Below are 112,973 nucleotides of genomic sequence, written 5' to 3'. Positions count from 1 at the left end.
GAGCCCGTGGCCGTGCATACCGTGCAGTTTTCCAACCACACGGGCTATGGCGAGTTCAAGGGCCAGGTCTTCACACCCGCCCATGTGCAGGATGTGCTCGACGGCCTGCGCGCACGCGGCGTGCTGGCCCGCTGCAGCGCCATACTCTCGGGCTATCTGGGCGACGCCGGCGTGGGCGAGGTGATTCTTGCCGCTGTGCAGGAGGTGCGCGGCATCCGCCCCGAGGTCCACTATCTCTGCGATCCCGTGATGGGCGATGTGGGCCGCGGCATCTTTGTGCGCCCCGGGATCCCCGACTTTCTGCGCAGGCGCGCGCTGTCCCTGGCCAGCGTGATCACGCCGAATCACTATGAGTTCGAGCTGCTCAGCGGCAGGCCACTGACCAGTGTTGCTGCCGCCATCGAGGCAGCGCGCGCCATGCTGGCCCAGATGCATGAGGGGCCGACAGCGCTGATCGTCATCACCAGTCTGCGCACCGCAGACCTGCCCGCCGACAAGCTGGCCACCCTGGCGGTCACGGCGGGCGGCGCCTGGCTGGTGCAAACGCCTTTTGTCGACCTCCAGCCCCTGCCCAACGGCATGGGCGATGTGTTCTCCGCCGTGCTGCTAGGCCATCTGCTTCAGACGCGCACGGTGCCGGACGCACTCTCCAGCGCCGTGAGCACCCTGTATGCACTGGTCTCGCACACCGAGTCCGGCCAGCGCGACCTGCCCCTGGTGGCCTGCCGCGAGCAGATCATGCGGCCCGCACAGAGTTTTGCGGCCGTGGCACTTGCGGGCTAGGCCGCATCAACCCTCATGCTCCAGCGCGGCCCGGTACAAGGCGGGCCGCTGCTGCGCGGCGACGGCCGGAGCGATCCTGGGGGCTTGTGCAGAAATCGCCTGAGCCGCCTGTTGCTGGCCGGCCCAGCCATGGTCCATACGGAATATGCTGACCGTTTGCGTCAGCTGCTCGGCCTGCTCGCGCAGGCTCTGGGCCGCGGCCGCCGACTGCTCCACCAGGGCCGCATTCTGCTGGGTCATCCCGTCGAGCAGGCCTATGGACTGGTTGACCTGGGTCACGCCGGTGCTTTGCTGCACGGAGGCCTCGGTCACCTCGGCAATCATCAGGCTCGCGTTCTGCACCGACTGCACGATCTCGTCCATGGCCGACCCCACGCTTTGCACCAGCCGGGAGCCGTCGTGCACGCGCTCCACCGAGCTGCCGATCAAGGCCCGGATTTCCTTGGCCGCATCGCCGCTGCGCTGCGCCAGGCTGCGCACCTCGCTGGCCACCACGGCAAAGCCGCGCCCCTGCTCCCCGGCTCTTGCGGCTTCCACGGCCGCATTGAGCGCCAGGATATTGGTCTGAAACGCAATGCTGTCGATCACGCCAATGATGTCACCAATCTTCTGGCTGCTGTGGTGAATCTCATCCATGGTCGCGATCATGCTGGCCACGACCTCGCCCCCGCGCCGGGCCAGGCTCGCGGCATCGCTGGCCGTCTCGCGCGCCTGGGCAGCGCTGCTGGCGCTGTGGCGAATGGTGCTGGTGAATTCCTCCATGGCGGCGGCCGTCTGCTGCAGATTGCTTGAGGTCTGCTCGGTGCGGTTCGAAAGATCCTGATTGCCGCCCGCAATCTGCGCGCTGGCGACGGCAATGCTGTCCGCGCTCTGGCGCACCCGGGCCACCATGTCGTTGAGCGCCCGGCACATGGCTTGCAAGGTGCGCAGCAGATCGCCAAACTCGTCGCCGCGCCCGACCGTCCCGCCCAGGCTCAGATCGCCTTTGGCAATGCGCTCGGCCATGGCCTGGGCCTGCTGCAGCGGCGTGCGCATGCTTCGGATCAGGAAATAGGCGCCTACCGCCATGGCCAGCAGCAGAATCAGCACGGCCGCCCCCGCCAGTTTGACGGTTTCCAGGCGCATGGCCGCCATCTCCGCCTGACTGTTCAAGGCCTCCTGCTTCTGCAGCTGCACATAGTCCCTCAGAGTCTGCTGATAGGCGGCCAGGGCCGGCTTGTAGGACTTCTCGACCAGGGCCAGGCCCTGCTGGATCTGCCCCGACTGCTTGAGTTGTCTGGCCTGGTTACGCGCCGCGATCATGGCTCCGCGGGACGCGGCGATTCTCTGCATCTGAGCCCGATCTTCAGCCGATAGCGGCATGGACTCGATGGATTTCTGCACCTCGGATATCTGTGCCGAAGTCGCTTCGATCGGGCTCTTGAAAGCCTCTTCGACCGCGGGGTCCGCACTCAGGATCACGGCCAGCGTACGCGCTGCATTGGCCTCCGTCAGCCCCATCCATTCAATGGCCAGATCCACGCGCTGGCGCATCTGCTGCGCGGCGCGGTCCGAAAGTTCCTGCGCCCTGGAGGAGCGATAGGCGGAAAAGCCCACCACTCCCAGCAGACACAGCATCAGCAAGATCACCGCGCCCCAAAGCTTGTGCGCCATTCGAAGTCGCTGCATATGCCCTCTGTTTCATGGAGTTATATGAAATAAAGGTACCAAAGACATCAACTATCAACAGCCGGAGTTTCCCTTTCAAGCCTGCTCCGGGTCAATGGTCCGGGCCCGAAATGAAAAAAACCGTGCCGACTCCAGGTCGGCACGGCTTGGCATGCGCGGGACTTATTCCACGCGGGTCACGCTCTGGGGCTTGAAGCCCAGGTCCGCTGCCTTGCCCTTGCGGCCCCGGTTGCCGCGCGCATTGTTGAGGCTGCGGATTTCGAGGTTCTCGCTCCGGACCTTGCCGCCACGCCCCACGCCATCCAGTCGAATGCTGCGCGTATAGGCTGCGGCACCGGCCAGTTGGTCCTTGTCTTCCAGACTGATGAGCATGAGGCCGCGCCCGCCCTTGGGCATGGCCTTGAGCTCGCCGATCTCGAAGGTCAGGATGCGCCCACCCACCGAAGCGCAGATCACATGGCTGGCCGCGTTCAGCAAACCAGCGCCCTGCTCGCCGCCTTCCACAGGCTCGGCGCGCGCGTTCATGGGCACGCCCTGCACCACCGACGGTGCACACAAGGTCTCGCCCTCTCCCAGCGTGACAAAGGCCTTGCCCGCCTTCTGGCGCGAGACCATATCGCCCACCGTCGCCATGAAGCCATAGGCGCCTGAACCCGATAGCAGCAGCTGCGTGCTATCGGCGCCCGCAAAGTAGTACAGCAGCTGGGTGCCGGCTTCGAGCTCGATCAGCGTGGTCACGGGCTGGCCGTCGCCGCGTCCGCCCGGCAGTGCCGAGACCGGCACGGAATACACGCGGCCATTGCTGCCGAAGGCCAGCAGCTGGTCCACGGTACGGCATTCGAAAGTTCCGTGCAGGCTGTCGCCGGCCTTGAAGCTCAGCGTGCCCGCTTCCACGCCATGGCCGTGGCGCGTACGCACCCAGCCCTTGTCGGAAATGATCACGGTCGTGGCTTCATCCACTACCTTGACCTCGGCCACCACTTTCTTCTCCTCTTGGATCAGCGTGCGGCGATCGTCGCCAAAGGTCTTGGCGTCCTGCTCGATTTCCTTGCAGATCAGGCGGCGCATGGTGGCCTCGCTGCCCAGGATGTCTTCGAGCTTGCCCTGCTCGCTGCGCAGTTCCTTGAGCTCCTGCTCGATCTTGATGGCCTCCAGCCTTGCCAACTGGCGCAGACGGATCTCGAGGATGTCCTCGGCCTGGCGATCCGAGAGATGGAACTCGTCTATCAGGGCCTGCTTGGGCTCATCGCTGGCGCGGATGATGGCAATCACCTTGTCGATGTTCAGCAGCACGGCCTGACGGCCTTCAAGGATGTGGATGCGGTCCAGCACCTTGGCCAGGCGGTGCTGGCTACGCCGCGTCACGGTCTGGAAGCGGAAGGCAATCCACTCCTCCAGCATCTGGCGCAACGACTTCTGCACCGGGCGACCGTCAAGGCCGATGCTGGTCAAATTGATGGAGCTCGAAGACTCCAGGCTGGTGTGGGCCAGCAGCGCCGTGATCAGCTCCTGCTGCGGAATCTTGCCGGTCTTGGGCTCGAAGACGATGCGCACCGGTGCATCCTTGCTCGATTCGTCGCGCACGCCATCGAGCACGGCCAGCATGCTGGCCTTGAGCTGGGTTTGCTCCTGAGTCAGCGCCTTCTTGCCGGTCTTGACCTTGGGGTTGGTGATGTCCTCGATCTCTTCGAGCACCTTCTGCGCCGAGACGCCGGGTGGCAGCTCGATCACCACCAGCTGCCACTGGCCGCGCGCCAGCTCCTCGATCTTCCAGCGCGCGCGCACCTTGAGGCTGCCGCGGCCCGTGCGGTAGGCATCGGCGATATCGCTGCTCGAGGAAATGATCTGGCCGCCGCCCGGATAGTCGGGGCCGGGAATCAGTGCCTGCAGCTCCTCTTCGGGCAGTTGCGGCTTCTTGATCAAGGCCACGCAGGCATCGGCGACCTCGCGCAGATTGTGGCTGGGAATTTCGGTGGCCAGGCCCACGGCAATGCCGCTGGCGCCGTTGAGCAGCGCGAACGGCAGGCGCGCGGGCAGCTGCCTGGGCTCTTCGGTGGAGCCGTCGTAATTGGGCACGAAGTCCACCGTCCCCATATCGATCTCGTCGAGCAGCAGGCCGGTGATCTTGGACAGGCGCGCCTCGGTGTAACGCATGGCCGCGGCGCCGTCGCCGTCGCGGCTGCCGAAGTTGCCCTGGCCATCGACGAGCGGATAGCGCTGGTTGAAATCCTGGGCCATGCGCACCAGCGCGTCATAGGCCGACTGGTCGCCGTGCGGATGGAAGCGGCCCAACACATCGCCGACCACGCGTGCGCTCTTGACGGGCTTGGCCGCCGTGTTGCCACTGGGGCCGCTGTAGCCCAGGCCCATGCGGTCCATGGCGTAGAGAATGCGGCGCTGCACGGGCTTGAGGCCATCGCTGACATCCGGCAGGGCGCGGCCCTTGACCACCGACAAAGCGTATTCGAGATAGGCGCGCTGTGCATATTGGCCCAGGTCCAGGGCCTCGCCGGCGGCTTGTTGAGACAAATCCAGTATGGTTTGATCGCTCATGAATTCTTTGTAATTTTCCAAATTGCGCGAGTCAGGCGACTCAAGGCATTGCCAGGTCGGAGGCCGCAGGGGCATTGCCTGCGGGCAGGGTCATGCGCACGCGCGGCGCAGTCCGGCTCGCCGACGAGGCCACGCTGGCGCGCGGCCCCGACGAGCCTGCGGCCTGCAGCTGCTCGTAAATGCCCATCACGGCCTTGACGTAGTTCATGGTTTCTTTGTAGGGCGGCACGATGCGGCCGAACTTCTGCACCGCGCCCTCGCCGGCGTTATAGGCGGCCAAGGCCAGATCCAGACGACCCGGAAACAGGTCCATCAGATAGCTGAGATAGCGCGCGCCGGCCGGCACGTTGACCGCGGGGTCGGCCAGTTGCTGCTGCACGCTGCGCTGCTTGCTGGCGGCAACGCCAAAGCGCTGTGCCGTGGCGGGCATCAGCTGCATCAGGCCCACGGCACCCTTGGGCGAAACGGCTTCGGTATCAAAGCCGGACTCCACGGCGATCACGGCCTTGAGCAGGTCGTAGTCTACGCCCGTGGCGTCGGCGGCCTTGCGCAGATGGCCGCGCAGGTGCTTGAAGCCCGGCGCGGTCTCGAAGAGATTGCCGACCTTGGTGCGCGCATTGAGTCCTGGTGCGGCCGAATCTGGCCGCAGGTGCAGACCCTGTTCGCTGCTGTCGTAGACATTGCCTTTGAAGAACAGCTTGTAGCGCGCATCAATGGCTTCGGCCGCGAAATGGGTCACGCCCAGCTCATCCACATAGGCCCAGAGATCGGCATGCGCGGACGGAGCCAGAGCCAGCCAGCCCGCTGCGGCCAGCAGCAGCTGCAGGCAGCCGCGGCGCAGCCCGCCCGCCAGAAAGCGGCTGCGGCCTGACAGCGTCGGGAGCAAGGGCTTTGACATCATGTGATCCATTCAGCGCAATGCCGGGGGCGTGCTCAGATATCGACCTCCACGGCATCGCCATGCAGCTCCATCAGCTCGCGGCGGGCGGCGGCTTCGCCCTTGCCCATGAGCTTGGTGACCACGGCTTCCGACTGCGCAAAGTCCAGATTCATGAACTGCACCGGCAGCAGGCGACGCGTATCGGGGTTCAGCGTGGTTTCCCACAGCTGCTCGGCATTCATCTCGCCCAGGCCCTTGAAACGGCTGACCTGGCATTTCTCGCGCGGCACGCCGTCCTTGGCGCATTTCTCGATGATGGCATCGAGCTCGCCCGCATCGAGCGCATAGACCTTGATGGCCGGCTTCTTGCCGCGTGCAGGCACATCCACACGGAACAGCGGCGGCAGCGCCACATGGATGTGACCGGCTTCGATGAGCTTGGGGAAATGCTTGAAGAACAGCGTAAGCAGCAGCACCTGGATGTGCGATCCGTCCACGTCCGCATCCGAGAGAATGCAGATCTTGCCGTAGCGCAGACCGGACAGATCGGGCTCGTCATTGGGGCCATGCGGGTCCACGCCGATTGCCACCGAGATATCGTGGATTTCGTTGTTGGCGAACAGCCGGTCGCGGTCCACCTCCCAGGTGTTGAGCACCTTGCCGCGCAGCGGAAGGATCGCCTGGGTTTCCTTGTCGCGGCCCATCTTGGCGCTGCCGCCGGCAGAGTCGCCCTCGACCAGAAACACCTCGTTGACGGCTATGTCCTTGCTCTCGCAATCGGTCAGCTTGCCGGGTAGAACGGCCACGCCGCTGCCCTTGCGCTTTTCCACCTTCTGGCCGGCCTTCTGGCGAGTCTGGGCGGCCTTGATGGCGATCTCGGCCAGCTTCTTGCCCCAGTCCACATGCTCGTTGAGCCACAGCTCCAGCACGGGACGCACATAGCCCGAGACCAGGCGCACGGCATCGCGCGAGTTCAGGCGCTCCTTGATCTGGCCCTGGAATTGCGGATCCAGCACCTTGGCATTGAGCACATAGCTGGCGCGCGCGAACACGTCGTCGGGCATGAGCTTGACGCCCTTGGGCAGCAGCGAGTGCATGTCGATGAAGGCCTTGACGGCCTGGAACAGGCCGTCGCGCAGACCGCTGTCATGCGTGCCGCCCGCCGTGGTGGGAATCAAGTTCACATAGCTTTCGCGCAGCGGCGCACCATCTTCGGTGAACGCCACGCACCAGGCCGCGCCCTCGCCTTCGGCAAAGCTGTCATTGTTCTTGTCGGCAAAGCCCTCGCCTTCGAACAAGGGGATCACGGGCTCGCCATGCAGGCTTTGCGCCAGATAGTCGCGCAGCCCGCCCTTGAACTGCCAGGTCTGGGTATCGCGCGACTTCTCATTGATCAGCGAGACCGCCACGCCGGGCATGAGCACGGCCTTGCTGCGCAGCAGATGCACCAGCTCGCCCATGGGCAGGGCCGAAGATTCGAAGTACTTGGCATCGGGCCAAGCGCGCACCGTCGTGCCCTGCTTGCGCTCGCCGGCCTGCAGGTCGCGCACCTTGAGCGGCTCCACCACATCGCCGCCCGAGAAGACGATGCTCGCCACCTGGCCGTCGCGATGCACGCTCACCTCCAGGCGCGTGGCCAGCGCATTCGTCACCGAGACGCCCACGCCGTGCAGGCCGCCCGAGAAGCTGTAGGCGCCGCCATTGCCCTTGTCGAACTTGCCGCCCGCGTGCAGACGCGTGAAGACCAGCTCCACTACGGGAGCGTTTTCCTCGGGGTGCATGCCAAAGGGAATGCCGCGCCCATCGTCCTCCACGCTGTAGGAGCCGTCGGCATGCATGGTGAACTTGATCTTCTTGCCGTAACCGGCGAGAGCCTCGTCGGCCGCGTTGTCGATCACCTCCTGCAGTATGTGCAAGGGGTTGTCGGTGCGCGTGTACATGCCGGGACGCTGCTTGACAGGCTCCAGACCCTTGAGAACGCGGATCGAGCCTTCGGAATATTCGTTGGAAGGTTTAGCTGCCATGGGGGCGGATTGTAGTGGTCTCTCCAGATCGAAGCTGGATAAATTCACAGTTGTTTACTCCCAATACTCTCGCACAAACCCCGATCATCTGTCTTGCGCAAGGTCTGAGCTCGCCATCCGGCAGCTCTGCCTGCCGCTTACGCGACGGCTTTCATATACGTAAAACAACGGGTTTCGTTAAAGTTGCGTTCCTACCGGATTCAAGGCAGACATGACAACAAAGAACGCACAAGCCCCCATGTCCATGGCGCAGATTCTTCTGTGCGGTGGCGCCATCGTCACCCTTTCCATGGGCATACGCCATGGCTTCGGCCTGTGGCTGCAACCCATCACGCAAAGCATGGGCTGGACGCGCGAGAGTTTTTCCCTGGCCATCGCCGTGCAAAACCTCTCCTGGGGCGTGCTGGGCATTTTCGTGGGCATGCTGGCCGACCGGCTGGGCGCCTTCAAGGTACTGGTGGGCGGATCGGTTCTGTATGCACTGGGCTTGGCCGGCATGGCCTTGTCGCCCACCAGCACACTATTCGTCCTGACGGCAGGCGTCCTGATCGGCGCGGCCCAGGCCGGCACCACCTATGCCGTGATCTATGGCGTGCTGGGGCGCCAGATTCCAGCGGCCCGGCGCAGCTGGGCCATGGGCGTGACGGCGGCCGCAGGATCCTTCGGCCAGTTCTTCATGGTGCCCGTGGAAGGTGCGCTGATCGCCAACTTCAACTGGTCCAATGCGCTGCTGATCCTGGCTGTGTTCGCGCTGCTGATCGCTGGCCTGGCCTTTGGCCTGCGCGAGCCCGGCTTCGGCGGCGGCGCGGCCATGAAGCGCGAGCAGACCGTGGGACAGGCCTTGAAGGAGGCCTGGACCCATCCCAGCTTTCTGCTGCTCACGGCCGGCTATTTCGTCTGCGGCTTCCAGGTCATGTTCATCGGCGTGCACATGCCCAGCTACCTCAAGGACTTCGGCATGGCACCTCAGGTGGCCAGCTATTCGCTGGCGCTGGTAGGCCTGTTCAACATCTTCGGCACCTATCTGGCGGGCAATCTGGGCCAGAAGATGCCCAAGCGCTATCTGCTGTCCGGCATCTACAGCCTGCGCTCGGCCGCCACCATCGCTTTTCTGCTGGCACCGCTGTCGCCCTGGTCGGTCTATATCTTCTCGGCCGCCATGGGGTTCCTCTGGCTTTCCACCGTGCCGCTGACCAATGCCACCATCGCCCAGGTCTTCGGCGTGCAACACCTGTCCATGCTCGGCGGCTTTGTGTTCTGCAGCCACCAGATCGGCAGCTTCATGGGCGTGTGGCTGGGCGGCTATCTGTATGACCTCAACGGCAGCTACGACATGGTCTGGTACCTGTCGATCGCACTCGGCGTCTTTGCGGCCATCGTCAACCTGCCCGTGCGCGAGACTCCCATCCCGCGCGGCACCGCAGCCCAGCCGGCCTGAACGCCATGCAACTCAAGCTGTGGCAGCGTGCACTGATCTGGAGCGCCGTGCTGGCGGTGTTGCTGACCGTGTTTGCCCTGTATCTGCAACCGGAATTCATGGTCACACTGGCTGACCATGTCTGGGCCTGCTTCTAAGCCTTGCGCCAACCGGCCCGGGCGGCATGGCCGGGAGTTCCCATGCCCCGTATCGTGATCACCGGCGCCTCCGACGGCATAGGCGCCGAGATGGCGCGCCAGCTGGCGCAAACCCATAAAAACCGGCTGCAGCTGACGCTGGCGGCGCGCAACGCGGACCGCCTGCAGGCCGTGGCCGAACAATGCCTGGCACTGGGTGCCCAGGTGCTGGTGCAGCCCACCGATGTCGCCGACGAAGCCCAATGCCGCGCGCTGATCGCCAGCGCCGTTCAGCAGTTCGGCGGGCTCGATGCCTTGATCAACAACGCCGGCATGTCCGCCCACGCGCTGTTCGAAGAGGTCGACGCGCCAGACCTGGGCTGGTATGAGCGGCTGATGCGCATCAACCTCTGGGGCAGTGTCTGGTGCACGCATGCGGCACTGCCCCACCTCAAGGCCAGCCGGGGCTCCATCGTGGCCGTGTCATCGCTGGCCGGCCTGATCGGCGTGCCGGGGCGCACGGCCTACAGCGCCAGCAAATTTGCCATGACCGGCTTCTTCGAGGCCTTGCGCATAGAACTCAGGCCCGCGGGCGTGAGCGTGACCACGGCCTACCCCGGCGTGGTGGACACCCGCATCCGCTACCACGGCTACAACGCCAAGGGCGAGGCCGCAGGCGTCAGCGGCCTCAAGGAGGATGGCGCCATGAGCGTGCAGGAGTGCGCGGGCCTGATACTCGCCGGCATGGAGCGCCGCAAGCGCGAGGTGGTGATGAGCGCCAAGGGCAAGCTGGGCCGCTTCATGAAGCTGCTGGCGCCGGGCCTGGTCGAGGACATGGCACTGGCCGCGCTCAAGGATGATGTGAAGCCGCATTGAGCCGCCGCACCCGGGGGCATTGCGCTGCTATAGTTTTCGGCAAGATGACCTGCCCTATACCCACGGAGGCTGCCGCGCTGCCTCACACCCATGGCGCGCAAGCGCCTTCCGCCTGGATTGCCCGCTTTGCCCATCTGGTCCGCCCCGGCGGCACCGTGCTGGACATCGCCTGCGGTCTGGGCCGCCATATGCGGCTGTTTCATGCGCAGAATTACGTCGTGACCGGCATCGACAAAGCACAGGATGCTATTGAGGCCGTAGCAGATCTGGGCCAGGCGATCCAGGCCGATATCGAGAACCAGGCCTGGCCTCTGGCCGGCCGCAGCTTCGACGGCGTGGTGGTGACCAACTATCTCTGGCGCCCGCTATGGCCTCAGATCCTGGCCTGCGTCCGGCCCGGCGGCGTGCTGCTCTACGAAACCTTTGCCCAGGGGAATGAAGCCTATGGCAAGCCCTCGCGCCCCGACTTTCTGCTCGCACCCGGCGAGCTGCTCGAAGTCTGCAAGGGCTGGACCGTGGTTGCCTACGAGCATGGCCTGCTGCAGCAGCCCGAGCGCGTGGTCCAGCGCATTGCGGCCATCAAGCCCGGCGAAGCGGCTGCGCCCGCCAAGCTGCTGTCCTGATCCCCCGTTCCGAGGTGCTTCGACACCTCGCTCCAGATCTCGCCTTGCCGGCCTGTGCCGCACCGCTTGCCCACAACAAACATAGGTTTGGGAGAGATGACTCACAAGCTGGCGAGCAGCGGCCTCAACAACACAACAATCCGACGCAGACAAACTCACAATTCAAACGAATCGTCATTTATTGACAACATATCGTCAAAAACCTACATTTGCTCGCCATCAAGACCGGCAAACCACGGCCTGCCGGTCAAGCCTGTTTGTAGAATGAAACTTTACCGTTCCTGATTGCGGATATGACATCACCCACCGTTGCTCTCACTGGCAGCATTGTTGCCCTGATTACGCCCATGCTCGAAGACGGTAGCGTCGACTACCCGGCGCTGCGCAAACTCATCGACTGGCATGTGGCCGAGGGCACCAACTGCATCGGTGTGGTCGGCACCACGGGTGAGTCGCCTACCGTCAATGTGGAAGAGCACTGCGAGATCATTCGCGTGGCCGTGGAACAGGCTGCGGGCCGCGTCTCCATCATGGCCGGCTGCGGCGCCAACAGCACGCACGAAGCCATCGAGCTGGCCAAGTACGCGAAGAAGGTCGGCGCGGACAGCCAGCTGCAAGTCGTTCCCTATTACAACAAGCCCACTCAGGAAGGCCAGTACCAGCACTTCAAGGCCATCGCCGAAGCCACCGGCGACCTGCCCGTGATCCTGTACAACGTGCCCGGCCGCTCGGTGGCCGATATGCAGCATGACACCGTGCTGCGCCTGGCCCAGATCCCCGGCATCATCGGCATCAAGGAAGCCACCGGCAATATCGAACGCGCCCAATGGCTGATCCGTGATGTGCCCGCAGGCTTTGGCGTGTACTCGGGCGATGACCCAACCGCTGTGGCCTTGATGCTCTGTGGCGGCCACGGCAATATCAGCGTCACGGCCAACGTGGCCCCGCGCCTGATGAGCGAACTTTGCCGGGCTGCGCTGGCGGGTGATATCAAGCGCGCCATGGAAATCCAGTTCCAGCTCATGCCCCTGCACAAGAGCCTGTTTGTCGAAGCCAATCCCATTCCGGTGAAATGGGCAGCGGCCCGCATGGGCTTGTGCGGCCCCACGCTGCGCCTGCCCATGACGCAGCTGAGCCAGCAATACGAAGCCGTTGTCGAAGCTGCTCTGCGTAAAGTTGGCGTTCTCTGATCGAGTTGCGCTAAGCTAGCGGTTTTTCGCACATAGCTTGAACGCTACCCAAGGACAATCCGCGTGAAACAACAAACAGCACGTTTGGGCCTGCTCAGCATCGCGCTGGGCCTGTCTGCCTGCACGACCACGTTCCAAGAGACCAAGATCGACTACAAGAGTGCAGGCAAGAATCAGGCCCCTTCTCTTGAAGTGCCTCCGGATCTGACGCAGCTGTCGCAAGACTCGCGCTACACCGTCCCTGGCGGCGTCGTGTCCGCTGCGGCCATGCAAGCCAATGCCAAGGCCGCCAAGCCTACCGACAACAACACGGCCGCCAACCAGATCGGCGACGTGCGCATCGAACGCGACGGCGCCGAACACTGGTTGGTGGTGGACCGCGCGGCCGACAAGCTCTGGGAGCCCGTGCGCGACTTCTGGCTCGAGAACGGCTTCATCTATTCGATGGAAGACCGCCAGCTCGGCATTCTGGAAACCGACTGGGCCGAAAACCGCGCCAAGCTGCCGCAGGACATCATCCGCAAGAGCCTGGGCAAGGTGTTCGACTCGCTCTACTCCACCAGCGAACGCGACAAGTTCCGCACCCGCCTGGAGCGCGAGCCCGACGGCAAGACCCGCGTCTACGTGACCCATCGTGGCATGGAAGAGGTCTACACCAGCGGCCAGAAGGACAACACCATCTGGCAGCCGCGCGCACGCGACCCCGAGCTGGAAACCGAATTCCTGCGCCGCATCATGGTCAAGCTGGGTGTGAGCGAAGAGCAGGCATCCGCCGTCGCCAAGGCCGACAAGTCCGCCGCCGTCACCTCCACGGGCGCACGCATGGACACCGTCAATGGCGTGCCCGTGCTGCAGATGAACGAAGGCTTCGAGCGTGCATGGCGCCGCGTCGGCGTGGCACTGGACCGCACCGGCTTCACCGTGGAAGACCGCGACCGCAGCCGCGGCGTCTACTACGTGCGCTATGTGGACCCCAACGCCAAGGCCGAGACCAAGGGCTTCTTCAGCAAGATCTTCAGCCGCGGCAAGGAAGCCGCAGCCCCCGTCAAATACCAGATCCTGGTCAAGGGTCAGGGCGACAAGTCCCAGGTCAGCGTGCTCAACGAGCAAGGCCAGCCTGATACTTCCGCCAACGGTCAGCGCATTATTCGCGTGATCACCGATGATCTGAAATAAGAGTCAGGTCCTCACTGCAAAGCCACCCGGCACTGCCGCGGTGGCTTTTTTCATGTCCGCAATAACAAAATCCGCCCTTGCTATCTGGCACCCTTGCAGCTCGGTTCAGCTGGCGACCTCAAACAATCGCCGTTTTGTATTGAAGCGGTTGTCAGAAAACCCTGTACCGCAAACTGCGGGCAACTAAATGACTCTGCCAGTTCCAAGCACAGATCGGAGCGAGTTCAAGCAGAAGACTTCAGGCATAAAAAAACCGCACCAAGGTGCGGTTTTTTTGCATGAGGTCTAAACCCCATGCCTGCGAAGCGCAGTGAATTACTTGGCAGCAGCGTCAGCCTTGGGAGCTTCAGCGGCAGGAGCTTCAGCAGCGGCAGGAGCTTCAGCAGCGGGAGCGGCAGGAGCTTCGGCAGCAGGAGCGGGAGCGGCAGGAGCTTCAGCAGCAGGAGCGGGAGCGGGAGCGGCAGGAGCTTCAGCAGCAGGAGCGGGAGCAGGTGCGGGCTCTTCCTTCTTGCCGCAAGCGGCCAGAGCTGCAGCAGCGATCACGGTAGCCAGAATCAGAGAGTTCTTCATAACAGTTCCTAGTTGGTAGGTTCAGCAGACAGTATTTGGATTGCCATTACGGTCAGCCTTTTGCAGCTATTGATCGCTTTGGCAGATCAGGTCAAACAGTGAATTCGACTCGGGTTGTATTATAGGTAGTTTTGCCCATTGCTGACTAACACTGACAGCATCTAAACAATTCCGCACAAATCAACGCGTTTCCAATTCACCGGGCAAGTCCTGCTTGCCGTGGGTCACACTTTGGACCATAAATTATTTTCTGTCAATTTACTGACTCAGCTTTGCCAAATTTTTACAAAGTCAGCATTGACGTGATCCGATTCCCGCAGGGCAAGCCATAGGAAACCCATAAGTTAACATGAGCTCGGTTACAAGTCCATCAGACCGGTTCGCCGGAGCGCACCCAGCCCGCATCGAACCATGAGGACAGCAACTCCAGCGCATCATCGCTGGCGCCCGCCAGGTCCTTGCGCGACAGGGCTCGGGTGTCGGCCAGCTTGCGCATCAGGCTCGCATCGCGCCCGCCCGCCAGATAGCTTTCGCCGTTGATGAAAATGTGCTTGGCGTCATACATCATGCGCGTGCGGCGGTCCAGTACCACGCTCTCGAACATGCCGTTCTCATCGCCATGCTCGAACCAGACATTGGGCTTGGGCTCGGTCAGGTACTCACCCAGGGCACGCTCCAGAGCCAGCGGCTGAGCCATGGCTTTCTGAAGGGCTTCGCGCGCGAAGTCATACATGCCCGCCGGGATTTCAGCGGGGTTGCTCACGGCCTGCTGCTTGGGGTCGCGGTAGATAACCGGATTCTCGGGCTCATCGGGCTCGTCGGACATGCGCAGCAGCAGCTCGCGTCCCAGCTCGTCACGTGCGGGCGAGCGAAAGCCTATGGAGTAGGTCATGCATTCGCCCTCGGCAATGCCGTCATGCGCCCACTTGGGCGGCAGATACAGCATGTCGCCGGGTTCGAGCACGAACTCCTCTTCGGGTTCGAAGTTCGACAAGATCTTCAGCGGCTTGTCCGGCTGCAGCGACAAGTCCTTCTGCCGCCCTATGCGCCAGCGGCGCTTGCCGTGGGCCTGTAGCAGAAACACGTCATAGCTGTCGAAATGCGGCCCCACCCCGCCCTGATCGGTGGCAAAGCTGATCATCAGATCGTCGAGGCGCGCCTCGGGCACGAAGCGGAACTGCTGCAGCAGCTGGTGCACCTGGCTGTCATGCATGTCCACCCCCTGCACCAGCACGGTCCAGCCGGGCTTGGTCAGCGCCGGCAGGCTGCGGCGCGACAGCGGGCCGTGGCTGAGCCTCCAGTTGTCGCCATCGAGCTGCTGGATCAGGCGCGACTCCACGCCCTCTTCCCCAGCCATGGCCAGCAGACGCGCGCGCGGAATGGGAGCCTTGAAGCCCGGAATGGCCTGACGCACCAGCAAGGGCTTTTTGTGCCAGTGGCGGTGCATGAATTGAGAGGCGGTGAGCCCGCCCAGCAAGGCGAGCGGCGTATTGATATCCATGTAGCAGTCCTGCTGTCTAAGCAACGGACTGCATTGTGCTATAGCGCCAATAACGCGTGCTGGCGCAGATCAAAGCCTCAGAGCTGCAGGGCCCGGTATTCGCTGGGCGAGCGCCCCGCATAGGCCTTGAAGGCCCGGCTGAAGTGTGCGCTGTTGCCAAAGCCGCAACCCATGGCGATTTCGGTGATGGTGCGATGCGCCAGTGCCGGCGCATGCAGCTCGCGCATGCACAGCTCGAGCCGGCTTTGCTGGATGAAGGCGCCAAGCGAGAGCTCGCGGCCCGCAAAAGCATTGTGCAGATGACGCTTGCTGCAATTGAGCGCATCGGCCACCTGATCGACCGACAGACCGGGATCACGCACATGGCCGGCCACATAGGCACAGATACGGTCATACAAGGCCTGCTTCTGCGTGACGGCCGTCACCTGGCCGCTCATGGCCTGCAGGGACAGGTAGACCATGTCCACCAGCAGCTCGCCGGCACGGCGCGCCAGCGGCGCCGTCATATTGTCCAGCTCTTGATAGGTGCTGCGCATGGTCTGCAGCGCGATGCGCGCCATACCGGCGCTGCCGCCCACGTTGCGCCCCATCAGGCCGTCTAGGCGCAGGCCGCGCTCGGCAATGCTCTGCTTGGGCACCATCATGATCAGATGTTCGGTATGGAAGGGATTGGCCACCTCGTAGGGCTGGGAGGTGTCGTAGATCACCCAGTTGCCGCTGCTCACGCTGGCCTGCTGGCCGTTCTGCTGCACCTGGGCCTGGCCCTCCCAGGGCGCGACGATCTTGAGATAGGCAGCTTCGCTCTCGCGCGGGCGATGGGAGTCGCGCACCACACGGTGGCGCCCCGCTTCGAGCTTGGTGAGCATGACGTCGCCGGCATAAGCCACGCAGATATTCCCGTCGAAGCGGGTATCGCCATACAAATCCGTATCCAGCCCCGAAAACAGCTGCGCCATCCAGTCATGCCAGGCTGGTGCGGTTTCTTTCTCCGGCAGGCCATCGGTGCTCAGTACCACGGGCGCGGTCATGTGCCTTGACTCCTTATCGTGCGCATCTCTGTCTGTGTCGACAGTCCATCCCGCAATTATCGGTAAGTACCTGCTTTCCCGCAGCGCGTACAAACCAGCCCCTGCACATGGGTTCTTAATACTAGAGAAAACCCGTAGCCCGATGCACGATTCATCAAGCGCTTTGTGCACGCTGCGCACAGCGGCCTCAGCCCTCCTTCCCTAGGATCGCTATCACCCCTAGAAGGGTGCCTACACAAGACGCCAGAGGATGACAAGCCCGAACATCAAAGATGTTGCGCTCGTTCTTTCTCCAACTTTAAGATCACCGCGCCGAACCGGCATTCCGGCGATCAAAGCTTGTACCTCGTGGCAGTGCACCTCCCTCTGAAGCAAAGGAGTCACCATGATTGAACAATCCATGCTGATCGGCGGACAGTCCGTCCAGGCCAGCAACGGCGCCATCTTCGAGCGCCGCAACCCGCTCGACGGCTCGGTGGCCACACGCGCCCCCGCCGCAACCACCGAGGATGCCGTGCGCGCCGTGGAGGCCGCTCACCAGGCTTTCCCGGCCTGGGCTGCGCTGGGCCCGACCGAGCGCCGCCAGATGCTGATGAAGGCCTCGCAGGCCCTGGAAGCCAAGGCCGAAGCCTTCGCTGCCGCCATGGCCGCAGAAACCGGTGCTTCGGGCATCTGGGCAGGCTTCAACGTACATCTGGCCGCCAATATGTTTCTGGAAGCCGCATCGCTGACCACCCAGATCAACGGCCAGCTGATTCCTTCCGACATCCCGGGCAGCGTCGCCATGGCCGTGCGGCAGCCGGCCGGCGTGGTGCTGGGCATCGCGCCCTGGAATGCGCCCATCATTCTGGCCGTGCGCGCCATCGCCACACCGCTGGCCTGCGGCAACACCGTGATCCTCAAGGGCTCGGAACTGTGCCCCGCCACCCACGGCCTGATCATCGAAGCCCTGCAGGAAGGCGGTCTGCCCCCTGGCGTGGTGAACTTCGTGACCAATGCACCCGAAGATGCGGGCAAGGTGGTCGAAGCCATGGTGGCCCACCCGGCCGTGCGCCGCGTGAACTTCACGGGCTCCACGCGCGTGGGCCGCATCATCGGCCAGACCTGTGCCAAGCACCTCAAGCCCGCGATCCTGGAGCTGGGCGGCAAGGCCCCGTTCCTGGTGCTAGACGATGCCGACATCGACGCCGCCGTGGCCGGCTGCACCTTCGGCGCCTTCGCCAACTCGGGCCAGATCTGCATGTCCACCGAGCGCATCATCGTCGACGAGGCCGTGGCCGAGGAGTTCCTCGCCAAGCTCGCGGCACGCGCCACTTCCCTGCCTCTGGGCGACCCGCGCCAGGGCCCCGTGGTACTGGGCTCGGTGGTGGACATGAATACCGTCAACCGCGTCAACGAACTTATAGACGATGCCTTGGCCAAGGGCGCCAAGCTGCTATGCGGCGGCAAGGCCGACAACACGCTAATGCCCGCCACGCTAATCGACGGCGTGACGCCCGAGATGCGCATCTTCCGCGAGGAAACCTTTGCGCCCGTGAAGGCCATCGTGCGCGTGCGCGGCGAAGAGCAGGCGATTGCCATGGCCAACGACAACGAGTTCGGTCTGTCCTCCGCGGTCTACACCAGGGACAGCGCGCGCGGCTGGCGCGTGGCCGCGCGCATCGAAGCCGGCATCTGCCATGTCAACGGCCCCACGGTGCATGACGAAGCGCAGATGCCGTTTGGCGGCGTGAAGAACTCGGGCTACGGCCACTTCGGCGGCCAGGCCGGCATCGACGCCTTCACCGAAACCCGCTGGATCACCATGCAGACCACCCCGCGCCACTACCCCTTCTGATCCGCAAGGGTTGGGAAACAAAAAACATATAACCGGAGAACCAAGTTGAAACATGCAACCAAGCTGACCATGGCAGCCCTGCTGTCAGGCCTGGCGTTCACAGCCAGCACCGCTTTTGCAGCGGATGCACAAGGCATTGGACCGGGCCAGCGCTTTTACGAAAAGACCTGCGCCAAATGCCATGAAGCGGGGATAGGTCCCGTCATCAAGGGCCGCGGCTTTCCGCCCGCGACCTACATGATCATCGCGCGCAACGGCATGAACGCCATGCCGGCCTTCCGCGTGACCGATATCGACGACGCCACGCTGCAGGATCTGGCCGAGTACCTGTCCAAGACCAAGGCTCCCGAGCCTGCCAAGAAGTAAGCGGAGCGATCTCATGCAAACCGATCGCCGCACTCTTCTCAAGGGCCTGGCAGCCGCCGGCCTGGCCGTCTCCGGCCTGGGCTGGGCGCAAGCCGCCAGCGCCGCCGGCAAGACACCCGCGTCTACCGACGTGCTGGCCGTGACCTCGGCACTGCACGGATCGGCTCTGGACTCCGCATTTCTGGCCGGCGTCCAGAGCACGGCAAGCCATGCCGCGCACACCGACCTGCAAGGCCTGGACAGCGCCGCCTTCAACCAGCTGAGCCAGTTGCTGGCCGACGGCCAGGACACGCTGCTCGTGGGCCTGCTCGACGACGCCTCCGCAACCCTGGTGCTGGACCTGGTGCGCTCCGCAGGCGGGCGCGTGCTGGCCGTGGGAAACCACCATGTGGACGGCTCGGCCGCGGACTGGGCCAGGAATCTGGGCCGGTCGCTGGCCGCAGGCCAATCGATGAACACCACCGCGGTGGCCGCGGGCAGCGAAGCCCGCGTGTCCTTCCGCTGCGTGATCTAAGAATCAAGGAAAGCACAGCATGACAAGCAAATACATGGCTCTGCCCAAGGGCATGAGCGAGAGCAGCTTTGACGCGGCCATCGAAAAGTTCAAGAAGGCTCTGGGTGCCGAGAACGTGATGATCAAGGACGAGCAAGTCCGTCCCTACACCAAGGTGATGATGGCCGTGCCCACCGAAGAGCACACACCGTCGGCCGTGATCACGGCCACCACCGTGGAGCAGGTGCAGGCCGTCGTCAAGATCTGCAACGAGCACAAGGTGCCCGTGTGGACCATATCCACGGGCCGCAACTTTGGCTACGGCTCGGCCGCTCCGGGCCGCCGCGGCCAGGTGGTGCTGGACCTGCGCAAGATGAACAAGATCATCCACGTGGATCCCGAGCTGTGCACGGCCCTGGTCGAGCCCGGCGTGACCTACCAGATGCTCTACGACTACCTCGAAGAGAACAAGATTCCGCTGATGCTGTCGTTCTCCGCACCGTCGGCGATCGCCGGCCCGCTGGGCAACACCATGGACCGCGGCGTGGGCTACACCCCTTACGGCGAGCACTTCATGATGCAGTGCGGCATGGAGGTGGTGATGGCCAACGGCGACGTGCTGCGCACCGGCATGGGCGGCGTCAAGGGCGACAAGGCCTGGCAGGTGTTCAAGTGGGGCTATGGCCCGACGCTGGACGGCATGTTCACCCAGGCCAACTACGGCATCTGCACCAAGATGGGCTTCTGGCTGATGCCCAAGCCTCCGGTGTTCAAACCGCTGGAAATCCAGTTCGACGAAGACAGCGATATCAGCGACATCGTCGAGTTCATCCGCCCGCTGCGCATCTCCCAGGTCATCCCCAACTCGGTGGTCATCGCCGGCGTGCTGTGGGAGGCCTCGACCTGCAACACCCGCCGCGCCGACTACACCACCGAGCCCGGCCACACGCCCGACGCCATCCTCAAGCAGATCCAGAAGGACAAGCATCTGGGCGCCTGGAACGTGTACGCAGCGCTGTACGGCACCAAGGAGCAGGTCGACGTCAACTTCAAGATCGTGCAGGACGCGCTCAAGCAGTTGGGCAAGGGCCGCCTGATCACCGAAGAGATGGCCGGCGACACCCAGCCCTTCAAGTACCGCGCCCAGCTCATGTCGGGCGTGCCCAATCTGCAGGAGTTCGGCCTCTACAACTGGCGTGGGGGTGGCGGCTCGATGTGGTTCGCCCCGGTCACCCAGGCGCGCGGCAGCGAGTGCGACAAGCAGAAGTCGCTGGCCAAGAAGATCCTCAACAAGCACGGCCTCGACTATGTGGGCGAGTTCATCGTCGGCTGGCGCGATATGCACCATGTGATCGACGTGCTCTACGACCGCAGCAGCGAAGAGGAAACCAAGCGCGCCAACGCCTGCTTTGCCGAGCTGCTCGACGAGTTCGAGAAGGAAGGCTATGCCGTGTACCGCGTGAACACGGCCTTCCAGGAACGCGTGGCCCAGAGCTACGGCAAGGTCAAGCGTGACGTGGAGCGCAAGATCAAGCGCGCGCTCGATCCCAACGGCATTCTGGCTCCGGGCAAGAGCGGTATCGACATCTAAGCCGCCAGCCTCAAAAAAAGCCGCCCGCTTGAAAACGCCGGGCGGCTTTTTTATCTTTGGATGGCGGGATCAGGCAAAGCTGTCGTCGTCGAAATAATCGCCGCCGCCGTCGAAGCCGTCACTGCCCGCGTCGAGCACATGATCAACCCCGGCGTCGCGGGCCAGTTGGTTGGTGTTACCGCTGTCGCCGTAAAAATTCTGGGTGATGTTCTCCTGCACCTCGGGCTGGCGGCCGCCGAACAAGCTGTTGCCGCCGCCATGGTGGTTGCCCATCAGGTTTTCTAGCCCGTTGAAGAGAAACATGCCGCCGGCGACGCCTGCCGCGGCTGCTGCGGCATTGCCCAGAAAGCTGCTGCCTGCCGCAGCGGCGGGCTGCGCATAAGCCTGCGGCGCCGCGGCACGGGGCGCTGCGCCGGCACCGAACCAGCGCTCGCGCCAGTTGGGCTCCTGCTGCGGCGCGGCGGGTGCGTAGCCGCCGTCATCGACGGGGCGCTCCGGCGCGCGGCCGAACTGCGTGCCCAGCCCGCCCGACAGAAAGCTGCCGGCGCCGGCCTGCCCCTGGCTTTGCTGGACCTGTTGCTGCAGCTGGCCGATCTGCTGCTGCGCCTGCTGCAAAGCCTGCTCCAGCAGCAGCGTGCGCTGGGCCAGCCAGTACGCGGCATCGGGCACCGCAGCCAGCCCCTGACGGACCACGGCCTCGGCCTGGCCATCCTTGGCCTGCCCCTGGGTCTGACCCAGGCGCTGAAACAGCTCTTGCAGCAATTGTTGCTCTTGAGGAGTCATGATGCTTTCCTTATATGCAGTCATCTGACAGCAGATATGCGGCCAGTATGCGTGCCTGCAAGACCGCGAATGTGAAGCCCAGGCAAGCACTATTTGCGATATGTAACAAAGCGGCTGCCGAGCACCGCCGGGCCGCCCATGGGACAATGCCAGCCATTGCGCCACAACCGTGGCTGCGTTCCATTGTTCGTACGGCCTGCGCCGTACCCACCAACTGCATACACACCATGGAAGTTACCCAACAATGCGTGGTCGCTCTGACCTGGACACTGAAAGACACTCTGGGCGAGGAGCTGGACGTGCTGGACGAGCCCGTGGAGTTTCTCGTCGGCGGCGATGACCTGCTCAAGCGCATCGAGGAAGCCCTGCAAGGCCATGTGGTCGGCGACAAGCTGGACCTGCATCTGGAGCCCGAAGAGGCTTTCGGCGACTACGACGAAAACCTGATCTTTCTGGAAAAGCGCGAACTCTTTCCCGAAGAGATCGAGGAAGGCATGACCTTCGAAGGCAGTGCCCTGCCTCAAGGCTGCAGCCCCGTGCCGCCCGAGCTGCTCTATACCGTCACCGAGATCTATCCCGAGCATGTGGTGCTGGACGGCAACCACCCCCTGGCCGGCATCGCGCTGCGCATCCACCTGCAGATCGAAGCGGTGCGCGAAGCCACCGAGGAAGAAGTGGGCCGCGGCAGCGCCGGCACGGGCTTTTTCCGCATCGAGCCCATGGCCCCGGGCAGCGACAGCCTGCACTGATCAAGGCGCAAAAGCAAAAGGGACTCTGACGAGTCCCTTTTTTCATGCGCCAAGCTGCTATCAGCGGTAGATCTGGTTGCCATCGACGCGCACGGTCTCGCCGATATTGAACTGTGGCGCGTTCTGGTAGTCGAAGCTGCGCACACTGCCATCCTGCAGTTGCACGGTCACGCGGTAAATGTCGCGCACGCTGCCGCCGCCCACGCTGTTCTGCACGGCATTGCCCGCCAGCGCACCGCCCACCACACCGGCAATCGTGGCCAGCGTGCGGCCATTGCCCTTGCCCACCTGATTGCCCAGCACGCCGCCGATCACACCGCCGGCAATGGCGCCGCCGGCGCCGATACCGCTGCCATCCTGCACGCGCACGGTCTCGATGTTGAGCACGCGCCCCTGCTGCACATAGTTGTACTGGCCGGACTGGCTGGGATAGTTGCCCACGGGATAGCTCGTGGTGGGGTAGCTGGTGCTGGGGTAGCTGGTGCTGGGATAACCGGCCTGCGCTGCGCCAGGAAAGCCCGAACCCGATTGGACGCTGCCATAGCCCGCCGGATAGCCGTTCTGATATGTTCCCTGGGGATAGGCCACGCAGGCGGTGAGTGCCGCAGCGACAGCTGCTGCGGTGGCCACACGGCCCAGACGTTGAATGGCTTGCATGGAGTTCTCCTGTTCAGATCAGATGCGAGACGCAATAGCTGGGATGATTGTGCGCGTCCGCAGACTTCAGTCACAGCTATAACGCGGCAGCCGCCATGCGGGTGGACGCGTTTCACACTTGCTAACAAAATGCAGATCTTTGTTGCTCTCGATTTCGATGCAGTCGACACCCGCCAGCACCAGGTCTTGAGACATAAGCGGCTCTGAATCCGCTCTGGACCAGCGCGGACCGCTACAAAAACAAAGCCCGGCAGAGCCGGGCCGTGCATGGACGCATCGTTTCGGCGTCCGCTTACTGCTTGCCCGTGGAGCCGTAGCCGCCCTCGCCGCGCTCGCTGGCATCGGCAAATTCGTCCACCAGATTGAAGCTGGCCTGGGCCACGGGCACGATGACCAGCTGCGCCAGACGGTCCATGGGCTGCAGCGTGAAGGCCGTAGACGAACGGTTCCAGGCGCTGACCATGAGCTGGCCCTGGTAGTCCGAGTCGATCAGGCCCACCAGATTGCCCAGCACGATGCCGTGCTTGTGGCCCATGCCGGAGCGCGGCAGGATCAGCGCCGCGTAGCCGGGGTCCTTGAGGTGCATGGCCATGCCGGTGGGAATCAGCTGCCACTGGCCGGGCTCCAGCGTCACGGGCGCCTCGATGCAGGCGCGCAGGTCCAGCCCCGCGCTGCCAGGCGTGGCGTAGGCGGGCATGTTTTCGCGCAGGCGCGCGTCCAGAATCTTGACATCAACGTTCATAAATACCTTTGCCGCAGGCCCATGTGGCGGGCCGGCGGAAGTCGCGACAGCCGCGAGGCGGCTGGCGGAGTGAAAAACAGGGCGCTATTGTGCCCGCTGTCATGCCCGCTGCCGGCCTGCCGAATCCCGGGCTAGCGGCCCTTGAGCCTGGAGAGCACGCCGCCGATCAGGGACATAAAGCCCATGACCGAGAGCACCGCCCCGAAGCCGGGCGCGAACCGGGAGGCCACGAAGCCACCCACGATCAGCACCAGCGACAGCGGCGATATCCAGGGCTGGCGCTTGGGTTCGGCCTTGGCTTTCTGGCTTTCGATCTCGCGCTCGACGGCTTTGAAGCGCTGCCTTGCCTCTTCCTTGCCCGCCACCTGGCCCGGGCTGGCCTGAGTGCGCGGCACGGGTCGGCCGGGCGCGGGCGCCTTGCTGCGCTCGGCCTGCTCGGCGATGTCCCGCACCTGCTGCAGCTTGGCGCGCAGCTGGCCCATGGGCGCTGCGGCCTGCTCGCCGGGCGTGGCCGCCGCCGATTCCAGCGCTCCAGCGAGGCTGCGTTGCGTGCGCCGGAAGTCGGGACTGGCGCGCAGCAACTGGTCCACATAGGCCACATAGTCGCCGTCGCGCGGACCTTCATAGCCGGAGGGGGTCATGATCGGGCTCCTTGGATCAGAGATGGCTCAGGGCCAGGCGCTGCGCAATTTCCTCGACCAGCTGGCGCGCCAGCACATCCTTGCTGGCATGGGGCAGCTCCTTGCTGCCGCCAGCGTCGATCAGCAGCAGGGCGTTGTCGTCCTTGCCAAAGGTGGCCGGACCGATATTGCCCACCAGCAGCGGCACGCCCTTGCGCAAGCGCTTGGCGCTGGCGTGCTTGAGCAGGTCATGGCTCTCGGCCGCGAAACCCACGCAGTACAACTTGCCGGACCTGGCCGGCTCGGAACTGGCCACGGCGGCCAGAATGTCGGGGTTCTCGACGAAAGCCATGGCCGGAACCTCGCCCGAGCCGTCTTTCTTGATCTTCTGATCGGCAAACTCCGCAGGTCGCCAGTCCGCCACCGCGGCCGTAGCGATGAAGATGCTGGCATCCGCCAGCCGGGACTGCACGGCCTCCTGCATCTGGCGCGCCGATTGCACATCAATGCGCGTCACGCCGCGCGGCGTGGCCAGGTGCACGGGGCCTGCCACCAGCGTCACCTCGGCGCCGGCCTCGCGCGCAGCGCGCGCAATCGCAAAGCCCATCTTGCCGCTGGAGAGATTGGTGATGCCGCGCACCGGATCAATGGCCTCGAAGGTCGGGCCGGCCGTGACCAGCAGATGCTGGCCCTGCAGGCGCTTGGCCGTGAAATGGGCGGCCAGCTCCTCCATGATTTCCTCGGGCTCCAGCATGCGGCCGTCGCCGGTCTCGCCGCAGGCCTGGCTGCCGTTGCCCACGCCCAGCACCTGGGCGCCATCGGCCTGCACCTGGGCCAGATTGCGCTGGGTCGCGGGGTGGGCCCACATCTCGCGGTTCATGGCCGGGGCCAGCAGCAGGGGCACACGCTCCAGCGGACGGGCCAGGCACAGCAGGCTCAGCAGCTCGTCGGAGCGGCCCTGAACCAGGCGTGCGATGAAGTCGGCGCTGCAGGGCGCGATCAGGATGGCGTCGGCATCGCGGCTCAGATTGATATGGGGCATGTTGTTGGGCTCGCGCACATCCCACTGGGAGGTGTAGACTGCGCGCCCAGAAAGAGCCTGCATGGTGACGGCCGTCATGAACTGCTCGGCGGCCTCGGTCATGACGACCTGCACGGTGGCGCCGGCCTGGACCAGCAAGCGGCACAGCATGGCCGATTTGTAACAAGCCACGCCCCCCGAGAGACCCAGCACCAGATGTTTGCCTGCGAACACGTCATTCATGTCGCTCAATTTAGCAGACCTGGGCCGCTTTGCAGGCTCCCAAGCATCCCTGTGCGCCACGCCGAAATCCGCGGCGCACCTATAATTCTGTTTTACGTGCGACACGTGTCGTGCTCTGCGGCCTCGTGCCATCTTTCAAATGAGCGATAAGCCTTCGAGGTCTAAGCTCCATTGCTACTAAATAAGTAGCAATCACAATCTGCAGCCGAATGGCTCAATTCGGCTGCAAGCCCCTCCCCACAAGGGAAGGGCAAGCATTTGCACATCCTTTCGAGGATTTGCGCGCCGTTTTGGCCCGTTTTCGCCACAGAAATGTGGTGAGGATGAGACATGTCTGAAATTCTTCGGAAAGAAAGACGATGTGGCTGAGATTGGAAGAGCGCAAAGCTCTGATCTGCCTTGTCATGACTCTCAGCAATGAAAGGACATGACCTTGTGTGCGACCACAAGTAGCCTACGGTGACATGCAAACCCAGTAATGGGTCTGTGTGAAGCTCACCTGACAAAGTACCCCCGCGTTAGCGGCAGACATCATTCGTGAGAATGAATCTGGAGACTGCCAGCAGAAAGGCGGTTGAGGGGCCAGGCTAGTTCCGCAAGGGCAACATACGTGAATCATCGACTGAACCTGGGTAAGGATTGAATGGCCTAATCTGCTGATAGGCCATAACCAAAAGGTACGCTGTCGGAAATCCCTGTGTAAATTAGGGTTTCGTCGTCATCAGTACAGCTCCAGGAGAGATGAGTCCTAAACGGATAGACAGGAAACGGCGCAGGCCGCCAATGTCGGTAGGTCAGGGAACGTGGTAAGCCCCACTATCCGCCAGCACGCGCAAGCGTGAGGGCAGGGAAGCCGTAAGGCAACCTGTTGGATAAGGGGGTATGGGATGGTGGAAAAAGCGAATGGCTGCCTGTAATGGGTGGCATAAGGCATTTGTCCTAACGCGAAAGCGTGCCCACTTCCACTTGGTGCAACCGTCGCTCGCGACTGTTGGTGTTCATTTCATAGCCCCAAAGGGACGCATTGCCTCCCTTTGGGGAAGTCATGCGTCCTCCGAAGGGTCAAACCTGAAAGAGGAAAGCATGAGAGAAACAACTGTCTCCAGTAGTTCTGCGTCCTCACGCGAACCGCAAGACTGGCACGCCATTGATTGGCACCGGGTCGAGCAGTTCGTGAGAACGACGCAGCAACGCATAGCGAAGGCTACGCTGGAGAAAGATTGGCGCAGGGTGAAAGCCTTGCAACGGTCTTTAATCCACTCGTTTTCCGCCAGAGCTCTGGCGGTAAGACGAGTTACCGAAAACTAAGGCAAGCGAACGGCAGGAGTCGACCGCCAGCTTTGGGATTCTCCTGCCCTGAAACGGGCGGCGATTGGTCGGTTAAGGCAGCAACGGGAATACAGGCCTAAGCCTCTGAGGCGGGTCTACATTCCTAAAGCCAACGGGAAGGAGCGCCCTCTGGGCATTCCAACCATGTTGGATCGGGCCATGCAGGCTTTACACCTGCTCGGACTGGAACCCGTGGCAGAAACCACGAGCGATCCGAATAGCTACGGCTTTAGGAGAAATCGCTCGACGGCAGATGCCATGGCCCAGATATATGTAGCCACCTCCCAGAAGTCTGCGGCTTCTTGGGTACTGGAAGCAGATATCCGAGGTTGCTTTGACCATATCAACCATGAATGGCTGGTGCGTCACGTTCCTACGAACAAGACAATCTTGCGCAAATGGTTGAAAGCCGGGGTGGTCCACAAAGGCCGCCTCTCGCCAACCGACGAAGGGACGCCGCAAGGCGGCATCGTCTCGCCAACCTTGGCGAACATGTGTTTGAACGGGCTGGAAACCGACCTGAAAGCGCACTTAGTTGCGAAATACAGGAAGACAAAAGCCAAGGGACTCAAAGTCCATGTGATCCGGTACGCCGACGATTTCGTAATCACTGGCAACTCGCGAGAGTTGTTGGAAACCGAAATCAGGCCGTGGGTAGAAGCATTCCTCGCACAACGAGGGTTGCAACTGTCACCGGAAAAGACCAAGGTCGTTCACATAGACGAGGGTTTCGATTTTCTGGGGTGGAACTTCCGCAAGTACAAAGGGAAGTTGCTCATCAAGCCGAGCAAGAAGAACGTGCAAGCGTTCTATCGCAAGGTCAGTGAAATCGTGAAAACACACTTATCGACGAAGCAGGAGGATCTCATAGCCAAACTGAACCCAATCCTTCGGGGATGGGCGAGGTACCACCAGCCGGTGGTGGCGAAGGAAACCTTCAGTCGGATCGACAACCTGATCTACTGGCGCCTAGTGCGTTGGACGAGACGGCGTCATCCGAATAAGTCCCGGCCCTGGTGCGAACGCCGTTACTGGCAACGCATCAAGGATCGGGAGGAGTTCGCTGCAACTGTGAAAACGGAAAACGGCCCGATCACGACAAGACTGTTGAAGCTCGCGGATACAGCTATCGTGAGACACGAAAAGATCAAGGGGGAATACAACCCCTTTGATCCGAAGTTCGAGGTGTACGGAGAAGAGTTGCGGATGAAACGCATGTCCAAAAACATGTCGTATCAATACGAAACCTCGATGCTGTACATCAGCCAGAACGGGCGTTGCGCACTGTGTGCGGAGCCGTTGGAAGAAGGGGAACGCTGGCACGACCACCACATTGTTTACAAGGTGATGGGCGGGTCGGACAACCTCTCCAACCGGGTGCTTCTACACCCGGTCTGTCACAGACGACTGCATGCTCTTGGTTTGCAGGTAGCGAAACCGGCCTCTTAAAGGCTTCGCGTCCACATAGGGAAAGCCTGAGGAATTAGAATCCTCGATTCACAACTATATGGACGGTGTTGTGCTTGAGCCGGATGCGATGAAAGTCGCAAGTCCGGTTCTTAGGGGGGGATGGTTCAGCAATGAACTGTCCCTACCCTCCCACCACCAAAAAAAGACATGACCAAGTTCGTCTTCGTCACCGGCGGTGTGGTGTCTTCCCTGGGCAAGGGAATCGCCTCAGCCTCCCTTGCAGCGATTCTGGAATCGCGCGGTCTCAAAGTCACCCTCATCAAGCTCGATCCCTATATCAATGTGGACCCGGGCACCATGTCGCCCTTCCAGCACGGCGAAGTGTTCGTGACCGACGACGGAGCCGAGACCGACCTGGATCTGGGCCACTACGAGCGTTTCATCGAAACGCGCATGCGCCAGAGCAACAATTTCACCACGGGCCGCATCTACCAGTCCGTGCTGGAAAAAGAACGTCGCGGCGACTACCTGGGCAAGACCGTGCAGGTCATCCCCCATGTCACCAACGAGATTCAGGAATACGTCAAGCGCGGCGCCGGCATCGGCACCGAGCATGAAGTGGACGTGGCCATCTGCGAGGTCGGCGGCACCGTGGGCGATATCGAGTCCCTGCCCTTCCTCGAAGCCGCGCGCCAGCTGGCGCTCAAGCTCGGCCCCAACAATTCGGCCTTTGTGCACCTGACCTACCTGCCGTTCATCGAGACGGCCGGCGAGCTCAAGACCAAGCCCACCCAGCACACGGTGCAGAAGCTGCGCGAAATCGGCATCCAGCCCGATGCCCTGCTGTGCCGCGCCAAGCACCAGGTGCCCGAAGAAGAGAAGGCCAAGATCTCGCTGTTCACCAACGTGCCCGAGTGGGGCGTGATCTCCATGTGGGACGTGGACACCATCTACAAGGTGCCGCGCATGCTGCACGAGCAGGGCCTGGACGGTCTGATCTGCGACAAGCTGCGCCTGAACACCCCGCCCACCAACCTCAAGCGCTGGGACGATCTGGTCTATGAGACCGAGCATCCGCAAGGCGAGGTCAAGATCGCCATGGTGGGCAAGTATGTGGAGCTGTCCGACGCCTACAAGTCGGTCAACGAAGCGCTCAAGCACGCCGGCATGCGCAACCATGTGCGCGTGAAGATCACCCACGTGGATTCGGAAACCATCCACGACAGCGACGCCTCCAAGCTGCTCAAGGACTACGACGGCATTCTGGTCCCCGGCGGCTTCGGCTCGCGCGGCGTGGAAGGCAAGATCTCGACCGCCAAATTTGCGCGCGAGAGCAAGGTGCCCTACCTGGGCATCTGCCTGGGCATGCAGGTGGCCACCATCGAATATGCCCGCCATGTGGCCGGCCTAGCAGGCGCCAACTCCACCGAGTTCGATCCCCAGACGCCCAACCCCGTGATCGCGCTGATCACCGAGTGGAAGGATGCTGACGGCACGATCAAGACCCGTGACGAAAACTCCGACCTCGGCGGCACCATGCGCCTGGGCGCCCAGTCCTCGGACGTGCAGCCCGGCACCCTGGCCCACAGCATCTACGGCGACGTGGTGACCGAGCGTCACCGCCACCGCTATGAGGCCAACACCCAGTATCTGGACCAGCTGCGCGAAGCCGGCCTGGTGATCTCGGCGCTGACCCAGCGCGAGCACCTGACCGAAATCGTGGAGCTGCCCGCCAAGGTTCACCCCTGGTTCATCGGCGTGCAATTCCACCCCGAGTTCAAGTCCACGCCCTGGGACGGCCACCCGCTGTTCAACGCCTTCATCAAGGCGGCCATAGAACAAAAGCAAGCGGCCAAGAAGGCCTGACAAGCCGCACGGCTTGAACCCTGAGGGCCCGCCCTCAGGTAGGCCCAGGTACTGATTTCGACAAGGAACCCACCATGAAACTCTGCGGCTTTGACATCGGCCTCGACCAACGCTTCTTCCTGATCGCCGGCCCTTGCGTGGTCGAGTCCGAGCAGCTGCAGATGGACGTGGCCGGGCAACTCAAGGAAATCACGGCCAGCCTGGGCATCAACTTCATCTTCAAGAGCAGCTTCGACAAGGCCAACCGTTCCTCGGGCACCAGCTTTCGCGGCCCGGGCATGGAAAAAGGCCTGGAGATCCTGGCCAAGGTGAAGAAGGAATTGAACGTGCCCATCCTCACCGATGTGCACACCGAGGCCGAAGTGCCTTATGTGGCCTCCATCGTGGACGTGCTGCAGACTCCGGCCTTTCTGTGCCGCCAGACCGACTTCATCCGCGCCTGCGCCCAGTCGGGCAAGCCGGTGAACATCAAGAAGGGCCAGTTCCTGGCTCCTCACGACATGAAGAACGTCATCGACAAGGCCCGCGCTGCCGCCAAGGAAGCCGGCCTGCCCGAAGACAGCTTCATGGCCTGCGAGCGCGGCGCCAGCTTCGGTTACAACAATCTGGTCAGCGACATGCGCTCGCTGGCCATCATGCGCGAGACCGGCGCCCCCGTGGTGTTCGACGCCACGCACAGCGTGCAGCTGCCCGGCGGCAACGGCACCTCGAGCGGCGGCATGCGCGAGATGGTGCCCGTGCTGTCGCGCGCGGCCGTGAGCGTGGGCGTGGCAGGCCTATTCATGGAAACCCACCCCGATCCCTGCAACGCCCTGTCCGACGGCCCCAATGCCGTGCCGCTCAAGCATATGAAGGCGCTGCTCGAGACCCTGGTGGCGCTGGACGGCATCACCAAGAAGAACGGTTTCCTCGAAAACAACTTCGGAGCCTGAACATGGCCAGCGGCTACATCATTGCCCATGTGAATGTCACCAAGCCCGAGCAGTACGCCGAGTACCGCAAGTGGAGCACCGAGGCCATGCAGGTGCATGGCGCCGAGGTCTGCGTGCGCGGCGGCCAGGTCGCCGCGCTCGAAGGCGACTGGGCTCCGGAGCGCGTGGTGGTGCTGAAGTTTCCCAGCTTCGAAGCTGCCAAGGCCTTCCACGACTCGCCCGAATACCGCAAGGCGCGCCAAGCCCGCGAGGGCGCGGCCATCATGCGCATGATCGCGGTCGAAGGCGTCTGAACGAATGAGATTCCAGGGCATGACAGACACGACAAACCGTGGCGTCATGCCTTTTTTGCGTCCGGAGCCTGTAACCGCTGTTTCGCAAAATATGAAACTCGATTACAGCATCACGTCAAGGCTAAAGCAGCCTGTCAAATTTGTGCACAATAGCCGCCACGGCCTCTTTCATACTGACCGCGTGCATGGCGCGCGCAGCAGGCGGAAGGCAACCGACTTCACCAGTTTTAATAGCAGCTTGCGTTTGATGCACAAGCGCTTGGGCGTGATTTCATGAAAGAAATCAGCCTGCACGTACCGATTTCAGAAACCTCAAAGGAAATGCAATGAGTGCCATTGTTGACATCGTAGGCCGCGAAGTGCTGGACAGCCGCGGCAACCCCACCGTCGAATGCGACGTGCTGCTGGAGTCGGGCGTGATGGGCCGCGCCGCCGTGCCCTCGGGTGCCTCGACCGGTTCGCGCGAAGCCATCGAGCTGCGCGACGGCGACAAGAGCCGTTACCTGGGCAAGGGCGTGCTCAAGGCCGTTGAGCACATCAACACCGAAATCTCCGAAGCCGTGCTGGGCCTGGATGCTTCCGAGCAGGCTTTCCTGGACAAGACCCTGATCGACCTCGACGGCACCGACAACAAGAGCCGCCTGGGCGCCAACGCCATGCTGGCCGTGTCCATGGCCGTGGCCCGCGCCGCTGCCGAAGAAGCCGGCCTGCCCCTGTACCGCTACTTCGGCGGCATGGGCGGCGTGCAACTGCCCGTGCCCATGATGAACGTGATCAACGGCGGCGCCCACGCGAACAACACGCTGGACCTGCAAGAGTTCATGATCATCCCCGTGGGCGCACCGAGCTTCCGCGAAGCCGTGCGCTGGGGTGCCGAGGTGTTCCACGCGCTGAAGGCCATCATCCACCACAAGGGCATGTCCACCGCCGTGGGCGACGAAGGCGGTTTCGCGCCTTCCGTGGAAAACCACGAAGCCGCGATTCAGCTGATCATCGAAGCCATCGAAAAGGCCGGCTACAAGCCCGGCGAGCAGATCGCCCTGGCCCTGGACTGCGCCGCTTCCGAGTTCTACAAGGACGGCATGTACGTGCTGGAAGGCGAAGGCAATATGACTCTGACGGCCGCCCAGTGGACCGATATGCTGGCCGGCTGGTGCGACAAGTACCCCATCATCTCCATCGAAGACGGCATGGCCGAAGGCGACTGGGATGGCTGGAAGGTGCTGACCGAGCGTCTGGCTTCCAAGGTGCAGCTGGTGGGTGACGACCTGTTCGTGACCAACACCAAGATCCTCAAGGAAGGCATCGAGAAGCGCATCGCCAACTCCATCCTGATCAAGATCAACCAGATCGGCACCCTGACCGAGACCTTCGCCGCCATCGAGATGGCCAAGCGCGCCGGCTACACCGCCGTGATCTCGCACCGTTCGGGCGAAACCGAAGACTCGACCATCGCCGACATCGCCGTGGGCCTGAACGCGGGTCAGATCAAGACCGGCTCCATGAGCCGTTCCGACCGTATCGCCAAGTACAACCAGCTGCTGCGCATCGAGGAAGACCTGGGCGACGTGGCCGAGTACCCCGGCCGCGCAGCCTTCTACAACCTGCGCTAAAGTGCGGGACTGAAGCAGGCGCTCGCAAGCCGGTCGGCGGCGCGGAGCGCCTGTTTTGTTTTCATCAGGCTTTCTATGGTCAATCGCGTCGTCTGTGTCGTCTTGCTTGCCTTGCTGGCAGCCATCCATGCCCAACTCTGGCTGGGCCATGGCAGCATGGCCTATGTCCAGGAACTGCAGCAGCAGATCAAGGATCAGTATGCGGCCAATGCCCTGGAAAAGTCCGAGAACGACAGACTGGAGTCCGAGGTCAACGATCTGAAGGACGGCCTGTCGACCGTGGAAGAAAAAGCCCGCTACGAGCTGGGCATGGTCAAAGCCAATGAGATCTTCATCCAAGTCTCGAAGCGTTAAGCCTCTGCACCAGCGATTCCAAAGCCAGCCTTGCGCTGGCTTTGCCGTTCCAGGAGCTACCGCATGACGACCGGGCAGCTTCCTTGCGTGGTTCTGCTGGGCGCGCCGCATGCGCTGGCGCGGGGCATGGCCCATGCGCTGCTGCAGGCCCAGCAGCAGGCCGCAGGCAGGGATAGACAGCCGGCCTGGCAATGCCTGGCGCCGCAGCCGGCCGAGTCCTGGCCATGCGACGCCCTCGTCTATGTGCTGGGGCAGGACTGGCGCGAGGCCGACCCCGATCCGGGCGTGGCCCGGCAGATCGGCCTCTGGCGCGCGCAGCTGGGTGCGGCCGGCCAGGCCTATGTGATGCTTTACGGCAAGCCTGCCGCACAATGGCAGCAGCTCGCGGAATCCCTCAAATCCATAGCACCTAGCGCTGACTGGGACTGGATTTCAGCGCAAAACCCCTGGAAACCCAGCGCCCGTATGCGGCGCCAGAGCTGCGAGCAGTGCGGCGATCCGGCTTGCGAACAGGCGCTGTTCGAGGCGCTGCGGCGCAGCGCCCAGGCCTGATCACTGCACCAGGCTGGAGCTTGGCGGCTGCTTTTCCACCTTGGTGAACAGGCGCGCGGCGTCTATGGCGTCGAAGTCATACTGCTGGCCGCAGAAGTCGCAGCCCACCTCTATCCTGCCGCGCTCGGCAATGATGGAGTCCACCTCTTCCTCACCCAGCGAGGTCAGCATGGCCGAGACGCGCTCACAGCTGCAGGTGCAGGCAAAGCGCGGGGCCTGCTCGTCGGCCTGGGGTGCAAAGCGCAGCAGCTTCTCCTCCCAGAACAGGCGGCGCAGAATGGTTTCCACATCCAGCGTCAGCAACTCGTCCTGGGTCAGGCTGGCGGCCAGCGTGGCGATGCGGTTGTATTCCTCGTTCAGGCCCAGAGCATCCTGCTCGGTCGCGCCGCTTTCCGTGGCGGCGGCCAGATTGGCCTCGCCCTTCACGGGCATGCGCTGCACCATCAGGCCCGCGGCGATCTGGTCGTTGGCGGCCAGCACCATCACGGTGTCCAGCTGCTCGGACTGCAGCATGTAGAACTGCAAGGCATCCGAGAGGCGCTCAAAACGGCCGCCATTGACATCATTGAGCGAGACCACGCCCTGATAGGGCTGCTGGCCGGGCTTGCGATCCTTGGGGTCCAGCGTGACAGCGCAGCGGCCCGCGCCACGCACATTGACCAGCGATGCCAGCGGCGCCAGCTGCCCCTGCAGGGGCAGATCGGCATCGCCGACCAGCGAAGCCGTCGTGCGCAGGCGCAGATCGGACTGGACCTCGGTCACGGCCAGTTTGACCGGACCGTCACCCATGACCTGGAACACCAGCGCGCCGTTGAACTTGATGTTGGACTGCATGAGCACGCCGGCGGCCGTCATCTCGCCCAGCAGGGCGCTCACGGCTTGCGGATAGGCTCCGGTTTCGTTGTTGCCCTCCCGGCGCTGCAGGATTTCCTGCCAGGCGTCGGTCAGACGGACGATGGCGCCACGCACGGGCAGGCCGTCAAAAATGAATTTATGCAGTTCAGACACGCTAAGGTTCCGGTAAAAGGCCGGGCGTTCAGCCCAGCTTGCGCAAGCCGCTTTTGAAGCGGCGAGCATTTTCAACATAGTTTTTGGCGCTCCGGTGCAGACTTTCGATCTGCTCGGGCGAAAGCTGGCGCACCACCTTGGCGGGACTGCCCAGAATCATGGAGCCGTCGGGAAACTCCTTGCCTTCCGTCACCAGCGACCCCGCGCCTACCAGGCAGTTCTTGCCAATCCTCGCACCATTGAGCACCACCGCACCAATCCCGATCAGCGAGCCATCGCCTATGGTGCAGCCATGGAGCATTACTTGGTGGCCAACCGTCACATTGCAACCCACGACCAGCGGTTTGCCGAAATCGGCATGCAGCACGCTGGCATCCTGGATGTTGGAGCCCGCGCCTATGCTGATGTTCTCGGTGTCGCCGCGGATCACCGTGCCGAACCAGACGCTGGCATCGCGCTCCAGCCTGACGCGGCCCATGATCTCGGCACTGCCCGCCACCCAGGCGGACTCGTCGATATCGGGCGCCACACCATCCAGTTCGTAAATAGCCATGTGTTTTGTCTCCGTAGTTTGCTGTTTATCGTGAGAACCTAGAATTGTAGGGATGGAGTTACGTCACCGCGCACTAGAGGTCTTGTGCTTTTCCGATCCCGAGCAGAAAGCCGCTGCGACCATTGATCTGCATGCGCAACATGCTCTCTATCCAATAGCGGACCAGTCTCCGGTGCTGACGCTGCCCGAATCCGAGCTGCCGGGCCGCCCGGCCAGGCCCGAACTCAAGCACCATACGGCGGTGGCGCGCCGCTCCCCCGCCACGCCCGAAGGCCGGGCCGTGCTGATCCATGCCATCGCGCATATCGAATTCAACGCCATCAACCTGGCGCTGGACGCCATCTGGCGTTTTGACGGCATGCCCGAGAAGTACTACCACGACTGGCTGCAGGTGGCGGCCGAGGAGGCCAAGCACTTCCGCCTGCTGCGCGACCATCTGCGCGAGCACCATGGCCGCGACTATGGCGACTATCCGGCGCACCAAGGCCTGTGGACCATGTGCGAGAAAACCGCGGGCGACATCGTGGCGCGCATGGCCCTGGTGCCCAGAACGCTGGAAGCGCGCGGCCTGGACGCCACGCCGCAAATCCAGAGCAAGCTGCGCAACACGGGCGCGCCCGACGCACTGGCCGCCGTGGCGATTCTGGACATCATCCTGCGCGAAGAGGTGGGCCATGTGGCCATAGGCAATCACTGGTACCGCTGGCTGTGCGAGAAGCACGGGCTGGACCCCGAGCCGCTCTACCTGGAGCTGACCGCCCGCTACGAAGCGCCGCGCCTGCGCCCGCCGTTCAACGAGCACGCGCGCCGCGCCGCGGGTTTCACGGCCGCCGAAATCGCCTGGCTGCAGCAGATCTGAGCGCCCATAATGCAGCCTGCCGGCAGCTCGGCGGCCGGCCCCGCCCCTTGACCCGCATCAAGACCGGATTCAAGCGCCAGGCTGCGACCCCGGCGTCCGCCCAGGGAAGCCGTGAGAGGCGGAATCTGACACTATGATTGGCCGGCGCTTGCTTTTTTACAATAACAAGCAGAAAACTTCATTTTTTACAACCAGGCTTCTCGCAACCAATGAGTGACCACCCCCTACAGGACACGGCCTTCGCCTCGTCGCGCAACCTGTCCAAAGGCATGATTGCGCGGCAGCCCATAGTCAACGATCTGCAGCAGATCGTCGGCTATGAGCTGTTCAACCGTTCGCGCTCGCCTTATGGTCACACCATGGCTTCCGACGCCACGCTGGTGTTCGCGGCCCTTACCCATGCGGGCGAAGAAGATCTGGTGGGCACCAAGCTCATGTTCGTGAACTGCACGCATGAGGGCCTGACGGGCGAGCATCTGGAGCTGCTGCCCGCCGACAAGGTGGTGCTCGAGATTCCGCCCCTGGGCCATGCGGCCCAGCGCGAGGTTGCCGCGCGCCTGCCCACGCTGCAGGCGCTCAAGGCCCAGGGCTTTCATCTGGCCTTCAACCACACGGTGCTGGAATCGGTCTATGCGGCCTGGCTGCCGCTGGCCGACTACATCAAGATCGATCTTTCCGTGCTGGCGCCGGGCCAGCTGACCGTGCTGGTCAATTTTGCCAACCGCCACACCCATGCCGAGCTGATTGCCGAAAAAGTCGAAAGCGCCCAGCAGCACGAACTGGCCCAGCGCCTGGGCATAGGGCTGTTCCAGGGCTTCTGGTTTGCCCGGCCCACGGTCATGCAGACGCGCCTGCTCACGCCCACGCAGCAAAGCATCATCCAGTTGCTGACCCTGGTGCGCCAGCAGGCCAGCACCGACGCCATCGAGGAGGTGCTGAAGAAGGACGCGGCCCTGGCCTTCAATCTGCTGCGCCTGATCAACTCCGCCAGCTTTGGCGCCCACCGCGAAATCACCTCCTTCAAGCAGGCCGTGATGATGCTGGGCCTGAACAAGCTGTTCCGCTGGGCGGCCATGCTGCTGACGGCCTCGCGCGATGGCGGGCCGCCGCCGGCCGTGGGCCAGACCGCCGTCATCCGCGGCCGCCTGATGGAGCTGCTGGCCAAGCATTCGCTGACCGAAACCGACGCCGATCTGGCCTTTATCTGCGGCATGTTCTCCATGCTGGACCGCATGCTGGGCATGCCCCTGCCCGCGGCGCTGGCGCTGATTCCGGTGTCCGAAGCCGTCTCCGGCGCCGTGCTGCGCCACGAAGGCATTCTGGGCGAGCTGCTGATGCTGGCCCAGGCCTGCGAGAGCCACGACCACGACCAGTTCGACCGCAGCGCCTTCAGCCTGCGCCTGGACCACCAGCAGATCAACAACGCCCATCTGCAGGCCCTGAACTGGACCGATTGCCTGTCCGACGTAGAGTCCTGAGCGCCTGTCGTCCACCTTTTGCCCTTGCCGATCATGGATACTTCAGACAACACCCCTGACCAAGCTCCCGCCACCGCGCCGGACGACACCAATGTCGCCTGCATTGCGCGCCAGCCCATCGTGGATGAAAAGCGGGACGTCTACGGCTACGAGCTGTTCGACCGCTCCACGGCGGCCCACGCCCACACCGCGGCCTCCGATGCCGCGCTGCTGTTCAACGCCCTGTCCTATGCGGGGGCCGAGGCCCTGGTGGGCAAGAAAACCGTTTTCATCAACTGCACGCACGAGAGCCTGAGCGGCGCGCATCTGGAGCTGATCCACCCCGATCGCGTGGTGCTAGAGGTGCCGCCCCTGGCCGCAGACGCCAGCCAGCAGGACATAGACGCCTGCCTGCCGGTCTTCGAAGCCCTGCGCCAGCGCGGCTTCAGGCTGGCCTTCGACCAGAATCTGCTGCGCAGCAGCTATGCGTCCTGGATGTCCATGGCTTCCTTCGTCAAACTGGACATGCAGGCTTTTGCGCTGGAGCATGCCGAGAAGCTGGTGAAGCTGGCCCAGTCCCATACCCGCGCCCAGGTGGTGGCGGAAAAAGTGGAGACCGCCGAGCAGTTCGAGCGCATGCACGCCCTGGGCGTGAGGCTGTTCCAGGGCTTCTGGTTTGCCCAGCCCCAGCAGGTGCAGGCGCGCACCATACGCCCCACCCAGGCCACCATCATCCAGCTCATCAACCTGGTGCGCCAGCAGGCCAGCACCGAAGAGATCGAGGAGCTGCTCAAGAAGGACCCGACGCTGTCCTTCAACCTGCTGCGCTTCATCAACAGCTCGGGCTTCGGCCTGTCCTGCGAGATCACCTCTTTCCGTCACGCGGTGATGATTCTGGGCCTCAAGAAGCTGTTCCGCTGGGCGGCGTTGCTGCTGACCACCTCACGGGTCGGCGGCATGCCACCGGCCGTGGGCCAGACCGCCGTGGTGCGCGGCCGGCTGATGGAGCTGCTGTCGGCCGAGCTCCTGCCCCCCGAGGAAAGCGACCACGCCTTCGTGGTGGGCGTGTTCTCGCTGCTGGACGTGATGCTGAACCAGCCCATGGCCAAGGCCCTGGAATCCGTGGCCCTGCCCCAGTCCATCGTGGATGCCCTGGTGCACAACCAGGGCGTGTTCGCGCCCTTCCTGGAACTGACCCGCGCCTGCGAGTCCGGCGACGAACTGGCCTTTGCGCGCGCGGCCAATGCACTGCAGCTGTCCAACCACCAGGTCAACTGGGCGCATCTGCAGGCGCTGAGCTGGGCCGACAGCCTGGCCACCGAAGATCTCTGACGCCGCTCAAGCCAGCGGCTGAGCCAGCCAAAAGGATTGCGGCCGGACCGGCCGCAATTTTTTTTACACTCAGTTCAGCTGGATATGCGCGGCCTGGATGATCTGCGCATTGGCCTTGGATTCGGCCTCGATCTGCTTGGCAAAGTCCGCAGCCTTGCCGCCCGTGGGCACATTGTCCGTGGCCTCCAGGCGCTGCCGGATTTCGGGCAGCGCCAGCGCCTTGTTCACCTCGGCATTGAGGCGGGCCAGTATGGGTGCGGGCACGCCGGCCGGCGCGAAGATGCCGAACACCGAGGTCATATTGGCGCTCTTGTAGCCCAGCTCCGCCAGGGTCGGCACATTGGGCAGCGAATCCAGGCGCGAAGGTGCGCCTACGGCCAGGGCCTTGAACTTGCCGGCCTTGATATGCTGCATCACGGCAGGGCCGGCGTTGGTGGAGAGCACCTCGAACTGGGCACTCAGGCCGTCATTGAGCTGCTGGCCGCCGCCCTTGTAGGGGATGTGGGTGATCTGCACCTTGGCCTTGTCGCCGATCTGCTCGAGCATGATGTGGCCCAGCGAGGCCAGACCGGCCGTGGCCCAACGCACTTCGCCCGGGCGGGCCTTGGCCTGGTTGATCAGCTCGGAAAAATTCTGGGCCGTGGAACGGGTCGTTCCCAGCAACAGCACGGGCGAGTACATGACGCTGACCACGGGAACCAGGTCCTTGTGCGCATCGAACAGCGGCTTGCCCAGATGGGGGCTCAGCGTCAGCGGGCTGATGGAGGAAAAGCCCAGCGTATAGCCGTCGGGCGCCGATTTGGCCACCAGATCCAGGCCTATGGCGCCACCGGCCCCGGCCTTGTTGTCCACCACCACGGACTGGCCCAGGGCCGCCGTGAGTCTTTCGCCCAGGGCGCGGGCCACCACATCGCTGACGCCTCCGGCGGGATAGGAAACCACCAGTCGGATGGGGCGGCTGGGCCAGCCGGCATCGGCCGCGCTGGCGTTCAGGGACAGGGTTGCAGGCAGGGCGACAGCCACGGCACAGGCCAGCAGGCTTCGGCGCAAGATTCGGGTCATTAGCAATGCAGATCAGGAAAACAATGCCCGGATTTTTGACCAAAGCCTAAGCCCTTGAAGGGCTCTGCACTGCTTCGGCAGATCGATTGCGGCAAACCATCTTTCCGACCACCCATTTCATCGGAATAGGCAAGACTCAAGCGGGCCAGGCCCGGCATGCTTCGCTGCTCCGGCCGCAGCCGGCCATCCGCCGCCAGGCTGGACCCGCAGCCCGGCCTGCCGCTAGACTGCAGCCCAGGCTTTGCAGAAAGTGTTCCATGACCGACTCCACCACACTCTCACGTCGCAATCTGCTCTCGCGCGGCAGTGCCGCCTGCGCCGCTGCGCTGGCTCTGCCGACAGCCGCGCAAGCGGCCAGGTCGGCAACCCAGACCTGCGTGCTCAACGGCCTGCAACCCGTGGTTCTGACCATTTCCGGCCCGGGCATAGAGGCCAATCGCGGCAAGCTCCAGGCCGCTGGCGACCGCATGCTCATCACTCAAGGCTATCGGTTTGACACCGCCTGGTCCTGCGGACTCGATGCGCTCAACAGCCTGGAGCAGCACACACTGAGAACCGCACTCGAATACGACGAGGCCGAACACCGTCTGCACGGCCCGCTGCTGGAGCATGTGCTGCAGGCAGCCGGCCTGGACCTGGGCAAAGCCATGGCCCAGGACCATTGGCTGACCCTGCAGGGCATAGACGGCTACCGCAGCCGGATGCCGCTGGCCCAGGCCCTGCGCTGGCGCATGCTGCTGGCCACGCAGCTCGACGGGCTGCCGCTGGCCATGGGTGGCCTGGGCCCGCTGTGGAGCATCTATGCGCCGCAGCAGATCACAGAGCTAAGCCAGCTTCCGCTCAAGGAACGCTTTCACGCCGCGGTCTGGGGCCTGTACTACCTAGAGATCGGTGCCCGGCCGCCCGCAGGCTGAAGCCCTGCGCGAGCGCTAGCCGCGTGGATGGTGCTCGGCATGCAGGGCCTTGAGCCTCTCGCGCGCCACATGGGTGTAGATGGTGGTGGTGGAGATGTCGGCATGGCCCAGCAGCATCTGCACCACGCGCAGGTCCGCGCCATGGTTGAGCAGATGGGTGGCAAACGCATGGCGCAACGTGTGCGGCGACAACGGCGAGGTCACGCCGGCCAGCTGCGCACATTTCTTGACGATGACCCAGAACATCACGCGGCTCATGCCCGCGCCGCGCTGGGTCACAAACACCTCCTCGGTCTGCTGCCCGCCCAGGATGGCGGCGCGCGCCTCATGCAGATAGCGCTCCAGCCACCATTGCGCCTCCTGGCCAAAGGGCACCAGCCTCTCCTTGCGTCCCTTGCCCGTCACGCGCAGCACGCCTGCGCGCAGGTCCAGCTCGTGCATGCGCACGGTGACCAGCTCGCTCACGCGCAGGCCGCTGGCATACATCAACTCCAGCATGGCGCGGTCGCGCAGGCCCAGAGGCATGTCCACGTCCGGGGCCTGCAGCAGGGCTTCGACCTGGGCCTGGGTCAGGGTCTTGGGCATGCGCGGCGCCTGCTTGGCGGCTAGCATGCGCACCGTAGGGTCTGCGGCCACGCGCTTTTCACGCAGCGCCCAGTGGAAGTAGCGGCGCAGCACCGTCAGGCGCCGGTTGGACGAAGTGGGCTTGGTGTCATCCACGCGGACCGTGAAATAACCCTGCAGATCGGCTTCCTGTGCGGCATCCAGAGCCCTGGGCGGCGTCAGGCTGGCCAGCCAGCGGGCCACGGCCGTCAGATCGCGGCGATAGGCGGCCAGGGTATTGCGCGACAGACCGTCCTCCAGCAGCAGGGCATCGATGAACAGGTCCAGCGCATCATGGCTTTCTGGCAGCGGCTGCGGCCAGTCCTCGGGCACCATGGGCTGGCGTGGTTTCTTCTCGGCTTCAGACATGGGGCAAGCGTACACGCTGGCGCTGCTACCATGAGCCGGAATTGCGTCCCCGCCGCCCATGCTCGCCACACTTGCCATTGCCAACTACCGCAGCCTGCGCCATCTGGTCATGCCTTTGGGGCGCCTGACCGTGGTGACCGGCCCCAATGGCAGCGGCAAAAGCAGCGTCTACAAATCGCTGCGCCTGCTGGGCGATATTGCCTATGGCGGAGCCGTGCAGTCCCTGGTGCGCGAGGGCGGACTGCCCTCCACGCTCTGGGCCGGACCCGAGGAGATCACGGCCGCCATGCGCCGCGGCGAACATCCGGTACAGGGCACCGTGCGCCGCAAGACCGAGCGTCTGCAACTGGGCTTTGCCAGCCAGGGCCGGGACGGACTCAGCTATGCGATTGCGCTGGGCAGGCCCGCACCATCGAGCGTGCCCCAGCCGTTTGCGCAGGACCCCGAAATCAAGAGCGAAGCCGTCTGGGCAGGCCCCGTGTACCGCCCTGCCAGCCTGCTGGTGGAGCGCAAGGGCCCGGCTCTGAACCTGCGCAGCGATTCGCCTGGCGCAGGCCGGGCGCGCTGGCAGACACTGGAGCGCCCCGTCGCGCGCTGGGCCAGCATGATGACCGAGCTGGTGGATCCGCGCGGCGCGCCCGAGATCATCACCCTGCGCGAGGAAATACGCGCCTGGCGCTTCTACGACCATTTCCGCACCGATGCCGACGCCCCCGCGCGCCAGCCGCAGCTGGGCTGCTATACGCCGGTGCTCAGCGGCGACGGCCATGACTTGGCGGCCGCGCTGCTGACGATTCAGGAGATCGGCGACCTCGAAGCTCTGGAGCAGGCCGTGGCCGATGCGTTCTCGGGAGCCCGCCTAGCCATTGCCGGTGAAGGCGGGCGGCTGCTGCTGCAGATGCACCAGCCCGGCCTGCTGCGTCCGCTGGGCGCGGCCGAGCTTTCCGACGGCACGCTGCGCTATCTGCTGCTGATTGCCGCCCTGCTCAGCCCGCGCCCACCCCGGCTGCTGGTGCTCAACGAGCCCGAGACCAGTCTGCACCCAGACCTGTTGCCCGCTCTGGGCCGGCTGATTGCCCGGGCCGCTTGTCACACCCAGCTGATCGTGGTCACCCATGCCAAGCGCCTGCTGAATGCACTGGAGGATACGCAGTTCAGCCGCGCCGCACCCGAAGATGAAGGAGCCGATGAGCCGGCGCTGCCGGACTGGCAACCGATCCATCTGGAAAAAGAGCTGGGCGAAACCAGCATCGCCAATCTGAGCCAGCGCGAGCTGCCGCGCTGGGACTGGCCGCAGACCTGAAAACAAAGCCCGAAGGCCTTTTCAGGCACTTCGGGCTTGCGGTATCCGCTATTGCTTCAGTAGCAGATCAAGTGCTTAGTCCAGCGTCAGCTTCTGCTTGGCCACGACCTGCTTGTAGGTTTCGAACTCGTCCTTGAGCTCCTTGGTGAATTCCTGGGGCGTGTTACCCACCACCAGCGAACCCGTGTCCTCGATGCGCTTCTTCACGGCGGGGTCCTGCAGCACCTTTTTCACAGCGGCATTGATCTTGTCGACCACGGCCTTGTCCATGCCCTTGGGGCCCAGAATGCCGTAGGAAGCCATGCGGTTGACCTGGGGCAGACCCACTTCCTTGAAGGTGGGCACGTCGGGCAGCACGGCCAGGCGCTGGGGAGCGGCCACGGCGACGGCCTTGAGGCGGTTGTCCTTGATGAAGGGTAGTGCCGAAGGCAGGTTGTCCAAAATCATGGGGATCTGGCCGGCAACCGCGTCGTTCAGGGCCGGGCCCGCACCGCGGTATGGCACGTGGGTCATCTGGATACCGGTCAGCGACTTGTACAGCTCCATCAGCATGTGCTGGATGCCGCCCGTGCCGGACGAGCCATAGGAATACTTGCCGGGATTGGCCTTGAGTTCGGCCTCGAAAGCCTTGTAGCTCGCTGCGCCGGCGAACTTGGGGTTCACGGCGATCACATTGGGCGTGGCCGCAATATTGATGATAGGCGTGAAGTCCGTCAGCGGGTTATAGGGAGTCTTGGGATTGATGGCCGGATTGGTGGCCATGGTCGACAGGGTGGAAATGCCCAGGTTGTAGCCATCGGGCTTCTGACGCGCGGTTTCCTGCGCACCGATGACGCCGCCGCCACCGCCCTTGTTGTCCACGATCACGGGCTGGCCCAGTTCCTTGCCCAGCGGGTCGGCGATCACGCGCGCAATGATGTCGGTCGTGCCGCCTGCTGCAAAGGGCACAAGAAGCTTGATCGGCTTGGCGGGGAAGTTGGCGTCGGCAATCGCACCGGTCGAAACACCAGCCGTTGCAAGAGCCAAGGTCAGGCCCATCCACAGACGACGATTCATAAAGGGTCTCCTCATGAGGTTCGCAAATAACGAACTGCGAATACTAAAAGCGCGGCTAATTCCTTTTTGTTCTACACGCCCTCAATTCATCAGTGTTTACCCTTGAAAAATACAAATAAGCCGGACGGCTTGATCTTCTGCAAGGAGCCGGCACCCGGCTCGCGCCGAGGCCGACGGAATGACGCTACCCCTTCCCCGCAGCGCTGCTCGGGGCCTTATCCCTGGAAGGCCTGGCTTTCGGCGCTAGTCCTGCGCCTGAGCCAGCGCCCAGGCCACATGCTCGCGCACCACGGCATCCTCATGCGCGGCGCGCTGTTGCAAGGCCCGGATCAACTCCCGCTTCTGCGCTTCGTCCCTGGAGGCGCGCAGAGCATTGCCCATGGCCACGGCCACATTGCGCAGCCAGCGTGCGTGGCCTATGCGGCGTATGGGACTGCCTTCGGTCAGGCGCAGAAAAGTGGCTTCGTCCCAGCCGAGGTAGTGCACCAGCTGCATGTCCGTGAAGCCCGCGCGAGCATCGAAGTCCGGCAGGCTGCTGCGCTGGGCGAATTTGTTCCACGGGCAGGCCAGCTGGCAGTCGTCGCAACCGTAGATGCGGTTGGCCATCAGCGGGCGCAATGCCTCGGGAATGCTGCCCGCATGCTCGATGGTCAGGTAGGAGATGCAGCGACGCGCATCGACCTGGTGCGCGCCTATGATGGCTCCCGTGGGGCAGGCATCCATGCAAGACGTGCAGTTGCCGCAATGGGCGCTCACCGGCGCCGTGGGCTCCAGAGCGAAGTCCACATAGATCTCGCCCAGAAAGAACATCGAGCCGGCCTCACGGTTGAGCACCAGCGTGTGCTTGCCGCGCCAGCCCTGGCCGCTGCGGCTGGCAAGCTCGGCCTCCAGCACGGGGGCCGAATCGGTGAAGGCCCGGTGACCGAAGGGGCCGATTTCCTCGGCGATGCGCTCGGCCAGCTTCTGCAGGCGGTTGCGCAGCACCTTGTGATAGTCCCGGCCGCGCGCATACATGGAGACAATGCCTTCGCCCGGGCGCTCGAGCCGCGACCATTCCACGGCCTGCCAGCCGTCGGGCGTGTCCCGCGGCAAATAGTCCATGCGCGCGGTGATCACGCTCACCGTGCCGGGAACTAATTCCGCCGGCCGTGCTCGTTTCATTCCATGGGCCTGCATGTAATGCATCTCGCCATGGAAGCCCTGCGCCAACCACTGCAGCAAGCCGGGTTCTGCCGAGGACAAATCCACGCCGGCCACGCCGATTTGGGAGAATCCCAGCTCGCCGGCCCAGGCTTGCATCAAAGGAACCAATTGACTGCTGCTCAACATACACCACGAATTGTAGAAAACCAGCCCCCTCAGGCGCTGACGCAGCTACAGATAGTCTGGCGCGACGAACAAGATACCGAACGCTTTGCGCAGCAGCTGGCCGCCCAGCCCCAGCTGCGCAACGCTTATGTGACGCTGCACGGCGACCTGGGCGCGGGCAAGACCACGCTGGTGCGCCACTGGCTGCGCGCCCTGGGCGTGCAGGGCCGCATCAAAAGCCCGACCTATGCCGTGGTGGAGCCGCACGAGGCCGGCGCGCTGTCGATCTGGCATTTCGACTTCTACCGCTTCGACGACCCGCGCGAATGGGAAGATGCGGGCTTTCGCGACATTTTTGCCAGCCCCGGTCTCAAGCTGGCAGAATGGCCCGAAAAAGCCGCAGCGGTTACACCCGTTGCGGATATAGCTATCCATATTGAAGCAATTGACGATGCGCAGCGGCAAGTGACCCTCAAGGCGGGCACTCCCGTGGGCTGTGCGGTGCTTGAAGCATTCAGGGCATGAGCAAAACATCATCCACACCTGTTCCGTTTGGCCTGTCGCGCCGCAGCCTGCTGCAGGCCGGCGGCGTGGTCCTGCTGCTGGGCCGCCAGCACATTGCCCAGGGCGCGAGCATCGTCGCCGTGCGGGTCTGGCCCGCGCCCGAGTATTCGCGTGTGACCATTGAGTCCGACATTCCCCTGAGTGCCAAGCCCGTCTTCGTGCCCACCCCGCCGCGCCTAGCCGTGGACGTGGAAGGCATAGACCTCAACCCGGCCCTGCGCGAGCTGGTGGCCAAGGTGCGCTCCGACGACCCCAACATCGCCAGCATCCGCGTGGGCCAGTTTGCGCCGGGCATTGTGCGTCTGGTCATAGACCTTAAGCAGGAAGCCCGGCCCCAGGTCTTCACCCTGGCCCCCATCGCGCCCTACAAGCACCGCCTGGTGCTGGACCTCTACCCGGCCAAGGCCGTGGACCCGCTGGAGGCGCTGATCAGCGAACGCCTGCGCGATGCCAGCGGCAGCACGGCGGCCGCCAGCACTGCAGCGCCCCCCATCGCCACCCCGCCGCCCGCGGCGGTGGCCGCAGCGCCGCTCGCCGACCCTCTGGGCGACCTGATTGCCCAGCGCAACCAGCGTCCGGCCCCTGCACCGGCTGCCCCCCCACCGGCGGTCATCGCTCAAGCTCCGTCCCCCGTGCCGGCCCCTGCACCGCGGCCGGCTCCCGCACCAGCGCCCCGGCAGGCGCCGAATATCGCGACCTCGCGCAGCACCGACCGCATCATCATCGTGGCCCTGGACCCCGGCCATGGCGGTGAAGACCCCGGCGCCACCGGCCCCAGCGGCCTGCGCGAAAAAGACGTGGTGCTCAAGATCGGCCATCTGCTGCGCGAGCGCATCAACGACGCCCGCATAGGCGGCAACCCCATGCGTGCCTTCATGACGCGCGACGCCGACTTCTTCGTGCCCCTGGCCACCCGCGTGGACAAGGCCCGCCGCGTGCAGGCCGACCTGTTCATCAGCATCCACGCCGATGCCTTCACCACCCCGGCCGCGCGCGGCGCCAGCGTGTTTGCGCTCAGCGAGCGCGGTGCCTCGAGCACGGCCGCGCGCTGGCTGGCCAACAAGGAGAACCAGTCCGACCTCGTGGGCGGCCTGAACATGGGCGTGCAGGACCAGCATGTGCAGCGCATGCTGCTGGACATGAGCACCACGGCGCAGATCAAGGACAGCCTCAAGCTCGGCACCTCGCTGCTAGGCGAGATCAGCGGCATGGCCAAGCTGCACAAGGGCAAGGTGGAGCAGGCCGGCTTTGCGGTGCTCAAGGCTCCCGACATCCCCAGTGTGCTGGTGGAAACGGCTTTCATCAGCAACCCCGAGGAAGAGGCCAAGCTGCGCAGCAGCGCCTATCAGGAGCAGCTCGCGGATGCGCTCATGAACGGCATACGCAAGTACTTTGCGCACAACCCGCCGCTGGCGCGCAGCCGGTCGGTGTAAGCGTGCAGCGCTGGCCAGGCGCAGAGCAAAGCTGCTGGCGATAGGGGCTTGCGCCTCCTCTATCTCCCTGCGCTGGAGGTTTGGGAGGAAAATGTAGCCGTCCCCAACGAGGAAGGTCGTGTCAGGCCAAATGGCAGATCGTCATGACCTTCCTACTCTAAGGAGATGACTGATGTTTCTTCGTACCCTGACTCTTGCCGCAGCCCTGACCATGGCCCTGGCCGGCTGCGCCTCCCACCCGACCAACGCCCAGATCGGCACCGGCGTGGGCGCCGTGGCCGGCGGCGTGGTGGGCGATGCGCTGTTTGGCAACACCCTGGGCACCGTTGGCGGAGCCGCCGCTGGCGCCCTGATTGGTAATGAAGTGGGCAAGCGCCACTGAGCAAAGCCTTGGCACCCACAAAAAAGCCCCGGCATGCCGGGGCTTTTTTGCACTCGAATCGGACGAAACCGCGGCCCGGCTTGCGCCGGCAGCTATCGAGAATCCTGTTCTCAGGCGGCGCTGACCTTTTCGGCGCGGCCGCCGCGCCAGGCGCCGAAGATGGCGATCAGCCCCGGCACCAGGATCAGACCCCAGATGATCTTCTCGAGGTTGTTCTTGACCCATTCCATATTGCCGAAGAAATAGCCCGCAGCGCTGATGCCCAGCACCCAGATCACCGCGCCGGTCACATTGAACAGGCTGAACCTGGAGCGGCTCATGTGCGCGACCCCGGCCACAAAAGGCGCAAACGTGCGGATGAACGGCATGAAGCGCGCCAGGATGATGGTCACGCCGCCATAGCGCTCGTAGAAATCATGCGCGCGGTCGAAAGCCTTGCGGTTGAACCAGCGCGAATCCTCCCACTGGAAGACCTTGGGCCCGAGGTAGCGGCCTATCGTGTAATTGCACTGGTCGCCCAGAATGGCGGCGGCCAGCAGCACCACGGCGGCCAGCGGGTAGCTCATGAAGCCCGCGCCGCAGAGCGCGCCCACGATGAACAGCAGGGAGTCACCGGGCAGGAACGGCATGACCACGACGCCGGTCTCCACAAACACGATGATGAACAGCAAGGCATACACCCAGGGCCCATAGGCCACGACAAAAGCTTCCAGATGCTTGTCGATATGCAGGATGAAGTCGATCAGGAACTGAATGATTTCCAAGGCACTATCCTCTGAGATTCTGGGCCCGTAATGTACTGCGCATTGCGGCCCGCGACGGCGAGCAACCGCTGCCACACACGGACATCGGCGCGGCCGCCCAATACAGCCGCTTGCAGCGGAGAACAAATATACAAGCGCACCGCGCATTTGTTACAAATTCCACACAACCGATACCTCTACTTCAAAAAAACCGGGCATGCTTGCGGGCACATTAGAGCCTTGTAAACGGGCATGCTGCAGACAGCAGCCCACCCATCCATGAGCATCCGCCGCAATGCACCTCCTCCCGGCCTGGGACCGGCTGCACGGCATTCTTCACAAGAATCAACGAGAGGATTCAACACCATGAACAAGATCACTGTGCGTTATGGCAAGGCCCTGACCCTGACGGCTGCCCTGGTGGGTGCCATGGCTCTGGGCGGCTGCGCCCACGGCCCCAGCAACCGCCAGCTCGGCATCGGTGCCGGTGCCGTTGCCGGCGGTGCGGTCGGCAACGTGCTGTTCGGCGGCCCTATCGGCACCATCGGCGGTGCCGCAGCCGGCGCGCTGATCGGCAACGAGATGACCAGCGGCCACCGTCGCTAAGCACGCGCTCCTCAGGCCGCAGGGCCCACGCCAAAGAGCTGCATCCGCAGCTCTTTTTCATTGCGGAATGCACAAAAGACCGACTTCCAAACTGTCTTGCGCCCGCGCCTAGAATGGCCGACGTGAACGCATCCAGCCCAGAAACCTCCTCCACGCCTTCCGCAACCGGCGCGCCCGTGCGCCGCCCTATCCGCGATCTGCCCGACGAGCTGATCAGCCAGATCGCCGCGGGCGAGGTGGTCGAGCGCCCTGCCTCCGTGGTGCGCGAACTCGTGGACAACGCGCTGGACTCCGGCGCCAGCCAGATCACCGTGCGCCTGCTGGCCGGCGGCGTGCGCCTGATCGCCGTGGAAGACGACGGCTGCGGCATTCCGCAGGCCGAGCTGCCCGTGGCCTTGCGCCGCCATGCGACCAGCAAGATCACCGATCTGCACGATCTGGAGACCGTGGCCACCATGGGCTTTCGCGGCGAGGCGCTGGCCGCCATCGCCTCGGTGTCCGAGACCTCCATCTTCTCGCGCCCCGCGGGGCAGGAATCGGCGTTTCTGCTCGACGCCCGCAGTGGCGAGCTGCGTCCCGCGGCCCGCAACCAGGGCACGACGGTGGAGGTCAAGGAGCTGTTCTTCTCCACGCCCGCACGCCGCAAATTCCTCAAGAGCGATGCCACCGAACTCGCGCACTGCATCGAGTCCGTGCGCCGCCATGCGCTGGCCCGGCCCGATGTGGGCTTTGCCATCTGGCACGAGGGCAAGCTGGTCGAGCAGTGGCGCGCGGCCACGGGCGCCTCCGAAGAAGCGCTGTCGCGCCGCCTGGCCGACGTGCTCAGCGACAAGTTTGTCGAGCACTCCGTGGCCGTCGATCACTGGGCCGGAGCCGTCCATGTGACCGGCCGCGCCGGCATTCCCGATGCTGCGCGCTCGCGGCCCGACCAGCAGTTCTGCTATGTCAACGGCCGCTTTGTGCGCGACAAGGTGCTGACCCATGCGGCCCGCGCGGCCTACGAGGATGTGCTGCACGGCAACAAGCAGCCGGTTTATGCGCTGTATATCGAGATCGATCCCGCACGCGTGGACGTGAACGTGCACCCGACCAAGATCGAGGTGCGCTTTCGCGACAGCCGCGAAGTGCACCAGGCCGTGCGCCATGCGATCGACAACGCACTGGCTGCGCCGCGCGCGGCCGCCGTGGTCGAAGCCGCCGCTCAGGAAGCGGCACGCCAGCCGGCTCTGATCGACGCCGTGCCCCAGCCCGCTACCAAGCCTGCCGCCCCCCCGGCCTGGCCCCAGACCCGCATGAGCTTTGGCGAGGAACGCGCGGGCACACCGGTCAGCGATCTGGCCAAGCTCTGGGCGCCCATGCGCGAAACCGCTGCAACAGCGGCGCCCGTGGCGACGGCGGCCAGCACGCCGGCCGCGGCAGCGACCGGCGGCAGCCCGACGGCGGAAGACAGCAGCATCAAGCTGCGGCCCTCGGGGCAGTCCAGCTATTTCCAGCAACCAGCACCTGTCGCCCATTCCGTACAGGCGCCAGCAGCAGCGGCTTCAATAGCCACAACGGCAGCGCCGGCCCAGGCTGCACTGCAGACGCAAGCGCCTGCCGTGCCCGAGCCGACACCTGCCGACGCCTCCCCCGTCTGGCCACTGGGCCGCGCCGTGGCGCAGATCCACGGCGTGTACATCCTGGCCGAGAACTCCCAGGGCATGGTCATCGTGGACATGCACGCCGCCCATGAGCGCATCGTCTACGAGCAGCTCAAGAATGCCCTGAATACGGAAAACGGCGATCAGCAGATCCCCAGCCAGCCGCTGCTGATTCCCGCGACCTTCGCGGCCACGCCCGAGGAAGTGGCCACGGCCGAAACCCATGCCGATACGCTGCAGGCCCTGGGCCTGGAGGTCTCGCCCTTCTCGCCCAAGACCCTGGCCGTGCGCGCCGTGCCCGCCACCCTGGCCCAGGGCGATGCCGTGGAACTAGCGCGCAGCGTGCTGGCCGAGCTGGCCCAGCACGACGCCAGCACCGTGGTGCAGCGCGCGCGCAACGAGATTCTGGCGACCATGGCCTGCCACGGTGCGGTGCGCGCCAACCGCAAGCTCACACTGGACGAGATGAACGCGCTGCTGCGCCAGATGGAAGTGACCGAGCGCTCCGACCAGTGCAACCATGGCCGCCCCACCTGGCGCCAGCTGGGCATGAAGGATCTGGACGCGCTGTTCCTGCGCGGCCGCTAAGCCCCGGTGCGTCGGCCCGGTGCGCAGGCCGGCGCATCTGCTTGCTGCGGCCGTCAACGACCCGATTGACTGCAAGCCCATGGGTGCCTTGCCGTTCACGCTACGGTTTCCATAGCCGCCCGCAGATCTGCACCAATTTGGTGCTATCACAAAAACATTCCCGCATCATGAAGCCAAGTCCAGGCTCATGCATGCGCGTGCGCGCTCATCGCGGATTGGCAAGGCTGCCCCATGCAGGACGAGAGCCCCCAGCAGCAATCCCAAGTTGTTGCCAGGCAAGGAAAAATCTCATGACAACGCACCAAAAAGTGGCATTTGTGCACCATGGTTGCGCCTGTGTTCACCAAAAAAGAGCATGAAGGCATAACTTTTTGGCATAATTTTAGTTTCGCGAATTTCAGCGCATCCCTCTGTCTAGTCAGAAAGTTCTCTCTATGAAGTACGAGTCCGTCGGCCAATTCCTGGAAGAAGTGGCACAACGCAACCCCGGCCAGCCCGAATTCCTGCAAGCCGTCACCGAAGTGATGGAAAGCCTCTGGCCCTTCATCGAGAAGAACCCAAAGTACGCCGAAAGCGCTCTGCTCGAGCGCCTGGTCGAGCCCGAGCGCATCATCCAGTTCCGCGTGAGCTGGACCGACGACAAGGGCCAGGTCCATGTGAACCGTGGTTTCCGCATCCAGCACAGCATGGCCATCGGCCCCTACAAGGGCGGTCTGCGCTTCCACCCCTCGGTGAACCAGTCCGTGCTGAAGTTCCTAGCTTTCGAGCAGACCTTCAAGAATGCGCTGACCACGCTGCCCATGGGCGGCGGCAAGGGCGGCTCGGACTTCGATCCCAAGGGCAAGAGCCCGGCCGAAGTCATGCGCTTCTGCCAGGCCTTCGTGAGCGAGCTGTTCCGCCACGTGGGTCCCGACACCGACGTGCCCGCTGGTGACATCGGCGTGGGCGGCCGCGAAGTCGGCTTCATGGCCGGCATGTACAAGAAGCTATCCAACACCGCGGGCAGCGTGTTCACGGGCAAGGGCCTGTCCTTCGGCGGCTCGCTGATCCGCCCCGAAGCCACGGGCTACGGCACCGTGTACTTCGCCCAGGAAATGCTGGCCACCCGCGGCCAGTCCTTCAAGGGCAAGACCGTGTCGGTCTCCGGCTCGGGCAATGTGGCGCAGTACGCCGTGGAAAAAGCCCTGCAGCTGGGCGCCAAGGTCGTGACCGTGTCCGACTCCTCGGGCACGGCCTACGACCCCGAAGGCTTCACTCCCGAGAAGCTGGCCATCCTGATGGAGGTCAAGAACCACCACTACGGCCGCGTGAGCGACTACGCCGCCAAGGTGCCCGGCGTGCAATTCCTGGCCGGCCAGTGCCCCTGGTCCATCAAGGTGGACGTGGCCCTGCCCTGCGCGACCCAGAACGAACTGAGCGAAGCCGATGCCAAGACCCTGATCGCCAACGGCGTGCTGTGCGTGGCCGAAGGTGCCAACATGCCTTCGACCAACGAAGCCGCCAAGGCCTTTGAGAAGGCCGGCGTGCTCTACGCCCCCGGCAAGGCATCGAACGCCGGCGGCGTGGCTACCTCGGGCCTGGAAATGAGCCAGAACGCCATGCGCCTGTCGTGGACCTGCGAAGAAGTGGACGCCCGTCTGCTGCAGATCATGCAAGGCATCCATGCGGCCTGCCTGAAGTACGGCAAGCGCGAAGACGGCAGCGTGAGCTACATCGACGGCGCCAACGTGGCCGGCTTCGTGAAGGTGGCCGACGCCATGCTGGCACAGGGCGTGATCTAAGCTTTACGCCGGATCTCCCATCAAAAGGCCCTGCGGGGCCTTTTTTATTGGCCGTATCGCGAGCAGCAGCGTCTTCCGGGACCCAAGCGTATGCGCCCGCATCGGGCACTTTGAGCCGCAGCTGGATTGAGCGGGCTCGGCAGCGACCATGCACCCGGCGAGATGCCAGCGCCTGAAAGAATGCAGACCATCCATCGCCCATCGACGCTGCCGAATTTTCAGGCCCGCATAAACGGTTATGCTCCGGCAGCGATATCCAGTTACAAATTGGAACGCAGCTAGCCATTCGACAAGCTCTGGCGGCTAGCATCTCAATCCGGTTGGGCATATGCAGCCTGAGTCTGCCCCGCTTTTCATCAGCTCTAGGCGGGAGATCAATCATGGGATTCTTTGACTTTGTCGGCGATGTGTTCGACGGTGCCGTCGATATTGCAAGCAGCGTGGTCGAAGGCACCGTGGATATTGCGGGCAGCGTGGTCGGTGGTGCGGCCGACGTTGTCGCCGATGTCGTCGACGTGGTGGTCGAAAACCCGGGCAAGACGCTGCTCGTGGCGGTTGGCACCGTGGCCACCGGCGGGGTGGCATTGGCCGCAGCGCCGGCGCTGGCGGCGGCGGCCGGCGGGGCCGGGCTGCTGGGAGCTGCCAGCACCGGCACGGCCATCAGCACCCTCTCCGGAGCCGCCCTAGCCAACGCCTCCCTGGCGGCCGTCGGCGGCGGTGCACTCGCTGCAGGCGGTGGCGGCATGGCTGCCGGGACCGCCGTGATTACGGCGGCGGGCGCGGCGACCGGCGCCGCCGCATCTGCGGCCGCTGCCAAGGCGACGAGTTAAGCCCGACTCCGCAGGCCCGTCCGCCTAGGGGCAGGCCGCTGGCTTCGCTCCTAGCCGCCCGCCAAGCGCCCCCAATGAAAGCATTCATCGCGGGAGCCTCTGCCCAAGTCTTGACTACATGGGGACTTGCCAGGCGTCGTAGCCGTAGACCCAGTCGGCATTGCCGCCGGCACGCAGCCAGTTGTTGCCTCTCGAACCGATCTGGATCTCGCTGGTGCGCTGCTTGCGCATGATTTCGTAGTTCTGCAGGGCCTGCGGCACCTGGGCAGCGCTTTGGGCCGCATCGAGGTTGCGGGCCAACACCACGGCATCCTCGATGGCCATGCCGGCGCCCTGGGCCATGAACGGCATCATGGGATGGCTGGCATCGCCAAGCAGCGAAACCCGGCCCTGCGACCACTGTGGTAGCGGGTCGCGCTCATACAAAGCCGTCTTGAGCACGCTGTCGCATGCGTCCAGCAAGACCCGTGCATGGGGGTGGAAGCCGGCGTAGAAACCGCGCAACTCGGTCACGCTGCCTTCCGTGGTCCAGGATTCCTCATGCCAGGACTCCTGCGCCGTGGTGGCAAAGATGAAGGTATCGCGGCCCTGGTTGAGCGGAAAGGTCACGATCTGGCTGTCCGATGTCGGCCCCCACCACTTGGTGAAGGCTCCAATATCGGGGACGTGGCGCACGCGCTCGGTAGGCACCACGGCGCGAAACGCCACCACCCCGGTAAAGCGTGGGCTCTCGGCGCCGAACAGGGCCGTGCGCACCACCGAATGAATTCCGTCCGAGCCGACCAGTGCATCCAGTCCCTCTACCCGCGTGCCGTCGGCAAAATCCACCGAGACGCCGACATCGGTTTGGGCAATCCGGCTGACGCGCTTGGCAAACTTCACCTGATCGGCAGGAAAGGCGTCGGCCAGCGCCGCCAGCAGATCCGCGCGGTGAATGGTGAGCTGCGGTGCGCCGTATTGACGTTCGGCCTCATTGCCCATGGTCAGGCGCGAGGTTTCCTCGCCGCTGTCCCAGGTACGGCTGATGCGGTGCGTAGGGCGAGCTGCCGAGGCACGCACTGCCGCGGCAATGCCCTCACCCAGGCCGTCCAGCGCACGCACGGCGTTGGGCGTCAGATTGATATCGGCCCCTACGCGCAGGTATTGCCGGCTTTGTTCGAACACCGTTACTTCGTGTCCGCTGCCATGCAGTGCATTGGCTGCGGCCAGGCCGCCAATGCCGCCGCCCACAATGCCTATCTTCAGTCCTGTCTTGGCCATGTTTGCTCCTTGATATAGGTATGAGTTCTAGGGACCGGCTGCAACCGCACCCTGGTCCCGATGCCAGCCAGTGTCGGCAAGGCGGCCGCCGCCGTTAAGCGCCAAGCGTCCGTAAAATGGCATCAATCGTCCCAAATCATCTATGACGCAAAGCAGCGACCATCTCAGTGATGTACTGGCCATCTGCCGGGCCGAACGCGCGGTGACGGCCAGCTTTTTCTTGCGCGCGCCCTGGGCACTGGCATCCGAAGGCGTGCCCGGAACCATGATCCGCATTGCCCAGGGACAGCCGTACTGGCTGCAGGTGCAGGGCCAGGAGCCGGTAAGAGTCATGCCCGGCGACCTGGTGGTTCTGCCCCTGGGCAGCCCGCATGTGATGGCTTCGGACCTGGCACTGGCACCGGTTCCATTCGCCCACATGATCGAGCGCTTTGCCCAAGGCCCCAAGGACGAGAATCCTCTGACCTTCGAGCATGGTGGCGCCGGAGCCCGGACCCGCATCGATTCGGTACTGCTATGGATATCAGCCCACTGCCGTCACACCATCTTGAATCTGTTGCCGCCGCTGCTGCACATACCGGCGGAACAAGCCGCACCGCCGGCCATGCTGGGCCGCACACTGGAGGCGCTGATAGCAGACTCGCTTGCCAGGCGCGCGGGCTGGCGTCTCGCGGCTGCACGCCTGGGCGAACTGACCATGGTTCATGTGCTGAGCAACTATTTCGCTGCTCAGCAGGAGCGCGGCCAGGGCTGGGTCCGCGGCCTGGCCGATGCGCAGATCGCCAAGGCCATGGCCGCCATCCATGGCCGCCCCAGCCATGACTGGACCCTGCAGGCCCTGGCCAGGGAGGCGGCCATGTCGCGCTCGCGGTTTGCCGAAAAATTCAAGACTTTGGTGGGCGACTCGCCCATGGCCTATCTGCTGCAACAACGCATGGCACATGCCGCCCAGCAACTGGAGTCCGGCCTGCCACTGGTGCAGATCGCCGAGGAATGCGGTTACGAGTCCGAACGGGTGTTTGCGCGCGCCTTCAAGCGCTGGTGCGGCTTGCCTCCGCGGGCGTATCAGCGCAACACCCAGGCGCTCAGAAAAGAATTTGCCGCGCTGATATAGCGCGACACCGCCAAAGCACAGGCCGGCCTTCTCCAGTTCAATCCGGGACAGGACAACGGCTGGCCGGTGCTGTCAATGTTTGTGTCAGGCAGAGATAGAAGCTGGAGACTCGCGTGCCACTGATGAGAGGGAGTCAATCCTCCTCGTTATCCGTCGCCGCCTCCGTCTGCTCGCAGTGGGCACGCAGCCGCATCAGTGCGCTGTACATCGCATCTCGCTCCTCCTCGGGCAACACGCGAATAGCCGCAGCCTGGCTGGCACGCGCCAACGGCATGACTTGGGCATGCAGGGCCTCGCCCTGCTCGGTGACCTGACAAAAGATCTTCTTGCGCGGCGTATTGCCTTCGCCCTGCAACTCCACCAAGCCTTTGGCCTCCAGCCGCTTGAGCGCGCGGCTCACCAAGGCCTTGTCCGAGGTGGACTGAATCACCAGATCCGAGAAGGCCAGCCGCCTCGCGTGAGCGATCAAAGCCAGCAAGCGCCACTCCGATACCGTCAGATCGTGTTGCTCGGCATAGGGAACGGTGATGGTGCGCCGCAGAGCATTTCCCACCTGGCTCATCAAGGTGGTGATGAAGTCCTCCACCGTCAGTCCGTCACCTTGCGCATTCAAGTGCGACCAGGGCGTTTCATACGTTTTCTTGTCCATGTCGCATTGTTTCATCATCAATCACAAATTCCACTGTCAATGGTGAAAACAGCAATTTGATCGATCAACTATGAGCGTATAACTCCCACTTATTGTTTCTCTTGCGATTCAATGTTTCATTATTGAAACAAAACGATCGCACACGAGATTTCTACCCACGGCCCAAGGAGAGGCGACCATGTCAGTTGATAGACGCCAGTTTTGCTTTACAGCTCTTGCCTGCGGCGCGCTGCTTTCGCAGCCGGTGCTTGCCGAAGAAAGCTATCCCAGCAAACCCATCACGGTGATCGTCTCGTACCCCCCGGGTGGAGACACGGACGCCATCGCCCGTCTCTTTGCCGACAAGCTCAGCCATAGGCTCAAACAGACGGTGCTGATTGACAACCGCCCGGGCGCGGGCGGTGCGATAGGCAACGGTATGGTGGGGCGTGCACGCGCCGATGGCTACACGCTCTTGTTCACACCCAACCCCTTCACCACCGCGCCGCTGGTAATGAAGCTGTCGGGTGCTGCGGCCTACGACGTACTCAACGGCTACGAGGCGATCATCAACACCGCCACCCAGCCCCTGGTGCTGGTCACGAGCCCGAAAATGGGTGTCAAAAACCTGCCCGAGCTGATTGCCAAGGCCAAAAGCGGCGCCACTGTCTCCTATGCCAGCCCGGGCGCCGGCTCGCCCATGCATATCGCCGGCGAGTGGCTGAACAAAGCCGCGGGCGTCAAGCTTGCGCATGTCCCATATCGCGGTGTCGGCCCGTCGGTGACCGATGTAGTGGCCGGCCACGTCGATACCGCCTGGGTCACTTTCGGGCCGGTACGCCAGTATCTGGACTCGGGCAAGCTGATTGCTCTGGCCATTGGCGATACCAAGCGCTCATCGCTGGCACCTGCCGTGCCGACACTGGTGGAGCTGGGCTACAAGGAGGTGGCAGTCAGCGCCTGGAACGGTTTCTTCGCTCCCAAGAAGACGCCTGCAGCGGTGATCAATCTGCTCAATGAACACCTCAATGCCATTCTGCGCGAGCCCGAAGTCGTGGAAAAACTGGCTGTCTTCGGAGCCCTGCCTGCCGGCGGTTCGCCCAAGGTGCTGACCGACCTGAATCAACGCGAGTACATGGTGATGGGCAAGGCCATCAAGGAACTCGGCATCGTGGCCGAGTGAACCCAAGGGATCGTGCAGGAACGGCCCTGGGCGATTCAAACAGACCTCTATATGACGTAGCAGGAGCCTCAGGTCCGGAAGGACCCGGGACCTCTTGCCGCGAGCAACGGATATGACATCTGCTCTTTCATCCCAATCCACGCTAGGCGTGGACACCCCGCAGGTGACGGCCAGGGCCAAGGTGCTTGGCCGAGCCATCTATGCCGGAGATCTCAAGCTTGCGGGCATGCTGCATGGCAAGGTTCTGCGCAGTCCCTACCCGCATGCGCGCATCGTGCGCATAGACACCACCGCAGCGCGCGCGCTGCCTGGCGTCAAAGCGGTGTTGACCGGCGCTGACGCTCCGGCCAATCTCTGGGGCGCGCATCACAAGGAACGCGCCGTTCTGGCCAAAGGCGTGGTGCGTTACTGCGGCGAGGAAGTGGCCGCCGTGGCCGCCGTTTCCGATGAAATCGCACGCGACGCGCTGGATCTGATCCGGGTGGAGTACGAAGAATTGCCCGCGATTCTGACGCCCGAGGAAGCCATGGATGAAGAAGCCTTTGGCATCCATCCGGGGCGCAACAACGTGGGCCACCACATCCAGTTCGAGCGCGGGGACGTGGAGGCAGGCTTTGCCGCTGCGGACCTGATCCACGAAGCCACCTACACCACTCACTCGCAATACCCCGGCTATATGGAGCCCATGGCCACGGTGGCCTCGCTCGATCCCGATGGCCGCCTGGTGCTCTACACCTCGACCCAGGCGGTGAATCTGGTGCGCATGCAGGTGGCCATGACCCTGGGTCTGCCGATTTCCCGCGTGCGCGTGATGCAGGCAGCCACCGGAGGCGGCTTCGGCGGCAAGATTGTGGAGGACGACAACCAGTTGATCGCCGGCCTGCTGGCCTTGCATACCCGGCGCCCGGTGCGGCTGGTCAACAACCGCCTGGAGGACTTCCAGGCCGCATGCGCCAGTGTGCCGGAGCGCATCACGCTCAAGCTGGGCATGCGCAAGGACGGCGGCATCGTCGCCAAGCAGGTGCGCATCATTGCCGAATGCGGTGCCTATGCGGGCCTTGCCGGTGATGTCATGCACGTCAGCGCCATGCGCAGCGACAACATGCACCGCAATCCCAACGTGCGCTCCGAAGCCACGCTGTACTACACCAACAATCCGCCACGCGGCGCCTTCCGGGGCTTTGGCGGAACACAGATGCAGTTTGCGCTCAACAGCCACATCCACACCATGGCGGAAAAGCTGGGCCTGGATCCGGTGCAGGTGCACAAGATCAACGCGCTCAAGGCCGGCGAAGTCTCGATTCACGGCTGGCATATCGGCAGCACCGGGCTTCTGGAATGCATAGACATGGCAACCGAGGCCATAGGCTGGACCCGCAAACGCCAATGCGCCAAGGCCGCTGGCGTCAAGCGCCGCGGCGTGGGCATGGCTGCGGCCATGCATGTGAGCGGCAACCGCACCATCGGCAACTGGGACGGCTCCACGCTGGTCATCAAGATCAACGAAGACGGCCGAGTCTTCATCATCAGCGGTGAATGCGATATGGGCCAAGGGGCCAGCACCATGCTCAGCCAGATCGTGGCCCATGAACTGGACCTGCCTCTGGCCGACATCCACGTGGTACCTCCCGACACCGATGTCGCGCCGGTGGCCGTGGGCACTCTGGCTTCACGCGTCACCATGTCGGGCGGCAATGCGGCCATCGTTGCCGCGCGCAAGGCACGGGAAGAGTTGTTGAGCCTGGCCGCCGAACGCTTGAATGCACCCTCCGAAGCCCTGTCGCTGGGAAGCGGTGCTGTTTACGTGAGCGCCGAGCCGGAACGCCGCGCCACCATGGCCGAGCTGGCGCGCCAGCATATCTGGCGTCATGGCGGAGGAGGCATTCAGGTCACCGGGACCTGGGACCCCAAGACCGTGATGCATGACGACAAGCTCTACGGCAATATTGCCGCCGCTTACTCCTACGCAGCCCAGGCCGTTGAAGTGGAGGTGGATATCGAAACCGGCCAGGTTAGCGTCATCGACAGCTACGTTGCCGACGACTGCGGCAAGGCACTCAATCCCGTTGCGATTCACGGCCAGACCAATGGCGCCACCGTTCAAGCCATTGGCTGGACGCTGTACGAGCAGCTGCACTACGAGAACGGGCGCCTGGCGAACGGCAATTTCGCGGACTACAACATGGCGACCGCCGATGCAGTTCCCCTGCTGCGTGGCGGCCTTGTGGAATCCAACGATCCCAACGGGCCCTATGGCGCCAAGGGCGCCAGCGAAACCGCCATCCTGCCCGGCGCGCCTGCCATTGCCAACGCGGTCTATGACGCGATCGGCGTGCGCATCACCGATCTGCCCATCACACCGGAAAAAGTGCTGGCGGCCTTGCGCGACAAGCAGCTGCAGCAAGGAACAAGCCATGCGTGAATTTGATTTTGCGGAGCCTCGCTCCGTTGAGGAAGCCAGCCAGTTGCTGGCCGCACACGGCGACGATGCACGCATCATCGCCGGCGGATCGGCTCTGATGCTGGCCATGCGCCAACGCATGCTCGCGCCCACTTGCTTGATTTCGGTGGCAAAACTGCCCCGGCTGCATGGCATCGATTTCGATCCGCGGCAAGGTCTGCGTATTGGAGCCATGAACCGCCATATCGATGTGGCTCGCTCCGAGCTGGTGAAGAAGCATGCCCCGGTGCTCGCGCGGATGGCCAGCCAGGTGGCCAATCCGCAGGTGCGCAACCAAGGCACGATCGGCGGCAATCTTTGCTATGCGGACCCATCCACGGACCCACCAGGCTGCCTGATGGCTCTCGACGCTTCGGTCGTTCTGGGCAGCACACGCGGCGAACGCGAGCTGTCGATGGAAGAGTTCCTAGTCGACTACTACACCACGGCCATGGAGCCCGATGAAGTGCTGCTGGAAATCCGTGTGCCGGTACAGGCTCCCGGCACCCAAGGTGCCTATACGCGTTTCTTGCGTACGGCGGCGGAACACCGCCCGCTGGTCAGCGTGGCTCTGGTCGTCCAGATGGAGGGGCAGATCTGCCGCCAAGCACGCCTGGCCGTGGGGGCATCCACGCCCATCCCCACCAGGCTGCGCCGCGCGGAAGACTGGCTGCGCGGCAGGGCCGTGAACGCGGAGCTCGCCGCCCAGGTCGCCGACATCGTGGCCGAGGACATCCAGCCCGTCTCCGACCTGCGCGGCAGCAGCGAGTTCCGCCGCGAAATGGTGCGCACGGTAACCCGCCGCACCCTGGCCCAACTATTTGGAATCGATATCAATGAAGGAGTTGCCGCATGAGTACGCATCGCATCGAATGCCGGGTCAACGGCGAAGCGCATAGCGTTGAGGTGGCGTCGCGGCGGCTGCTGTCGGACTTTCTGCGCGACGACCTGCATCTGACAGGTACCAAGCGAGGCTGCGAAACCGGCACTTGCGGCGCCTGCTCGGTGCTGCTGGACGGCGAAGTCATCAAGTCCTGCCTGATGCTGGCCGTGCAGGTCCACGGTCGCAGCATCACCACCATCGAAGGGCTGGCCACCGGTGATGAACTGCATCCACTGCAGAAGAACTTCATGCAGTGCGGCGGGCTGCAGTGCGGCTACTGCACGCCGGGTTTCATCATGGCCTCCTGCGACCTGCTCAAGAACACTCCTCAGCCCAGCTGCGAGGAGGTGCGCCACGGCCTTTCCGGCAACCTCTGCCGCTGCACCGGCTACACCCAAATTGTGGAATCCGTGCTGCATGCGGCACAGGAGATGCATCATGGAAATTGAAAAAACTCTGACCGTTTCAGCCCCTCCCCAACAGGTCTGGGATCTGCTCCTCAATCCTCAAATCATGGCCGGTGCCGTGCCGGGAATGAAGTCCATCGATGTCATCAGCCCTACGGAATACGTGGCCGAGATGCATCAGAAGATTTCCTTCATCAGCGCCAAGTTCAAGCTCAAGACAAAGATCGTCGAACAGAAGGCGCCCGAATACATGCGCGTGGAAGGCACGGGCGAGGATGCCTCGGTGGCCAGTTCGCTCAAGCAGACCAGCGAGGTGTTCCTGACGCCTGCCGCCGATGGCGGAACGGATCTGCGCATCAAGGTCAATGTCGATGTGCTGGGTCGCCTGGGCGCCTTCGGCCTGTCGGTCATGAAGACCAAGGCCGATCGTCTCTGGGAAGAGTTTGGCCGCAATCTGGCGGCTCGCATCGAGGCCGGCGGCCAGGCTGTCGATACACCCGGCGCACCTTCGCTGGCGCCCGTCGCGCCTTCAGCGGCCAGGCAGGCCGTCACCCGCCCCGAAGTGGCGCCGGCACCCGCGCCCGCTCCTGTTCCCGCTCCCGGCCCGGTGCCGCGAGAACCCATGGACGCGGCCATCACGGCCTCTGCCGAGGACGCCAGCCGCGATGCCGGCTGGTGGACCCGCATTTTCGGAGGTGCCCGCAATGCACGCAGCGCCGGCCAACTCATACGCGTGGAAGTGCGTCAGATGGACAAGACGATCTGTGTCGAATGGCCTGTCGCAGCGGCGTCCGAATGCCGGGAATGGCTGAAGTCGCTGCAGAAATAAGCCCTGGTTTTTTCTATCGCCCAAGAAGGAGGCTCACGACTCAACAGCTCAATCGCATCAAGCCACGCATGCAAAAAATACTGAACGACATTAAAAATTGGAGACATTCATGCTGAAGAAGGTAGCAAGCGCCATCGCGCTTCTGGGGGTGGGAGGGTTTGCACATGCACAATCGTCCGTACAGATTTACGGCATCCTGGACACGGCCGTCGAAACCATGAACAACGTGGGGGCGAGCCGCTCCACCCTCACGCGCATGCCCAATCTCTCGGGCAGCGTGCCTTCACGCCTGGGCTTTCGCGGCCGCGAGGATCTGGGCGGGGGCCTGAGCGCCGCGTTCACGCTGGAGATGGGCATCGCCCCCGACTCCGGCACCCTCAACCAGGGCGGCCGCGGTTTCGGCCGCCAGTCCTTCGTCAGCCTCAACGGTCCCTGGGGCTCGCTGGGGCTGGGCCGCCAGTACACCATGCTGTTCTGGTCCGTGCTCGATGCCGACGTGATCGGCCCGAGCCTGCACAGCATGGCCAGCCTGGACAGCTACTTTCCCAATGCGCGTGCCGACAATGCGATCTCCTACAAGGGCACGTTCTCGGGCCTGACGATCGGCGCAACCTATAGCTTCGGCCGCGATGCCGTCAATGCCGGCCCCAGTCCCTCCGGCACCAACTGCGCGGGCGAAAGCAGCACCGACGCCAAGACCTGCCGCGAGTGGTCGGCCATGCTCAAGTACGACGCGGCCGCATGGGGCGCAGCGCTGGCCTATGACGAGCTGCGCGGCGGCCCTGGCGCTTTCGCGGGACTGACCAGCAGCGACAAGGCCGACAAGCGCACCATGCTCAACGGCTATGCCAAGCTTGGCAGCGCCAAGATCGGCGCCGGCTATATGCGCCGCAAGAACGACGGCTATATCGCCTCGCCGCGCAACGACCTGTGGTTTGTGGGCGTGAGCTACCCCATGGGCCAGTGGACGCTGGATGCCCAGTACAACCAGCTCAAGTACAAGGACAACGCGGACAAGGGCCAGCAGCTGGTGCTGCGCGGCACCTACAACCTGTCCAAGCGCACGGCGGCCTATGCCTCGCTGGGCTATATGAAGAACAGCGGCAACGCGGCCTTTGGCGCCAGCAGCGCCCAGGCCGGAGGAACGCCGCTGCCGGGCGTGAACCAGACGGGCTTTGGCGTGGGTCTGCGTCACGCGTTCTAAGCCATCCGAGCGTATGGGGTCCACCCCGATGCGCTGGGCGGCAGCAGCTTGTCGATCCTGGAGCAGGACGCCTGGTGGCCGGCTTCATGATCAACGCGGCGCTGCCGTGTCGACCAACGCTGCTCGGCTTCAGCCAGCCTGTGCACGCCGCTGAACGGCGGAACAGCAGCCTCGGCCTTCATCGGCGCGTCATCGGGACGGGCTAGGCTGGGCTCCATTGTTCACTCGCAAGAAAGCCAGCAATGGAACGCCGCCGCTTTTTGGGCCATGGCCTCGCCACCGGAACCCTAGCCTCCTGCACCGGTCTTCTGCCGGCCGTTCTCAAGGCCCAGACGGCACCCGCCAGCGTGACCCGCGATGCGTCCCGCGCCCTGCTGCCTTCGGGCGTGCAAAGCGGCGACGTGCTGGCCAACAGCGCCATCGTCTGGACCCGCGCCAGCCGCGATGCGCGCATGTGGCTGGAGTGGAGCACCACGGCCGGCTTTGCCCAAAGCACCAGGCTGCGCGGCCCCGACCTGCTGAGCAGCAGCGACGGCACGGGGCGCATAGAGCTGCAGGGTCTGCCCGCGGGCCAGGACATCTTCTACCGCGTGGTACTTGAGGACCTGGCCAGCGCCAATGTGCGCTCGCCGGCCGTGTCGGGACATTTCCGCACCCCACTGGCCGCGCACCAGCCCGCCACACGCCCTTTCCGCCTGGTCTGGAGCGGCGATACGGCGGGCCAGGGCTTCGGCATCAACGAGGCTTTTGGCGGCATGCGCATCTACGAGTCCATGCGCCAGACCAACCCCGATGTGTTTCTGCACAGCGGCGACACCATCTATGCCGACGGCCCGATTCCCGCCGAGATCAAGCTGCGCGATGGCTCGCTGTGGCAGAACATCGTCACGCCCGAAGTCTCCAAGGTGGCCGAAACCCTGAACGAATTCCGGGGCCGCCACCGCTACAACCTGATGGACACCCATGTGCGCGCGCTGGGCAGCGAGGTCGCACAGATCTGGCAGTGGGACGACCATGAAGTCACGAACAATTATTCCGACAGCAAGGACCTGAGCGCCAACACGGCCTACACGGAAAAGAACATCCAGCTGCTGGCGGCGCGCGGCCAGCGCGCCTTCATGGAATATGCGCCCATGCGCACTTTTGGCGCGGCCGAGCATCAGCGCATCTACCGTGTGCTGCCCCAAGGCTCGCTGGCCGATATCTTTGTGCTGGACATGCGCAGCTACCGCGGCCCCAACAGCCACAATCTGCAGACCTCGGAAAGCGCGGCCACCGACTTCCTGGGCCGCCCCCAGCTGGAATGGCTGATCGCCGGCCTCAAGCAGAGCCGGGCCACCTGGAAGCTGATTGCGGCCGACATGCCCATAGGCCTGTTCGTGCCCGACGGCAAGGACCCCGAAGGCCGCAGCCTCTGGGAGGCCGTGGCCAACGGCGACCATGGCGTGCCCAAGGGCCGCGAGCTGGAGATGGCGCGCCTGCTCAAGGGCATCAAGGACGCGGGCATCAAGAACGTGGTCTGGCTCACGGCCGATGTGCATTACACGGCCGCCCACCACTACAGCCCGGAGCGCGCGCAGTTCCAGGATTTCGAACCGTTTTGGGAATTCGTCTCGGGCCCGCTCAATGCCGGCGGCTTCGGTCCCAACGAGGCCGACAAGACCTTCGGCCTGGAGGTCGTCTACAGCAAGGCCGCGCCGCACCAGAACTCCGCCCCCAGCGAGGGCTACCAGTTCTTCGGCCAGCTCGACATCGACCATCGCAGCCAGGCCTTGACCGTGGTGCTCAAGGACCTGAATGGCGCGGCGCTCTACACCAAGACGCTGCAGCCCCAGCGTGCCTGAGCATGGCGGGCCGGCCCTGCCTAGCTAGGGCAGGCCCGCATACGGCACCCGGCCCGCAAACGGTACAAGGGACAGGTTTCACATCCTGTCTCCTGGAGGGAGTTTTGCCATGACTCGCATGCACATACCGTTGTTCGCCACCCTGCTGTCCGCAGGCACCCTGGCCTTGAGCGGCAGCGCCTGGGCCCAAGCCAGTGCGCCCCAGACCAGCGGCCTGTCACGCACCCTGGTGGGCAAGGCCGATGTCTCCATGCCGGGCCGCGAGGCCGTGGTTGCCAAGGTCGAGGTGGCCCCCGGCTCGCGCGCCGGCCGCCACACCCATCCCGGCGACGAAATCAGCTATGTCAGCGAAGGCCAGGTGGACCTGCTGGTCGACGGCCAGCCTCCGCGCACCCTCAAGGCCGGCGAGTCCTTTGTCGTGCCCGCGGGCGTGGTGCACGATGCCCACAATGCCAGCACCTCCACCGTCAAGCTCATAGGCGTCTATGTGGTGGAAAAAGGTCAGCCGCTGGCCACGCCCGCACCCTGATGCCTTGCTCCGGCCCGGCCGCAGCAGAGAGTCCCGGCCGGCTTGCGGCTACCATCGGCCCACCATGAAGCAAATGACCTATACCCTGCTGGGCTGGGTGCTGGCCGCCATGCTGCCGCTGGCCGTCCATGCAGAAAAGCCCACACCCGCGTCCGACCAGGAGATCGAACATCTGATCGCCCAGCTCAAAAGCTCGGGCTGCGAGTTCCAGCGCAACGGCAGCTGGTATGACAGCGCCAAGGCTGCCGACCATCTGCGCCAGAAATACGACTATCTGCTCAAGAAATACGGACCGGTGACAGCCGAAGATTTCATTGCCAATGCCGGCAGCGAAAGCAGCATGAGCCACAAGCCCTACCAAGTACGCTGCGCCGGCCAGGCCACGGTGGCCAGCGGCCCCTGGCTGCAGGCCGAGCTCAGGCGCTACCGCAGCAGCACCGGCAAATAAGCGCGCTCAGGCGGCGCCGCGCTTGACGGCCGCATCGCACCAGCGCTGTGCGACCTGGGGCGAGGTGCTGCAGACCGCATCGTGCGTGACCGTGGTCACGGCGCGTTCCAGCAGCTGGATATCGGCCTCGTGCTGGCGTGCCACATGCGGGTCTTCAAAAAAGATGGCGCGGTGGCAGCGCTTTTCCAGCACCAGATCGGCAATCTGCGCATCGCCGCCCAGCGGACCGCTGTTGTAGCGGTCCACCCAGGGCTTGTCGGCAGGCCAGCCCTTGCTCCAGGCCATTTCGTTGAGCTTCTGGCCCGTGGTGCCCGTGCCCACGCGGCGGCGGTAGCGGCTGAGCAGCTCGAAGTTGCGGGCCGCAAAGTCCAGCATGGTGGGCTTCATGGCATCGTGGGCAATCAGCGCCAGCGTCTGGTTTTCATAGTCGTGAAAGCGGTCGGCATTGCGGTCGCGCGCCAGGCCCGCGTGAATGCGCTCCATCTCGATCCAGTCGCGCGTGGAAGCGACGGTGGAAAGAAAAGGCTTGCCGTGAATCACGCACTGGCGCTTCAAGGCCAGGGCTTCGGGGAAGATGGACGACGGGTCCACCGGGTCCATCAGGTAGATGGCGCCATCGAGAGTGCGCCCGTCGCCCTCCATGCCCACCACCTCGGCCACCAGCCTCATGAGACCGCCCTCGCGGCCATAGGGATAGCGCACCAGGCCTTTGTAGCCCTGGAGCATGCTGGCCGCCGTGATGGCGTCATAGGTGCGGCCCACGGTATGAAAGCCCAGCTTGAGCTCGCGAATTCCGGCCTCGCAAGCGCGCAGCAGAGCAAACAGCGCGGCGTCCTCGGTTTGGTGGTGGAGTTTGTTGGCGGCAAGACCCAGGCAGATCGACATAGTGAACTAATCCTTCAAACAGGCTCCAAACGCTCGCAAACTCTGCGCAACCAGCTATGCATTTGCGGTTTGAAACACCCGCAAGAATATCGCCAATTCATGCACTCCAAATGACTGGGGTCGGGTCAGACAGCCATACTTGCACAGCACTTGACAGCCGCCCTCTTGCCTCGCTCTTCTTCCCATGCCCAAGACCTCACGCTTCTGGAGCCCGCGCCGCATCGCAGCGGCATTCGGTCTGGCCCTACCGCTGGCGCTTGCGATCTGGGGCATGCGCGAGCTCGATGCCAGGCAGCGCGTCTGGATCTTTCAGCCCAGCGACCGCAGCTGGCCCGGAGCCAACACGGCCGGCATGCAGGAGCAATGGATAGACTTTCGCAGCCGCGACGGCAGCGCCGCCAGGCTGCACGCCCTCTGGATGCCATCCAGCGATGCATGTGCCCCGCTGCTGCTGTTTCTGCATGGGGCACGCTGGAATGTGACGGGCTCCTCGCCGCGCATACGGCGCCTGCAGGCCATGGGCTTTTCCGTGCTGGCCGTGGACTACCGCGGCTTTGGCAAGAGCAGCCCGGCCCTGCCCTCGCAGGCCTCGGCCGCCGAGGATGCGCGAGCCGCCTGGGGCTGGCTGGGCCGCCAGGCCGCAGGCAGGCCGCGCTATATCTTCGGCCACTCGCTGGGCGGCGCGGTCGCTATCGACCTGGCCAGCTTCGTCAAGGACGAAAGCGGGGTGCTGGTCGAGTCCACCTTCACCAGCATTCCCGATGTGTTCGACTCCATGCGCTGGGGCTGGCTGCCCGTGAACTGGCTGATCACGCAGCGTTTCGATTCGATCGACAAGGTGACGGCCATAGGGTCGCCGCTGCTGGTCGTGCATGGCACGGCCGATCCGCTGATTCCGGCCCGGCTGGGCCAGCAGCTGTTCGATGCGGCGCGCGAGCCCAAGCGCCTGATCCTGGTCGAAGGCGCCAGCCACCACAACACCCAGTCCAAGGCGCAGGCGCAATACCGCCAGGCCCTGCATGAGCTGTTCGGCCTGAATCCGCGCTGAGCGGCATCGCCACATACTGTCTCGTCAGCACACGGATCAATGGGCTGCTTCTGCTAGGCTGGCTGACCATGTCTGCGCCGCCTGCCCTGAAATCCGAGCCCAATCCCGCCCAATCCCATGGTGAGCAAGCGCAAGGCGCTCCCGAATCTGCAGTTCTCGTCATCCTCACGCTGGGGCTGCTGCTGGGTCTGCAGCCGCTGGCAACTGATCTCTATCTGCCCGCCCTGCCCCAGCTGCAGCAAGGTTTTGGCGCCCATGTCTCGCTGGCCCAGCTGACACTGACCGGCTTTTTGCTGGCCTTTGGCTGCTCGCAGATTCTCTGGGGCCCGCTGTCTGACCGGCTGGGCCGCCGCCCCGTCTTGCTGCTGGGCATCGGCGGCTATGTGATCGCAGCTCTGGGCTGCGCCAGCGCCCAGAGCATGGAGGCCTTGATTGCCTGGCGCAGCCTGCAAGGCGCAGCCCTGGGAGCCGGTGTGATGTGCGCGCGTGCCGTGGTGCGCGATCTCTACGCGCCGCATATGGGCGCGCAAGTCATGTCCAAGGCGCTGACGGGTCTGGGCGTGCTGGCCTTTCTGGCTCCCGTCAGCGGCAGCTTGCTCGTGGGCTGGCTGGGCTGGCGCTCCACCATGCTGGCCCAGGCCTTCATGGGCAGCCTGGCCTGGCTGCTGGTGGTGCTGCGCTTCAGGGAATCGATTCCGCTGCGCAACCCGCAGGCGCTGCAACTGGGCAATCTGCGGCACACCTGGTCGCGCATTGTGCGCAACCCCATGTTCCAGGCCTACAACCTGCTGACCTGCTTCAGCTATGCGGGCCTGTTCACCAATCTGGCGGCCTCTTCATTCACCTATATCAACGTGCTGCATATGGAGCGTGCACAGTACGGGCTGATGATGGGCGGCAATGCGCTGTGCTATATCGCCGGCACCTTTGCCTGCCGCCGCCTGCTGCGCAGCATGAGCGTGCAGCGCGCCGTGGCCGTGGCGGGGGTGTTGTCGCTGACGGCCGGCTCCATCATGGGCCTGGCGGCCCTGGCCGATCTGCGCAACATCTGGGCCTATGCCCTGCCTTTTAGTCTCTACCAGATCGCCCACGGCATTCACATGCCCTGCGGGCAAAGCAATGCCATCGCGCCCTTCCCCCAGGCCGCGGGCACGGCCTCGGCCATCAACGGTCTGGTGATGATGCTCATGGCTTTTGCCATGGGGCACTGGCTGGGACTGAATCTAGATGCGGACTCCGCCACGCCGCTGGCCTTCGGCATCTGGTTCTGGTCGGCCTGCACGGCCATCACGGCGTGGACGCTGGTACAGCGTTTTGGCATCAGCAAATCATGATTTGAAATAAGATGTTTAAGCTATTTAAAAACCAGTTTTTATTATTTTTCTTTTTATAGAGATTTTTTGAGAATGCCTGGACTGGCCAACGCGCCGCACTTCTGTGATCTCCAGCCATGCATTCCCGCCGTTCCTTTCTGCAGCACTCGCTGCTTGCCGCCAGCGCCGCTGGTTTTTCCCTGAACTCTCTGGCCAAGGCCGCCGAGAGCTCCGCCGTTCCTCAGTCCAGCCGCATTCTGGTGGGCTTTGGCGCGGGCGGTGGCATCGATCTGCTGGCACGCGTGCTGGCCGAGAACATCGCCGCGCAACTGGGCAAGAACCACTATGTGGTGGTGGACAACAAGCCCGGCGCCAACGGCCAGATTGCGGCGCAGACCCTGCTCAACGCCCCCAGCGACGGCGGCACCTATCTGATCGCGCCTCTGATCACCCCGGTGCTTTCGCAGATCGTCTACAAAAAGCCTGGCTACGATCCTGCACGCGACTTTTCTCCGGTGGGTCTGCTCGCGCATTTCCAGTTCGGTCTGGCCGTGCCCGCCAAGCACCCGGCGCGCAATATTCAGGAGTACGTGGCCTGGCTCAAGGCCAACCCCGAAAAAGCCAATTTCGGCAGCCCCGCCGTGGGCAGCCTGCCGCACTTCTTCGGCCTGCTGCTGGGCGAAGCGGCCGGCGTCAACATCGTGCATGTGCCCTACAAGGGCGGCCCGGCCATGACGACGGATCTGATCAGCGGCCAACTGGCCTCCGCCATCCAGACCACCAGCGAGCTGGCGCCGCTGCACAAGGAAGGCAAGGTCCGCATTCTGGGTACTTTCGGCAGCCAGCGCGGCCGCGAACTGCCCGATGTGCCGACCTTTGCCGAAGCCGGCTACCCCAAGGCCACGGGCAGCGGCTGGTACAGCCTGTGGGCACGCAAAGGCACTTCGCCCGAAGCCATTGCCACCGTCAACCGCGCCGTCAACCACGCGTTGCTCGACCCCAAGCTGCAGCCCAAATGGGCCGAGCTGTCCCTGCAGCCCGACCCGCGCACGCCGCAGGCGCTGGAGCAGTTGCGCGTGGCCGAGATCGCCAAGTGGCGTCCCGTGATTGCCAATTCCGGTTTCGCCATCGAATAAGCAGAGCAGCCGACGCATGACCGCACCAAATATCGTTTTCATCCTGGCCGACGATCTGGGCTGGGCCGACCTGGGCGTCTATGGCGCCACCGATTTCAAGACCCCGCATCTGGACCGTCTCGCCGCTCAGGGCGTGCGCTTCAACCAGGCCTATGCCAATTCCGCCGTGTGCTCGGCCACGCGCATCGCACTCATCACGGGCCGCTACCAGTACCGGCTGCGCGCCGGCCTGGAGGAGCCGCTGGCCCGCCATGGAGCGCAGCTGGGCCTGCCGCCCGATCACCCTACCCTGCCCTCGCTGCTCAAGAACGCCGGCTATGATACGGCCCTGATCGGCAAATGGCATCTGGGTCAGCCGCCGGCCTACGGGCCGCAGCGCAGCGGCTACGACTACTTCTTCGGCAACCACCACGGTGCCATCGACTACTTCACGCACAAGCCCGGCGTGGGTGAACAGTTCGCGCGAGATCTCTGGCAAGGCAGCGAGCCCGTGGAACGCACGGGCTACTACACCTATATCCTCGGCGATGAGGCCACGCGCTATGTGCACGAGCGCAAGGGCCAGGACAAGCCGTTTTTCCTCTCCCTGCACTTCACTGCACCGCACTGGCCCTGGGAAGGACCCGATGACGAGCATGTCGCGCACAGCATCAAGGATCTGTTCCACTACGACGGCGGCAGCCTGAAGAAATACGGCGAGATCGTCGAGGCGCTGGACAAGGCCGTGGGCCAGGTGCTGCAGGCGCTTGATGACACCGGCCAGGCCGACAACACCATCGTCATCTTCACCAGCGACAACGGCGGCGAACGCTTTTCCAAGACCTGGCCCTTCACGGGCCAGAAGACCGAGCTGCTGGAAGGCGGCATCCGCGTACCTACGCTGCTGCGCTGGAGTGCCCGCATCCAGCCCCAGGTTCAGGAACAGGTCACCGCCACCTTTGACTGGCTGCCCACCCTGCTGGCCGCTGCAGGCACCGACCCGCATCCCGACTACCCCAGCGACGGCCGGAACCTGCTGCCCTTGCTGCTGGGCCAGGCCGAGCCCGAAGAGCGCATCCTGTTCTGGCGCTACAAATCCCAGTCCCAGCGCGCGGTGCGCAGCGGTCCCTGGAAATACTTGCGCATCAACGACAACGAATTTCTGTTCGACGTGGTCCACGATCCCAGGGAGAGAGCCAATCTCAAGGAACTGCAGCCCGAGGTCTTTGCACAGCTGCGCCAGCAATGGGAGGAATGGGACCGGCAGCTGCTGCCGCTCACGGACGAGGTCTACAGCCACGGCCTGTCCCCCGACATTCAGGCCGACCGCTATGTGCCGACACGCCTGAGCCAGGGCTAGGCAGGGCACTAAGTCCCGCCGCAGCCGCAAAGCGGCAGGCTGCGTTATCCTTGACGACCAGCAAGAACCAATGGCCGGCGGTCATTGGTTCTTGTGCTTTGACCTGTACGGATTTCGCCCCATGACTGCTGCCCACGCCCTGCCCTGTATTGCCATTGCCGGCCCCACCGCCTCGGGCAAGACGGCCGCGGCCCTCGCGCTCGCGGATCTGCTGGCACGGCGCGGGCAAAAGGCCGAGATCATCAGCGTGGACTCGGCCCTGGTGTATCGCGGCATGGACATAGGCACGGCCAAGCCCTCGGCGGCAGAGCTGGCCGCTGTCCCGCATCACCTCATCGACATCATCGATCCGCTGCAAGCCTATAGCGCGGCCGAGTTCGTGCGCGACACGCAGATGCTGGTGGACGCAATCCGCGCCCGCGGCGCCATTCCGCTGCTGGTGGGCGGCACCATGCTGTACTTCAAGGCGCTGATGGACGGGCTCGACGACATGCCTGCGGCCAACCCCGAGGTACGTGCCATGCTGGACGCGCAGGCCGCCGAGCTGGGCTGGCCCGCCATGCATGCGAGGCTGGCCGAAGTGGACCCCGTCACCGCCGCACGCCTGGCCCCAGGCGACAGCCAGCGCATTCAGCGCGCACTCGAGGTCTGGCATGTCTCGGGCAAGCCGCTGGCGAGCTTCCACACCAGCAAAAGCCAAGCCGGCCCCGCGGAGCAGATGGGCCTGGCGGCGCTGTTTTCGCTGGAGCCCCAGGACCGGACCTGGCTGCACCAGCGCATTGCGCTGCGCTTCGAGTTGATGCTGGAGCAAGGCTTCCTCGACGAAGTGCGCAGCCTGCGCGCACGCGGCGACCTGCATCTGGATCTGCCGTCCATGCGCTGCGTGGGCTATCGCCAGGCCTGGGAAGTGCTGGACGCATTTGAAGCCCATCCCGAAAAGCCGCTCGATATGCCGGGCCTGCGCGAGCGCGGCATCGCCGCCACGCGGCAGCTGGCCAAGCGCCAGATCACCTGGCTGCGCTCCATGCCCCAGCGTCGCGCCATCGCCTGCGATGCACCCGACGCTCAGCGGCAATTGCTGGATGCAGCCATGGCTGCCATTGACGCAGCACAGCAGGCCGCAGACTAAGGACTGCCGCAGCAGCGCCCTTCGTTAAGATCGCTGCATGGCCGCCACCGACTTATCCCACGCCCATCCGCTGCTGCAGGTCAGCGACCTTGCCAAACGCTATGGCGAGGCAGAGGCCCAGTCCACGGTCTTCGAGCAGGTGAGCTGCGAGATCGCTGCCGGCGAATTCGTCGCCATCGTCGGCAACTCGGGCGTCGGCAAATCCACCTTCCTCAACTGCCTGGCCGGCCTGGACAGCTGGCAGCAGGGTCAGGTGCTGCACCAAGGCGTGGATCTTTCCACGCTGAATGAAGCCCAGCGCGCCATCTGGCGGCGCGCACACCTGGGTTTTGTGTTCCAGGCCTTCCATGTGCTGCCGCATCTGGACGTGACGCAGAACGTGGCCCTGCCGCTGATGCTGCTGGGCCGCATGCATGACGGGGGCGAGCAGCGCGTGCAGCAGCTGCTGCAGGCCGTGGGACTGCAAGGCCTAGGCCCGCGCCTGCCCCAGCAGCTCAGCGGCGGGCAGCTGCAGCGCGTGGCCATTGCGCGGGCTCTGGTGCATTCCCCGCCGCTGCTGCTGGCCGATGAACCCACGGGCAATCTCGACCCTTCCACCGCCCAGCAGATCCTGGACCTGCTGCTCGCTCAGACGCGCGAGCAGGGCACGGCCCTGGTGCTGGTCACCCACTCCGGCGAGGCAGCCAAGCGAGCAGACCGGGTGCTGCGCTTGACGGCCGTCGGCATGCAGACTCAGGAAACTGCCGCAAGCACCTGAAGCACGCCGCCAGGGCTACGCCCGCAAAACGCCTATTCGACCGCTAGGCGCCGTGCCTGGCCGCCCAGTTTCTTGGGCAGGGTCAGTGTCAACACGCCATTCTCGTACCTGGCTTTGGACTGGGCAGCGTCGATTTCCACGGGCAGCTGGAAGCTACGCTCCACCGCTCCGAAATAGCGTTCGGAGCGCAGTACTTTGTCTTCCTTGGTCTGCTCATCCTTTTGCGTGACCTCGGCGCGCAAGCTCACCACGTTGCCGTCTATAGAGACATGGATGTCCTCCTTGGGTACGCCGGGCAGTTCGGCCTGCACCGTATAGGCTTGGGCGTTCTCCTTCACATCGAGACGTATCTGCGACGGCGCTGGCAGAGGATCGCCGTGCAGAGGGCGAACATAGAAGCCGGGATTCATATCCTTGAAGAAGTCGTCGAACAATCCGCCGCGACCAACCAATGCATTCATGACAGATCTCCTTTGAAAAACACGATGTGCCCTCTGGAGCCCACGAACCGGCCTTCGAAGGCATGGCCCAAGACTGTTCCGCACCGGACGGCGGCGCCCGCAGCCCGCACGATGGAGCAGTCTCTGTTTTTATTCTGAGGAATATCCAGACTGACTTCAAGCGCGCTGGCTGCCCACCGGAGCGCCACTGCCAGAGGTTTGACGCAAATCAACGAAACCGCAATACAGACACTTTCAGTCACATGGCCCAAAGCGGCCCGCTCGCCATCAAGCAAGCGTCTGCGGCGTCAGTTCCCAAACTCGTTAACGCCGACCATACACTGGCAGGCACCCAGCGCAAATACGCTCTCCGTGGCCGGAGGTAGCAAAGAGATGATGCGCTACGGTTCTACCGCCCCGGCCCACAGTGAGCGCAGCGCTTTCTCAGGCTCGCTCCACCCACGCATCAACGCATGGCCCACTTGAGCGTCAGATAGCCTGCGCGGCCCAGCTGGTTGAAGCCGTAGACGGTTTCGTAGTGCTTGTTGGCCACATTGGCCACGCGGGCCTGCAGCGACCACTCGGGATTGATGCGGTATTCGGCATACAGATCCACGGTGGTATAGGCGGGCAGGGTCACCGTGGTGTAGGTGTTGAAGTCCGTGTCCTGGCGGCTGGACACATGCAGCAGGCTGCCGCCGAGCTTCCAGGCTCCCAGGCGCTTGTCCAGATTCAGCGCGAACTGGTTCTTGGCCCGGCGCAGCACCGGCCGGCCGTCGGCCTGCTTGGCGTCGAGGTAGTCGTAGTTCAGCGACGCGCCCCAGCCATCGACATTGAGGCCGTACCCCAGGCTCCAGCCCTTGAGGCGGGTCTCGCCTTGCAGATTGCTCATGCCGGTGCTGCCGAAGGCAATCAGGTTGCTGACCTTGTTGTCGAAGTGCAGCAGCTTGGCGCGATGAATGCCCTGGCTCCACTGCAGTCCGATCTCGTTGTTGCGGCCTTCCTCGGGGCGCAGATGGGGATTGCCGTTGTACATGGGATAGCTGGGGTCCACATAGTACAAATCATTGAACGACGGCGCGCGCATGCTCTTGCCGTGCGAGGCATAGGCACGCAGGCCCTGGATGAGCTCGTAGCCGTAGCTCAGGCCATAGGTGGTCATGCCGCCGAACTGCGAGTTGTCGTCACGGCGCACATTCCCCTGCCAGGAGTGGCGGCCCGTGCTGCCGTTGAGGCCCAGAAACACCGCATTGATGCTGCGGCGGGTCACGGCATAGTCGCTGGAAACATCGACCTTCTGCTCCAGCCGCTCGGCCCCCGCCAGCACCGTGCCCAGCATGGTACGGATCTCGTTGTCCCATTTGTACTCGAGCTGGGTGGTGTTGAAATGGCTGTCGCCATAGGGCGAGCCAAAATTCCTCTGCTCGTCGCGCGACTGGCCCACGGAGACATAGGTGGTCCAGTCGGCTAGCACCTTGCCGGTGAGCTTGAGCTTGGCCACCCGGGTCTTCAGGTCGGAATAGGGATTGGAGCCAAGGCCCGAGTCCGTATGCACGCGGCCCTCGGACTGCAGGAAATTCGTGTCCACGCGCCAGTCGCTGTTGAGCGCATAGCCCAGACCCAGATTCACCGAGGTCTGGTCAAAGCCGTCGCGGTCGGGGTTGTAGGTATAGGGGCCGGCCTTGGGGTTGGTTGCCGAGAAGCCGTGGTCCACCAGGCGGTTCAGGCCAATCTGGTAGCCGAACCCGCCCTGCGCACCGCGCAGCCCTGCCGACGCCGCCTTGTAGCCGTTCTCGCCGGCGGTCACCGAGGCATTGCCGAGGAAGGGCTTGCCGGCATCCGCACCGCGCTTGGTGAAGACCTGGATCACACCGCCTATCGCTTCGCTGCCATAGAGTGCGGATGCCGGACCTTTGACCACTTCGATGCGCTCTATCATCTCCAGCGGCAGGTTCTCCAGCACCGGGGCCGCCATGGTGGCCGAGCCATAGCGCACGCCGTCGATCAGCAGCAGCGTCTGGGTGCTGGCCGTGCCACGCAGAAACACGCTTTGCGCCGCACCGCGGCCGCCGTTGCTGGACAGCTGCACTCCTCCGGCCAGACGCTGCAGCAGCTCGGCCGCCGAGCGTACCGGAGCCATGGACTCGATCTGTTCCTGGGAGATCACGGCCACATCGGCCAGGGTCTCGTCGACCGAGATGGCGGAGCGCGTGGCCGTGACCACGGTTTCGGCCATGCGCTGTTCGCCGGCAACCACAGACTGCGCCCGGGCCGTGACGGAACACAGCGTCATGGCGGCAGCGGCCGCCCAGGTCAGAAGTGCGGAAAAAGCTGCGGCCATGGGCAGGCCGCCCGGGTGCAGGGAACTGGAGCTATGCATAAAAATTCTTGAACCGTTGACACTGGCGTCCCCGCCAGATGCGACCCCCACCAGAAGCTCTCGCAAGCCCTGGCACATCTTTGGCCGGTATCCAGACTGATGCACTCACTGCCAGGCCTTCCCAAAGCGCTATGCGCTTCAGTGGCTGCGGTAGACAGCTTGGTTCTTCACCTGTGCACTCACTGTTGCGGGGGCAGTACATGCTGAGTCCGCGGGAACGCAGACCTCCATGTTTCCCGTTTAACTGCTGCGTCAGAACAACGCCGCGAGCACCAAAACCCTCTATTTTAGCGATGCCGCATACTTGCTCCTCCGCCTGCAGATGCAGGGCGCCATTTCGACCGATAGTCCCCAGCCGTGTTGTTCCACTCTCCGCTTCTGCAGCTGCTGGCCAGCTTCTCCTGGCAGGAACTGCGCCAGCATCCCTGGCGCACGGCGACGGCCCTGCTCGCCATCATGCTGGGCGTGGCCCTGGGCTTTGCGGTGCATGTAATCAACCAGTCGGCTCTGGACGAGTTCTCGCGCGCGGTGCGCAGCGTCAACGGCCAACCCGATCTGCAGCTGCACGCCATGCAGGACGGCTTGCCGCTGGAGCTTTATGCGCAGGTGGCACGGACCCGGGGCGTGGCGGCCGCCGTTCCCTGGCTCGAGACCACGGTGCTGCTGCCCGCAGCGGACGCCGACCGCCCTGCGCCAGACGCAGATGCCCGCACTACTCAGGGCGCGGCCCGGGGCACGGCGCTGCGCGTGCTGGGCAGCGATGCCACCAAGCTCGCGCCCGTGGCGCCGGCCCTGATGCCACAGCTGTTTGCGGGCAGCGACCGGCTCGATCTGTTCGCGCCCGATGCGGTCTTCCTCAACGCCGCGGCGCTGCAGGCCCTGCAGCTGAGCCCCGAACGGGCGTCCAACACCGCAATGCACTGGCTGCTCAACGGCCGGCTGCAGACCCTGCGCATCGCCGGCACGGTAGCGGCCACGGGCGCTCCCGTGGCCGTCATGGACATCGCCGCCCTGCAGGAAAAGCTGCAGCGCTTTCAACAACTGGACCGGATCGATCTGCTGCTGGCCGACAACGCAGCACGCAGCCAGGTGGCGGCGGAGCTGCGCGCCCTGCCCGCGTGGCAGAGCCAGATACTGATCCAGCAGCCCGGCGACGAACAGCAGCGGGTGGGCCAGATGTCTCGCGCCTACCGCGTCAACCTCACGGTGCTGGCCCTGGTGGCCTTGTTCACCGGAGCCTTTCTGGTGTTCTCGGTACTCGCGCTCAGCGTGGCCCAGCGCGCGCCGCAGTTTGCGCTGCTGGCCGTGCTCGGTGCCACGCCGCGCCAGCGCCTGGCGCTGGTGCTGCTGGAGGCCCTGGCGCTGGGCGCCGTGGGCAGCGCGGCCGGCATTGCGCTGGGCAGCGGGCTGGCCTGGGGCGCTCTGCAGATGCTGGGCGGGGATCTGGGCGGCGGCTTTTTTGCGGGCGTGCAGCCGGCGCTGCAGTGGAGTCCTGCTGCCGCCCTGGTCTTTGGACTGCAGGGCATCGCCGCCACGCTGGCCGGCGCCTGGTGGCCCGCGCGTTCGGCCATGGACCTGCTGCCTGCTGCCACTCTCAAGGGCCTGGGCAACACGCATGAAAAGCCGCCGCGCTTCTGGCCCGCGCTGGCGCTGCTGCTGGCCAGCGCGGGCCTGGCCTTTATGCCGCCGGTTGCCGGCATTCCCTTGGCCGCCTATGCGGCCGTGGGCTTGCTGCTGCTGGGCGGCATGGCGGCCCTGCCCTGGCTGCTGGGCTCCGTGCTAGGCCTGCTGCCTGCAGGACTTTCCCGGAACCCGCTGGGCATGCTGGCGCTGGAGCGCGCACGGCGCATGCGCAGCTCCACCACCGTGGCCGTGGGCGGCGTGGTGGCCAGCCTCAGCCTGGCCGTGGCGCTGACGGTGATGGTCACCAGCTTTCGCGGCAGCATGATGGAATGGCTCGATGCCGTGCTGCCCGCGCCGCTGTATATCCGCGCCGCCGGCGGCTCCAGCCGCGTGGATGCGGCCCTGTTGCCCGCCGATGCCGCGGCGCGCATTGCGCGCCTGCCCGCGGTTGAGCATGCCCAGGCCATGCGCAGCAACACCCTGGCGCTCAGCCCCGAGCAGCCGGCCATCAGCCTGCTGATTCGCTCGCTCAAGGGCGAACAGGCCCAGCAGCTGCCATGGGTGGCGGGGCCGCTGCGCACGCCGCACAGCGGCATACCGGTGCATATCAGCGAAGCCCTGGCCCAGCTCTATGGGTTGAAAATCGGCGACGACTGGCCTTTGCTGGCAGAGGCTTTCAGCCGCAAGACCCATGCCCGGCCCTCGGCTTCGTTCTACATAGCGGGCATCTGGCGCGACTATGTGCGCCAGTTCGGCGCCGTGGCCATGGACTGGCAGGACTATCTGGCGCTGGGCGGCGATGCCCAGCTCAGCGAGGTCGCCGTCTGGCCTGCGGCGGGCGCGCAGGCGCGGCCGGCGGATCTGCATCGGGCCATAGAGCATGCGCTCAGCCCCCCCGGCGAGCCGGCTCCGGTTCTCGAGTTCGTGAGCAGCGCGGCCTTGCGCGACAGATCACTGCGCATTTTCGACCGCAGCTTTGCCGTGACCTACTGGCTGCAGGCCGTGGCCATAGGCATAGGCCTGTTCGGGATTGCGGCCAGCTTCAGCGCGCAGGTGCTGGCCCGGCGCAAGGAGTTCGGGCTGCTGGCCCACCTGGGTCTGACGCGCCGCGATGTGCTGACCGTCGTCGCGGCCGAGGGCCTGGCCTGGACCGGGCTGGGCGCCATCGCCGGCAGCTTGCTGGGCCTGGGCGTGGCCGTGATCCTCGTGCATGTGGTGAACCCGCAGAGCTTTCACTGGACCATGGAACTGCGCCTGCCCCTGTTGCGCCTGCTGGGCCTGGCCGCGGCCGTGGTCCTGGCGGGTGTCATCACGGCCTGGCTGGCCGGACGCAGGGCGGCAGCGGCCGATGCGGTGCTGGCGGTCAAGGAAGACTGGTAAAGCCTGGGACCGAATGCTCCAGGGCCTTGATGGCGCAAGACCGCGCGGACCTGAAACCGCCCATGCCCATACACCCGCTCACGCCTTGCATGCACTCCCGGAACGGCTCGGCGCACAATGGCGGCTCCCTCTCTGTCTCCAGGAGTCCGTATGCAAATCCAGCCGTATCTGTTTTTCAATGGCCGCTGCGAAGAGGCCCTGAATTTCTACCAGAAAGCCATAGGTGCGCGAGTCACCGTCTTGATGCGCTTCAAGGACGCCCCGCCTGCACCCAAGGAGGCCTCCCCTCAGGACTGCGGCCCCGCCGCGGTAGCGCCGGAAAAAATCATGCATGCCAATGTGCAGATCGGCGAGACGCAGATCATGGCCTCCGACGGCATGAACGACGGCAAACCCGAGTTCAAGGGCTTTTCCCTGTCCATCAATGCGCCCAGCGACGAGGAAGCCGAGCGCATCTTTGCCGCGCTGGGAGACGGCGGCCGGGTGCAAATGTCCCTGGGCCCCACGTTTTTTGCGAGCCGTTTCGGCATGGTGGCCGACCGCTTCGGCGTCATGTGGATGGTGATTGTGCCGCTGCCGGATATAGGCTGAAGACCCGCTCGTCTGGCTCGCACCATGCCCGCTGCACCGCAGAACAGTGACAATGACGCATGGTGTATCGCCTCCCGCCCTCCAACCCTCTGAAGCCCGCGGGCCCGCGCCGGCAGGCCCTGCAGACGCTGGCGGCGTTGGGCCTGGGCTGGGCCGGCCTGCCTTCGGCAAGCCTGGCCCTGCCGCCCAAGGCCCTGCGGTTTCCGCGCGACTTCGGCAGCCATCCGGATCTGCAGACCGAATGGTGGTACATCACCGGACAGCTACAGGCGGGCGCCAGGCCCTGGGGCTTCCAGCTGACTTTTTTCCGCTCCCGCGTCGCCGGGACTCAAGCCCTGCACTCGCCTCTCGCGGCCAAGCAGCTGATCTTTGCGCATGCCGCGCTCTGCGATGTCCAGGGCCAGAAGCTGCGCCACGACCAACGCATGGCGCGGGCCGGCTTGGGCCTGGCGGATGCCGGCGAGAGCGACACGGACGTTTACATCCAGGACTGGCAGCTCAAGCGCCAAGCGCTTGCAGGTCGGGACGCCACGCAAGCCAGCCATTACAGCGCCCGGCTGGTGGCCAAGGAATTCACGCTGGCCCTTGAGTTTGATAGCACCCAGCCCTTGCTGCTTCAGGGCTTGAACGGACTTTCACGCAAGGGGCCGAAGGAGGAGCAGGCCAGCTACTACTACAGCCAGCCCCAGCTCCGGGTCGGCGGCAGCATTAGCATCGATGGCCGGCAACTGGCCGTCGAGCCCTCCGCGCACAACCGCGCCTGGCTGGACCATGAATGCAGCGCCGCCTTACTGGACCGTGACGCACAGGGCTGGGACTGGATAGGCATGAACCTCGACGACGGCAGCGCCCTCACCGCCTTCCATCTGCGGCGCCACAGCGGCGGCGCGCTATGGGCGGGCGGCTCGTTCCGCGCCCCCGGCCAAAGCGCACGCATCTTCGGTGCCGACGAGGTGCGCTTCGAGCCGCTGCGCTACTGGACCAGCCCCCATTCCCAGACCCGCTATCCGGTCGCCTGGCGGGTGCAAACTCCGGCCGGAGCTTTCGAGGTCCAGGCTCTGGTCGACGACCAGGAGCTAGACAGCCGCGCCAGCACCGGCGCCATCTACTGGGAAGGACTGTGCGAGCTGCGGCGCATAGGTGCCGATGGACGCGGCAGCCGCGCGGGCAACGGCTATCTGGAGATGACCGGGTATGCGGATGCGCTGAAGCTTTAGGACCGGCCGACTGGGGCCGGTGGCGGCAAGGCCCAGGTCTGCCCGGGTCATGCGGCGAGCCGCGTGCAACGCCCCTCCGCATGGCCCGCCGCGCCTAGTACTTGAGGTCGGCGCGCACCCAGAGCGTGCGACCCGGCTCGTTGATGCGCTGGCCGCCCGGCAGGCCGAAGCCCGCATTGCCGGCCAGGTTCAGATGTTCGGCATAGTTCTTGTTGAACAGATTGTCCATGCCCGCCGTGAGCTTGAGCCTGCGATGCACGCTGTAACCCGCGTTGACGGAGAGTAGGCCGAAGCCTGCGCTGGGCCCGAAGTCCTTGCCGACCACATTGCCCTGGCCCGCTGCATAGCGGTGCTGGGCCGCCACCACGCGCCACAGCGCGCCGGCGCTCCAGGCGCCCTGGCGATAATCCAGGCCCAGCTTGGCTTCCAGCGGTGGTGTCTGTGGCAGCGGGCGCTGGTCCGTGGCGTTCTGAGCCCAGCTATAGGCCAGCGTGGCCTGGGCCGTGAGCGCCGGCGTCAGGCGGTAGCTGCCGCCCAGCTCGACGCCGGCGGTGCGCGCATTGACATTGCGCACCTGGGAAGACATGCCGCCCCGATAGTCGAACAGCATGTGGTCCTGCACATAGCCCAGATAGGCCGAGGTCCAGGCCTGCCAGTCCTGGGCCTTCCAGCTCGCGCCCACATCGATCTGCGTGGTCTTTTCCGGCTTGAGGCTGGCAAAAGCGTTGCCGCTGACGGCGCTGCTGTTGCCGGGCGATATCAGCTCCCAGTAGTCGGGAAAGCGCTGTACATGGCCAAGGCCCGCATACACGGTGGAGCCAGCGGCCAGCTTGCGCTCCCAGCGCACAAAGCCGCTGGGCAGAGCACTGCTTTCACGGTGGTTGCTGGCCGCCGCATTGCCGGCGGCCATGCTCATGCCACCCATGCTGCTCGATGCATCCGGATAGCGCCAGGCCTGAGCCCGGTCTAGGCGCAGCCCGGCCACCAGCTTGTTCTCCAGGTCCAGCTGCCGGTTCAGCTCGGCAAACAGCCCCAAATTGCTGAACCTGGCATCGCGCATCCATGGCTTGCTGCCATATGGCTGCATGGCGCTGCCCGAGCGCTTGTCGTGCGGGCTGTTCATCGCATCCATACCGGTCTGCAGCGAAGTCGCGGGCGTCAGCTCCCAGGTTGCCGCCGCGCGCAGACCCGTGGTGGTGCGCCGCACATTGCTGGCCATGGGCATGGACATATGGCCACTGGGCTTGAACGGCCGCAGGCTGAAGTTGTCCATCACATGATCGGCCTGGTTGTAGTACAGCTGGGCCTCGAGCTTGCTCAGCAGGGGCGAGATCGCGCTCTTCTCGAAACGCAGTCCGGCGCTCTCGCGCCTGAAGCGCGTGCCGTCCATGCCGCGGCCGCCGTAGCGGGCCTCGCCGTCGCCGGTGCCCGCGGACAGCTCGATCAGGGTCTGGGCGTCGGGCGTGAAGCCCAGCGCCACATCGGTATTCCACTTGTCCCAGTGCGAGGGCACGATACGGCCGCGGCCGTCCTTGTAGTCCTTGCTTTGGGAGTGGTTGGCCGTCAGACGCAGGTAATAGCTTTCATTGCCGGCCAGAAAGTCGAGATTCTGGTCAATGCGTGCCGCCGTGCCCGCCAGGGCGCTGGCCGAGAAACGGATCTCGCCGTCCTTGAGCTGCGGCTTTTCGCGGTCGAAGCGCACCACGCCCGCCGAGACCCCGGGACCCCAGGCCACGGTCTGCGGACCTTTGACCACGGTCAGCAGATCATAGGTTTCGGGCGAGATATAGGAACTCGGCGAGTCCATGCGCCCCGGACAGGCGCCGAGCATGGTCGTGCCATTCGTCAGTATCGGCAGGCGCGAGCCGAACTGGCCGCGAAACACCGGGTCGCTATTGGAGCCGCCGCTGCGTATCGCCGCAAAGCCGGGAATGCTTTTGAGGTAATCCGCCGCATCGCTGGCCGGCACTGGTTGGCGCGGCTGCTTGGGGTCGGCCACGACATGCAAGGGAGAGTGGTCGTGTACCGCCGTCACCACCAGTTCCGGCATCGCGGACTCGGCCGCCTCCTGAGCCTGGGCTACGGTCTGCAGGCCGCTCAGGCCCAGGATGGCCAGGGCAATGGCGCTGCGGCTGGACGGCAGCGAGGGACGAGTCTTTTCGCTGGCCATGGCATGGCCTTTAGCGTTCTTGGAGATATTCATGAGTGTCCTCGGCCCGCACGCAGCTCGATCACAGACAGGCGTGCAGGCGGCCACAGGCTTTCCCAGTGGGAAGGCCTTGGCGAATTGAAAGGCGCAGCCCAAAGCCGTGCAGGCCTTGGCGCTGGAACAGGGAATAGAGGCGCGCAAATCCGCCGCGCGAAGGCAGGTGGTTTACGCGGCTGCGCCGGGAGGACCGCGTGCAGGAAGCGGTGCGGCGATATCCAGCATGGCGAGCAGCGCTGGCAGGCTGCGCCACTTCTGATGGAATGCCGGAACGGGCGGCCTATGGATATCGGCCTTCAAGGACTCTGGAGGGGCCAGAGCGATACACAGCACGCAGTCCGGGCTGTGGGCGCCATGGCCCATGTCCTCATCGGGAGCGCCCGGCCACGAGGCCGGCTCCCCCGCCGCATGACTGGTCGAGCACACATCAGCCCATGCGGCCTCAATGCCCAGGCCGGTACGCACGCGCACGCCGGACAGGGCCGCCGTCAACAGCAGCAGCGCAAACACCGCCGTGACCAGGGCGGCGAAAGATCTGTTCCGACGTACACGCTCGAGCATAGAAGTTGCAAAGTGTATACGCTCGCCGGCCCACAGCGGCTCGACGGTGCCGCGCCAGCGCCGTACAAACAAAAAGGGCTGCAAGCTGCAGCCCTCTGTCATCCGGCCAAGGGTTTCACTTGCGGCGCTGCAGCCAAGCGATCAGCTCGCCCATGATGCCCTTGCGGAACAGCAGCACGCACAGCACAAAGATCAGACCCGTGACTATGGTGACCGACTCGCCCAGCGTGGAGAACCAGTCTATGCCCGTGGTGCGCGCCAGGAAGCTGCCGAAGTCGCCGATCTTGTTCTCCAGCGCCACCACCACGGCCGAGCCCACGATGGGGCCGGACAGCGTGCCCAGGCCGCCCATCAGCGTCATCAGAATCACATGGCCCGAGGTGGTCCAGTGCACGTCGGAGAGAGTGGCGAAACCCAGGACCACGGTCTTCAGCGAGCCCGCGAGACCGGTCAGGGCCGCCGAGATCACAAAGGCCAGCAGCTTGAAGCGGTTGACGTCATAGCCCAGCGAGATGGCGCGCGGCTCGTTTTCCTTGATGGCCTTGAGCACCTGGCCGAACGGCGAATGGATGGTGCGCACAATGAGCAGAAAAGCCAGCACCACGATGGCCAGGGCCACGTAGTACATGACCAGGTCGCTGCTCAGGTCGATGACGCCGAACAGCTTGCCGCGCGGCACGCCCTGCAGGCCGTCCTCGCCGCCCGTGAACGGCGCTTGCAGCGCGCCGAAGAACAGCATCTGCGCCACGGCCAGCGTGATCATGGAGAAGTAGATCCCCTGGCGGCGGATGGCCAGCCAGCCAAAGACCAGGCCCAGCAGGGCGCCGACCAGCGTGCCCAGCAGCATGCCGATCTCGGGCGTGAAGCCCCAGGCCTTGACGGTATAGCCGGCCACATAGGCCGCACCGCCCAGAAAAGCCGCGTGCCCGAAGGACAGCAGACCCGTATAGCCCAGCAGCAGATTGAAGGCCGAGGCGAACAGCGCGAAGCACATGAGCTTCATCACGAACACCGGATAGGCACCCAGAAAAGGTGCGGCAACCAGCCCCAGCAGCAGCAGGCCGTAGCCCAGGGGCGCAATGCGTTGAACAAGCGTTTGGGATTTCATGTCTGCCCCTCTTATTTTTCTTTACCGAACAGGCCAGCGGGGCGAATCAGCAAAACAATGACCATGATGAAGAACACGACCGTGGACGAGGCTTCGGGCCAGAACACCTTGGTCAGGCCTTCTATCACTCCGAGTGCCAGGCCGGTGAGGATGGAGCCCATGATGGAGCCCATGCCGCCGATCACCACCACGGCGAACACCACGATGATGAGGTTCTGCCCCATCAGCGGCGTGACCTGATACACGGGTGCGGCCAGCACGCCGGCGAAGGCGGCCAGCGCCGCGCCGAACGCATAGGTGAGCGTGATCATCACCGGCACATTGACGCCGAAGGCCTCGACCAGGCGCGGGTTCTCGGTGCCGGCGCGCAGATAGGCACCGATGCGGGTCTTCTCGATCACGAACCAGGTGGCGATGCAGACCGCCACCGAAGCCAGCACCACCCAGGCGCGGTAATTGGGCAGGATCATAAAGCCCAGATTGGTGGCGCCTTCGAGCAGCTCGGGCGTGTCGTAGCCCAGGCCGGAAACGCCGTAGATGGAGCGGAACACGCCCTCGATCAGCAGCGACAGCCCCAGCGTCAGCAACAGGCCGTAGAGGTGGTCGAGCTTGTAGATCCAGCGCAGCAAAAAGCGCTCTATCAGCACCCCCAGAATCCCCACCAGCACGGGCGACAGGATCAGCATCACCCAGTAGTTGATGCCGAAATAGCTCATGGCCATCCAGGTGCACATCGCACCCAGCATGAACAGTGCGCCGTGCGCAAAGTTGATGACATTGAGCAGGCCGAAGATCACGGCCAGGCCCAGACTCAGAATTGCGTAGAACGAACCGTTGACCAGCCCCAGAAGGAGCTGGCTCATCAGGCCGGGCAATGAAACGCCGAAGATTTCCATGAGAGATACGCTGGTGGGTGTGGGGTGTGCATCAGACCGTTGGCTGAGCGCTTATTTCCAGAGCGCGCACTTGCTTTCGGCCTTGGTGGTCCAGACCGTATCGGCCGGCAGGGTCTGCAGAACCTTCAGATAGTCCCAGGGCTTCTGGGATTCGGAAGGGTTCTTGACCTCCACCAGATACATGTCGTGCGCATAGCGGCCGTCGGGACGGATCACGCCCTTGCCGTAGAAGTCGTTGAGGGGGTGGCTCTTGAGGTAGGCCATCACCTTGTCGGAATCGGTGCTCTTGACGGCTTCCACGGCCTTCAGATAGTTCATCACCGCCGAGTAGTCAGCCGCATGGATGTCGGTGGGCATGCGCTTGGTCTTGGCCATGAACTTGCTCGCGAACTTGCGCGACTCGTCATTCATGTCCCAGTACCAGCTCACGGTGTGCAGCAGGCCCGCGGTGTTCTTCAGGCCCAGGCTGTGGATATCGGACAGGAACACCAGCAGACCGGCGGTCTTCATGGTCTTGTTGATGCCGAACTCGCGCGCGGCCTTGACGCTGTTGATGAAGTCGCCGCCCGCATTGGCCAGACCCAGCACCTGGGCCTTGGAGTTCTGCGCCTGCAGCAGGAAGGAAGAGAAATCCGTGGCATTGAGCGGGTGCTTGACCGAGCCCAGCACCTGGCCGCCGCTGGCCTTGACCACGGCCGCGGTATCGTTCTCCAGCGAGTGGCCGAAAGCGTAGTCTGCCGTCAGAAAGAACCAGGTCTTGCCGCCGCGGCCCACCACGGCGCTGCCCGTGCCCTTGGCCAGGGCCACGGTGTCGTAGGCATAGTGCACGGTATAGGGGCTGCACTGCTCGTTGGTCAGTGCCGAGGAGCCCGCGCCGCTGTCGAAGAACACGCGCTTCTTTTCCTGGGCCACCTTGGCCATGGCCAGGGCCGTGCCGGAGTTGGTGCCGCCGAAGAGCATGGTCACGCCCTGGGTGTCCACCCATTCGCGGGCCTTGCTGGCCGCGATGTCGGCCTTGTTCTGGTGATCGGCGCTCAACAGCTCGATGGGCTGGCCCAGCACCTTGCCTCCGAAGTCGTCGATCGCCATCTGCATCGCGATCACGGCGTTCTTGCCTTCCACGTCGGCATAGAGACTGGACATATCGGTGACAAAACCGATCTTCACTTTTTCCTGGGCCTGGGCCAGAGGGCTGGCCAAGCCTGCTGCGGCCAGCATGCACGCGAGAACACTCAGTTTTGCTTTCATCACTGTCTCCTGGTTGGGGTTCTTGGTCTTGAAGAAAAATCTAGGCGCGGGGCTCAGACGCCCAGCAGCTCGTTGAGCACGGGCATCTTGGCGTCCAGCTCGGCAGAGCCGAAGCGCTCCACCACATGGCCGTGCTCGACCACATAGAAGCGGTCGGCCAGCGGCGCCGCAAAACGGAAGTTCTGCTCCACCATGACCACCGTATAGCCCTTGGCGCGCAGCGTGGTGATCATGCGCGCCAGCGCCTGCACGATCACGGGCGCCAGGCCCTCGGAAATCTCGTCGAGCAGCAGCAGCCGCGCGCCCGTGCGCAGAATGCGGGCCACGGCCAGCATCTGCTGCTCGCCGCCCGACAGCCGCGTGCCCTGGCTCTGGCGACGCTCGTAGAGATTGGGGAACATCTCGTAGATCTCGGCGATGCTCATGCCGGCCTCGCCGGTCTTGAGCGGCGGCGGCAGCATCAGGTTTTCCTCGCAGGACAGGCTGGAGAAAATGCCGCGCTCCTCGGGGCAATAGCCGACGCCCAGGTGGGCGATCCTGTGCGTGGGCAGGTGGACGGTCTCGACACCGTTGATCTTGATCGAGCCCTTGCGCGCACCCGTGAGCCCCATGACGGCGCGCAGCGTGGAGGTGCGCCCCGCGCCATTGCGGCCCAGCAGCGTGACCACCTCGCCGGGCTGGACCACCAGGTCCATGCCGTGCAGCACATGGGATTCGCCATACCAGGCGTTCAGCCCCTTGATCTCCAGCGCCGGAGTGCTTGTTTTATTCATTGTTCGTCTGTCCAAGGCATATCACTCAAAACCGGCACGATCCCAACCAGAAACGCCGAGCAAGGGCCGCCCCGCAGCAAGGCGTTGTCCCCCTCCCGCGTAGCGAGAGAGGGGGAAGGCGCGCAGCGACTCAGGGGGTGCTGCATCTCAATGCGCTCCCTGCAGCTGGCCTTCGGTAGTGCCCATATAGGCTTCCATGACCTGGGGATTGCGCGACACCTCTTCGTAGCCGCCCTCGGCCAGCACCGCGCCGCGCTGCAGCACCGTGATGCGGTCGGCAATCGTGGAGATGACCTTCATGTTGTGCTCGACCATGAGGATGGTGCGGCCGGCCGAGACCTTTTTGATCAGCTGGGTCACGCGGTCCACGTCCTCGTGGCCCATGCCCTGGGTAGGCTCGTCGAGCAGCATGAGCTCGGGCTCCATGGCCAGCGTGGTGGCGATCTCCAGCGCACGCTTGCGGCCATAGGGCAGATTCACGGTGACCTCGTCGGCCATGTCCTGCAGGCCCACCTCGGTCAACAGCTCCATGGCGCGGTCGTTGAGACGGTTCAGGGTGTTCTCGCTGGTCCAGAAATGAAACGCCGTGCCCAGCTGGCGCTGCAGGCCTATGCGCACGTTCTCCAGCAGGGTGCAGTGCGGAAAGACCGCCGAAATCTGGAAGGAGCGGATCACGCCACGGCGCGCAATCTGGGCCGGCGCCTCGTGGGTGATGTCCACGTCGTTGAAGCGGATGCTGCCCGAAGTGGGCTTGAGAAACTTGGTCAGCAGATTGAAGCAGGTGGTCTTGCCCGCGCCATTGGGTCCGATCAACGCGTGGATGGAGCCGCGCCGGACGGCCAGATCCACCTTGCTGACGGCCGTGAAGCCCTTGAACTCTTTGGTGAGTTGGCTGGTTTGGAGAATTAGGTCGCTCATGCGCTGGCCGTCAGTCCTGAGTGCTGCAAAACAAATGACAGGACGCAGCTTGCGACGCGCCCTCCCTCTTGGTCTGGCATCTTGGGCCGCCATGCTGCACTGCCGCAGGGGGAAACTCCTAGGTCTGGCGCCGGACCGTGCTCATGTTTTCCCTGATGGGCCAGCAAATATGCGAGCACTGCGACAAGCATGCGCTAACACTCGGCGCCGGCGATGCTCGGCGAACCAGGCTGTCATAGGCGCCCGAGACTCAGGCTGCACTCACGCATAGAACATGGTCCAAACGGACTATGGACAAGCGTCTGACGCTATTAATTTTGATAGCTCATGAGAGGCTTGCCGGGCAGCAGTTGATGCGCACCGGCCTAAACCCTGACAAGGTAAACCCTCGGCCCCTCAATACCCGGACCCAGAGCTGGGTTACTAGCTCTGCCAGCGCAAATATGCTTGGCATTTGTCGCCGAAAAATCCACGCAGCGACAAAGCTCAGCATCGAGCGCTATTGTTTGAAGAGCTGGCTGCACCCGACAAGCAATTGACACATGCAGTTTTCAGCATGAAACAGAGACAGAGCAAGCGCAGGCAGCTATCGAAATCCTGAAAACAGCAAAGGCCGGCCGGGGCTTGACCCTGGCCGGCCTTTCAGGACACGGGGTTATTGCAGGCTGCCGCCGCCCGCGGATTCCGGCAGGACCAGCGGCAGCACGCCGATGCCCTCCTCCAGCAATTCCACGGCCTCCTCGGCGCTGGTCTGACCGCGGATCGCGCGTTCCTCGGTTTCACCGTAATGGATGCGCCGCGCTTCCTCGGCAAACTTCTTGCCCACGTCTTCGGTGTTTTCCGCCACCTTGCGCGACCACTGTATCCAGGCCGCCTGCATAGCTTGCAGCCGCTCGCGCGCCTCGGGGCTGGCTTCGGGCATCGGCGGCCGCGGCTGCGCCTCCTGGGGCTGGGGTGCGGCCCTGGGCGGCTGGGCGCCCAGATTCAGGCGCGGTGCACTCAGGCGCTTGCTCACATGGCTGTCGCCGCACACAGGGCATTGCACCAGCCGGCGCTGCAGCTGGCTTTGAAAATCATCTTCCGACGCAAACCAGCCCTCGAAGAGATGGCCTGCCGGACAATGAAGATCAAGCACTTTCATGAGCGCAACTCAGCCCTTGCGATGAACAAGGTAGCGGTACACAAAGCCGGGAAATGCCAGCGTCAGGAACAGCGTAGCAGTGATGGCATAAAACTCCCAGCCTTGGGGAGAATTCTGGCCTGCGCGGTGCTCCAGCAGCATGCCGAGCCCGCCCACGAGCAGATACAGCACCAACATCTCGATCAGCCGCAGCCACAGCGGCTTGCGCCCCGGCATGACGGGGCCGACGATGGCCAGACGCTGGTTGATAAAAGGCAAATTGGCTGCCACAAGGGCAGCCAAGATGATGAGCCAGATAGAAGCGGTAATAGACACGCTAAGCCATTCCTAGAAAAAGCGGTGAGGGCTCCAGCCCTCACCGCGTTCGTCATCAGGAGGCCAGGGCACGCACGACGGCGTCAGCGCACAAGGCCATCAGTCCGCCGGGCAGAATGCCCAGCAGCAGAACCAGCGCACCGTTGATGGTCAGCACCACGCGCACGTCCAGGGAGGCGGACACGCTGGTAGCGGTGATTGGAGCATCAAAGTACATGACCTTGACCACGCGCAGGTAATAGAAGGCGCCGATCAGCGACATGATCACGGCGAACACCGCCAGGCCGATGTACAGGCTGCTGCCGGAAGCCACCAGGGCCTGCAGCACGGACAGCTTGGCATAGAAGCCGACCAGCGGAGGAAGACCCGCCATGGAGAACAGGCAGATGGACATCACGCCGGCATACAGCGGGCTGCGCTGGTTCAGGCCGGACAGGTCGGCGATCTCTTCGCTTTCAAAGCCTTCGCGGGCCAGCAGCAGGATCACGCCGAAGGAGGCCAGCGCCGTCAGCACATAGGTCACAACGTAGAACATGGCCGAGCTGTAAGCGTTCTCGACGGTGGCGGGGTCCACTTTGCCGTCGACCACGCCCGACATCAGGCCCAGCAGCACAAAGCCCATCTGGGAAATCGTCGAGTAGGCCAGCATGCGCTTGATGTTGGTCTGCTGCAGACCCGCGAGGTTACCCACGAGCAGCGAGCACACGGCCAGCACCATCAGCATCTGCTGCCAGTCGATGGCCAGGGGCAGCAGGCCGTCCACCAGCAGGCGGATGGCGATCGCGAACGCGGCCAGCTTGGGCGCGCCGCCGATCAGGGCCGTGATGGCCGTGGGAGCGCCCTGGTAGACGTCGGGCACCCACATGTGGAAGGGCACCACGCCCAGCTTGAAAGCCAGACCAGCGACCACGAAGACCAGACCGAAGACCAGCACCTGGTGCTTGATCTGGCCGGAGTTGATGGCCTTGAACACTTCGCCGATGTCCAGCGAGCCGGTCGCGCCGTAGAGCATGGACATGCCGTACAGCAGGAAGCCCGAAGCCATGGCGCCCAGCACGAAGTACTTCATGGCGGCTTCGACGGACACGGTGTGGTCGCGGCGCAGAGCCACCAGCGCATAGCTGGACAGGGTCAGCAGTTCCAGGCCCAGATACAGGACCAGGAAGTTGTTGCCGCTGATCATGACGAACATGCCCAGCAGAGCCAGCATGGACAGCGTGAAGAACTCGCCGCCGCGCAGCATGTCGCGCTCGGCCGCATAGGGGCGGCCATAGACCATGGTGACCATCATGGCGATGGTCGCAAAGCACTTGAGCCAGTTGCCCATGGCGTCCGAGACAACCATGTTGCCCCAGCCGTAGAAGGTATTGCCGCTTGCGGCATACATGCCTTGCATCACCGCCACGACAAGCAGGGTGAGCATGGTCAGAACATAGGTGCCGGTGCGGCGGGCGCTTTTCACGCCCAAGTCCACCAAGGCAATGACGCAGGCCATGACCAGGAGAGTGATCTCCGGGTAGATCGCCAGCCAGCTGATGTTGTCAATCATCTCGTGTCTCTCGTTTCAGTCTGGTCAGTTGAGCTTGCTCACAGCCACATGCTTGATGAGCTCAGCCACAGACACATCCATCACATCCGTGAAGGGCTTGGGATACAGGCCCATGACCAGCACGGCCACGGCCAGCACGCCCAGCACCAGGAACTCGCGGCAATCGATGTCCTTGAGTTCGGCCACATGGTCGTTGGCCACGGCGCCCAGGTACACGCGCTTGTACATCCACAGCGTGTAGGCGGCACCGAAGATCAGGGCCGTGGCAGCGCCCAGGCCGATCCAGAAGTTGTATTGCACGGCGCCCAGGATCACCATCCACTCGCCGACGAAGCCGGCCGTGGCGGGCAGACCGCAGTTGGCCATGGCGAACAGCAGCGCGAAGGCCGCGAACTTGGGCATGGTGTTGACCACGCCGCCGTAGGCAGCGATGTCACGCGAATGCACGCGGTCGTAGAGCACGCCGATGCACAGGAACATGGCGCCCGAGACAAAGCCGTGGGCAATCATCTGCACCAGGCCGCCGGAGATGCCCAGGTCGTTGAACATGAAGAAGCCCAGGGTCACGAAGCCCATGTGGGCCACGGACGAATAAGCCACCAGCTTCTTCATGTCCTTCTGCACCAGGGCCACCACGCCCACGTATATCACGGCGATCAGCGACAGCGCGATGATCAGGCCGGACCACTCATGTGCGGCATCGGGAGCGATGGGCAGCGAGAAACGCAGGAAACCATAGGCGCCCAGCTTCAGCATGATGGCGGCCAGCACGGCGGAACCGCCGGTAGGCGCTTCCACGTGCACATCGGGCAGCCAGGTGTGCACCGGGAACATCGGCACCTTCACCGCAAAGGCCGCGAAGAAGGCAAAGAAGATCAGCGTCTGCGCCGTGCCGGACAGCGGCAGCTTGTGCCAGTCCAGGATCTCGAAGCTGCCGCCCGACTGGGTGTACAGATAGATCAGGGCCACCAGCGTGAGCAGCGAGCCCAGCAAGGTGTAGAGGAAGAACTTGAAAGCCGCGTAGATCTTGTTCGGGCCGCCCCAGATACCGATGATCAGATACATCGGAATCAGCGTGGCTTCGAAGAACACGTAGAACAGCATGCCGTCCAGCGCCGCGAACACGCCGATCATCAGACCCGAGAGGATCAGGAACGCGCTCATGTACTGGTTCACGCGCTCGGTGATGTTGGTCCACGAAGCGATCACCACCAGCACGGTGATGAAGGCCGTCAGCGGAATGAACCACATGGAGATGCCATCCACGCCCAGGTGGTAGTGGATGTTGAAGCGCTCGATCCAGAGCGCGTTCTCCACGAACTGCATATTCGCCGTCGTGGTATCGAAGCCGGTGATCAGCGGCACGGTCACCGCAAAGCCGATCAGCGAACCGATCAGGGCCAGCCAGCGCACCGCGTTGGCCTGCCCTTCGCGGCCCAAGGCCAGCAGGAGGGCGCCGAAAATGATCGGCACCCAGATAGAAAGACTCAACAAACCCATTTTTGTTCTTCCCCTACTACTTGTTGAGCCACACGAAGTACGTCATGAGGGCAACGATACCCAGCAGCATGACCAACGCATAGTGATAGAGATAGCCCGACTGCAGGCCGCGCACCCACTGGCCGAACTTGGCCATGAGCTTCCAGGAACCGTTGACGATGGCGCCATCGATGATGGCCTGATCGCCGACCTTCCAGAAGAAGGTACCGAAGGCACGGGCACCGCGGGCGAAGATGTTCTCGTAGACCCAGTCCACGCCGTACTTGCCTTCCAGCACCTGGTACAGACCGATCTTCTTGGAGAAGGCCATGATGGCCGCAGGAATCTCGGGCTTGACCATGTAGAACACATAGGACACCAGCACACCCGCCAGGGCCAGCCAGAACGGCGCGGCCGTGAAGCCGTGCAGAGCCATGGGCACCCAGCCGTGGATTTCCTCGGCCAGTTCGGCCATCGCATGGTGCTTGGCGCCGTCGATGAAGATCGCGCCCTTGAAGAAGTCGCCGAGCACCATGGTGTCCAGCGCCATGGCGCCGATCACCACCGAGGGAATGGCCAGCAGGACCAGCGGCACCCACACGACAGCAGGCGACTCATGGGGCTTGGCATCGTGGCCATGGCCGTGGTGGTCGTCATGAGCATGGTGGTCATCGTGATGCGCATCGGGGTTCTGGTCGTAGCGCTCCTTGCCGTGGAAGACGATGAAGTACAGACGGAAGGAGTAGAAGGCAGTGATGAACACGCCGGCCAGCACCGCGAAGCTGGCAAAGCCGGCCGCGGGCAGATGCGATGCCTGCACCGCTTCGATGATGGCGTCCTTGGAGTAGAAGCCGGCGAAGAACGGTGTGCCGATCAGCGCCAGATTGCCCAGCAGGAAGGTGATCCAGGTGATGGGCATGTACTTACGCACGCCGCCCATCCAGCGGATGTCCTGGTTGTGGTGCATGCCCATGATGACCGAACCAGCGCCGAGGAACAGCAGGGCCTTGAAGAAGGCGTGGGTCATCAGGTGGAACACGGACACCGAGTAGGCCGACACGCCCAGGGCCACGGTCATGTAGCCCAGCTGCGACAGCGTGGAGTACGCGATCACGCGCTTGATGTCGTTCTGGATGATGCCCAGGATACCCATGAACAGCGCCGTGATGGAGCCGATCACCAGGATCAGGTTCAGCGCCGTGTCCGACAGCTCATACAGCGGCGACATGCGCGAGACCATGAAGATGCCGGCCGTCACCATGGTGGCGGCGTGGATCAGTGCCGAGATGGGGGTCGGGCCTTCCATCGAATCGGGCAGCCAGGCATGCAGCGGGAACTGGGCCGACTTGCCCATGGCGCCCACGAACAGGCAGATCGCTGCAACGGTCACGATGGCCCAGCCGGTGCCGGGCATGACGGCGGTCTGCAGCTCGGGCAGCTTGGCGAAGATTTCCGCGTAGCTCAGCGTGCCGGTGTAGGCAGCGATCAGGCCAATGCCGAGGATGAAGCCGAAGTCGCCCACGCGGTTGACCAGGAAGGCCTTCATGTTGGCGAAGATGGCCGATTCCTTCTTGAAGTAGAAGCCGATCAGCAGATAGGACACCAGGCCCACGGCTTCCCAGCCGAAGAACAGCTGCAGCAGGTTGTTGCTCATGACGAGCATCAACATCGAGAAGGTGAACAGCGAGATGTACGAGAAGAAGCGGTCGTAGCCGTCATCCTCGGCCATATAGCCAATGGTGTAGATGTGCACCATCAGCGACACAAAGGTCACCACGCACATCATCATGGCCGTCAGGGAGTCGATCAGGAAACCGACTTCCATCTTCAGGCCGCCGACCTCCATCCAGGTGTAGATGGCCTGGTCGAAGCGGGCACCGTCGACGATCACGCTTTGGAACACGATGACCGACAGGATGAAGGCCACGAGCACGCTCAGAATCGTCAGCGAATGGCTGCCGGTACGGCCGATCTTGTTGCCACCGAAGGCGGTGCCCCAGATACCCGCGAGCGCGGAGCCTGCCAGCGGGGCCAGCGGCACCGCAAGCAGCATGGATGCAGAAAGGGTTTGACTCATTCTTGAGAACCTTGCAAGTTACGGCGGACTCAACCCTTGAGGGCGTTGAGATCTTCCGCATTGATACTGCTCTTGTTACGGAACAGCAGCACCAAGATCGCCAGACCGATGGCCGATTCAGCAGCGGCCACCGTCAGGATGAAAAACACGAACACCTGGCCGTGCATGTCGCCCAGATAGCTGGAAAACGCCACGAAGTTCATGTTCACGGCCAGCAGCATCAGCTCGATGGCCATGAGCAAGACGATCAGGTTCTTGCGGTTCAGAAAAATGCCAACCACGGCGAGTGCAAACAGCATTGCACCCAGCGTCAGGAAGTGGCCCAAAGTCAGCGTCATGCTTTTGTCTCCACAGCAGGCGCCGCGGCTACTTCGGCGTCAGGTTGTTGGGCAGGCTTGGTGGGGGCGACCTTGACCAGCTGGATGCGGTCGGAGGCGCGCACCCGGACCTGGTCGGCGGGATTCATGGCCTTGCTGTCCTTGCGCTTGCGCAGCGTCAGGGCAATCGCGGCAATCATGGCCACCAGCAGGATCACGGCCGCGATCTCCACGGGGTACAGGTACTCCGTGTACAGCAGCTTGCCCAGCGCCTGGGTGTTCGAGTAAGGAACGGTCTGACCGGCTGCATTGACCATGGTCGCGCCAGCGGCCTTGACGTCTTCGACATCGCCGAAACCGCCCATCAGCACCATGCCCATTTCGAAGGCGATCAGCACGCCGATCAGCGCCGCGAACGGGAAATGCTTCCAGAAGCCGCGTCGCAGCGAATCGATGCGGATGTCCAGCATCATCACCACGAACAGGAACAGCACCATCACGGCGCCTAGGTACACCAGCACCAGGGCGATACCGAGGAACTCAGCCTTGAGCAGCAGCCAGATGGCCGCTGCCTGGGAGAAGGCCAGAATCAGATTGAGCACGGCGTGCACAGGGTTGCGCGCCGTGACCACGCGGAAGGCTGCAAACAGCAGCACAGCCGAGAACAGATAGAAAAAACCAGTTTTGGCGTCCATGGATCGAATCTTTTCAAGTGATCAAGGAGCCGCTTCAGCGGTACTTGGCATCTGCCGCCTTGTTGGCAGCGATCTCGGCTTCATAACGGTCACCCACTGCCAGGAGCATGTCCTTGGTGAAGTAGAGGTCACCGCGCTTTTCGCCGTGGTATTCGAAGATGTGCGTCTCCACGATGGAGTCCACCGGGCAGCTTTCCTCGCAGAAGCCGCAGAAGATGCACTTGGTCAGATCGATGTCGTAGCGCGTGGTACGGCGCGAACCGTCATCACGCACATCCGACTCGATGGTGATGGCCATGGCCGGGCACACGGCTTCGCACAGCTTGCAGGCAATGCAGCGCTCTTCGCCGTTTTCATAGCGGCGCAGGGCGTGCAGGCCACGGAAGCGTGGCGACTGAGGGGTTTTTTCCTCGGGGAACTGCACCGTGATCTTGCGACGGAAGGTGTAACGGCCGGTCAGGGCCATGCCCTTGGCCAGTTCCCAGAGCATGAAGCTCTTGAGAAAATCCTTGAAGGAGAAAGGAGTTGCAGCGACTGCAGACATACGTACTCCGCTTATTTCCAGATGTTCCAGGGCGAGTACAGCCAGGCACCCACTACCACCAGCCACACCAGAGTGACGGGAATGAAGATCTTCCAGCCCAGACGCATGATCTGGTCATAACGGAAGCGCGGGAAGGTAGCGCGAATCCAGATGAAGCACGACACCACGAGGAAGGTCTTGATGGCCAGCCAGATCCAGCCCGGGATGAAGCCCAGGAAGTCGAACGGAGGCAGCCAGCCGCCCAGGAACATGATCACGCCCAGGATGGAGACCAGCCACATGCTCGCGTATTCGGCCAGGAAGAAGACCGCAAAGCCCATGCCCGAGTACTCGACCATGTGACCGGCCACGATTTCGGCTTCGCCTTCGACCACGTCAAACGGGTGACGGTTGGTTTCGGCCACGATCGAGATCAGGTAGACGATGAAGATGGGCAGCAACGGCAGCCAGTTCCAGGACAGGATGCTCATGCCCATGGAGGCGAACTGGCCCTGGGCCTGGCTCATCACGATGGCCGACAGATTCATGCTGCCCGTCACCATGATCACGACCAGGAAGCAGAAGCCCAGCGCGATTTCGTAGCTCACCATCTGTGCCGAGGCACGCAGCGCGCCGAGGAAGGCGTACTTGGAGTTCGAGGCCCAGCCCGCGATGATCACGCCATAGACTTCTATCGAAGTGATGGCCATCAGCAGCAGCAGACCGGCGTTCACATTGGCCAGCGCCACATCGGGGGCAAACGGAATCACCACCCAGGCGGCCAGGGCCGGCATGATGGCCATGACGGGGCCGACGTAGAACAGGCCCTTGGCGGCTGCCGTGGGCTGGATCAGTTCCTTGGTCAGCAGCTTCAGGCCGTCGGCCAGAGGCTGCAGCAGGCCCGAAGGACCCACGCGGTTGGGACCCAGGCGAATCTGCATAAAGCCCAGGAGCTTGCGCTCCCACAGCGTCAGATAAGCCACGGCGCCCATCAGCGGAGCCACGATGGCCACGATGCCCAGCAGAATCCAGATGACGGGCCAGGCCACATCGGTCCAGAAGGGGGCCGTGGACAAGCCCAGGCCCCAGGCTTTCAATGCGTCGATCATGCGGCGCCTCCCTCACGAACCTGACGGGCATCTGCCGTCAATTGCAGCGACGTTGCGCGGCGCACAATGCTGTCGAGCTGGTAAATGCTGGCCACCACCGGGGCCGCCAGGTTGGCGGCAGGCTCCGCGGCCGCAGACTTGGCAGCGTTGCTCAGCACGGCGGCGGGCACCTGGGTCGCACTGCCGGCCACTGCGGCCAGCACATCCTGCGATGTCTCGTAGTCGATACCGGAGACGCCCAGCAGATTGGCCAGCACGCGCAGCACCTTCCAGGCGGGACGGGTATCGGCCAGAGGCTTGACCACGGCGTGGAAGCTCTGCACGCGGCCTTCGGCATTCACGAAGCTGCCGGAGGTTTCGGTGAACGGCGCGATGGGCAGCAGCACGTCGCTGAATTCCATGTTGGCCTTGAACGGGCTCAGCGTCACCACCATCTGCGCCTTGTTCAGGCCAGCCACGGCAGCCTTGCCTGCAGCGCTGTCGAACTCGGGTTCGTTGTTCAGCAGGATGGCAGCCTTCAGGCCGCCTGCCAGCATCTGGGCCGCATTCTGGCCGTTGGCGCCCGGAGTCGCCTTGACCCATTGCGCGCCCACGGTGTTGGCCGCTTCGGTCAGGTAGCCGACGGCGGCACCGGTCTGCTCGGCGATCCAGTTGGCCAGAGCCAGCAGTGCGGACGCCTGGCCGTGGTGAGCGGCGGCGTTGCCCAGCAACACGGCCTTTTGCTCGCCGGCCAGCAGCGCCGCAGCAATCGCCTTGGCTTCGCCATGGGCCTGACCCGCCACGGGAGCGCTCACGCCCTTGGCCTCGGCCACGGCTGCGGCCACATCGGCCAGAGCCTGAGCCCAGTCGGAGGCCGCGACCACCGATGCGGTGACGGGCAGAGCCCAGTCATACACGCGCTCGTTGATGGCGAAGACCTTGCAGCCCTTCTTGGCCGCCTGGCGGATACGCTGGGCAAACAGCGGATGATCCTTGCGCAGGTTGGAACCCACGACCAGGGCCGATTGCAGATTGCTCAGCGCCGCGATGGGCAGGCCCAGCCACTGCACGCCCTGGGCGGCCGTGAACTCGGCATTGCGCAGGCGGTAGTCGATGTTTTCGCTGCCGATGCCGCGCACCAGCTTGGCGGCCAGGAACAGCTCTTCCAGCGTGCTGTGCGGGCTCACCAGAGCGCCGATGGCGTTCGCGCCATGCTCGCTCTTGATCTGCTGCAGGCCGTTGGCCACGTACTCCAGCGCGGTCTGCCAGTCGACTTCCTTCCAGGCTCCGCCCTGCTTGAGCATGGGCTTGGTGAGGCGCTCGTCGCTATTCAGCGCTTCATAGGAGAAGCGGTCGCGGTCGGCAATCCAGCACTCGTTGACCTCTTCGTTTTCGAAGGGTACGACGCGCATGACCTTGTGGTTCTTGACCTGCACGATCAGGTTGGCACCTGTGGAATCGTGCGGCGAAACCGACTTGCGGCGCGACAGTTCCCAGGTACGGGCGCTGTAGCGGAAAGGCTTGCTGGTCAGCGCGCCCACGGGGCAGATGTCGATCATATTGCCCGACAGCTCGGAATCCACGGTATCGCCGACCACGGTGGTGATCTCGGAATGCTCGCCGCGATGGATCATGCCCAGTTCCATCACGCCGGCCACTTCCTGGCCGAAGCGCACGCAACGTGTGCAGTGGATGCAGCGGCTCATTTCCTCCATGGAAATCAGCGGGCCCACGTTCTTGTGGAACACCACGCGCTTTTCTTCTTCGTAGCGCGAGCTGCTGCTGCCATAGCCCACTGCCAGATCCTGCAGCTGGCATTCGCCACCCTGGTCGCAGATGGGGCAGTCCAGCGGGTGATTGATGAGCAGGAACTCCATCACCGACTGTTGGGCCTTGATGGCCTTGTCGCTCTTGGTGCGCACGATCATGCCTTGCGTCACGGGCGTGGCGCAGGCAGGCATGGGCTTGGGAGCCTTTTCAACGTCCACAAGGCACATGCGGCAGTTGGCCGCAATGGAGAGCTTCTTGTGGTAGCAGAAGTGAGGAATATAGGAGCCGGCCTTCTCGGCAGCATGCATGACCATGCTGCCTTCCGAGACCTCCACCTTTTTTCCGTCCAGTTCAATTTCAACCATATGCTTGTCTCGCGATCAGGCGCTTATGCAGCCTGCTTGGAAGCGTTCTGGATCTTCGCTTCAAACTCGTGGCGGAAGTGCTTGATCATGGCGCGCACCGGCATGGCTGCCGCATCGCCGAGCGCACAGATGGTGCGGCCCATGATGTTCACGGATACCGAGTCCAACAGCTCGATATCTTCCGGACGGCCTTGGCCGTGCTGAATACGGTTCACCACGCGCCACAGCCAGCCCGTGCCTTCACGGCAGGGCGTGCACTGGCCGCAGGACTCGTGCGAATAGAAGTACGACAGGCGCAGCAGGCTCTCGACCATGTCGCGCGAATCGTCCATCACGATCACGGCGCCCGAACCCAGCATGGAGCCGGCCTTGGAGATGGAGTCGTAGTCCATCGTGCATTCCATGATGACGTCGGCGGGCAGCACGGGCGAAGACGAGCCGCCGGGAATCACGGCCTTGAGCTTGCGGCCGGTGCGCACGCCGCCCGCCAGCTCCAGCAGCTTGCTGAAGGGCGTGCCCAGCGGGACTTCGTAGTTGCCGGGCAGGTTCACGTCACCGCTGACCGAGAAGATCTTGGTGCCACCGTTGTTGGGCTTGCCACATTCGAGATAAGCCTGGCCGCCGTTGCGGATGATCCAGGGAACGGCCGCAAAGGTTTCGGTGTTGTTGATGGTCGTGGGCTTGCCGTACAGACCGAAGCTGGCCGGGAATGGCGGCTTGAAGCGGGGCTGGCCCTTCTTGCCTTCCAGCGATTCCAGCAGCGCGGTTTCCTCGCCGCAGATGTAGGCGCCGAAGCCATGGTGCGCATGCAGCTGGAAGCTGAAGCTGCTGCCCAGGATGTTGTCGCCCAGATAGCCGGCCGCACGGGCCTCTTCCAGAGCGGCTTCGAAGCGGTCGTAGACCTGGAAGATCTCGCCGTGGATGTAGTTGTAGCCGACGCTGATGCCCATCGCATACGCGGCAATGATCATGCCTTCGATGACGATATGGGGGTTGAACATCAGGATGTCGCGGTCCTTGCAGGTACCGGGCTCGCCCTCGTCCGAGTTGCACACCAGGTGCTTCTGGCCGGGGAACTGGCGGGGCATGAAGCTCCACTTCAGGCCCGTGGGAAAGCCCGCGCCGCCGCGGCCGCGCAGACCGGATTCCTTCATGGTCGCGATGACCTGATCCTGTGTCAGGCCTTCGCCGCCGTCCTTGCCCAGCAGCTTGCGCAGGGCCTGATAGCCGCCGCGCGCTTCGTAGTCCTTGATGGACCAGTTGCTGCCGTCCAGACCCGCATAGATCTGCGGGTTGATGTGGCGATCGTGGAAGCAGGTCTCGACGCCGGTCGAGGCAAACTTGCTGAGCACCGAATGGGCTGCAGCGTTCATGATGTCGCTCATGCCTTGCCCTCCGCAGCGCGCAGGCCGTCCACCAGCTCGTCGAGCTTCTCGTTGCTCATGAAGCTGCACATGCAGCGGTCGTTCACCAGCATCACCGGCGAATCGGCGCAGGCGCCCAGGCACTCCGACTGCTGCAGCGTGAACAGGCCGTCGGCCGTGGTCTCGCCCATCTTGATGCCCAGCTTGTGCTCCAGATGGTGCAAGGCCTTGTAGCCGTCGCGCAGCTGGCAGGGCAGATTGGTGCAGACGTTGAGCTTGTACTTGCCAACGGGCTGCTGGTTGTACATGTTGTAGAAGGTGGTGACTTCGTGCACCGCAATCTCGGGCATGCCCAGGACCTCGGCAATCACGGCCTCGCTCTCCTGGCTCACCCAGCCCTGCTCCTGCTGCACGATGGACAGGCAGGCCATGACGGCAGACTGTTTCTGTTCAGCCGGATACTTGGCCACCTCACGCGCAAAGCGCTCTCTGGTCGCTTCGGTAATCATCGGTCAACGTCTCCAAACACGATGTCCAGGGTACTGAGCACCATCACGGCGTCAGCCAGCATGTGACCGCGGCTCATCTCATCGAGAGCTGCCAGGTGCACGAATCCTGGTGGACGAATCTTCAGGCGATAGGGCTTGTTGGCGCCATCGCTGATCAAATAAATGCCGAACTCGCCCTTGGGGTGTTCGACAGAGGCATAGGCCTCGCCTTCGGGAACCTTGAAGCCCTCGGTAAAGAGCTTGAAGTGGTGGATCAGCTCTTCCATGTTGGACTTCATGGCTTCGCGGCTTGCGGGCGCAACCTTGTGGTTGTCCGTGATCACCGGGCCGGGATTGGCGCGCAGCCAGTCCACGCACTGCTTGATGATCTTGTTGGACTCGCGCATTTCGGCCACGCGCACCAGATAGCGGTCGTAGCAGTCGCCGGTCTTGCCCACGGGGATGTCGAAGTCCAGCTTGTCGTAGACCTCGTAGGGCTGCGTCTTGCGCATGTCCCAGGCCAGGCCGGAGCCGCGCAGCATCGGGCCGGTCAGGCCCAGATTGATGGCACGCTCTGCCGACACCACGCCGATGCCGACGTTGCGCTGCTTCCAGATGCGGTTGTCGGTGAGCAGGGTCTCGTATTCGTCGGCGCACTTGGGGAAGCGCTGGGTGAAGGCGTCGATGAAGTCCAGCAGCGAGCCGTGGCGGTCTTCGTTCATGGCCTCCATGGAGCGCACATTGCGCACCTTGCTGGCCTTGTACTGGGGCATGCTGTCCGGCAGGTCGCGGTACACGCCGCCGGGGCGGAAGTAGGCCGCGTGCATGCGCGCGCCCGACACTGCCTCGTACATGTCCATCAGCGCTTCACGCTCACGGAAGGTGTAGATCAGGATGGTGGAGCTGCCCGCGTCGTTGCCCGAGGAACCCAGCCACATCAGGTGATTCATGATGCGGGTGATTTCCGAGAACATCACGCGGATGTACTGGGCGCGGATAGGCACTTCGATGCCCATCAGCTTCTCGATGGCCAGGCAGTAGGCGTGCTCGTTGCACATCATCGAGCAGTAGTCCAGGCGGTCCATATAGGGCAGCGACTGGATATAGGTCTTGCTCTCGGCCAGCTTCTCGGTGGCACGGTGCAGCAGGCCGATATGCGGGTCGGCGCGCTGCACCACCTCGCCATCGAGCTCCAGCACCAAGCGCAGCACGCCGTGCGCGGCCGGGTGCTGCGGACCAAAGTTCAGGGAGTAGTTCTTGATTTCAGCCATGGTCTTCCGTCAAAGGCGCTGACGCGCCCTCAGTGCAGGCCTCCGCCATAGTTTTCTTCACGGATGATGCGCGGCGTGATTTCGCGCGGCTCGATCGTGACAGGCTGGTAGACCACACGTTGCTGCTCAGCGTCGTAGCGCATTTCCACATAACCGGACAAGGGGAAATCCTTGCGGAAGGGGTGGCCGATGAAGCCGTAGTCGGTCAGGATGCGGCGCAGGTCTTCATGGCCGTCGAACACGATGCCGAACAGGTCGAAGGCTTCGCGCTCGAACCAGTTGGCCGAGTTCCAGATCGGGTTGACCGAAGCGACCACGGGCAGGTCGTCATCGGGGCAGAACACGCGCACGCGCAGACGCTGGTTCAGCGTCAGGGACATCAGGTGCGAGACCACGGCGAAACGCGGACCGTCCTTGCCGACTTCCGCGTAGCTCGAATAATCCACGCCGCACAGATCCAGCAGCATCTCGAACTTGCAGCCGGGCGCATCGCGCAGGATCTGCATCACGTCCAGATACTGGTCGGCAGCGACCTCTACCGTCACCTCGTTGTATGCCAGAGTGACGCTGCGGGCCTTGTCGCCCAGGGCAGCAGACACCACATCCCGAAGCTTTTCGGGGTGAATAGCAATTGCAGTCATCTCAGCCCTTTAAACGCGAGCGATGGTGTGGGTACGGCGGATCTTCTGCTGCAGCTGAATGATGCCGTAGATCAGCGCTTCCGCTGTCGGGGGGCAACCAGGCACATAGACGTCCACGGGAACGATGCGGTCGCAACCGCGCACCACCGAGTAGCTGTAGTGGTAGTAACCACCGCCATTAGCGCAGGAGCCCATGGAAATCACCCAGCGCGGCTCCGACATCTGGTCGTAGACCTTGCGCATGGCCGGAGCCATCTTGTTGCACAGCGTGCCGGCAACAATCATCAGGTCCGAGTGACGGGGGCTGGCACGGAACACTTCGGAGCCGAAGCGGCCAATGTCATAACGGGCCGCCGCTGCGTGCATCATCTCCACCGCACAGCAGGCCAGGCCAAATGTCATGGGCCAGATAGACCCTGTCTTGGCCCAGTTCACCACCGTGTCATAACTGGTGGTGACGAAGCCTTCCTTCATCACGCCTTCGATCATCGTGTTTCCTCAGAAAAGCTGCTTATTCCCAGTCCAGGGCGCCTTTTTTCCACTCGTAGGCAAAGCCCACGACCAGAATCGCCAGGAAGATCAGGACAGCAACAAAACCCGCGCCGCCGACTTCCTTGAGTGCGACAGCCCAGGGCAGCAGGAATGCGATTTCCAAATCAAACAGGATGAAGAGGATGGCGACGAGGTAGTAGCGCACGTCGAATTTCATGCGCGCGTCTTCAAACGCCTCGAAACCGCATTCGTAGGGAGAGTTCTTGGCGGCGTCCGGGCGGTTGGGACCCAGCACGTAGCCGAGCGCCAAGGGCACCACGCCCACAGCCATGCCAATGAGAATGAACAAGAGAACGGGAAGGTACTGATCGATGTTCATCGAGTGGGCCTTGTTTTGGAAACATGCCTCACCGATCACTGCCTGATCAGCAGGGCAGGCTTCTAGTTATGTGTTGGTGCCGTCGGCGAGACTCGAACTCGCACAGCTTTCGCCACTACCCCCTCAAGATAGCGTGTCTACCAATTCCACCACGACGGCTTCGTCTCAAAGTCCGGCAACCCCTGGAACCTTCGTTGCAAAGATTCTGATCCCCAGACAATCCCTAGATTCTAGCCTGAAAAACCCCTGATTCCGGGGTCCCTCAAGCTTTTCTCTAAATTATTTTGTCGGAATCTGGGCCGCACCTTCCGCCGGGGCGGCAGGCGCAGGCACGGCAGCTTCGTCGGAAGCCGCTGCCGGTGCTGCGGGAGCGGACTGTGCAGGCGCCGGAGCCGACACCGGAGCACCTTCCAGCACGCTGCCGGAGCTCGCGGGGCGGAAATTGCTCATATAGGCCAGGGCCAGGGTCGCCACAAAGAACACGCTGGCCAGGACTGCCGTGGTGCGCGACAGGAAGTTGGCACTGCCCGAGGCGCCAAACAGGCTGCCCGAAGAACCGCTACCGAAGGAGGCCCCCATATCGGCACCCTTGCCGTGCTGCACAAGAATCAGGCCGATCATGCCCAGAGCGGCCAGCATCTGGACCGCGAGAATGACGCTGGATAAGACGTTCATATCAAAACCTATCAATCGTAATCATGGCGCGCCGCATTTCCAGAATGCAGCGCAAACGAATTATTGCGCTGCCGCAACAATGGCGAGGAAATCGGGCGCCTTGAGGGCCGCACCGCCGATCAGGCCGCCGTCGATATCCGGCTGAGCCAGCAATTGCGCCGCATTGGCCGCATTCATGCTGCCGCCGTAGAGCAAAGGCACGCGATCCGCCTGAGCGCTGGCCGCTGCCAGCTGCGCACGCAGCACGGCATGCACTTGCTGAGCCTGCTCGGGCGTTGCCGTCTTGCCGGTACCAATGGCCCAGACGGGCTCATAGGCCACAACCAGCTCGCTCACGCAGTGGCCGACCTGATGGATCACAGCCGCCAGCTGGCGCTTGACCACGGCTTCGGTCTGGCCGGCTTCACGCTCGGCCAGGGTTTCGCCCACGCAGACGATGGGCGTGATGCCCTTGGACAGCGCGGCCTGGGCCTTGGCGGCCACCACTGCATCGGATTCGCCATGGTACTGGCGACGCTCGGAGTGGCCGACCAGCACATAGCGCACGCCGAACTCCTTGAGCATGGCCGCCGAAACCTCGCCCGTGAACGCACCCTGCTCATGCTGGGACACGTCTTGCGCTCCCACACCGATAGCAGATCCCGCAAGCTCTGCCTGGACTTGAGCCAGATATGCAGCAGGCGCAGCCACGGCCACGCCGGCCTTGTTATCCGCAGGCAAGCCCTGCTTGATGGCCTGCAGCAAGGCCGCATTGGCAGCCAGGCTGCCATTCATCTTCCAGTTGCCGACAATGAGTTTTTGCTTCATTTTTCCCAAGTCAAAACGATTTTTCCGGTGTGCTGGCTGGATTCCATCAGCGCATGGGCCTGCGCCGCCTCAGCAGCATCGAATTCACGATAGATGGTCGGGCGCACCTTGCCGGATTCCAGCATGGGCCAGACATGGCGCTTGAGCGCCTGGGCAATCGCCGCCTTGAAGGCCACGGGCCGCGGACGCAGTGTGGAACCGGTGACGGTCAGCCGCTTGCGCAGCACCAGACCGGCATCGATTTCCGCCTTGACGCCGCCCTGCACTGCAATGATGACCAGGCGACCGTCGGCCGCCAGGCATTGCACCTCACGCGCCACATAGGCTCCGGCGACCATGTCGAGGATGACGTTGACGCCCTCGCCCGCCGTGATGCGCTGCACCTCGGCCTCAAAGTCCTGCGTCTTGTAGTTGATCGCGTGGTCGGCACCAAGCTTGAGGCAGTCGGCACACTTGGCATCGCTGCCCGCGGTGACTATGACCTGCGCGCCCCAGGCCTTGGCCAGCTGGATCGCCGTCACGCCGATACCGCTGCTGCCGCCCTGCACCAGCAAGGTCTCGCCGGGCTGCAGCGCGCCGCGGTCGAACACATTGCTCCAGACCGTGAAAAAGGTCTCGGGCAAGGCCGCCGCCTGCACATCGCTGAAACCCGCGGGCACCGGCAGACACTGCGGCACAGGTGCCACGCAGTACTGCGCATAGCCGCCGCCAGCCACCAGCGCGCAGACGCGGTCGCCGAGCTCGAAGCCGGCTTGCGCCATGGCGGCCTCGTCGCCGGCAACAATCACACCCGCAACCTCCAGCCCCGGCAGATCCGAAGCCCCAGGAGGTGGCGCGTAATGACCTTTGCGCTGCAGCACGTCCGGGCGGTTGATGCCGCTCGCGGCGACGCGAATCAGCACCTCGCCCGTACCGGCCACGGGCATGGGTCGCTCACCCATGCGCAGCACGTCGGGCGCGCCAAAGCCGGCGATCTCCACCGCTCGCATTGTGTTGTGTTCCATATCCGGGCCTTGCTGTAACAATGAAATCCGGCTAGCACTTGTCCAGCAAGCGCTACCAGCTACCAAAACAGGATGAGCAGGCAAAAGCAAAACGGGAGCCCGCCACCCAGGCAGGCTCCCGCTCAGCCATTACTGCTGCTGTTGCTGCTGCTGTTGCTGCTGCTCGTCGGCGACGGCGCGGTTCTCGCGCGGCTCACGGGGCTCGCGCGGTTCGCGGTTCTGACGCGGAGCGCGCTCGCGGTATTCGCGCGGTTCACGCGGCTCGCGGGGTTCGCGCTCGGGCAGGCCGGCGGGACGCTCGGTCAGCGCCTTCATGGACAGCTTGACGCGGCCCTTGTCGTCGGTTTCCAGAACCTTGACCTTGACCACTTGGCCTTCCTGCAGGTAGTCGGTGACCTTCTCCACGCGCTCGTGGGCGATCTGGCTGATGTGCAGCAGACCGTCCTTGCCGGGCAGCAGGTTGACCAGGGCGCCGAAGTCCAGGATCTTGACCACGGGACCTTCGTAGATCTTGCCGATTTCGACTTCGGCCGTGATCTGCTCGATGCGCTTCTTGGCTTCGTCCGCCTTGGCGGCATCGCTGGAGGCGATGGTGATGGTGCCGTCTTCGCCGATGTCGATCTGGGTGCCGGTCTCTTCGGTCAGCGCACGGATGGTGGCGCCGCCCTTGCCGATCACGTCGCGGATCTTCTCGGGGTTGATCTTCATCGTGTACAGCTTGGGCGCGAAGGACGAGATCTCGGCCTTGGCTTCGCCCATGGCTTCCTGCATCTTGCCCAGGATGTGCATGCGCGCTTCCTTGGCCTGGGCCAGGGCAACCTGCATGATCTCCTTGGTGATGCCCTGGATCTTGATGTCCATCTGCAGGGCGGTGATGCCGTTGGTGGTGCCGGCCACCTTGAAGTCCATGTCGCCCAGGTGATCTTCGTCACCCAGGATGTCGGTCAGCACCGCGAACTTGTTGTCTTCCTTGATCAGCCCCATGGCGATACCGGCCACATGCGCCTTCATGGGCACGCCGGCGTCCATCATGGACAGGCAGCCGCCGCAGACCGAAGCCATGGACGAGGAGCCATTGGATTCGGTGATTTCCGACACCACGCGAATGGTGTAGGGGAACTCTTCCTTGGAAGGCAGGCAGGCCACCAGGGCGCGCTTGGCCAGACGGCCGTGACCGATTTCGCGGCGCTTGGTCGAGCCCATGCGACCCACTTCGCCGGTCGCAAACGGAGGCATGTTGTAGTGGAACAGGAAGCGGTCTTCGAACTCGCCGGCCAGCGCGTCAATGCGCTGTGCATCGCGCTCGGTACCCAGCGTGGAGATCACCAGAGCCTGGGTCTCGCCGCGTGTGAACAGGGCCGAGCCGTGAGTGCGGGGCAGCACCGAGGAGCGGATTTCGATGGGGCGCACGGTGCGGGTGTCGCGACCATCGATACGGGGCTCGCCGGCCAGAATCTGCGAGCGCACGATGCGCGCTTCGATGTCGAACAGCATGCCTTCGACCTTGACGCCGTCGAATGCAATGCCTTGCTCGGTCAGGCCGGCCTTCACGTCGGCATAGGCCAGGCGGCAGGCGTGCGTGCGCACTTGCTTGTTGCGCTCTTGGTAGGCTGCGCGCAGCTTGGCTTCACCCAGCTCGGCCACCTTGGCGATCAAGACCTCGTCCTTGGCAGGAGCGGTCCAGTCCCAGGCGGGCTTGCCGCCTTCGCGCACCAGATCATGGATGGCGTCGATGGCGATCTTGCCTTGCTCGTGGCCAAACACCACGGCGCCCAGCATCACTTCTTCGGGCAGTTGCAGGGCTTCCGATTCCACCATCAGCACGGCAGATTCGGTACCGGCCACGACCAGATCCATCTGCGAATCCTTGCGCTGGGTCTGGCCGGGGTTGAGCACGTATTCGCCGTTGATGTAACCCACGCGGGCCGCACCGATGGGGCCGTTGAACGGCAGGCCGGACACGGCCAAAGCCGCCGAGGTGGCGATCATGGCGGCGATGTCGGCGTCGACTTCGGGGTTCAGCGAGATGGTGTGGATGACCACGTGCACGTCGTTGTAGAAGCCTTCGGGGAACAGCGGGCGGATCGGGCGATCGATCAGACGGCTGGTCAGGGTCTCCAGCTCGGAAGGCTTGGCTTCGCGCTTGAAGAAGCTGCCGGGGATCTTGCCTGCGGCGTAGGTCTTCTCGATGTAGTCAACGGTCAGCGGGAAGAAATCCTGCCCGGCCTTGGCGATCTTGGAACCCACCACGGTGGCCAGCACCACGGTGTCGTCGATGTTGACCAGCACGGCGCCGGAAGCCTGGCGGGCGATTTCGCCGGTTTCCATGGTGACCGTGTGCTGGCCCCATTGGAAAGTCTTGGTGACTTTGTTGAACATGGTCATATTGACTCCTTGTTTAGTAGCTGGATGCACGCATCCAGATTTGATTTGGAGCGCAAACAGAACACGATGCCATTCCAGTGCGGCGCTAGATGCTACAAATAGTGCAGCACTGGAATGACACAGCTTCGCTCTGTTTTGCGTTCTCCGAAGTAAAAAACGCCTGAGCTAGGCAATCTAACTCAGGCGTTTCGATCTCTCACCGTGCTTACTTGCGCAGGCCCAGCTTGGCGATCAGGGCTGTGTAACGGTCAGCGTCCTTGGCCTTCAGGTAGTCCAGCAGCTTGCGACGACGGCTCACCATGCGCAGCAGGCCGCGGCGACCGTGGTGGTCCTTGGCGTGTTGCTTGAAGTGGGGAGTCAGTTCGTTGATGCGAGCGGTCAGCAGAGCCACTTGCACTTCGGGGCTACCAGTGTCGTTTTCGGAACGAGCGTTAGCCTTGACAACTTCGGCCTTGATGGAGGCAGCGATCATTTGATTTTCCTTAGGATTTGGCACCCGACAAGGAGTACCTTGGTTACTTGCGCCCAGACTGGAAAGGCCTCGGCGTGCGTCTTGCACCATGCAAAACCGAATGATTATATCAAGCGAGCTCCGCCCTAGACGAGCCACCTACTTTCCCATAGAAAAACAAGCGGTCACGCTGGCAAACCCTAGAGAGCAAACCCGAGCAAGCATCAACAATAGCCAAATCCTTCAGCTGCCCTTGCAAGGAGTCTGCCATGTTCCAACAATCCCTCTCAGTTCCTCGCCCCAAGGGCCTGCTTTGCACACTGCTGCTGGCAATCGCGTACGCCATAGCAGCCCCCATGGCACAAGCAGCCAAGCATGACGGCAACAAGACCACCATATCCAAGCGTCAAAGCAGCCGCCTCAAAATCCAGAACACCCGCAGCAGCTCTGAAGAGACCTCGACAGAACGAGACAAGCGCTTGTCCCGAGAATGCCAAGGCAGGCCGAATTCTGGGATGTGCGCCGGATATGCATATAGACAACGCTAATCTGAATTCCCCACATAGGCTCCGATAGATACCACCTACAGATCGCGAGCCGCAAAAGCACAGCGCAGTGACTGCTCCATGCACCACACCCATCCTCCATGGGGCATCAGCCCTTAGACATTCAAACCCTCTCAAGCATGAGATCGTAACTATCCGTGGCGTGTCGCATCGATTTGTGCAACAAAGCCCACGCAACGACTGCTCACCCCACAGAGTTTGGGGTACATGACGAGTCATTCGATGGCCGACAGGAACGGACTCGCCCCGTGAGGGCCACAACTATGCGGCGCATTTCCGCATTCGCCTGCGCCGCAACAATATCGTTTCGAGCAATTGTCAATGTCAAATTGGCAACCCCAGCTGGCAACCCATAACTCTTTGCATAGCCAGATCCATTGAACATTATGTATGGATTTGCTGAATTCGCATTACCCGTTCCGGAGATCGTGATATAGCTAGGCATTGCCTCGCGCTCCAACACCAAGACATCGGAATTTTCCGTATAGACATTATCACGATCTTTATCCACAAAGACAATCAATCCCGAGCTCCAATTTTTTCCGTCAGCAGGAACGACCATCGCATTCAAACCTGTTTTCATGGCTTCGGCACGTGCCGCATTAATAGCTGACAACAGCGAATTAGTAATGGATGTCATTTCCGAGTTACGCTGAAATGACACAACCCCCGGAGCAGCCACCATCAGCAAAACTGCGGCAACTGCCATCGTCACCATCAGTTCAATAAGGGTAAATCCCTTTTTGAAATAAAGAAACTGTCTCATGGCCAGCACAGTTTGAAGTTGGAAGCAGAGACCGTACCACTACACGATTTTCTGCCAGTACTACTCATGGACAGCGTACCCACCTTTGGGTCGTTTTGCAGTGGAATGGCCGACACATTGACACAATCTGCAATAGATGTACCTGTGCATGCAGCAGCCTCCAAACGATAGTACGAATTGGAAAGCGAATCTCCCGAGAATGTCTTCATCGGTACAGATACAGGCGTCACTCCCCCACATGCGGCAGCGGGAGAAGGTGCCGAAGCCGTTGCCACAGCAGTGGCATTGGTCGTAAATCCTATATAGCAATTGCGCTGCGTCTTATAGCGCTCTTGCTGCAGCAAAAGCTCAGCCAACGCAGTTCTTGCTTGAGCCCTGCG

105 protein-coding genes, 1 tRNA gene, 1 pseudogene and 1 riboswitch (2 of these 108 cut by a window edge) are annotated in these 112,973 nt (G+C 63.7%); of the genes and pseudogenes, 52 read left to right on the top strand and 55 right to left on the bottom strand.

The genetic code is table 11. The annotated features are described in order from the left end of the window. Positions 1 to 783, top strand: the 3' portion of a protein-coding gene (gene pdxY / locus AB6724_RS01280; RefSeq protein ID WP_369336688.1) for a pyridoxal kinase PdxY. Its footprint begins 99 nt before the window's first position; only the last 783 of its 882 coding nucleotides appear in the window; its start codon lies beyond the left edge, outside the window; its stop codon occupies positions 781 to 783. Between the two features lie 6 nt (positions 784 to 789). Here pdxY and AB6724_RS01275 read toward each other — a convergent pair whose 3' ends face one another. The 4 genes from AB6724_RS01275 to AB6724_RS01260 form a co-directional block, all read right to left on the bottom strand. Continuing rightward, complete coding sequence (locus AB6724_RS01275; RefSeq protein WP_369336687.1) at positions 790 to 2,451, bottom strand: methyl-accepting chemotaxis protein; 1,662 nt, start codon at positions 2,449 to 2,451, stop codon at positions 790 to 792. A gap of 162 nt (positions 2,452 to 2,613) precedes the next feature. Further along, positions 2,614 to 5,004 carry a DNA topoisomerase IV subunit A gene (parC, locus tag AB6724_RS01270; RefSeq protein ID WP_369336686.1) on the bottom strand — a complete coding sequence of 797 codons (2,391 nt, stop codon included), beginning with the start codon at positions 5,002 to 5,004 and terminating at the stop codon, positions 2,614 to 2,616. Between the two features lie 40 nt (positions 5,005 to 5,044). After that, positions 5,045 to 5,902, bottom strand: coding sequence for a lytic transglycosylase domain-containing protein (locus AB6724_RS01265; protein ID WP_369336685.1), 858 nt, complete (start codon positions 5,900 to 5,902; stop codon positions 5,045 to 5,047). Between the two features lie 35 nt (positions 5,903 to 5,937). Beyond that, on the bottom strand, positions 5,938 to 7,908 hold the full coding sequence (locus AB6724_RS01260) for a DNA topoisomerase IV subunit B (RefSeq protein WP_369336684.1): 1,971 nt from the start codon (positions 7,906 to 7,908) through the stop codon (positions 5,938 to 5,940). Positions 7,909 to 8,146: 238 nt separating this feature from the next. Here AB6724_RS01260 and AB6724_RS01255 point away from each other — a divergent pair, with 238 nt between their 5' ends. The 6 genes from AB6724_RS01255 to bamC all read left to right on the top strand — a co-directional run bounded on the left by AB6724_RS01255 (position 8,147) and on the right by bamC (position 13,327). Continuing rightward, positions 8,147 to 9,346, top strand: coding sequence for an MFS transporter (locus AB6724_RS01255; RefSeq protein WP_369336730.1), 1,200 nt, complete (start codon positions 8,147 to 8,149; stop codon positions 9,344 to 9,346). Positions 9,347 to 9,351: 5 nt separating this feature from the next. Continuing rightward, complete coding sequence (locus AB6724_RS01250; protein ID WP_369336683.1) at positions 9,352 to 9,483, top strand: hypothetical protein; 132 nt, start codon at positions 9,352 to 9,354, stop codon at positions 9,481 to 9,483. Between the two features lie 42 nt (positions 9,484 to 9,525). Continuing rightward, positions 9,526 to 10,338, top strand: coding sequence for an SDR family oxidoreductase (locus tag AB6724_RS01245; RefSeq protein ID WP_369336682.1), 813 nt, complete (start codon positions 9,526 to 9,528; stop codon positions 10,336 to 10,338). Positions 10,339 to 10,382: 44 nt separating this feature from the next. Further along, a complete protein-coding gene (locus AB6724_RS01240; RefSeq protein ID WP_369336681.1) occupies positions 10,383 to 10,961 on the top strand; it encodes a class I SAM-dependent methyltransferase in 579 nt (192 codons plus the stop codon). A 293-nt stretch (positions 10,962 to 11,254) separates the two neighbouring features. After that, complete coding sequence (gene dapA, locus AB6724_RS01235; protein WP_369336680.1) at positions 11,255 to 12,151, top strand: 4-hydroxy-tetrahydrodipicolinate synthase; 897 nt, start codon at positions 11,255 to 11,257, stop codon at positions 12,149 to 12,151. 63 nt (positions 12,152 to 12,214) lie between these two features. Further along, a complete protein-coding gene (gene bamC / locus AB6724_RS01230) occupies positions 12,215 to 13,327 on the top strand; it encodes an NlpB/DapX family lipoprotein (protein WP_369336679.1) in 1,113 nt (370 codons plus the stop codon). Positions 13,328 to 13,642: 315 nt separating this feature from the next. Here bamC and AB6724_RS01225 read toward each other — a convergent pair whose 3' ends face one another. The 3 genes from AB6724_RS01225 to AB6724_RS01215 form a co-directional block, all read right to left on the bottom strand. Then, on the bottom strand, positions 13,643 to 13,897 hold the full coding sequence (locus AB6724_RS01225; RefSeq protein ID WP_369336678.1) for a hypothetical protein: 255 nt from the start codon (positions 13,895 to 13,897) through the stop codon (positions 13,643 to 13,645). 370 nt (positions 13,898 to 14,267) lie between these two features. Beyond that, on the bottom strand, positions 14,268 to 15,398 hold the full coding sequence (locus AB6724_RS01220; RefSeq protein ID WP_369336677.1) for a JmjC domain-containing protein: 1,131 nt from the start codon (positions 15,396 to 15,398) through the stop codon (positions 14,268 to 14,270). Positions 15,399 to 15,475: 77 nt separating this feature from the next. Then, entirely contained in the window at positions 15,476 to 16,426 is a 951-nt protein-coding gene (locus tag AB6724_RS01215) for an AraC-like ligand-binding domain-containing protein (RefSeq protein WP_369336676.1), read from the bottom strand. Between the two features lie 385 nt (positions 16,427 to 16,811). Between AB6724_RS01215 and AB6724_RS01210 the strand changes: the two genes are divergently transcribed. The 4 genes from AB6724_RS01210 to AB6724_RS01195 are packed head-to-tail and all read left to right on the top strand — an operon-like array spanning position 16,812 to position 20,713. After that, positions 16,812 to 18,263, top strand: coding sequence for an aldehyde dehydrogenase (locus AB6724_RS01210; RefSeq protein WP_369336675.1), 1,452 nt, complete (start codon positions 16,812 to 16,814; stop codon positions 18,261 to 18,263). 45 nt (positions 18,264 to 18,308) lie between these two features. Then, complete coding sequence (locus tag AB6724_RS01205) at positions 18,309 to 18,629, top strand: c-type cytochrome (RefSeq protein WP_369336674.1); 321 nt, start codon at positions 18,309 to 18,311, stop codon at positions 18,627 to 18,629. A gap of 13 nt (positions 18,630 to 18,642) precedes the next feature. Then, positions 18,643 to 19,143, top strand: a complete 501-nt coding sequence (locus tag AB6724_RS01200; protein WP_369336673.1) for a hypothetical protein — start codon at positions 18,643 to 18,645, stop codon at positions 19,141 to 19,143. Between the two features lie 19 nt (positions 19,144 to 19,162). Then, positions 19,163 to 20,713, top strand: coding sequence for an FAD-binding oxidoreductase (locus AB6724_RS01195; RefSeq protein WP_369336672.1), 1,551 nt, complete (start codon positions 19,163 to 19,165; stop codon positions 20,711 to 20,713). Positions 20,714 to 20,782: 69 nt separating this feature from the next. Here the strand turns inward: AB6724_RS01195 and AB6724_RS01190 are convergent, their stop codons facing one another. Beyond that, complete coding sequence (locus tag AB6724_RS01190; protein WP_369336671.1) at positions 20,783 to 21,496, bottom strand: DUF2076 family protein; 714 nt, start codon at positions 21,494 to 21,496, stop codon at positions 20,783 to 20,785. 227 nt (positions 21,497 to 21,723) lie between these two features. On the opposite strand from AB6724_RS01190, the gene AB6724_RS01185 reads away from it, so the two are divergent. Then, complete coding sequence (locus tag AB6724_RS01185) at positions 21,724 to 22,245, top strand: FKBP-type peptidyl-prolyl cis-trans isomerase (protein ID WP_369336670.1); 522 nt, start codon at positions 21,724 to 21,726, stop codon at positions 22,243 to 22,245. 60 nt (positions 22,246 to 22,305) lie between these two features. Here the strand turns inward: AB6724_RS01185 and AB6724_RS01180 are convergent, their stop codons facing one another. The 4 genes from AB6724_RS01180 to coaBC form a co-directional block, all read right to left on the bottom strand. After that, on the bottom strand, positions 22,306 to 22,902 hold the full coding sequence (locus tag AB6724_RS01180; protein ID WP_369336669.1) for an outer membrane lipoprotein: 597 nt from the start codon (positions 22,900 to 22,902) through the stop codon (positions 22,306 to 22,308). A gap of 292 nt (positions 22,903 to 23,194) precedes the next feature. Continuing rightward, the gene (dut, locus tag AB6724_RS01175; protein ID WP_369336668.1) at positions 23,195 to 23,644 is read right to left on the bottom strand and encodes a dUTP diphosphatase; all 450 of its coding nucleotides are present in this window, start codon (positions 23,642 to 23,644) and stop codon (positions 23,195 to 23,197) included. Positions 23,645 to 23,775: 131 nt separating this feature from the next. Next, complete coding sequence (locus AB6724_RS01170; RefSeq protein WP_369336667.1) at positions 23,776 to 24,285, bottom strand: hypothetical protein; 510 nt, start codon at positions 24,283 to 24,285, stop codon at positions 23,776 to 23,778. Between the two features lie 16 nt (positions 24,286 to 24,301). Continuing rightward, on the bottom strand, positions 24,302 to 25,528 hold the full coding sequence (gene coaBC, locus AB6724_RS01165) for a bifunctional phosphopantothenoylcysteine decarboxylase/phosphopantothenate--cysteine ligase CoaBC (protein ID WP_369336666.1): 1,227 nt from the start codon (positions 25,526 to 25,528) through the stop codon (positions 24,302 to 24,304). 1,083 nt (positions 25,529 to 26,611) lie between these two features. Between coaBC and ltrA the strand changes: the two are divergent. The 8 genes and pseudogenes from ltrA to AB6724_RS01125 all read left to right on the top strand — a co-directional run bounded on the left by ltrA (position 26,612) and on the right by AB6724_RS01125 (position 33,877). Continuing rightward, positions 26,612 to 28,306: pseudogene (gene ltrA, locus AB6724_RS01160) on the top strand (group II intron reverse transcriptase/maturase). Between the two features lie 168 nt (positions 28,307 to 28,474). Next, the gene (gene pyrG / locus AB6724_RS01155; RefSeq protein ID WP_369336665.1) at positions 28,475 to 30,133 is read left to right on the top strand and encodes a CTP synthase; all 1,659 of its coding nucleotides are present in this window, start codon (positions 28,475 to 28,477) and stop codon (positions 30,131 to 30,133) included. Between the two features lie 74 nt (positions 30,134 to 30,207). Continuing rightward, on the top strand, positions 30,208 to 31,065 hold the full coding sequence (gene kdsA, locus AB6724_RS01150; RefSeq protein WP_369336664.1) for a 3-deoxy-8-phosphooctulonate synthase: 858 nt from the start codon (positions 30,208 to 30,210) through the stop codon (positions 31,063 to 31,065). A gap of 2 nt (positions 31,066 to 31,067) precedes the next feature. Then, the gene (locus AB6724_RS01145) at positions 31,068 to 31,358 is read left to right on the top strand and encodes a DUF1330 domain-containing protein (RefSeq protein WP_369336663.1); all 291 of its coding nucleotides are present in this window, start codon (positions 31,068 to 31,070) and stop codon (positions 31,356 to 31,358) included. A gap of 19 nt (positions 31,359 to 31,377) precedes the next feature. Next, on the top strand, positions 31,378 to 31,635 hold the full coding sequence (locus tag AB6724_RS01140; RefSeq protein WP_369336662.1) for a hypothetical protein: 258 nt from the start codon (positions 31,378 to 31,380) through the stop codon (positions 31,633 to 31,635). A gap of 49 nt (positions 31,636 to 31,684) precedes the next feature. Next, on the top strand, positions 31,685 to 32,971 hold the full coding sequence (gene eno / locus AB6724_RS01135) for a phosphopyruvate hydratase (RefSeq protein ID WP_369336661.1): 1,287 nt from the start codon (positions 31,685 to 31,687) through the stop codon (positions 32,969 to 32,971). Positions 32,972 to 33,046: 75 nt separating this feature from the next. After that, positions 33,047 to 33,325 carry a septum formation initiator family protein gene (locus AB6724_RS01130; RefSeq protein ID WP_369336660.1) on the top strand — a complete coding sequence of 93 codons (279 nt, stop codon included), beginning with the start codon at positions 33,047 to 33,049 and terminating at the stop codon, positions 33,323 to 33,325. 63 nt (positions 33,326 to 33,388) lie between these two features. Further along, positions 33,389 to 33,877 carry a hypothetical protein gene (locus AB6724_RS01125; protein ID WP_369336659.1) on the top strand — a complete coding sequence of 163 codons (489 nt, stop codon included), beginning with the start codon at positions 33,389 to 33,391 and terminating at the stop codon, positions 33,875 to 33,877. Here AB6724_RS01125 and hslO read toward each other — a convergent pair whose 3' ends face one another. Next, on the bottom strand, positions 33,878 to 34,885 hold the full coding sequence (gene hslO / locus AB6724_RS01120; RefSeq protein WP_369336658.1) for an Hsp33 family molecular chaperone HslO: 1,008 nt from the start codon (positions 34,883 to 34,885) through the stop codon (positions 33,878 to 33,880). A 28-nt stretch (positions 34,886 to 34,913) separates the two neighbouring features. Beyond that, positions 34,914 to 35,438 carry a gamma carbonic anhydrase family protein gene (locus AB6724_RS01115; RefSeq protein WP_369336657.1) on the bottom strand — a complete coding sequence of 175 codons (525 nt, stop codon included), beginning with the start codon at positions 35,436 to 35,438 and terminating at the stop codon, positions 34,914 to 34,916. Positions 35,439 to 35,490: 52 nt separating this feature from the next. On the opposite strand from AB6724_RS01115, the gene AB6724_RS01110 reads away from it, so the two are divergent. The 3 genes from AB6724_RS01110 (at position 35,491) to AB6724_RS01100 (ending at position 39,086) form a co-directional block, all read left to right on the top strand. Then, positions 35,491 to 36,297 (top strand): ferritin-like domain-containing protein, encoded by an 807-nt coding sequence (locus tag AB6724_RS01110; RefSeq protein WP_369336656.1) that lies wholly within the window; start codon positions 35,491 to 35,493, stop codon positions 36,295 to 36,297. A 209-nt stretch (positions 36,298 to 36,506) separates the two neighbouring features. Then, entirely contained in the window at positions 36,507 to 37,775 is a 1,269-nt protein-coding gene (locus AB6724_RS01105; protein ID WP_369336655.1) for an EAL and HDOD domain-containing protein, read from the top strand. Between the two features lie 33 nt (positions 37,776 to 37,808). Beyond that, positions 37,809 to 39,086 (top strand): EAL and HDOD domain-containing protein, encoded by a 1,278-nt coding sequence (locus AB6724_RS01100; RefSeq protein WP_369336654.1) that lies wholly within the window; start codon positions 37,809 to 37,811, stop codon positions 39,084 to 39,086. Positions 39,087 to 39,155: 69 nt separating this feature from the next. On the opposite strand, the gene AB6724_RS01095 is transcribed toward AB6724_RS01100, so the two are convergent. Then, positions 39,156 to 40,148, bottom strand: a complete 993-nt coding sequence (locus tag AB6724_RS01095; RefSeq protein ID WP_369336653.1) for a Bug family tripartite tricarboxylate transporter substrate binding protein — start codon at positions 40,146 to 40,148, stop codon at positions 39,156 to 39,158. A gap of 257 nt (positions 40,149 to 40,405) precedes the next feature. Here AB6724_RS01095 and AB6724_RS01090 point away from each other — a divergent pair, with 257 nt between their 5' ends. Further along, positions 40,406 to 41,062 (top strand): Twin-arginine translocation pathway signal, encoded by a 657-nt coding sequence (locus AB6724_RS01090; protein WP_369336652.1) that lies wholly within the window; start codon positions 40,406 to 40,408, stop codon positions 41,060 to 41,062. 15 nt (positions 41,063 to 41,077) lie between these two features. Here AB6724_RS01090 and xerD read toward each other — a convergent pair whose 3' ends face one another. Beyond that, positions 41,078 to 42,034, bottom strand: a complete 957-nt coding sequence (gene xerD / locus AB6724_RS01085) for a site-specific tyrosine recombinase XerD (RefSeq protein ID WP_439329812.1) — start codon at positions 42,032 to 42,034, stop codon at positions 41,078 to 41,080. A 58-nt stretch (positions 42,035 to 42,092) separates the two neighbouring features. On the opposite strand from xerD, the gene AB6724_RS01080 reads away from it, so the two are divergent. Beyond that, a complete protein-coding gene (locus AB6724_RS01080; RefSeq protein WP_369336651.1) occupies positions 42,093 to 43,337 on the top strand; it encodes an AAA family ATPase in 1,245 nt (414 codons plus the stop codon). Positions 43,338 to 43,412: 75 nt separating this feature from the next. Here AB6724_RS01080 and AB6724_RS01075 read toward each other — a convergent pair whose 3' ends face one another. Continuing rightward, positions 43,413 to 44,393, bottom strand: coding sequence for a tripartite tricarboxylate transporter substrate binding protein BugE (locus tag AB6724_RS01075; protein WP_369336650.1), 981 nt, complete (start codon positions 44,391 to 44,393; stop codon positions 43,413 to 43,415). Between the two features lie 243 nt (positions 44,394 to 44,636). Continuing rightward, positions 44,637 to 45,692, bottom strand: a complete 1,056-nt coding sequence (gene queG / locus AB6724_RS01070; protein WP_369336649.1) for a tRNA epoxyqueuosine(34) reductase QueG — start codon at positions 45,690 to 45,692, stop codon at positions 44,637 to 44,639. A 12-nt stretch (positions 45,693 to 45,704) separates the two neighbouring features. Between queG and tsaE the strand changes: the two genes are divergently transcribed. The 3 genes from tsaE (at position 45,705) to AB6724_RS01055 (ending at position 48,080) form a co-directional block, all read left to right on the top strand. Next, entirely contained in the window at positions 45,705 to 46,226 is a 522-nt protein-coding gene (gene tsaE, locus AB6724_RS01065) for a tRNA (adenosine(37)-N6)-threonylcarbamoyltransferase complex ATPase subunit type 1 TsaE (protein ID WP_369336648.1), read from the top strand. Beyond that, positions 46,223 to 47,698: an N-acetylmuramoyl-L-alanine amidase gene (locus AB6724_RS01060; protein WP_369336647.1), complete on the top strand. Its 1,476-nt coding sequence runs from the start codon at positions 46,223 to 46,225 to the stop codon at positions 47,696 to 47,698. The genes tsaE and AB6724_RS01060 overlap by 4 nt, the downstream gene beginning before the upstream one ends. 172 nt (positions 47,699 to 47,870) lie before the next feature. Beyond that, positions 47,871 to 48,080, top strand: a complete 210-nt coding sequence (locus AB6724_RS01055; protein ID WP_369336646.1) for a YMGG-like glycine zipper-containing protein — start codon at positions 47,871 to 47,873, stop codon at positions 48,078 to 48,080. A gap of 110 nt (positions 48,081 to 48,190) precedes the next feature. Here AB6724_RS01055 and AB6724_RS01050 read toward each other — a convergent pair whose 3' ends face one another. Further along, entirely contained in the window at positions 48,191 to 48,844 is a 654-nt protein-coding gene (locus AB6724_RS01050; protein ID WP_369336645.1) for a DedA family protein, read from the bottom strand. A gap of 345 nt (positions 48,845 to 49,189) precedes the next feature. Here AB6724_RS01050 and AB6724_RS01045 point away from each other — a divergent pair, with 345 nt between their 5' ends. The 4 genes from AB6724_RS01045 to AB6724_RS01030 all read left to right on the top strand — a co-directional run bounded on the left by AB6724_RS01045 (position 49,190) and on the right by AB6724_RS01030 (position 54,268). Then, entirely contained in the window at positions 49,190 to 49,429 is a 240-nt protein-coding gene (locus AB6724_RS01045) for a glycine zipper 2TM domain-containing protein (RefSeq protein ID WP_369336644.1), read from the top strand. Between the two features lie 113 nt (positions 49,430 to 49,542). Then, positions 49,543 to 51,657: a DNA mismatch repair endonuclease MutL gene (gene mutL, locus AB6724_RS01040; RefSeq protein ID WP_369336643.1), complete on the top strand. Its 2,115-nt coding sequence runs from the start codon at positions 49,543 to 49,545 to the stop codon at positions 51,655 to 51,657. Between the two features lie 434 nt (positions 51,658 to 52,091). Further along, on the top strand, positions 52,092 to 53,438 hold the full coding sequence (gene gdhA, locus AB6724_RS01035; protein WP_369336642.1) for an NADP-specific glutamate dehydrogenase: 1,347 nt from the start codon (positions 52,092 to 52,094) through the stop codon (positions 53,436 to 53,438). Between the two features lie 380 nt (positions 53,439 to 53,818). Beyond that, positions 53,819 to 54,268 (top strand): hypothetical protein, encoded by a 450-nt coding sequence (locus AB6724_RS01030; protein ID WP_369336641.1) that lies wholly within the window; start codon positions 53,819 to 53,821, stop codon positions 54,266 to 54,268. 114 nt (positions 54,269 to 54,382) lie between these two features. On the opposite strand, the gene AB6724_RS01025 is transcribed toward AB6724_RS01030, so the two are convergent. After that, positions 54,383 to 55,528, bottom strand: coding sequence for an FAD-dependent monooxygenase (locus AB6724_RS01025; RefSeq protein WP_369336640.1), 1,146 nt, complete (start codon positions 55,526 to 55,528; stop codon positions 54,383 to 54,385). 142 nt (positions 55,529 to 55,670) lie between these two features. On the opposite strand from AB6724_RS01025, the gene AB6724_RS01020 reads away from it, so the two are divergent. Further along, entirely contained in the window at positions 55,671 to 56,642 is a 972-nt protein-coding gene (locus AB6724_RS01020) for an AraC family transcriptional regulator (RefSeq protein ID WP_369336639.1), read from the top strand. 133 nt (positions 56,643 to 56,775) lie between these two features. On the opposite strand, the gene AB6724_RS01015 is transcribed toward AB6724_RS01020, so the two are convergent. Then, complete coding sequence (locus tag AB6724_RS01015) at positions 56,776 to 57,291, bottom strand: MarR family winged helix-turn-helix transcriptional regulator (protein ID WP_369336638.1); 516 nt, start codon at positions 57,289 to 57,291, stop codon at positions 56,776 to 56,778. Positions 57,292 to 57,469: 178 nt separating this feature from the next. Between AB6724_RS01015 and AB6724_RS01010 the strand changes: the two genes are divergently transcribed. The 9 genes from AB6724_RS01010 (at position 57,470) to AB6724_RS00970 (ending at position 67,037) form a co-directional block, all read left to right on the top strand. Next, the gene (locus AB6724_RS01010; RefSeq protein WP_369336637.1) at positions 57,470 to 58,453 is read left to right on the top strand and encodes a Bug family tripartite tricarboxylate transporter substrate binding protein; all 984 of its coding nucleotides are present in this window, start codon (positions 57,470 to 57,472) and stop codon (positions 58,451 to 58,453) included. Positions 58,454 to 58,565: 112 nt separating this feature from the next. Beyond that, positions 58,566 to 60,875, top strand: a complete 2,310-nt coding sequence (locus AB6724_RS01005) for a xanthine dehydrogenase family protein molybdopterin-binding subunit (RefSeq protein WP_369336636.1) — start codon at positions 58,566 to 58,568, stop codon at positions 60,873 to 60,875. Next, positions 60,868 to 61,749 (top strand): FAD binding domain-containing protein, encoded by an 882-nt coding sequence (locus tag AB6724_RS01000; protein ID WP_369336635.1) that lies wholly within the window; start codon positions 60,868 to 60,870, stop codon positions 61,747 to 61,749. Before AB6724_RS01005 ends, AB6724_RS01000 begins: the two co-directional genes overlap by 8 nt. Beyond that, positions 61,746 to 62,225 carry a (2Fe-2S)-binding protein gene (locus tag AB6724_RS00995; RefSeq protein WP_369336634.1) on the top strand — a complete coding sequence of 160 codons (480 nt, stop codon included), beginning with the start codon at positions 61,746 to 61,748 and terminating at the stop codon, positions 62,223 to 62,225. The genes AB6724_RS01000 and AB6724_RS00995 overlap by 4 nt, the downstream gene beginning before the upstream one ends. Further along, positions 62,215 to 63,012 carry an SRPBCC family protein gene (locus tag AB6724_RS00990; protein WP_369336633.1) on the top strand — a complete coding sequence of 266 codons (798 nt, stop codon included), beginning with the start codon at positions 62,215 to 62,217 and terminating at the stop codon, positions 63,010 to 63,012. Before AB6724_RS00995 ends, AB6724_RS00990 begins: the two co-directional genes overlap by 11 nt. 109 nt (positions 63,013 to 63,121) lie before the next feature. Continuing rightward, complete coding sequence (locus AB6724_RS00985; RefSeq protein WP_369336632.1) at positions 63,122 to 64,216, top strand: porin; 1,095 nt, start codon at positions 63,122 to 63,124, stop codon at positions 64,214 to 64,216. Between the two features lie 242 nt (positions 64,217 to 64,458). Next, complete coding sequence (locus AB6724_RS00980) at positions 64,459 to 66,060, top strand: alkaline phosphatase D family protein (RefSeq protein ID WP_369336631.1); 1,602 nt, start codon at positions 64,459 to 64,461, stop codon at positions 66,058 to 66,060. A 109-nt stretch (positions 66,061 to 66,169) separates the two neighbouring features. Then, the gene (locus tag AB6724_RS00975; protein ID WP_369336630.1) at positions 66,170 to 66,589 is read left to right on the top strand and encodes a cupin domain-containing protein; all 420 of its coding nucleotides are present in this window, start codon (positions 66,170 to 66,172) and stop codon (positions 66,587 to 66,589) included. A 64-nt stretch (positions 66,590 to 66,653) separates the two neighbouring features. Continuing rightward, on the top strand, positions 66,654 to 67,037 hold the full coding sequence (locus AB6724_RS00970; RefSeq protein WP_369336629.1) for a YfeK family protein: 384 nt from the start codon (positions 66,654 to 66,656) through the stop codon (positions 67,035 to 67,037). Positions 67,038 to 67,043: 6 nt separating this feature from the next. Here the strand turns inward: AB6724_RS00970 and AB6724_RS00965 are convergent, their stop codons facing one another. Then, a complete protein-coding gene (locus tag AB6724_RS00965; protein ID WP_369336628.1) occupies positions 67,044 to 67,922 on the bottom strand; it encodes a methylglyoxal synthase in 879 nt (292 codons plus the stop codon). A 184-nt stretch (positions 67,923 to 68,106) separates the two neighbouring features. Here AB6724_RS00965 and AB6724_RS00960 point away from each other — a divergent pair, with 184 nt between their 5' ends. The 6 genes from AB6724_RS00960 (at position 68,107) to AB6724_RS00935 (ending at position 74,644) form a co-directional block, all read left to right on the top strand. Then, positions 68,107 to 68,970 (top strand): alpha/beta hydrolase, encoded by an 864-nt coding sequence (locus AB6724_RS00960; protein WP_369336627.1) that lies wholly within the window; start codon positions 68,107 to 68,109, stop codon positions 68,968 to 68,970. A 68-nt stretch (positions 68,971 to 69,038) separates the two neighbouring features. Next, positions 69,039 to 70,304, top strand: a complete 1,266-nt coding sequence (locus tag AB6724_RS00955) for a multidrug effflux MFS transporter (protein ID WP_369336626.1) — start codon at positions 69,039 to 69,041, stop codon at positions 70,302 to 70,304. Positions 70,305 to 70,420: 116 nt separating this feature from the next. Beyond that, complete coding sequence (locus AB6724_RS00950) at positions 70,421 to 71,419, top strand: tripartite tricarboxylate transporter substrate-binding protein (protein WP_369336625.1); 999 nt, start codon at positions 70,421 to 70,423, stop codon at positions 71,417 to 71,419. Between the two features lie 16 nt (positions 71,420 to 71,435). Further along, positions 71,436 to 72,758, top strand: coding sequence for a sulfatase family protein (locus tag AB6724_RS00945; protein ID WP_369336624.1), 1,323 nt, complete (start codon positions 71,436 to 71,438; stop codon positions 72,756 to 72,758). 121 nt (positions 72,759 to 72,879) lie between these two features. Then, a complete protein-coding gene (gene miaA / locus AB6724_RS00940) occupies positions 72,880 to 73,887 on the top strand; it encodes a tRNA (adenosine(37)-N6)-dimethylallyltransferase MiaA (RefSeq protein ID WP_369336623.1) in 1,008 nt (335 codons plus the stop codon). A 37-nt stretch (positions 73,888 to 73,924) separates the two neighbouring features. Then, a complete protein-coding gene (locus tag AB6724_RS00935) occupies positions 73,925 to 74,644 on the top strand; it encodes an ABC transporter ATP-binding protein (RefSeq protein WP_369336622.1) in 720 nt (239 codons plus the stop codon). A 32-nt stretch (positions 74,645 to 74,676) separates the two neighbouring features. Here AB6724_RS00935 and AB6724_RS00930 read toward each other — a convergent pair whose 3' ends face one another. Beyond that, positions 74,677 to 75,105 (bottom strand): Hsp20/alpha crystallin family protein, encoded by a 429-nt coding sequence (locus tag AB6724_RS00930; protein WP_369336621.1) that lies wholly within the window; start codon positions 75,103 to 75,105, stop codon positions 74,677 to 74,679. A 445-nt stretch (positions 75,106 to 75,550) separates the two neighbouring features. Further along, a complete protein-coding gene (locus AB6724_RS00925) occupies positions 75,551 to 77,464 on the bottom strand; it encodes a TonB-dependent receptor domain-containing protein (RefSeq protein WP_369336620.1) in 1,914 nt (637 codons plus the stop codon). A gap of 65 nt (positions 77,465 to 77,529) precedes the next feature. Further along, a riboswitch (cobalamin riboswitch) is annotated at positions 77,530 to 77,756 on the bottom strand. 65 nt (positions 77,757 to 77,821) lie between these two features. On the opposite strand from AB6724_RS00925, the gene AB6724_RS00920 reads away from it, so the two are divergent. The 3 genes from AB6724_RS00920 (at position 77,822) to AB6724_RS00910 (ending at position 82,275) form a co-directional block, all read left to right on the top strand. Then, positions 77,822 to 80,467: an FtsX-like permease family protein gene (locus AB6724_RS00920; RefSeq protein WP_369336619.1), complete on the top strand. Its 2,646-nt coding sequence runs from the start codon at positions 77,822 to 77,824 to the stop codon at positions 80,465 to 80,467. Positions 80,468 to 80,617: 150 nt separating this feature from the next. After that, complete coding sequence (locus AB6724_RS00915; RefSeq protein ID WP_369336618.1) at positions 80,618 to 81,058, top strand: VOC family protein; 441 nt, start codon at positions 80,618 to 80,620, stop codon at positions 81,056 to 81,058. Positions 81,059 to 81,117: 59 nt separating this feature from the next. Then, on the top strand, positions 81,118 to 82,275 hold the full coding sequence (locus tag AB6724_RS00910; protein WP_369336617.1) for a lipocalin-like domain-containing protein: 1,158 nt from the start codon (positions 81,118 to 81,120) through the stop codon (positions 82,273 to 82,275). 94 nt (positions 82,276 to 82,369) lie between these two features. Here the strand turns inward: AB6724_RS00910 and AB6724_RS00905 are convergent, their stop codons facing one another. The 29 genes from AB6724_RS00905 to rpsO all read right to left on the bottom strand — a co-directional run bounded on the left by AB6724_RS00905 (position 82,370) and on the right by rpsO (position 111,282). Continuing rightward, positions 82,370 to 84,478, bottom strand: coding sequence for a TonB-dependent copper receptor (locus AB6724_RS00905; RefSeq protein WP_369336616.1), 2,109 nt, complete (start codon positions 84,476 to 84,478; stop codon positions 82,370 to 82,372). A 171-nt stretch (positions 84,479 to 84,649) separates the two neighbouring features. After that, positions 84,650 to 85,042 (bottom strand): hypothetical protein, encoded by a 393-nt coding sequence (locus AB6724_RS00900; protein WP_369336615.1) that lies wholly within the window; start codon positions 85,040 to 85,042, stop codon positions 84,650 to 84,652. Positions 85,043 to 85,157: 115 nt separating this feature from the next. Beyond that, positions 85,158 to 86,150: a branched-chain amino acid ABC transporter permease gene (locus tag AB6724_RS00895; RefSeq protein WP_369336614.1), complete on the bottom strand. Its 993-nt coding sequence runs from the start codon at positions 86,148 to 86,150 to the stop codon at positions 85,158 to 85,160. Between the two features lie 11 nt (positions 86,151 to 86,161). After that, positions 86,162 to 87,046, bottom strand: a complete 885-nt coding sequence (locus AB6724_RS00890; protein ID WP_369336613.1) for a branched-chain amino acid ABC transporter permease — start codon at positions 87,044 to 87,046, stop codon at positions 86,162 to 86,164. Between the two features lie 51 nt (positions 87,047 to 87,097). Further along, positions 87,098 to 88,294, bottom strand: coding sequence for an ABC transporter substrate-binding protein (locus AB6724_RS00885; protein WP_369336612.1), 1,197 nt, complete (start codon positions 88,292 to 88,294; stop codon positions 87,098 to 87,100). A 53-nt stretch (positions 88,295 to 88,347) separates the two neighbouring features. Beyond that, on the bottom strand, positions 88,348 to 89,067 hold the full coding sequence (locus AB6724_RS00880) for an ABC transporter ATP-binding protein (protein WP_369336611.1): 720 nt from the start codon (positions 89,065 to 89,067) through the stop codon (positions 88,348 to 88,350). Between the two features lie 147 nt (positions 89,068 to 89,214). Next, the gene (locus AB6724_RS00875) at positions 89,215 to 89,985 is read right to left on the bottom strand and encodes an ABC transporter ATP-binding protein (protein WP_369336610.1); all 771 of its coding nucleotides are present in this window, start codon (positions 89,983 to 89,985) and stop codon (positions 89,215 to 89,217) included. Positions 89,986 to 90,640: 655 nt separating this feature from the next. Then, positions 90,641 to 91,126: a DUF1178 family protein gene (locus AB6724_RS00870; RefSeq protein WP_369336609.1), complete on the bottom strand. Its 486-nt coding sequence runs from the start codon at positions 91,124 to 91,126 to the stop codon at positions 90,641 to 90,643. 9 nt (positions 91,127 to 91,135) lie between these two features. Beyond that, the gene (locus AB6724_RS00865; protein ID WP_369336608.1) at positions 91,136 to 91,441 is read right to left on the bottom strand and encodes a DUF2818 family protein; all 306 of its coding nucleotides are present in this window, start codon (positions 91,439 to 91,441) and stop codon (positions 91,136 to 91,138) included. A 55-nt stretch (positions 91,442 to 91,496) separates the two neighbouring features. Then, positions 91,497 to 92,990 carry an NADH-quinone oxidoreductase subunit NuoN gene (nuoN, locus tag AB6724_RS00860; RefSeq protein WP_369336607.1) on the bottom strand — a complete coding sequence of 498 codons (1,494 nt, stop codon included), beginning with the start codon at positions 92,988 to 92,990 and terminating at the stop codon, positions 91,497 to 91,499. 24 nt (positions 92,991 to 93,014) lie between these two features. Further along, a complete protein-coding gene (locus AB6724_RS00855) occupies positions 93,015 to 94,490 on the bottom strand; it encodes an NADH-quinone oxidoreductase subunit M (RefSeq protein WP_369336606.1) in 1,476 nt (491 codons plus the stop codon). 16 nt (positions 94,491 to 94,506) lie between these two features. After that, positions 94,507 to 96,546 (bottom strand): NADH-quinone oxidoreductase subunit L, encoded by a 2,040-nt coding sequence (gene nuoL, locus AB6724_RS00850; protein WP_369336605.1) that lies wholly within the window; start codon positions 96,544 to 96,546, stop codon positions 94,507 to 94,509. A gap of 29 nt (positions 96,547 to 96,575) precedes the next feature. Beyond that, a complete protein-coding gene (nuoK, locus tag AB6724_RS00845) occupies positions 96,576 to 96,884 on the bottom strand; it encodes an NADH-quinone oxidoreductase subunit NuoK (protein WP_369336604.1) in 309 nt (102 codons plus the stop codon). Continuing rightward, a complete protein-coding gene (locus AB6724_RS00840; RefSeq protein ID WP_369336603.1) occupies positions 96,881 to 97,558 on the bottom strand; it encodes an NADH-quinone oxidoreductase subunit J in 678 nt (225 codons plus the stop codon). Before AB6724_RS00840 ends, nuoK begins: the two co-directional genes overlap by 4 nt. Positions 97,559 to 97,592: 34 nt before the next feature. After that, positions 97,593 to 98,102 carry an NADH-quinone oxidoreductase subunit NuoI gene (gene nuoI, locus AB6724_RS00835; protein WP_003057824.1) on the bottom strand — a complete coding sequence of 170 codons (510 nt, stop codon included), beginning with the start codon at positions 98,100 to 98,102 and terminating at the stop codon, positions 97,593 to 97,595. Positions 98,103 to 98,113: 11 nt separating this feature from the next. Continuing rightward, positions 98,114 to 99,190 carry an NADH-quinone oxidoreductase subunit NuoH gene (nuoH, locus tag AB6724_RS00830; RefSeq protein ID WP_369336602.1) on the bottom strand — a complete coding sequence of 359 codons (1,077 nt, stop codon included), beginning with the start codon at positions 99,188 to 99,190 and terminating at the stop codon, positions 98,114 to 98,116. Continuing rightward, positions 99,187 to 101,304, bottom strand: a complete 2,118-nt coding sequence (gene nuoG, locus AB6724_RS00825; protein WP_369336601.1) for an NADH-quinone oxidoreductase subunit NuoG — start codon at positions 101,302 to 101,304, stop codon at positions 99,187 to 99,189. Before nuoG ends, nuoH begins: the two co-directional genes overlap by 4 nt. Before the next feature lie 23 nt (positions 101,305 to 101,327). Continuing rightward, positions 101,328 to 102,689 (bottom strand): NADH-quinone oxidoreductase subunit NuoF, encoded by a 1,362-nt coding sequence (gene nuoF, locus AB6724_RS00820; protein ID WP_369336600.1) that lies wholly within the window; start codon positions 102,687 to 102,689, stop codon positions 101,328 to 101,330. Further along, positions 102,686 to 103,177, bottom strand: a complete 492-nt coding sequence (gene nuoE, locus AB6724_RS00815; RefSeq protein WP_369336599.1) for an NADH-quinone oxidoreductase subunit NuoE — start codon at positions 103,175 to 103,177, stop codon at positions 102,686 to 102,688. The genes nuoF and nuoE overlap by 4 nt, the downstream gene beginning before the upstream one ends. Continuing rightward, positions 103,174 to 104,427 (bottom strand): NADH-quinone oxidoreductase subunit D, encoded by a 1,254-nt coding sequence (locus tag AB6724_RS00810; protein ID WP_369336598.1) that lies wholly within the window; start codon positions 104,425 to 104,427, stop codon positions 103,174 to 103,176. Before AB6724_RS00810 ends, nuoE begins: the two co-directional genes overlap by 4 nt. Positions 104,428 to 104,456: 29 nt before the next feature. Then, positions 104,457 to 105,068: an NADH-quinone oxidoreductase subunit C gene (locus tag AB6724_RS00805; RefSeq protein ID WP_369336597.1), complete on the bottom strand. Its 612-nt coding sequence runs from the start codon at positions 105,066 to 105,068 to the stop codon at positions 104,457 to 104,459. Between the two features lie 9 nt (positions 105,069 to 105,077). Further along, entirely contained in the window at positions 105,078 to 105,557 is a 480-nt protein-coding gene (locus AB6724_RS00800) for a NuoB/complex I 20 kDa subunit family protein (protein ID WP_003057832.1), read from the bottom strand. Positions 105,558 to 105,579: 22 nt separating this feature from the next. Further along, complete coding sequence (locus tag AB6724_RS00795) at positions 105,580 to 105,939, bottom strand: NADH-quinone oxidoreductase subunit A (RefSeq protein WP_218242775.1); 360 nt, start codon at positions 105,937 to 105,939, stop codon at positions 105,580 to 105,582. A gap of 74 nt (positions 105,940 to 106,013) precedes the next feature. After that, positions 106,014 to 106,098 (bottom strand) — tRNA-Leu (locus tag AB6724_RS00790). A gap of 120 nt (positions 106,099 to 106,218) precedes the next feature. Continuing rightward, entirely contained in the window at positions 106,219 to 106,614 is a 396-nt protein-coding gene (gene secG, locus AB6724_RS00785) for a preprotein translocase subunit SecG (protein WP_369336596.1), read from the bottom strand. Between the two features lie 60 nt (positions 106,615 to 106,674). After that, a complete protein-coding gene (gene tpiA / locus AB6724_RS00780; RefSeq protein WP_369336595.1) occupies positions 106,675 to 107,421 on the bottom strand; it encodes a triose-phosphate isomerase in 747 nt (248 codons plus the stop codon). After that, the gene (locus AB6724_RS00775) at positions 107,418 to 108,410 is read right to left on the bottom strand and encodes an NAD(P)H-quinone oxidoreductase (RefSeq protein ID WP_369336728.1); all 993 of its coding nucleotides are present in this window, start codon (positions 108,408 to 108,410) and stop codon (positions 107,418 to 107,420) included. Before AB6724_RS00775 ends, tpiA begins: the two co-directional genes overlap by 4 nt. A 144-nt stretch (positions 108,411 to 108,554) precedes the next feature. Further along, positions 108,555 to 110,810 (bottom strand): polyribonucleotide nucleotidyltransferase, encoded by a 2,256-nt coding sequence (pnp, locus tag AB6724_RS00770; protein ID WP_369336594.1) that lies wholly within the window; start codon positions 110,808 to 110,810, stop codon positions 108,555 to 108,557. 205 nt (positions 110,811 to 111,015) lie between these two features. After that, the gene (gene rpsO / locus AB6724_RS00765; protein ID WP_369336593.1) at positions 111,016 to 111,282 is read right to left on the bottom strand and encodes a 30S ribosomal protein S15; all 267 of its coding nucleotides are present in this window, start codon (positions 111,280 to 111,282) and stop codon (positions 111,016 to 111,018) included. Between the two features lie 248 nt (positions 111,283 to 111,530). On the opposite strand from rpsO, the gene AB6724_RS00760 reads away from it, so the two are divergent. Continuing rightward, positions 111,531 to 111,809, top strand: coding sequence for a hypothetical protein (locus AB6724_RS00760; protein WP_369336592.1), 279 nt, complete (start codon positions 111,531 to 111,533; stop codon positions 111,807 to 111,809). Between the two features lie 202 nt (positions 111,810 to 112,011). On the opposite strand, the gene AB6724_RS00755 is transcribed toward AB6724_RS00760, so the two are convergent. Together AB6724_RS00755 and AB6724_RS00750 are read right to left on the bottom strand one after the other, a co-directional pair. Further along, entirely contained in the window at positions 112,012 to 112,593 is a 582-nt protein-coding gene (locus AB6724_RS00755; protein ID WP_369336591.1) for a GspH/FimT family pseudopilin, read from the bottom strand. After that, positions 112,590 to 112,973 carry the 3' portion of a type IV pilin protein gene (locus AB6724_RS00750; protein ID WP_369336590.1) on the bottom strand. It continues 126 nt past the right edge of the window, so the window shows 384 of its 510 coding nt (coding positions 127–510); its start codon lies off the right edge, out of view; its stop codon occupies positions 112,590 to 112,592. Before AB6724_RS00750 ends, AB6724_RS00755 begins: the two co-directional genes overlap by 4 nt.

Source organism: Comamonas guangdongensis (assembly GCF_041079535.1).
Classification (GTDB): domain Bacteria; phylum Pseudomonadota; class Gammaproteobacteria; order Burkholderiales; family Burkholderiaceae_C; genus Comamonas; species Comamonas guangdongensis.
The sequence above is the reverse complement of the archived record's forward strand: the minus strand, read 5'-3'. Positions and strand labels throughout refer to the sequence as shown.

Excerpts from the sequence above, each read along its gene's own strand:
- AB6724_RS01195 (WP_369336672.1), top strand. The coding sequence starts at position 19,163 with ATGACAAGCAAATACATGGCTCTGCCCAAGGGCATGAGCGAGAGCAGC.
- AB6724_RS00995 (WP_369336634.1), top strand. The coding sequence starts at position 61,746 with ATGAGTACGCATCGCATCGAATGCCGGGTCAACGGCGAAGCGCATAGC.
- AB6724_RS01105 (WP_369336655.1), top strand. The coding sequence starts at position 36,507 with ATGAGTGACCACCCCCTACAGGACACGGCCTTCGCCTCGTCGCGCAAC.
- AB6724_RS01075 (WP_369336650.1), bottom strand. The coding sequence starts at position 44,393 with ATGAATCGTCGTCTGTGGATGGGCCTGACCTTGGCTCTTGCAACGGCT.
- AB6724_RS00985 (WP_369336632.1), top strand. The coding sequence starts at position 63,122 with ATGCTGAAGAAGGTAGCAAGCGCCATCGCGCTTCTGGGGGTGGGAGGG.
- AB6724_RS01115 (WP_369336657.1), bottom strand. The coding sequence starts at position 35,438 with ATGGCTATTTACGAACTGGATGGTGTGGCGCCCGATATCGACGAGTCC.
- secG (WP_369336596.1), bottom strand. The coding sequence starts at position 106,614 with ATGAACGTCTTATCCAGCGTCATTCTCGCGGTCCAGATGCTGGCCGCT.
- AB6724_RS01110 (WP_369336656.1), top strand. The coding sequence starts at position 35,491 with ATGGAGTTACGTCACCGCGCACTAGAGGTCTTGTGCTTTTCCGATCCC.
- AB6724_RS00970 (WP_369336629.1), top strand. The coding sequence starts at position 66,654 with ATGAAGCAAATGACCTATACCCTGCTGGGCTGGGTGCTGGCCGCCATG.
- AB6724_RS01130 (WP_369336660.1), top strand. The coding sequence starts at position 33,047 with ATGGTCAATCGCGTCGTCTGTGTCGTCTTGCTTGCCTTGCTGGCAGCC.
- AB6724_RS00800 (WP_003057832.1), bottom strand. The coding sequence starts at position 105,557 with ATGATCGAAGGCGTGATGAAGGAAGGCTTCGTCACCACCAGTTATGAC.
- AB6724_RS01220 (WP_369336677.1), bottom strand. The coding sequence starts at position 15,398 with ATGGATATCAATACGCCGCTCGCCTTGCTGGGCGGGCTCACCGCCTCT.
- AB6724_RS01145 (WP_369336663.1), top strand. The coding sequence starts at position 31,068 with ATGGCCAGCGGCTACATCATTGCCCATGTGAATGTCACCAAGCCCGAG.
- AB6724_RS00870 (WP_369336609.1), bottom strand. The coding sequence starts at position 91,126 with ATGAAAGTGCTTGATCTTCATTGTCCGGCAGGCCATCTCTTCGAGGGC.
- dut (WP_369336668.1), bottom strand. The coding sequence starts at position 23,644 with ATGAACGTTGATGTCAAGATTCTGGACGCGCGCCTGCGCGAAAACATG.
- xerD (WP_439329812.1), bottom strand. The coding sequence starts at position 42,034 with ATGTCTGAAGCCGAGAAGAAACCACGCCAGCCCATGGTGCCCGAGGAC.
- AB6724_RS01275 (WP_369336687.1), bottom strand. The coding sequence starts at position 2,451 with ATGCAGCGACTTCGAATGGCGCACAAGCTTTGGGGCGCGGTGATCTTG.
- AB6724_RS00980 (WP_369336631.1), top strand. The coding sequence starts at position 64,459 with ATGGAACGCCGCCGCTTTTTGGGCCATGGCCTCGCCACCGGAACCCTA.
- AB6724_RS00755 (WP_369336591.1), bottom strand. The coding sequence starts at position 112,593 with ATGAGACAGTTTCTTTATTTCAAAAAGGGATTTACCCTTATTGAACTG.
- AB6724_RS01260 (WP_369336684.1), bottom strand. The coding sequence starts at position 7,908 with ATGGCAGCTAAACCTTCCAACGAATATTCCGAAGGCTCGATCCGCGTT.
- AB6724_RS00975 (WP_369336630.1), top strand. The coding sequence starts at position 66,170 with ATGACTCGCATGCACATACCGTTGTTCGCCACCCTGCTGTCCGCAGGC.
- AB6724_RS00935 (WP_369336622.1), top strand. The coding sequence starts at position 73,925 with ATGGCCGCCACCGACTTATCCCACGCCCATCCGCTGCTGCAGGTCAGC.
- AB6724_RS00965 (WP_369336628.1), bottom strand. The coding sequence starts at position 67,922 with ATGTCGATCTGCCTGGGTCTTGCCGCCAACAAACTCCACCACCAAACC.
- AB6724_RS01245 (WP_369336682.1), top strand. The coding sequence starts at position 9,526 with ATGCCCCGTATCGTGATCACCGGCGCCTCCGACGGCATAGGCGCCGAG.
- AB6724_RS00990 (WP_369336633.1), top strand. The coding sequence starts at position 62,215 with ATGGAAATTGAAAAAACTCTGACCGTTTCAGCCCCTCCCCAACAGGTC.
- nuoE (WP_369336599.1), bottom strand. The coding sequence starts at position 103,177 with ATGATTACCGAAGCGACCAGAGAGCGCTTTGCGCGTGAGGTGGCCAAG.
- AB6724_RS01215 (WP_369336676.1), bottom strand. The coding sequence starts at position 16,426 with ATGACCGCGCCCGTGGTACTGAGCACCGATGGCCTGCCGGAGAAAGAA.
- AB6724_RS01225 (WP_369336678.1), bottom strand. The coding sequence starts at position 13,897 with ATGAAGAACTCTCTGATTCTGGCTACCGTGATCGCTGCTGCAGCTCTG.
- AB6724_RS00915 (WP_369336618.1), top strand. The coding sequence starts at position 80,618 with ATGCAAATCCAGCCGTATCTGTTTTTCAATGGCCGCTGCGAAGAGGCC.
- AB6724_RS01000 (WP_369336635.1), top strand. The coding sequence starts at position 60,868 with ATGCGTGAATTTGATTTTGCGGAGCCTCGCTCCGTTGAGGAAGCCAGC.
- AB6724_RS00895 (WP_369336614.1), bottom strand. The coding sequence starts at position 86,150 with ATGAAATCCCAAACGCTTGTTCAACGCATTGCGCCCCTGGGCTACGGC.
- parC (WP_369336686.1), bottom strand. The coding sequence starts at position 5,004 with ATGAGCGATCAAACCATACTGGATTTGTCTCAACAAGCCGCCGGCGAG.
- AB6724_RS00805 (WP_369336597.1), bottom strand. The coding sequence starts at position 105,068 with ATGACTGCAATTGCTATTCACCCCGAAAAGCTTCGGGATGTGGTGTCT.
- AB6724_RS01180 (WP_369336669.1), bottom strand. The coding sequence starts at position 22,902 with ATGCAAGCCATTCAACGTCTGGGCCGTGTGGCCACCGCAGCAGCTGTC.
- AB6724_RS00810 (WP_369336598.1), bottom strand. The coding sequence starts at position 104,427 with ATGGCTGAAATCAAGAACTACTCCCTGAACTTTGGTCCGCAGCACCCG.
- nuoF (WP_369336600.1), bottom strand. The coding sequence starts at position 102,689 with ATGAGCGACATCATGAACGCTGCAGCCCATTCGGTGCTCAGCAAGTTT.
- eno (WP_369336661.1), top strand. The coding sequence starts at position 31,685 with ATGAGTGCCATTGTTGACATCGTAGGCCGCGAAGTGCTGGACAGCCGC.
- pyrG (WP_369336665.1), top strand. The coding sequence starts at position 28,475 with ATGACCAAGTTCGTCTTCGTCACCGGCGGTGTGGTGTCTTCCCTGGGC.
- AB6724_RS00945 (WP_369336624.1), top strand. The coding sequence starts at position 71,436 with ATGACCGCACCAAATATCGTTTTCATCCTGGCCGACGATCTGGGCTGG.
- kdsA (WP_369336664.1), top strand. The coding sequence starts at position 30,208 with ATGAAACTCTGCGGCTTTGACATCGGCCTCGACCAACGCTTCTTCCTG.
- mutL (WP_369336643.1), top strand. The coding sequence starts at position 49,543 with ATGGCCGACGTGAACGCATCCAGCCCAGAAACCTCCTCCACGCCTTCC.
- AB6724_RS00885 (WP_369336612.1), bottom strand. The coding sequence starts at position 88,294 with ATGAAAGCAAAACTGAGTGTTCTCGCGTGCATGCTGGCCGCAGCAGGC.
- AB6724_RS01170 (WP_369336667.1), bottom strand. The coding sequence starts at position 24,285 with ATGACCCCCTCCGGCTATGAAGGTCCGCGCGACGGCGACTATGTGGCC.
- nuoN (WP_369336607.1), bottom strand. The coding sequence starts at position 92,990 with ATGATTGACAACATCAGCTGGCTGGCGATCTACCCGGAGATCACTCTC.
- AB6724_RS01055 (WP_369336646.1), top strand. The coding sequence starts at position 47,871 with ATGTTTCTTCGTACCCTGACTCTTGCCGCAGCCCTGACCATGGCCCTG.
- AB6724_RS01100 (WP_369336654.1), top strand. The coding sequence starts at position 37,809 with ATGGATACTTCAGACAACACCCCTGACCAAGCTCCCGCCACCGCGCCG.
- AB6724_RS00775 (WP_369336728.1), bottom strand. The coding sequence starts at position 108,410 with ATGCGAGCGGTGGAGATCGCCGGCTTTGGCGCGCCCGACGTGCTGCGC.
- dapA (WP_369336680.1), top strand. The coding sequence starts at position 11,255 with ATGACATCACCCACCGTTGCTCTCACTGGCAGCATTGTTGCCCTGATT.
- AB6724_RS00930 (WP_369336621.1), bottom strand. The coding sequence starts at position 75,105 with ATGAATGCATTGGTTGGTCGCGGCGGATTGTTCGACGACTTCTTCAAG.
- AB6724_RS01210 (WP_369336675.1), top strand. The coding sequence starts at position 16,812 with ATGATTGAACAATCCATGCTGATCGGCGGACAGTCCGTCCAGGCCAGC.
- AB6724_RS01190 (WP_369336671.1), bottom strand. The coding sequence starts at position 21,496 with ATGACTCCTCAAGAGCAACAATTGCTGCAAGAGCTGTTTCAGCGCCTG.
- AB6724_RS01015 (WP_369336638.1), bottom strand. The coding sequence starts at position 57,291 with ATGGACAAGAAAACGTATGAAACGCCCTGGTCGCACTTGAATGCGCAA.
- AB6724_RS00840 (WP_369336603.1), bottom strand. The coding sequence starts at position 97,558 with ATGGACGCCAAAACTGGTTTTTTCTATCTGTTCTCGGCTGTGCTGCTG.
- coaBC (WP_369336666.1), bottom strand. The coding sequence starts at position 25,528 with ATGAATGACGTGTTCGCAGGCAAACATCTGGTGCTGGGTCTCTCGGGG.
- AB6724_RS00760 (WP_369336592.1), top strand. The coding sequence starts at position 111,531 with ATGTTCCAACAATCCCTCTCAGTTCCTCGCCCCAAGGGCCTGCTTTGC.
- AB6724_RS00960 (WP_369336627.1), top strand. The coding sequence starts at position 68,107 with ATGCCCAAGACCTCACGCTTCTGGAGCCCGCGCCGCATCGCAGCGGCA.
- nuoH (WP_369336602.1), bottom strand. The coding sequence starts at position 99,190 with ATGATCGACGCATTGAAAGCCTGGGGCCTGGGCTTGTCCACGGCCCCC.
- AB6724_RS01140 (WP_369336662.1), top strand. The coding sequence starts at position 31,378 with ATGACAGACACGACAAACCGTGGCGTCATGCCTTTTTTGCGTCCGGAG.
- AB6724_RS00855 (WP_369336606.1), bottom strand. The coding sequence starts at position 94,490 with ATGGGTTTGTTGAGTCTTTCTATCTGGGTGCCGATCATTTTCGGCGCC.
- AB6724_RS01080 (WP_369336651.1), top strand. The coding sequence starts at position 42,093 with ATGCTCGCCACACTTGCCATTGCCAACTACCGCAGCCTGCGCCATCTG.
- AB6724_RS00890 (WP_369336613.1), bottom strand. The coding sequence starts at position 87,046 with ATGGAAATCTTCGGCGTTTCATTGCCCGGCCTGATGAGCCAGCTCCTT.
- nuoG (WP_369336601.1), bottom strand. The coding sequence starts at position 101,304 with ATGGTTGAAATTGAACTGGACGGAAAAAAGGTGGAGGTCTCGGAAGGC.
- AB6724_RS01045 (WP_369336644.1), top strand. The coding sequence starts at position 49,190 with ATGAACAAGATCACTGTGCGTTATGGCAAGGCCCTGACCCTGACGGCT.
- AB6724_RS01200 (WP_369336673.1), top strand. The coding sequence starts at position 18,643 with ATGCAAACCGATCGCCGCACTCTTCTCAAGGGCCTGGCAGCCGCCGGC.
- AB6724_RS00905 (WP_369336616.1), bottom strand. The coding sequence starts at position 84,478 with ATGAATATCTCCAAGAACGCTAAAGGCCATGCCATGGCCAGCGAAAAG.
- tpiA (WP_369336595.1), bottom strand. The coding sequence starts at position 107,421 with ATGAAGCAAAAACTCATTGTCGGCAACTGGAAGATGAATGGCAGCCTG.
- AB6724_RS01240 (WP_369336681.1), top strand. The coding sequence starts at position 10,383 with ATGACCTGCCCTATACCCACGGAGGCTGCCGCGCTGCCTCACACCCAT.
- nuoK (WP_369336604.1), bottom strand. The coding sequence starts at position 96,884 with ATGACGCTGACTTTGGGCCACTTCCTGACGCTGGGTGCAATGCTGTTT.
- pnp (WP_369336594.1), bottom strand. The coding sequence starts at position 110,810 with ATGACCATGTTCAACAAAGTCACCAAGACTTTCCAATGGGGCCAGCAC.
- AB6724_RS01095 (WP_369336653.1), bottom strand. The coding sequence starts at position 40,148 with ATGACCCGAATCTTGCGCCGAAGCCTGCTGGCCTGTGCCGTGGCTGTC.
- queG (WP_369336649.1), bottom strand. The coding sequence starts at position 45,692 with ATGCAAGCCTGGGCCGGCGAGCTGGGATTCTCCCAAATCGGCGTGGCC.
- AB6724_RS01025 (WP_369336640.1), bottom strand. The coding sequence starts at position 55,528 with ATGGCCAAGACAGGACTGAAGATAGGCATTGTGGGCGGCGGCATTGGC.
- AB6724_RS01020 (WP_369336639.1), top strand. The coding sequence starts at position 55,671 with ATGACGCAAAGCAGCGACCATCTCAGTGATGTACTGGCCATCTGCCGG.
- AB6724_RS01125 (WP_369336659.1), top strand. The coding sequence starts at position 33,389 with ATGACGACCGGGCAGCTTCCTTGCGTGGTTCTGCTGGGCGCGCCGCAT.
- AB6724_RS01005 (WP_369336636.1), top strand. The coding sequence starts at position 58,566 with ATGACATCTGCTCTTTCATCCCAATCCACGCTAGGCGTGGACACCCCG.
- AB6724_RS00955 (WP_369336626.1), top strand. The coding sequence starts at position 69,039 with ATGTCTGCGCCGCCTGCCCTGAAATCCGAGCCCAATCCCGCCCAATCC.
- AB6724_RS00910 (WP_369336617.1), top strand. The coding sequence starts at position 81,118 with ATGGTGTATCGCCTCCCGCCCTCCAACCCTCTGAAGCCCGCGGGCCCG.
- miaA (WP_369336623.1), top strand. The coding sequence starts at position 72,880 with ATGACTGCTGCCCACGCCCTGCCCTGTATTGCCATTGCCGGCCCCACC.
- AB6724_RS00795 (WP_218242775.1), bottom strand. The coding sequence starts at position 105,939 with ATGAACATCGATCAGTACCTTCCCGTTCTCTTGTTCATTCTCATTGGC.
- AB6724_RS01010 (WP_369336637.1), top strand. The coding sequence starts at position 57,470 with ATGTCAGTTGATAGACGCCAGTTTTGCTTTACAGCTCTTGCCTGCGGC.
- rpsO (WP_369336593.1), bottom strand. The coding sequence starts at position 111,282 with ATGATCGCTGCCTCCATCAAGGCCGAAGTTGTCAAGGCTAACGCTCGT.
- AB6724_RS01060 (WP_369336647.1), top strand. The coding sequence starts at position 46,223 with ATGAGCAAAACATCATCCACACCTGTTCCGTTTGGCCTGTCGCGCCGC.
- AB6724_RS00875 (WP_369336610.1), bottom strand. The coding sequence starts at position 89,985 with ATGAGCGACCTAATTCTCCAAACCAGCCAACTCACCAAAGAGTTCAAG.
- AB6724_RS01255 (WP_369336730.1), top strand. The coding sequence starts at position 8,147 with ATGTCCATGGCGCAGATTCTTCTGTGCGGTGGCGCCATCGTCACCCTT.
- AB6724_RS00925 (WP_369336620.1), bottom strand. The coding sequence starts at position 77,464 with ATGCATAGCTCCAGTTCCCTGCACCCGGGCGGCCTGCCCATGGCCGCA.
- AB6724_RS00950 (WP_369336625.1), top strand. The coding sequence starts at position 70,421 with ATGCATTCCCGCCGTTCCTTTCTGCAGCACTCGCTGCTTGCCGCCAGC.
- nuoL (WP_369336605.1), bottom strand. The coding sequence starts at position 96,546 with ATGAGTCAAACCCTTTCTGCATCCATGCTGCTTGCGGTGCCGCTGGCC.
- AB6724_RS00900 (WP_369336615.1), bottom strand. The coding sequence starts at position 85,042 with ATGCTCGAGCGTGTACGTCGGAACAGATCTTTCGCCGCCCTGGTCACG.
- AB6724_RS01185 (WP_369336670.1), top strand. The coding sequence starts at position 21,724 with ATGGAAGTTACCCAACAATGCGTGGTCGCTCTGACCTGGACACTGAAA.
- AB6724_RS01090 (WP_369336652.1), top strand. The coding sequence starts at position 40,406 with ATGACCGACTCCACCACACTCTCACGTCGCAATCTGCTCTCGCGCGGC.
- nuoI (WP_003057824.1), bottom strand. The coding sequence starts at position 98,102 with ATGTCTGCAGTCGCTGCAACTCCTTTCTCCTTCAAGGATTTTCTCAAG.
- AB6724_RS00880 (WP_369336611.1), bottom strand. The coding sequence starts at position 89,067 with ATGAATAAAACAAGCACTCCGGCGCTGGAGATCAAGGGGCTGAACGCC.
- gdhA (WP_369336642.1), top strand. The coding sequence starts at position 52,092 with ATGAAGTACGAGTCCGTCGGCCAATTCCTGGAAGAAGTGGCACAACGC.
- AB6724_RS01030 (WP_369336641.1), top strand. The coding sequence starts at position 53,819 with ATGGGATTCTTTGACTTTGTCGGCGATGTGTTCGACGGTGCCGTCGAT.
- AB6724_RS01265 (WP_369336685.1), bottom strand. The coding sequence starts at position 5,902 with ATGTCAAAGCCCTTGCTCCCGACGCTGTCAGGCCGCAGCCGCTTTCTG.
- AB6724_RS01250 (WP_369336683.1), top strand. The coding sequence starts at position 9,352 with ATGCAACTCAAGCTGTGGCAGCGTGCACTGATCTGGAGCGCCGTGCTG.